Consider the following 110,362-nt stretch of genomic DNA (forward strand, 5'->3'; position numbering starts at 1 on the left):
TCCGCAGCGCGAGGATGCGGAAGGACGCTAAGACTACTGAACCTGCGGAACCGAGACGCCGCGACGGTTCTGCGACCAGGCGGCTTCGTTCGAACCGAGAACGGCCGGACGTTCCTTACCGTACGAAACGGTCGACAGACGGGCTGCCGGGATGCCCAGGGCAACCAGGTAATCCTTCTGGGCGTTGGCGCGGCGTTCGCCGAGCGCCAAGTTGTATTCGCGGGTGCCGCGTTCGTCGGCATGGCCTTCGACAACAACACGGACCGAACCGTACTGCTTCAGCCAGGCAGCCTGACGCTCCAGGGTGCGGCGGGCATCGGCCGACAGGTCGATCTTGTCGTAACCGAAGAAGACGCGGTCGCCAACGTTGACACGGAAGTCTTCCAGCGAGCCCGGCTTAATGCCAGCGGCCGGCTGAGCAGCCGTCGTGTTGGTGGTGGTGGGCGTGGTCGCAGCGGACTTCGGCTCTTCAGCGCAGGCAGCGAGGAAGAGAGCAGCAGCGGCAACGGGCAGCAAGGAAATGCGCATGTTATAAGACCCCTCAGCTCTGTGGCTGACGTTTAAGTTACGCGGTTTGCGGACGCGAACAAGCAAGATTTGCTCCGGATTGTTGCAAAACTTGAACAGGTGTGTCCGTGCCGCAACGTTCCGATCCAAAACGGGGCGGAATATATCATTTTCCCCTAGAGAATCAAGGGGCTCCAAGCCCTGTCAGCGACCGCAAAAACTGTGACAAGCCCGTACAGGTTGCAGGCCCCACTCTCAGCGCGCCATTACCTCAAATGCCGTCTTTCTGGGGCCTCATACTGCAGTGCCAAAATCCTTGCAGCGTCCGGCGGCAAGTAAAAGTAAGGCAAAGCCTGGGTTCTCCAGCCAACCGTCCGCGCCTTCAGGCTGATACCGGAGACCCAGCGATCCCGCCCAGACCATCACTCTTTCGCCCAAAAAAGCAGAAACCCGCTCCTCTCGGGGCGGGTTTCCAGCTCAGATATGCAGCGCAAGCTTGAGCAGTCTGCACTTAGGACATAGAGGGCATTTGCCCTCCCACCCCTAGTTCAGCGACGGGCTCCAGGCCGGATCCGAGGCATCCATCGGGGTCACCTGGGTACGCAGATTGCGGCCGGTGATATCGACGGAGACGAGCTGCGAAGCACCGCCCCGACCGCTGCCATCCGACGGCGACTGACGGAAGAACATCAGCACGCGACCGTTCGGCGCCCAGGTGGGACCTTCATCGAGGTAGGAGGTCGATAGGATACGCTCGCCGGTGCCATCGGGACGCATGACGCCGACCGAGAACTGGCCCTGGGCCTGCTTGGTGAAGGCGATATAGTCACCACGCGGCGACCAGACCGGCGTCATATAGCGTGCCGAGCCCGAGGGCGAGATACGCTGCGGGTTCGAACCATCGGCATTCATGATGTAGAGCTGCGAGGAGCCGCCACGATCCGAATTGAAGACGATGCGGTTGCCATCCGGGGAATAGGAGGGCGAGGTATCGATCGACGGATGATCGGTCAGGCGCTGCGAGCGGCGGGTGCGCAGATCCATCGTATAGATGTCGGAGTTGCCGCCCTGGGCAAACGACATGATCACGCGCTGACCATCGGGCGAGAAGCGCGGTGCGAAGGTCATGCCCGGGAAATCACCCAAGGCTTCCTGCTTGCCGGTCTCGATATCATAGAGATAGACGCGCGGCTTATCGTTCACATAGGCCATATAGGTGATTTCGCGGGCAACCGGCGAGAAACGCGGGGTCAGGGCGACGACGCGGTTTTCATCGGTCAGCAGGCGCAGACGCGCACCATCCTGGTCCATCAGGGCCAGTTGCTTGATGCGGCGGGTGGCCGGGCCCTTTTCGGCGACGAACACGATCTCGGTATCGAAATAGCCATCTTCGCCGGTCAGACGCTTATAGACGCCATCGGCGATCTTATGGGCCATGCGGCGGAAATTGTCGGTCCCGGTCACCCAGGCGGCGCCTTCCATATAGGCTTCGCCATAGACGTCCCACAGGCGGAATTCAACGCGGATACGGCCATCCGGCTGCACGGTCACAGCGCCGGTCACCAGGGCCTGGGCATTCACCAGACGCCAGTCGGCATAGCGCGGGGCCGTACCGATATCGGCAGGCTTCTGCGGCCAGGCAGCCGGGTCAATGGGACGGAAGAGGCCCGAGCGCTCGAGATCCGCACTCACAATAGCCGTGATCTCCCGCGCCAGACGCTCGTCACCGGTCAGCGTCGTCACAGCGATGGGCATCGGCTGGAAGTTCGGCGAGGTGATGTCGACGCGCGGCTCGGCGGCGGCAGCCGGAAAAGCCGAACCTGCGGCCATCGCAACCGCAAGGATGGCACCGGCACAGGCCTGGCGCCAAAGAGTAACGGTCGATACACGCTTCATTAGCCGTTGTCCTTAGGATCGAAGTTGACGACGAAGGAGTTATACATGCCTGACGGCAAAGGCAAAGCTCAACATCTTGATAAGCTGTTCAGTTCACGACTTATTTAAGTTGCTGACTGTTTCAGGCAAAATTCAGGACGGCAGAACCATCACATCCCCATATCCTTGGGATCGAAGTTCAGCACCATGCTGTTGAACTCACCCAGCGTGACAGGCAGCTTGTTGCAGCGCGGATTCTTGGTCGCGCGTAGGGCAGCCATGGCCGCTGCCCGATAGGCGGGCGAACGATTCACGATGGAAGGATCGACCAATTCGGCGCCTTTAATAGTCGAGTCGCGTTCCAGGAAGATACGGACCTCGATCTGCATGCTCCCAGAACCAGCCGTACCACCATCGAAACTCCAGCACGGCTGAATGGCTTCACGAACGCCATTCTGTTCCGAGCGCGAGAGCGGGCGATCCGGGTTCGACGGGCCCGACGACTTCGGCGCCGACGGCGTACCCTGGGCCACCTGCTGCTGCGGCGGACCTGCCACCGGCTTGGGCGGAGTCGGGGTCGGCTTGGGCGCGGGCTTATTATCCTTCACCGCATTATTCATCATGTCGAAGAAGTCGTCCTTCTTCGGCTCCGGCGGTTTGGGAGTCGGCTTGGGCTCAGGCGGCTTCGGGTCCGGCTTTTTCTCGGGCGGCTTTTCAGGCGGCTTCTCTACCGGCTTGGGCTCAGGTGGCTTCGGCGTCGGCACAGGATCCGGCTTCGGCGGCTCTACCGGCTTTGGCTCAGGCGGTTTCGGTTCCGGCGGCTTGGGCACAGGTGGCTGCGGCACCGGCTCAGGCGGTTTGGGCGCAGGCGGCTGAGGCGGAGGCGGCTCCTGCGGCTTGGGCGGTTGAGGCGGCGCTTCGGGCGGCGTCGGGGCGAGCAGCTCCGGCTTGGGCGGCGGCTCGTCCTTGGGAGGAGTCGGCGTCGGGGTCGGCGGCGTCTTGGACTGGTTCTGATTGTTCGGTGCCGCGTTCGGCATGTCCGACACGGTGATGACATCCACCTGGATAGATGGCGGCACGTCCAGTTCCGGCCGTTTCACGAACGGCAGGCCCCAGATCACCACCACCATCAGCAGCCCATGCAGCGTGGTCGACAGGACAGTCGACTGCTTCATTTTACCTGAGCCCCACCCTTCCGATCAGAAAACATCCGCCAGACCTCTTATCGGGTCTTGGGCGTGGTTGGTGCGCCGGCGGTTTCCGCAATCAGCGACACCTTGGCAAACCCAGCCTGGGCGACCAGCCCCATGATTTCCATCACGCGGCCATAGTTGATGCCCTTGTCGCCGCGCACATAGATGGTCGTATCCGGTTTATTGGCCGTGATCGCCTGCAGACGGGGGCCAAGCTCGTTGGCCTGAACCTCCATCTCCTGCACATAGATCTTGCCTTCGGCATTGACCGAGATGGTCAGCGGTTCGACCCGTTCATTCAGCGCGGCAGCGGACGTCTTGGGCAGATCCACCGGCACGCCGACGGTCATCAGCGGGGCTGCGACCATGAAGATGATCAGCAGCACCAGCATGACGTCGACCATCGGGGTCACGTTGATGTCGGCCATCGGCCGCGCGGCACGACGCCCGCCGCGACGGGCGCCGCCACCGGTATTGAGCGACGCGCCCATCTATTCGGCCGCCGTCCGGGCGATATCGATCTGACGCGACAGGATCGAGCCAAACTCGGCCGAGAAATTCTCCAGCCGGTTGGCATAACGCGCGAGATCGTTGGAGATCTTGTTGTAGGCAAGCACCGCCGGGATCGCCGCGACCAGACCGATGGCGGTCGCGAACAGCGCTTCGGCGATACCGGGCGCCACGACGGCAAGGCTGGTGTTCTTCGACGCCGCGATGGCCGAGAAGGAGTTCATGATACCCCAGACAGTGCCGAACAGACCGATGAAGGGCGCGGTCGAACCGACCGAGGCCAGGAACGGCGTCCATTTCTCCAGGCTGTCCATCTCGCGGCCCACGGTCACCGACATCACGCGCTCGATGCGCTGCTGCAGGTTGCCGGTATGGCTGGAAAGGCCGCGCTTGGCCGAGCGGCGCCATTCCCGCATGGCAGCGGCGAAAACCGCGCTCATGGGGTCGATGGCGCGGTCGCCGATCCGGTCATAGAGTTCTTCGATATTGCCGCCGGACCAGAAGGCCTCTTCGAACTGTTCAGCCTGTTCAGTCAGGCGACGGATCTTCAGCAGCTTGTCGATGATGATCGCCCAGCTCCAGACCGACGCGAAGACCAGGGACAACATCACCAGCTTAACAACGAGATCTGCCTGGAGGAACAGACCGATCATCGACAGATCGTGCACGGGGGCAGCGCCTGCCAGTGCCGACGGATCAACGGTACCTTGCATTTACCTCTGTCCTTCCTTCCAAGACGGCATCGAGCCGCCCATCAAACCGCTGCCGCAATAAAGGGCGTGAACGCATCGCGCAGCGCCTGGGGCACTCGAACCGCCTGGAAGCGTGAATCGATGCAGACAAGTCGCACGATAATTGTGACTAAATCACGGTCGTCCCGCTGGACCTTCTGCTCAATCGTCAGACTGGCCCCGCCAAGTTGCGTGATGCGAGAGACGACGACCAGACTGTCATCGAGTCTTGCCGGTGCTTGATAATCAATCGCAGCGTGACGCACAACAAAAGCCGTGCCGCCATCCATCAGGTTGCGGGTTTCGTGCACGCCAGCGCAGCGCAGCATCTCCGCGCGCGCCTTCTCGGCAAAGGCCAGATACGTCGCGTGATAGACGACGCCCCCGGCATCGGTGTCGGTGTAATAGACGCGCAGGGGATAGCGATGCTCGCCCTCGATCAGGGTGCCCATTTCGGGTTTATTCGTCATCGCTGGCCTCATTCCCCAACAGATCATATTGCGCGGTATAGGTACGGGGCGGCTCCATCCCGAGATGCTTCCAGCCGCCCGGCGCCAGCATGCGGCCGCGCGGGGTGCGCATCAGCATGCCAAGCTGCATTAGATAGGGCTCCACCACTTCCTCCAGCGTGTCGCGCTGTTCGGATAGCACCGCCGCCATGGTTTCGACACCGACCGGGCCGCCTTGATAGACATCGGCCATCACCTTAAGATAGCGGCGATCCTGGGCATCGAGCCCCAGTTGATCGACTTCCAGACGGTTCAGCGCGGCATCGGCGGCGCGGGCATCGACCGGCGTGACCCCGGCAACGGCTGCAAAATCGCGCACCCGGCGCAACAGACGCCCTGCGATACGCGGCGTCCCGCGCGACCGGCGGGCCACCTCATGGGCGCCGTCGCGGGTCATATCGAATTCCAGCAGGCGGGCTGCGCGGGCAACGATGCCGGTCAGTTCTTCGGGCGTATAGAAGGTCAGGCGCAGCGGAATACCGAAACGGTCGCGCAGCGGCGTGGTCAGCAGCCCCGCCCGCGTCGTCGCCCCCACCAGGGTGAAGGGCGGCAGATCGATGCGGATCGAGCGCGCGGCAGGCCCCTCGCCGATCATGAGGTCGAGCTGGAAATCCTCCATCGCCGGATAGAGGATTTCTTCGACCGAGGCCGACAAGCGATGGATTTCGTCGATGAACAGCACATCGCGCGGCTGAAGATTGGTCAGGATCGCGGCCAGATCGCCCGCCTTGGCGATGATCGGGCCGGACGTCGCCCGGAAACCGACGCCCAGTTCACGCGACACGATCTGCGCCAGCGTGGTCTTGCCCAGGCCCGGCGGGCCGGAGAGCAGCACGTGATCGAGCGCTTCTTCGCGCGACTTCGCCGCCTCGACGAAGACGCGCAGATTCTCGCGCACCTGCTTCTGGCCGGTGAAATCCTCCAACCGGGCCGGACGCAGGGCGGCTTCGCCGCCTTCAGCGATGGAAGGGTCCAGCAGTCGGTTGGCGCGTTCTTCGCTCAAGACATCAGTTCCTTAAGCGCGGCCGGAATCAGCTTGTCGAGATTATCGATGCCACCGGACGCGGCCTTGGCCACCGCCGTATAGGCATCGGCCCGGCCATAGCCCAGATTGACCAGGGCCGAGGTGGCATCGGTCAGCAGCTTATTGTCCGCTGCGACCGGCTTGGTGTCCTTGCCGCCGGTAACTGGCTGCTGTGCCTTCAAGGCAGCCCCTAGTGCCAGACCGCCAGCCTTGTCTTTGAGTTCAGCCGCCAGACGCTGGGCCAGCTTCGGTCCCACGCCATCGGCCCGGCCCAGCATCGCCTTGTCGCCAGAGGCAATGGCCGCCGCGAGCTGCGCAGGCGTCAGCGCGGTCAGGACCGACAGCGCCACCCGGGCACCGACCCCCTGCACCGTCTGGAGCAGGCGGAACCAGTCGCGCTCCTCGGTTTCCAGGAAGCCATAGAGGCGGATCGCATCTTCGGAGACATGAGTCTCCACATGGATCTCCGCCGAACCGCCCAGGCGCAGACGGCCCAGGGTGCGGCCGGAACAGCCGACAAGATACCCGACGCCATTGACGTCGATCACGGCATTGGCAGCGCTAAGATCACGGACTATGCCGGAAAGCCAGGCGATCATCCCGCCATCTCCAAAATGAACTCATGACTGCCCAGGCTGCGACCGTTCACCAGGATCTCCAGCTTATGGAGGCCGGGGTAATAGACACGTGTGGTGATCGGACGGATCGCGTGGCGCTTGCTCACGGTGATGCTCTGCCCCGGTTCGAGGCGTTTGCTCGTCAGCTTGAAGACCTTGGGCGCCAGTTGACCGTTGGCTTTCCGGTGATGGATCGCATAGTCGATGCTGAGGTCGACCGCCGCCGCTTCGCGGCTCGCCAATGTAAAGCTGAACTCCAGGCCGGTACCGAAGACGACGGTCGGCGGCGCCAGCGTCAGGCCACTCAGATCGAGCGCATCGCCACCGCCAAAGCCCAGCAGAGCCAGAGCGCCGGGATGCCCCTTCTTCACCAGGGTCCGCAGGGCGTGGCGCACTTCCCATTTGGTCGTCCAGCCGCCCGCAATCTCCACCGCCAGATCCGGGTGATCCTTGGCGATATCATTGAGGCTATTGGCACAGGAGCGGCGGACACTGTCGTGCGGATCACTATGCAGCAGATCGATGATCGGCCGCACCGGCGCAGGATTCTTCACCAGATCCTGCAGCCGCGTGCCCCAGGGCAGACGCGGACGGATGCCTTCGGTGGACAGGCGCCGCACCCGCCAGTCCGCATCTTTTGACCAGCGATGAATGCAGGCCCAGGTCAGATCCGGGTGCTTGACGATGAAGGGACGGACATCAAATTCAGCCGTGAAATATCTGGTCATCACCGCAATCGCCTCCAGCGATTGTTCGGGATGATCCAAGCCGTAACGGCTGACAAAATTCAGATAGGGCAGATAGCGGAAGCTGCCTTCCTGCATCGCTTCGGCGGGCAGGCTTTTGACCAGAATCGCCAGGGCGGTCGGATAATCCTGCGGCAGATGGGCCTGGAAGCCCTCCGCCATCCGCTGCGCGCGCTCCATCAATTTAAGCGGCGGCAGATCGGCCACGACCTCTTCGACAAAACGCGCGGACGGGAAAGCCGGGTGGACCGCCGCGACCATCGCCGCCAGCCCTTCCACCACCTCCCGGTTATACATCGCGCGGAGTTCGTCGCTCATAGCGCATCCTCCTCGTCGTCGCCGGTCATATCGGCGCGCAGCGAGCGGGCAAGATCATCCATGCGGACCGCAGCCAGCGGCTTGGCCATCGTCGGCCGGGCTTTCAGAGCCACCGCCGGTTTAACGGCGGGCGTTTTCAAGGTCAGGGCCATGGTCGCCCGCAGGCTTTGCAGGTGGTGGGCATCGCAGATAGCAATGGCGAGCGCGTCGGCGGCATCGGCGCCCTTGATCTCCATGCCCGGCAACAGCTTTTCGACCACGAACTTGATCTGGTTCTTGTCGGCAGCCCCGCCGCCGACGACCGCCTTTTTCACGGCTTTGGCAGCATATTCAGCGACATAGAGTCCTGCCCGCGCCGGAACCAGCAGGGACACGGCGCGGGCCTGCCCCAGTTTCAAGGTCGATGCCGGATTGACGTTCACAAAGGTCTCTTCCACCGCCGCCCGCGCCGGGCGCCATTCCTCGATCACCGCCAGCAGCCCTTCATAAAGCTGGGCCAGACGGTCGGCGAGCGGCCGTTCGGGATCGGATCGCAGAACCCCGCAGGCGATCCCGGTCAGCTTGCCGCCATCGACGTCGATGACGCCCCAGCCGGTGCGCTGCAAGCCGGGATCTAGCCCCAGAAGTCGCACTGGCGGGGCCCCTCGCCCTTAGCCCGCCAACTTGGCGAGCGTTTCCTCGGACACCTCGAAGTTACCGATGACGCTGTTGACGTCGTCGAGATCTTCCAGGGCTTCGACCAGCTTGAACAGCTTTTCGGCCGCATCGCCTTCGACACCGATCAAGGTCTGGGCGCGCCAGGACAGTTTGGCCGTGCCGGGGGTGCCGAACTTGGCTTCCAGGGCATCGCGCACGGTCGACAGATCGTCGGGCGCGCAGGTGATTTCGTGGCTGGTCTCGTCGCTTTCGACGTTATCGGCGCCCGCTTCCAGGGCTGCTTCGAACATCGCATCGGCGCCACCGGCCGACACATCATAGGCAATCAGGCCGATGCGATCGAACATGAAGCTGACCGAGTTGGTTTCACCGAGAGCACCACCCGCCTTGGTGAAGGCCGAGCGCACATCGCCCGCCGTGCGGTTGCGGTTATCGGTCGAAGCCTCGACGATCAGCGCCACGCCGCCGGGGGCATAGCCTTCGTAACGGACTTCATCGTAGTTCGCGCCGTCTTCGCCACCAGCACCGCGCTTGATCGCGCGATCGATGGTGTCCTTGGGCATGTTCGACTGGCGGGCCGCGATGATGGCGGCGCGCAGGCGCGGGTTCATCGCCGGGTCTGGCGCGCCCGTGCGGGCAGAAATCGTGAGTTCGCGGATGAGCTTGGTGAAAATCTTGTTCCGCTTGGCATCTTGGGCGCCCTTGCGGTGCATGATGTTCTTAAATTGGGAATGACCGGCCATTCATCTCTGTCCTAGACGTAATACGATTCGCGCCGCGACCCTACCACGGGTCGAACGGTTCGTGAATCCCTCAAGATGTAGCGTGTATAGCGGTCTTTATGCTTCGATCAAGCGCGGACCGCGCCGGATGGGGCGAATAGCGGTGGCAAGCCCGGTCTTATCGTCGGTCGTCACATGCACGCCGCAGATCGTCCCTTCGCCTTCGGCAGGAGACAGGCGCTCGCCGGGGATCTTGCGGACCATGCGCAGGATCGCGGCTTCCTTCTTCATCCCGATGATGCTGTCGTAGTCGCCGCACATGCCCGCATCCGACTGATAGCCGGTGCCGCCGCTCAGGATCTGGGTATCGGCGGACGGCACATGGGTATGGGTCCCAACGGCCAGCGAGATGCGGCCATCGAAGAAATGGCCCATCGCCATCTTCTCGGACGTTGCTTCGGCATGGATATCGAGGATCGCGGCCTGCACCGTCTGGCCCAGGCGATGTTTACCAAGCTCGCTTTCGATACCGCGGAACGGATCGTCGAGCGGATCCATATAGAGCCGCCCCATAACATTGATGACCAGCACCTTGCCGCCATTGCGCGCCGTGAGCACGGCCGCGCCCTTACCCGGAGTGCCGGGGGGATAATTGACCGGGCGCACGATGCGCGGCTCGCGGTCGATTTCCTGCAGCAGCGTCTTCTGGTCCCAGGAATGATTGCCCAGCGTCAGGCAGTCGACCCCGGCCGAAAACAGGCTTTCGGCGATGTCTTTGGTCAGGCCGAAGCCGCCCGCCGCATTCTCTGCATTCACGCAGACGAAATCGGCCGAGGTCTCGGCCATCAGGCCCGGCAGTTTGGCAAGAAGAGCGTCGCGCCCGGCGCGACCGACGATATCGCCGAAGAAAAGCAGGTTCATGGGCTAGAGATGCGCGCGATGGGACAGAACGGCAAGGCTCATTTATTGCCCGCCAGTTCTTCGGCCAGCATTTCAAGCTCCAACCAACGTTCCTCGGAGGTTGCCAATTCGCTTTGGGCCGCTTCGAGGCGGGCCGAGCTTTTGGCAAAGCCGTCGGGGTCTTTGCCGTAGAACGCAGGATCGGCCAGCTTTTCCTGCAGCTTGGCGACTTCCGTCTCCAGCTTGGCCATAGCCGCAGGCAGCAGGTCGCGCTCGCGCTGATCCTTATAGGAGAGTTTGGCGCGCGGGCCGCTGGGACGCTCTTCCTTCGGCGCCGCTTTCACCTTGGCTTTTTCAGCCTTCGCGACCTCGCCCCGCTGGTCCGCCAGATCGGAATAGCCGCCCGCATAGAGCTGCCACTTGCCGTCGCCGTCCGTCGCCAGGGTCGAGGATACCGTGCGATCCAGGAAGTCGCGGTCATGGCTGACCACCAGCACGGTGCCACCGTAATCAGCCAGCACTTCCTGCAGCAGATCCAGCGTCTCCATATCGAGATCGTTGGTCGGTTCGTCGAGGATCACGAGGTTCGACGGCTTGGTGAAAAGCTTGGCCAGCAGCAGACGGTTCTTCTCGCCGCCCGACAGCGCCTTCACCGGCATCGTCGCCTGCTCGTTGGCGAACAGGAATTCATTGAGATAGCCGACGACATGTTTCTTGGTGCCATTGACGGTGACGCTGTCGCCACCGGCTTCGCATAGTACCTGCCAGGGCGTGGCGTCGGGGTCGAGTTGATCGCGCTTCTGGTCGAAATAGAGCGCTTCAAGCCCGGAGCCTTGACGCACCTTGCCGCTGTCCGGCTCCAGATGTCCGGTCAACAGGCGCAGCAGCGTCGTCTTGCCGACACCGTTCGGGCCGACGAGGCCGATGCGGGCGCCACGCTGGATACGGATAGAGAAATCCTTCACCAGCGGGCGGTCGCCGATGGCATAGGAAATATGCTCAGCCTCGATGGCCAGCGTGCCGCCGCTCTGTTCGGTCGCCAGATCGATCTTGGCCGACCCCTGAACCGAAACCCGATCGTTGATGTTCTGGCGCAGATCCTGGAGCGCGCGCACCCGGCCCATGTTGCGTTTGCGCCGGGCCGAAATGCCCTCGCGCATCCACTTCATTTCGACCTGGAGCTTTTTCTCCTGCTTGTGGATCTCCTTGGCTTCGTCCTCCAGGACTTCGTCGCGCCAATCCTCGAAAGCCTCATAGCCCTTTTCAAGACGGCGGACCTGCCCGCGATCCAGCCAGAAGATCTGCCGGGAGACACCGCGCAGGAAGGCGCGGTCATGGCTGATCAGCAGCAGCGCGCCCTTGAAGCCCGACAGTTCGCTCTCCAGCCATTCGATGGTCGGCATGTCGAGATGGTTGGTCGGCTCGTCCAGCAGCAGCACGTCCGCTTCGGACACCAGCGCGCGGGCGATATCGGCCCGGCGCGCTTCACCGCCTGAAAGCCCTTCGACGCTGCGCTCCGGCGTCAGACCCACCATCGCCAGTTGGGCTGCGACCTGGGAGGGACCGGCGGGACCGGCATCGGCAGGCAGGGCGGCCGATACATAGTCGCCGACGCTGCGGGCCGTGCCGAAATCAGGATCCTGCGGCAGATAGGCGATCCGGGTGCCCGGCTGCACGAAACGGCTGCCGCCATCGAGATCGACCAGACCGGCCAGGGTTTTCAGCAGGGTCGATTTGCCACCGCCGTTGCGACCGACCAGACAGGCGCGATCCCCCTCGCCCAGCGAGATATCGAGGTCGGAGAAAACAGGGCGCGCACCAAAAGTGACGGAAGCGCCGCGAAGCGTGACGAGAGGAGGAGAAGCCATGGCGGGGAGGTAACCTCTCCCGCACCGTCCGTCAACCGTCGGGCGTCAATTGGCAGCCATCACTTGGTGTCCAGGCGCCCCAGCGGATCGTCGGCATAATCGATCATGGTCTTGAGCTGGCGACCGAAGGCGAGCAGACCGCCGATCCGGTCGTAGCGCTCTTCATCCAGGAATTTTTCGCCCAGGCTTGCGAGCATGGCCATGGCCTGCCCGGCCTTCAGGGACAAAAGATTGAGCGTCTCGCTATCGCCCACGCTGATCGCCGTGCGGACCGACAGCTGCAGGTTATTCAGATCCGCTTCCGCCTGTTCGATCCGCGAATCGACCGCCGCGATGCCGGGACGGTCGGACTGCGCTTCATCGGAGAGAGCGATGCTGTCACGCGGGGCCATGCGCGGCATCTGGACAGCGTTTGCCGTCAGGAGCGGGGCGGGGAGCGAACTGGAAGCAGCCGTGGAAACTGTCAGCATGGCACTCAACCTTTCTGGCGAGGAGCCTAGGGGGAGGCGACACGTCGTACTGTGACTGTCATGCCAACGTCACGGCAAGCCGCCCGTTCCCCTGTCGCTTATTTGTCTCCACCCGGCGCTTGCGGCGCCTTGAAGCCTCGGGCCGCTGCCTCGGCGGAATTCTTCAGACCTTCGGCGAAATCCAGCAGGTCCTGGACCTGGATCCGGCGGCCCCGGTCGGTAATCTTGCCCAGCAGGCCGCCCAGCTGCGCCGCCACCTGATTGACCTTGCTCGCCAGGGCTTCCAGGGTTTCAGCATCGCCGCTGGCAATCGCCACCTCGATGGCCTGTTTCAGGCGTTGCAGCTTCTGCCCCGCCTCGGCGATCTGGCTGTCGATAGCCGCAAGTCCGTTGCCTGCCAGTTCGGACATGACACCGCTGGCCTGCCCCTGGGGCGACAGCGACACGATATCGCGGCGGTTGAAGCCGCCCGAGCCTGCCGGTTTAGCTTTGGAAGCCTCACCATCCTGAGATGGAACAGCGCTTGAACTGGTCGAACCGCTCGCAGCGGTCGCAGATATGCCTGCCATGAATGCCCTCCTTCTGTCGGGTCAACGCGTCTTCTGACACTCCCGATAGATTAAGCGCATACGTGCAATTTCTCAACCTGTGACGGTTGTCCCCAGCAGGGCGTGGAGGTCACGCCAGTCGTTCAACACCAGCTCCGCCCCTGCTGCCAACAGTTCCTCGGCTGGGTGATTTCCCCAGGGAACGCCGATGGGACGGGCCTTGGCGGCGATGGCCATTTCGATATCGAAGGTCGTGTCGCCGATCATAAGGGTGTTGGCGGCTTCGGCACCCGCTTCGGCAATCGCCCGCAGCAGCATATCCGGCGCAGGCTTGCCCGGGGGGATATCGCCGGTCTGGGTCGTCACGAACATCCCATGCCAGCCAAAACCATCCATCAGCGCATCCAGCCCGCGCCGGGTCTTGCCGGTGGCGATACCCAGCAAGGCTTCGGACTTCGCCAGTTCCGCCAGCATCTCTGTCGTACCGGGAAACAGGGCGTAGTTGAAGCCGGGTTGATGCCGCATCTTGAAGAAGTTGCCCTTATAGGCCTCGGCCAGGGCATCGACCGCGATGGGCGACAGATGGGTCGCCAGCTGCGCAATCCCGATCTCCAGCGGCAGGCCGACGATCCGGCGGATGGCGTCGTCGGTCGGGCAGGCATGGCCACCGGCCGTAAAGGCCGAGGTCATGCAGGAAACGATCATATGCTGACTGTCGACGAGCGTGCCGTCGACGTCAAAGACGACTAGTTCAACGGTCATCGCCGGGGGAGAATCCAAAGTAGCGGAAGGTGGTCAGCATGTGCGGCGGCGGCGGGGCCGTCACGTCGATATAGCCGCCCTTGGGATGGGGCAGACGCAGCGAGCGGGCGTGCAGATGCAGCTGACGGGGATGGTCGACGCCCTGCAGGATGGCAGCGGACGCGCCATATTTCACGTCGCCCAGGATCGGCGTTCCCATCGCCTGACAATGGACACGCAACTGATGGGTGCGGCCGGTTTCCGGCTCCAGCCGGATCCAGCAGGCCTTGGGTGGGGCGCTGTCGATGGTACGATAGTGGGTGATGGCGCGCAGGCCCTCCTCGCCCGAAACCGCCACCCGTTCGCCCTGCGGCCCGCCCTTCTTGGCTAGCTTCAGATCGATGGTGCCCTCATCCAGCGGCGGAATGCCCGCGCAGATGGCCCAATAGACCTTTTCCGTCTCGCGGCTTTTAAAGGCTGCGGCCAGGGCATTGGCAGCAGCAGCCGTGCGCGCCAGCACCAGCACGCCCGAGGTATCACGGTCCAGACGATGGACGAGGCGCGGCTTGTCGATACTGTCGTACTGCAAGGCCGACAGCATGCCGTCGAGATGATGGGTCGTGCCGCTGCCGCCCTGTACCGCAAGACCGGCAGGCTTGTTGATGATCAGGACGTCCTTGTCCTTGAACAGGACGCGGGCTTTCAGGTCGGCCGCATCCCGGTCCGACACCTCGCGCGGCGGCGGCGGGCTGTCGATATCGCCCAGTGGCGGTACGCGGATAACCACGCCCGGTTCGATCCGGTCGGACGGATCGCAGCGCTTGCCGTCGATGCGCACCTGCCCGGTGCGGCACAGTTTGGCCAGCTTGCCGAACGCAAGGCCGGGATAATGGCGCTTGAACCAACGGTCGAGGCGCGCCTCGCCGTCTTCTTCCGCCACCGTGACCAGTTCGACGCTCATCCAAAGATCCTCAACATCGCCTTACCGGCGAACAACCCGCCGACTCCCAGCCCCACAGACGCAACAACATAGACCGCCGCAAGCAGAGTCTGGCCGCGCTCCATCAGCGTCGCGACATCCAGACTGAATGTGGAGAAGGTGGTAAAGCCCCCCAGGATACCGGTCGTCAAGCCTACTCGCAGAGTCTGGGGTAATGGCACCAATGCGAAGAAGGCGACCATCACCCCCATGACGAAGCTGCCGATGACGTTGATCGCCAGGATTCCCCAGGGGAAACCGGTGCCCAGTCGCATCGTCACCTGCTTGGCGAATTCATATCGGGCAACCGATCCGACCGCCCCGCCTATCGCCACTGCCAGCCATTCCATGCCGCATACCTTCGGTAAATTCCGGCGCATCCTAGGCCGATCAAACCAAAGCTGTCATCCCGCACTTGATGCGGGATCCGGCCGTAGCGAGCAGCAAGCGCTAGAGGTCGGCAACCTAGGTCCGGCCGGATCCCGGCTCGCAGGCCGGGATGACAGTTTCCTATTTCGTCATCTGCTCGCTTCCGCCAATCATGGTCGCGACCTTCATGGGAGAGCTGCGCGCATGTTGACGATCTGGGGCCGTAAATCCTCCTCCAACGTTCAGGCCTTGATGTGGGCCGTCGGCGAGCTTGGGTTGCCCTATAAGCGCCTCGACATCGGTCACCGCTATGGCGGGAACAATACGCCGAAGTTCCTGGGCATGAACCCGAACGGGACCATTCCGGTCCTCCGGGATGGTGAGGACGAGCCGCTGTGGGAGACAGGAGCCATCCTGCGCTATCTTGCGACCCGCTATGCGCCTGAAAGCTTCTGGCCCGCCGATCCGGCCAGACGGGCGCAGATCGACAAGTGGGCGGAATGGGCCAAGATCAATGTCTGCGCCAGCTTTACCGAGCCGGTCTTCTGGCGCGTCGTCAGAACCGCGCCCTCCAAACAGGATCCGGTCGCCATCGCCCAGGCCGTGGCAAAGCTCGACAGGATCCTCGATATCGCGGAGGTGCGGCTGACGGACGTACCTTTCCTGGCCGGGGCGGATTTCTCGCTGGCCGATATCCAGTTCGGCCATATCCTCTATCGTTATTTCGATATCGCTATCGCGCGACCCTCGCGCCCCGCCTTGCAACGCTATTATGAAGCCCTGACCCGCCGCCCGGCTTTTGCCGATCATGTCATGGTTTCCTATGAAGAGCTGCGCGTCCTCGACTGACTTCCCCCTCACCAGCCGCAAAGAAGCTGCCATGAAAACCGACACCTACGAGATCCGCGACAACCGCTTTCGCCGCAGCGTCAAACTGGCCGAACCGCTGGAGCAGATCTGGACCGGCGGCATCTGGACCGAGGGGCCGGTCTATTCGGCGGCTTTCCGCAGCCTGATCTGGAGCGATATCCCCAACGACCGCCGCCTGCGCTGGGACGAGCTGACCGGGGCTGTCGGCGACTTCCGCTCCCACCTCGGCTGCTACACCAACGGCTCGACGCTCGACCGGCAGGGCCGCATCATCGCCTGTGAACATGGTACCCGTACCGTCACCCGCATCGAACATGATGGCAGCGTCACCACCCTCGCCAGCCAGTATCAAGGCAAGCGCTTCAACAGCCCGAACGATGTGGTCGTGAAATCGGATGGCTCCATCTGGTTCACCGATCCGGCCTATGGCATCGAAAGCGACTATGAAGGCTTCAAGGCCGACCCGGAACAGGATGGGGAGCATGTCTATCGCATCGACCCTGCCAGCGGCGCGATCACCCGCGTGGCCGATGACTTCACCTGCCCCAATGGGCTAGCCTTCTCGCCCGATGAGAAGCTGCTCTATATCGCCGACAGCGGCGGCACCCGCTATCCCAGCGGCGAACATCACATCCGGACGTTCGACGTCAGCGAGGACGGGAAGCTGTCGGGCGGCAAAGTCTTTGCCGAATGCGAGACGGGCTTCTTCGACGGCTTCCGCCTGGATGATCAGGGCCGCATCTGGACATCGGCCAATGATGGCGTCCATTGCCTGCACCCGGACGGCACGCTGATCGGCAAGATCTTCACGCCCGAGCGGGTCTCGAACGTCTGCTTCGGGAGCGTGAAGCGGAACTGGCTGTTCATCACCGCCTCAACCAGCGTTTACCGCGTGCGGCTGGCGACGACGGGACTCAATTCTTTCGCTTCGCCCTGAGCTTGTTGAAATAGTCCTGGCGCTTTTTCAGTTCACGCTCGAACCCGCGCTCGACAGGCTCATAGAATTCGATGCGCTCCAGCCCATCGGGGAAATAGTTCTGGCCGGAAAAGCCATCTTCCGCGTCATGGTCGTACTGATAGCCCGAGCCGTAGCCGAGATCCTTCATCAGCTTGGTCGGGGCATTCAGGATATGGGCGGGCGGCATCAGCGATCCGGTCTTGCGCGCCGCGCGGCCCGCTTCCTTGAAGGCGGTATAGACGGCGTTCGATTTCGGCGCGGTGGCGAGGTAGAGCACGCAGTTCGCCAGCGCCAACTCCCCTTCCGGGCTGCCTAAGCGCTCATAGGTCTGCCAGGAGGTCAGCGCATGCATCATCGCCTGCGGATCGGCCAGCCCCACATCTTCGGAGGCAAACCGCACCAGACGGCGGGCGAGATAGTTGGGATCCTCCCCGCCCACCAGCATCCGCTGGAACCAGTAGAGCGCCGCATCGGCATCCGACCCGCGCAGTGACTTATGCAGGGCGGAGATGAGGTTGTAATGCTCCTCCCGGTCCTTGTCATAGAGCGGCGCACGCTTCTGCACCGCTTCCATCAGCCCAGCTTCATCCAGGCGTGTGGAAGGCGGCAGGGCATACAGGGCTTCGGCAAGATTGAGGATATAGCGCCCGTCGCCATCCGCCATGGTGGTCAGCAGGCTGCGCGCCTCGTCACTCAGTGGCAGCGGGCGACCCATGGTCTCCTCCGCCCGGCCCAGGATCTCCTGCAAGGCCGCCTCGTCCAGGCGTTTCAACACAAAGACCTGGGCGCGGGAGAGCACGGCGGCATTCAGCGCGAAAGATGGATTTTCCGTGGTGGCGCCGATCAGCGTCACCGTCCCATCCTCCACCACCGGCAGGAAACCGTCCTGCTGGGCGCGGTTGAAGCGATGGATTTCATCGATGAACAGCAGCGTGCCGCGCCCCGACGCCCGGCGCGCCCGCGCGCTCTCGAACACTTTGCGCAGATCGGCGACACCGGACAGCACCGCCGACAGCGGCTCGAACTCCAGTCCGGTGCGGGCGGCGAGCAGCCGGGCAAGCGTGGTCTTGCCGCAGCCCGGCGGCCCCCAGAGGATCATCGAGGTCAGATGCCCGCTGGCCAGCATCCGTCCGATGGGCTTTTCCGGCGCCAACAGATGGTCCTGGCCGACGATCTCCTCCACCGACTGCGGGCGCAGCCGGTCGGCGAGCGGGCGGGGCGCCTGATCCTCAAACAGACTCATCAGCGCTTGAAGCTGGCGGTCAGGGTTTCCTCGCCGCGTTTAAACGTGATCTTCCAGCCGCTCTGACTGGGCTTTTCCATGGCCGTCCGCAAGCTCGTTACGGTATCGATCTGAGTTGCATTGACCTGCACCATCAGGTCGCCGGGACGGAATCCGACACGACCCGCAGGGCTGCCTTGCGCGATATCGGTGATCATCACGCCCTGGCTCGGCCCCGGAATGCCAAGTTCTTCGACCATCGCCGGGGACAGGTTGACGATGGTCGCCCCGGCCAGCGGCTGATTGCCCTTCATCTGGGTTTCATCACGCGGCGGATTTTCCGGCGGCGCGATCAAAGTCGCCTGCGTCTTCATCGCTTGCCCCTTGCGGAAATAGCTCAATTCCGCCGAAGAGCCGATGGGCAGAGTTGCGATACGGAAGCGCAACGATTCCGGATCATCCACCTCGCGCCCGTCGATAGCAGTGACCACGTCACCTGGCATCAGACCCGCACGCTCGGCCGGGCTGCCGGGGAAAGTGCCATTGATCAGCACACCGTAAGGGCGCGCGAGATTGAGGCTGGAGGCCAGATCCTGGGTCACCGGCTGCCCCGAGGCGCCGAACCAAGCGCGCACGACCTTAGCATTGGCATCAGCCCCGCCCGCGATCATGGTGCGCACCATATTGGCCGGGATGGCGAAACCGATGCCGATGGAGCCGCCGGAACGGGAATAGATCGCGGTATTGATGCCGATCAGGCGGCCATCCATGGTCACCAGCGCGCCGCCCGAATTGCCGGGATTGATGGCAGCGTCGGTCTGGATGAAGAAATTATAGTCGGTGATGCCCGCATTCGTGCGTGCAAGGCCCGACACGATCCCGGTGGTCACCGTCTGCCCGACACCGAACGGGTTGCCGATGGCCAGCACCAGATCGCCCACCTCGATCGTGTCGCTATCGCGCAGGCTTAAGGTCGGCAGGCCCTTGGCCTCGATCTTCAGCACCGCCAGATCGACCCGCTCGTCCGTGCGCACTACCTTGGCTTCGAACTCCCGGCGGTCCGACAGGGCGACCGTGATCTGATCGGCCTCGCGGATGACGTGATAATTGGTGACGATCAGCCCATCGCTCTCAACGATGACACCAGAGCCCAGCGAGTTCTGCACCCTCGGCTTCTGCTGCTGCAACCGCAGCTGATCGCCGAAGAACTGCCGGAAGAACGGATCGTTCAGCAGGGGGGAGGCCACCTGCTGGCGCTGCTGCACCACCTTGCGGGTATAGATATTCACCACCGCCGGGGTGGTCTGCTTCACGACCGGCGCGAAGGACAGTTGTACCTCCGCCTGGCTCGACGGCAACTGCCGCTGCTGGCCCGACGCGGGCAGCGTGCTTAGAGCAATCGAGGTGGTGAGGGTGGCGATGAAAAGGGGGAGCGAGCGCATTGGCTGCCTTCTGCTTGAACTGAACTTCCGAGACAAAAGGCTTAAGGTCGGAGTTTGAGTTTTTCAAGGCCGCTCGGCTGGTGAAGCCTCCGGAGGGCGTGCACTATTCCAGCCTCTGCTCAGCGCCCCGACAACATCTTGAGTTTTTGCCTTCAATCCCGTCGGCACAAAATGCCGCTTACCATTTTTCAGGATCAACATGTAGGTCTCTATGCCCAAAAGCTGCATCGGGTTCGGCCCCATCCGCTCGATTGCCGCAATTTCGCTCCAGGCGATGCGTCGGGTTGCGAAAGCGTGGAAGATCGTCACGCCAGCTGGCTCGATCAGCAGACGCGGCAGATCCCGGAATTGACCTAAAATGGCCATAAAGACCAAAATGGTGGCGCAAAAAAAGCCGATGTAGGTATTGGTTTCCATCCGGCTAAGCCCAGTGCAGTAGCGGGGCTTCGTATTCCCGATCACAGCCGGGTCACAGCTGAAAAAATCCGTCGCGATCATCTCGCTCAGCAGGTAGAGCCAGAACAATATCCAACAGAATCCATAAAATGTCCGCTTGAGCCGGTTAGCCGTAAACTCTAGCCGAAGATCATCCATTGGCACCTTCCGCTTCTTTGGCTGAAAGTTCTTCAAAAGGCGCGGCTTTGCGCCAGGCCACCCGGACAATCTGATAAATTTCTTCGCCTTCATGCTTCCAGGAGGGCAGTCGGATCTCCGAACCGTTCTTCTGCAGGATGAAATACTGATGCCTGCCGGTTTTGCCCTCTACCCGCATTATGGTGCGGATATCCTGCCAGGAGATGCGATAGGTCTTGAGGATATGAGCGACCTCCACCCCTTCGGTATCCAGCGTGACGCGCGGGCGGCCACGCAGAATGGCGATCATCCAAAAGAGCCAGCTACCTGCGAAGATCAGGAAGCTGCCATAAATTCCGATCAACCCCCGGTTAATCCTGCGACAGCGTCTGCGTGACATCTCTGGAGAACACTCCCGAAACTCCGTCGCCTGGAGATGATCCCAGATCAGGATAAGGACAACCAACAGCGCCGCAGCCCCAAAAACCTGACGCCAGAAGGGCGGAGCGAAGGTCCGCGGCTCGATCCGATTCATGCTTTTTCTCCGTCCGCCGTCCGATAGGCCGCGAGCCCCGCCGCTATGGCGTCAGCCAGGACTTCAGCCGGTGCGTTTACCCAAGGTAAGGCATGCGCCGAGCCATCGGTCAGATGGAGATGGGCGGGCCGGGGCAGGTCTGGCATCTCCAAACGCTTTACGTCCCGCCAGGCAATCCGCAGATCCCGGAAATTGGTCAGAATCGTCACTCCATCTTGTGAGACGACCACTGAGGGGCGTCGGCGAGCGACCGAGACCGCAACCGCGATCACGCCGACCATCAGAAATGCCAGACCCCCCAGCATATAAAAGAAACGCGGATCCTTTCGATGCCGTGGCAGACACCAATCGAGATGCCCACTGGGAGGATAGGTCAAAAGCCGGGTGTCGATGATCAAAAAGAATAGATAGCAAAAGGCCACTAGCAGGAGCATCAGCAGGACCAACTGCCCACGTCGACGGGGGGCGAACTGGAGAGGCATTGTGATCACAGCCTGTTTATCAGCCATCACGAGCCTGGAGTTTGGAAACCTCCCGTGCTTCCAGCAACGCGGCTTCCAGCCGCTTAGGCAGCCGACCCCAGGACGGGATATGAAGGGTTTCACCATTCCGCAGATGGATCGGTATGCCCACTTCGAACCAGGTAAACTCCCAATCGGTCAGGTCCATCGCCCCGATTTCCCGCCATGGAATCCGACAATTCACGCGTCTGGTCCGCAGAACCAGGTGATCTGAAGAAATTGTCAGCCCTGGATCGCATCGCAGAATGTGCCGCATCGCGAAATATATGCAGACGGTCGCGGATATCAGGAGAAGGGAGGAGGGCGATAAACATTTGAACGCCGTCGCCCCAAAGCCTTCAAGATACAGGCAATCCCCAATATCCGATTTGTATATCGCGTGTAGCGCGAACAAGCCGTGACTCGCGGACAGAGCCAGGAGAATGATCAGTTCCCATTTACTCAGCAGAAAGTTCTGCGTCTGGATTTTATAATCCCCTTTTGGCGCCGCTTCACTCAATGCACGCCGGATCTTGTCAACCATGGAGAAGGAGCCGTAGAAAAACGGCCCGCCCAGGTCGAGGGTTCGTCCATCGCGTAATAGCAGTTTGTCGGTGCCGCTAAACCAATAGAACCAGCCAGACACCGGCTTTCTTGGCTCGATTGCGCGCACCTCTTCCCAGGCAAAATTCTGCCTTTTGAAGGGGTGGGGGATGATCTCTCCTCCCCGTTCATCCAACACCAGCCTCGGAAACCTCAGGACCAGCGAGAGGATGACGCCCCCGAGGATCAGACAGGCCACCACAACCGGGCCATATAGTCCGGTCGCAGCTTCCTTGCACAGCTTCGGAATAAATCCATTGGCAAGGCTCGGATCGCAGGAGTATTCCGCTTTCAGGAGCAATTGCTGCCGTTGCCAGAGCTGAAAGGCGGCAAAACCTGCGCCAGCCAGGGCATAGGTCCAGTTCTGATAAACCTTGCGCTTCATATCGGCGGCACTGCCGCCCTCCAAGCTTGGCTCGCGGCCAGCCCCGCACCGGCCTGATCGGCCAGCAGGGACGAAAACCCCACGCCATCGCCCTGCTTGGTGACGACACCCGCATTGTCGACGCTCGTGATATCTGCCCAGCTAAAGAAACCCTGATTGAGCGAACCTTCGACCAGAATGCCCTTCTCTCCCACCACCACGCGTGGGCGACGACGCATGAGATCGAGGCTGAATTTCAGGATCAGAAAGCCGAACAGCAGGCAGAGCCCAAAATAGATCCCGCCAACCCTCGCGGTGCCACCCAACCGGCAGTGACCGAAGGACATCGAACTGCAGCTGAAAAAATTTGTGGCACCGATCTCATAGAGGCAAAAGCCGAGCCCCAGAAAGCTGCCTAGCACCAGCAACCTCTGAAGTTTCCGATTGGCCGGAAAAACCTGTCCCTGCGTCATCCAAACCGGCACGGGCAGATCGACCTTCATCCATATCCCCAAGCAATCATGATCAACTCAGGATTGCACAAAAGGAAAGACCCGCCAATCGTCCTGAGCGGCGATCAGGTCATGGTTGGTGAGCATCCCACGCCTGTTGCACGGCGCTCTCGATGTCCTTCGGCAACCTACCAAAAGACGGGATGATCAGGAGTTTGCCGCTTTTCAGCGTGACCGGCACCCCCGCGACCTGTCCGGTGAAATTCCAGCCGGTAAGATCAATCGACTCGATCTCAGACCAATCTGCCTGCCAACTACGTTTTCCCGTCACGCTCAGCGACGTGGCGGTTATCGTCAGCCGTGGGCGGCGTAGAGCAACGGATATCCCCAGCACCAGGAGGCCCGCCCCGGCGACCAGCAGGATGAAATCGGCATGGACCGTCTCGCAGGTCGAGCCATCCGGGCAGCCGAATAACCTGGGTCGGAAAAGCTCGAACAGGCCAAAAGCGCCGAGCAGCAGATAGGCGATTGCCGCAATCTTCTTTGCGCGCCTGTTCAACAGAAAATGCTGTGGCATCAAGGCCTTCCCCCAGAAAACAGCGTCAGGATCGCACAAAAGAAAACCCCCGCCAATTGGGCGGGGGTAGGTCTTTGGGAGCTTTTCTTCTTGGGGTTATCGCTATTCGGCGGCGGCCGCCGAAACCTGGGTGGGGTTGGCAAGGCGCGAGATCATTTCGCGCGGCACCACCTGCCAGAACTTCATCTTCTCGCGGTCCCAGTCGGCCAGCAGGCTCATCGCCCATTTGGACTGGGTTTCCAGGACATGCTCCTCGATCAGCGACTTGAGGATGCCTTCCCAATAGGCCGTCTCGATCCGGTGATGGTGGACGCTTTCGGGATTGACGCGCTGGGTGAAATTCTCCTGCTCGTCATAGATGAAGGCCATGCCGCCGCTCATGCCCGCGCCGAAGTTGTCGCCAACCGCGCCCAGGATAACGGCGGTACCGCCGGTCATATATTCGCAGCCGTTGGAGCCGCAGCCCTCGACCACCGCCGTGGCGCCGGAGTTGCGGACGGCGAAACGCTCGCCCGCCTGGCCCGCCGCGAACAGCTTGCCCGCCGTCGCCCCATAGAGGACCGTGTTGCCGATGATGGTGTTGCGGTTGGTGACCAGCGGGCTAGAGGTCATGGGACGCACGGTGATCATGCCGCCCGAAAGCCCCTTGCCCACATAGTCGTTGGCATCGCCGACCACTTCCAGCTTCAGCCCCTGGACACCGAAGGCACCCAGCGACTGCCCGCCCGACCCACGCAGACGCACCGTCACATGGCCCGGCGCCAGACCCGTCATCCCGAACTTCTTGGTCAGGTGATAGGACATGCGCGTGCCGATGGCGCGATAGGTGTTCCGGATATTGTAGGTCAGCTGCATCTTCTCGCCGCCGTTGAACACCGGCGTCGCGTCCTTGACCATCTGGGCATCCAGCGTGTCGGGAACCTCGTTGCGGCCTTCCAGCGTGCAGAAGCGCGGATCGTCGCCCGGATCGGCCTGGGCCAGCAGCGGGTTCAGATCGAGATCGTCGAGCGCATGGCCGCCACGGGTCACCTGATGCAGCAGATCGCTGCGGCCGATGACTTCTTCCATGGAACGGCAGCCGAGGCTGGCCAGGATCTCGCGCACTTCTTCGGCGATGAAGCTGAAGAGGTTCACGACCTTTTCCGGGCTGCCTTCGTATTTCTCACGCAGCTTTTCGTCCTGGACGCAGACGCCCACCGGGCAGGTGTTGCTCTGGCACTGGCGGACCATGATGCAGCCCATGGCGACCAGGGCCGCCGTGCCCACACCATATTCCTCGGCGCCCAGCATGGCGGCGATCACGATATCGCGGCCGGTCTTGAGGCCGCCGTCGGTGCGCAGGCGCACCCGGTGACGCAGGCGGTTCAGCACCAGCACCTGATGAGTCTCGGACAAGCCCATTTCCCAGGGGATGCCCGCAAACTTGATCGAGGTCTGGGGCGAAGCACCCGTGCCGCCCACATGGCCCGACACCAGGATGGTATCCGCCTTGGCCTTGGCGACGCCCGCCGCAATCGTTCCGATACCGGAACGAGCGACCAGCTTCACGCAGACCTTACATTCCGGGTTGATCTGCTTGAGGTCATAGATGAGCTGCGCCAGATCCTCGATCGAATAAATGTCGTGATGCGGCGGCGGCGAGATCAGCATGACGCCCGGCGTCGAATGGCGCAGGCGGGCGATCATCTCGGTCACCTTGAAGCCGGGCAACTGCCCGCCCTCGCCGGGCTTGGCACCCTGGGCGACCTTGATTTCCAGCTCGCGGCAATTGACGAGGTAGTCTGCCGTGACGCCGAAGCGGCCCGAGGCAACCTGCTTGATCGCGCTATTGGCATTATCGCCATTGGCCAGCGGCTTGAAGTAGATCGAGTCTTCGCCACCCTCGCCGCTATCGGACTTGGCGCCGATGCGGTTCATGGCGATGCCCAGCGTGCGATGGGCTTCGGGGCTGAGCGCGCCCAGCGACATGCCCGGCGTCACGAAGCGCTGGCGGATCTTGGTGATCGATTCCACCTCTTCCAGCGGGATCGCCGTGCGACCCGGCTTGAAGTCGAGGAGATCGCGCAGGGCCACCGGCGGCAGCTTGCGCACCGAGTCCGAGTATTTCTTGTAGGTGAAATAGCTGTCGGTCGAGACGGCCGACTGCAGCAGATGGATCAGATCGGCGCCCCAGGCATGGGTTTCACCCTGGCGGCGATAGCGATAGAAGCCACCGACCGGCAGCGGGGTCGTTTCCTCGGCAAAAGCCTTGGCATGCAGACCCAGCACCTTGAGCTGCAGACCGGTCAGACCGATGCCGGAGATACGGCTGGTCATGCCAGGGAAGAATTCGGCAACCAAGGTGCGCGACAGGCCGATGGCTTCGAAGTTATAGCCACCGCGATAGGAGGAGAGCACCGAGATGCCCATCTTCGACAGGATCTTCAGCAGACCATCGTCGATGGCCTTCTTATAGCGCTTCAGGCAATCCTCGATCGACAGCCCCTGGAACAACCCACGGGCATGGCGGTCCACGATGGCTTCTTCGGCCAGATAGGCATTGACCGTGGTCGTGCCCGCGCCGATCAGCACCGCGAAGTAATGCACGTCGAGGCATTCGGCCGACCGGACATTGAGCGAGGTGAAGGTGCGCAGGTTCTGACGGACCAGATGGCTATGGGCGCCACCGGCAGCCAGGATCATCGGCAGCGGTGCACGGCTTTCGCCCATCGCCTCGTCGGTCAGGATCAGATGGGTGCAACCGGCGCGCACGGCGTCTTCGGACTCGCGCTGAACGCGCTTCAGCCCGTCGCGCATGGCGGTCTCGCCGCCCTTCGGATCAAAGGTCGCATCGATGACGGCCACGGTGTCGCCCATATAGGCGCGCATGGCGGCAAATTCCGCCGTCGTCAGCACAGGGCTGTCCAACTGCAGCATGTTGGTCTGGCTCTCATCCTCGTCCAGGATGTTGCCGAGGTTACCGAGGCGCGTGCGGATGGTCATGACCCGGCGCTCACGCAAGCTATCGATCGGCGGGTTCGTGACCTGGCTGAAGTTCTGGCGGAAGAAGTGATGCACGCCGCGATAACGTTCGGACAGCACCGCGAGCGGGCTATCGTCACCCATCGAGCCGATAGCTTCCTTGCCTTCGTCCGCCATGGGATGCAGCAGCAGTTCGATGTCTTCCATCGTCCAGCCCACCGCCTGCTGGCGGCGGCGCAGCTCGTCGCGCGACAGGCGCTGCGGGGCGGCGGCATTCTCTTTGATGAAGCCGTCGATGCGGGTGATGTTCTTGACCCAGTTGGAATAGGGACGGCGGGCCGCCAGTTCTTCCTTGATCTCGGCATCATGCAGCAGCTTGCCGCGCTGAAGATCGACACCGATCATCATGCCCGGACCCAGGCGGCCCTTTTCCAGCACGGTGGCTTCGTCGATCTTGACCATGCCCGCTTCGGAACCGGCGATGATCAGCCCGTCGCCGGTCAGCACATAGCGCATGGGGCGCAGGCCGTTACGGTCCATGCCGCCGATGACCCAGCGACCGTCATAGGCCGCCAGCGCCGCCGGACCGTCCCAGGGCTCCATGACCGAGTTGGCATAGGAATAAAGGTCGCGCCACGACTGCGGCATGGTGCCTTCGTCGGGGTTCCAGACTTCCGGCACGCAGAGCGTCTTCACCATCGGCAGCGGACGCCCGGCGCGGATCAGCAGCTCGAACACGGCATCCAGCGCCGCGCTGTCCGAGGAGCCCGACTGTATGATCGGCTTCACATCGTCAATGAGATCGCCGAACACGTCCGACGCCATGCGGGGTTCGTGGCAGGCCATCCAGTTGATGTTGCCGCGCACGGTGTTGATTTCGCCATTATGGGCCAGCACGCGGAACGGCTGGGCCAGACGCCAGGTCGGGAAGGTGTTGGTCGAATAGCGCTGATGATAGACGGCAAAGTTCGACACGAACCGCTCGTCCAGCAGATCCGGGTAGAAGTTCGTGCAGTCTTCCGCCAGGAACATGCCCTTATAGATGATCGAGCGGCAGGACAGCGTGCAGACATAGAAATCGTTGATGCGCGCCTCGCCCACCCGCTTTTCGATGCGGCGGCGGATGACATAGAGATCGTTTTCGAACTGCGCCTCGGCCACGCCCTTGGGGTTGGCGATGATGATCTGTTCGATCTCGGGACGGGAGGCATTCGCCTTTTCGCCGCAGACCGCGACATTCACCGGCACCTGACGCCAGCCGTGGATCGTATAGCCGAAATTCAGGATCTCGGCCTCGACGATGCAGCGGCAGCGCTCCTGGGCATCAAGGTCGGTGCGGGGCAGGAAGATCTGACCGACGGCCAGCTTCTCGCCTTCCTTCACCTGATGGCCAAGGTTGCGGACGTGATCGGCAAAGAAGCTCTGCGGCACTTGAATATGGATACCCGCGCCGTCGCCGGTCTTGCCGTCGGCATCCACCGCGCCGCGATGCCAGATCGCGCTCAGGGCCTGAATGGCGGCATCGACCACCGCGCGGGTCGATTTGCCGTCGATAGCAGCGACAAAGCCGACGCCGCAGGCATCATGTTCCTCGGCCGGATCATACATGCCGAATTCGGCCAGATGAGCAGCGTTGCGCTTGAAGTCGGCGATAAATTTCTCGGTCATTTTCTTACGTCCTTCCGAGCGCGTTTCTTAGAGTTTCAGACCGCGTTCGCGGAATTTGGGGGCCAGCGTCTGCATGGTTTCCATGGCGACCTTTTGGCCCCAGACTTGCCCGACCTGCTGCAGTTGCGTCTGCAGGTTCGGCTGTTTGGCGACAATCGCCTGCCCTATGGGAGAGGTGATGTAAGCGTGCATGAAGCGCAGTTCCTCCTCCGTGTAGGTCAAGGCGTAGAGCTTGGATAACTCCGGCACCAATTCGGGCAGCCGGGTCAGGAAAGCGGGCAGGACTTCCTCGGTCATCAGTTGCTGGATGAGGGGCCCCTTGTCGGGATTGGTTGCAACCAGCAGCTTGCCCATCTGATCGCTCATCGAGATCATGGTGTTGCGGACCAGTTGCACCGCGCCGCTTTTGTCGAGAATTTCCCCCGCCAGACGGTTGGCTTCAGTCGATTGCGCGACCGCTGCCCCCGATTGCAACAGCACACAGGTCAGCAGGAGGGGGATGAGTGCAGAACGACGCATGCCCCTACCTCCGCACGGTCGCGAGCAGGGCAGCGGCGCCGATCATGGTGCCGCCGCTGATTTTATTGAACAGCGTGGTATTGCCTTTACGGGCGAGGTAGTGGGCGATACCGGCGGCGCCCATGCCGTAGCCCATCATCACGAAGAATTCGACGACGAAGGCAGCGGCCCCCAGGATCGCGACCTGCGGCAGCAGAGGGGCGTTGGGGTTCAGGAACGGCGGAAACAGCGCGCCCCAGAACAGGAACGCCTTGGGGTTCCCGGCCGAGCAGAAGAAGCCCTTCAGGAACATCGCGCGGATGCTCATCACATCCTCCGAGGCCTGGGTGTCGATGCGCACCGGCGGCGCGCGCCAGGACTTGACGCCCAGATAAGCCAAATAAGCAACACCGGCCCATTTGACGATCTCGAACGCGAGCTCGGACGCCATCAGGATCGCACCGGCTCCCACGGCGGAGGCAACCATCATCGCCCCGAGCGCCGCAAAGGAACCCATCACGGTCCAGAAGGCGCCGCGCGAGCCATGGGCGATCCCCTGCGCCATGGTCATCATGGCGTTGGGACCGGGCATCAGCGAGGTCGCGGAGGTCAAGCCCAGGAACAGCAGGAAAGTATGCCAGCTCATCGCTCACCACCCCTTCGGGAAGAAGGCGGCGAAAGCCTGGGGATGATCGGTCGCTTCGTATTGGATCAGATGGGTCTTGCCGTCCATGTTCCGCACGAAACAGTAGAAGAGATAGAGCGAGTTGCCAGCTTCGACCAGATAATGGCGCTGGTTCAGCAGCGTGAATTCACCGTCGCGCACCAGGATGATGTTCCGGACGGGCGCGCCTTCCGTGACGCCACGGATCTGCCGGCTCGTTGCCTGCGCCTGGGTCGCGGCACCGGCAGCCGCCGCGGCGGAGATCTTGGCATTGTCGCGGATCAGCTCCGCAATCTGCTCGTCCCGGCCTAAAAACAGCGACTCGATGAAGTTGATGCAGAAGTCGCCGCGATACTCATAGTCGAACACCCGCGCCGAGGCGGGCGTGACCAGCGATGTCGCCAGCCCCGCTGCCAGAGCGAGTTTTGCCAGAAACCGCATCTTCCTACTCCGCAGCGGCGGCGACACCTGCCGCCTTCGCCTGGATGTAACGATGGATGCTGTCGGCGGCGTCACGGCCGTCGCGGATCGCCCAGACGACCAGGCTCGCACCGCGCACGATGTCGCCCGCCGCAAAGACACCTTCGAGGTTCGACATCATGGTCTTATGGTCGACGCGCAGGGTTCCCCAGCGGGTCACGGCAAGGCCCGGCGCACCGAACATGGTCGGGGTATCTTCCGGATCGAAGCCCAGCGCCTTGATCACCAGATCGGCAGGCAACGAAAACTCGCTGCCGTCGATCTTGGAGGGCTGCTGACGGCCGGAGGCATCGGGCAGACCCAGATGGATACGGCTGGCGCGCACGGCCTTGACCTTGCCAACACCGGCAAAGCCTTCGGGCGCGGCGAGCCAGACGAACTCGACGCCCTCTTCCTCGGCATTCTGCACTTCGCGCAGCGAGCCCGGCATGTTGGCGCGGTTGCGGCGATAGAGGCACTTCACCGACTTGGCACCCTGACGGACGGCGGTGCGCACGCAGTCCATCGCGGTGTCGCCGCCGCCGATGACGACAACGTCCTTGCCCTTCGCATCAAGCGTGCCTTCGTTGAAGGCCGGAACGCTGTCACCCAAGCCAACCTTGTTCGACGCGGTCAGATAGTCGAGCGCCGGGACGATGCCGTCGAGCTTGTCGCCCGCCAACTCCAGTTCGCGCGCCTTATAGACACCGGTCGAGATCAGGATGGCATCATGCTTCTCGCGCAGTTCCGCAAGCATGGCATCGCGGCCAACTTCAAAATTGTTGTGCAGATGGATGCCACCTTGGGCCAGCAGGGCCGTGCGGCGCTCCACCACATCCTTTTCCAGCTTGAAGCCGGGAATGCCGTAGATCAACAGGCCGCCCATGCGGTCATAACGGTCATAGACATGGACCTGATAGCCCCGGCGACGCAGCGCGTCGGCCGCTGCCAGACCACCCGGGCCGCCGCCGATGATGCCGACGGACTGCGGACGCTCACGCACAGGGGCGGCAGGCTTCACCCAGCCTTCTTCCCAGGCGGTATCCGTGATGTAGCGCTCGACCGCGCCGATGGAGACGGACTCGAAGCCCTTCTCGATCACGCAGTTGCCTTCACACAACCGGTCCTGCGGGCAGATACGGCCGCAGACTTCCGGGAAGGTGTTGGTGGCCTGGCTGACTTCATAAGCGTCTTCCAGGCGGCCTTCCGCCGTCAGCTTCAGCCAGTCGGGGATGTTGTTGTGCAGGGGGCAATGAACCTGACAGAAGGGCACACCGCACTGCGAGCAGCGGCTGGCCTGGGTCTTGGCTTCGCCCGTGCTGAAATCGCCATAGATCTCGTCGAAATCCTTGTTGCGATCGTCGGCCTTGCGCTTGGTGGGCATGCCTTTGGCGACGGCGACGAAGCGCTGCATAACCGCTTTGGCGGCAGCTTCGGCTTTGGCGGAGGTCGCTGTCTTCGTGGTGTCGGCCATCGTCTTACCCTTTGAACCCTTATTCTTATAGGGTTTTAGGGATTACCCCCGAAATCCGCAGATATCCAGGGAAAAATACACAATAGGTCCGCTTTGCTGACTATTTTTCGCGCGACTTTCATATCCATTTCGGAAACATGGGTAATTTTCGAAGCAAATAGGACCGATATGAGACTATATGGGTTTTGCGAACGAATATTACCTTCCAGCTAAGCGCAAACGAAATCAAAGCCTTAAAAGCTGGATTCCCTGGGCAGAATACTGCGTGGCCCAAGGCTGAGCAGGAAAAGAAAAAAGCCGCGCCGGAGGTCCGACGCGGCTTGCATAGCTGCCTTGCTTTTCGCGGGGATCAGACCCCGCATTAGACTCCGGGGCGCAGACCGGCGAAGCGGCCACCGGGACGGAAGCGGGTCAGATAGGAAGGCACAATGGCCTCCACGCTCTCCGGCTCGATCCCCAGATCCCCCAGGGTCGAGGCACCGGGCGAGACGACATTATCCTGCTTCAGCAGCTTGACCTGATCCGAGGTCAGCAGCTTGCCCGGCAGCAAACCGATGATAGGCGCGACGAGAGCTGCGATGCCGAACGGCAGGGCGATGACGGGCTTCTTCACCGCGATGGCGCCAAAGATGATGTCCAGCAGTTCGGCAAAGCTGTAGCTACGCGGACCGCCCAGCTCGAACGTGCGGCCGGCAACGTCGGCACGGCGCAGGCAGGCCATGATGGCATCGGCAACATCACCGACATAGACCGGCTGGAAGCGGGTCTTCGGGCCGACGACCGGCACCACCGGGAAGGTGCGGGCCATGCTCGCGAACCGATTGAAGAACTTGTCTTCCGGACCGAACACGATGGACGGACGCAGAATCACAGCAGCGGGGAAAGCTTCACGGACAGCGGCTTCGCCCTGGGCCTTGGTCGCGGCGTATTTCGCATCCGAACCGGCATCGGCACCGATGGCCGAAACCTGGACGAACTTCGCAACACCGGCCTTGGCGGCGGCGGCGGCAATCTTACCGGGGCCTTCAGCCTGCAGGGCGCTGAAGGTCTGATGGCCACCCTCGGCCAGCAGGCCGACCAGATTGACCACGGCATCCGCACCATCGACCAGCGGCGCTAGGCTTTCGGCCGTCGCAGCGCCCAGGTTGCAGGGAACGGGAACGATCTGGCCGACATTGCCCATCGGCTTCAGAAACTTGGCGGCTTCGGTGTCCCGGGTTACAACTCGGACTTGTGCGCCTGTCTTCGCCAGACGTTGGATCAGGTGTCGGCCGATGAAGCCGGTTGCGCCAAAAACGGTGACGACCCGCAGCATGGAAATAGCCCCTTCGCGATGTTCTTCTAATTTCTACTCTATGGACCCTTGCATACACCACGAGGGTGCTTGTGACCAACCCATGTTATGTTAGGGTCCGCGCCTGTGGGTCAGCATAGCGCATATTGGCGAAAAACGAGGCCGAATACATCATGGGCGATACTTCTTGGCGGCAGAGTTTACTTGCGTCCGCACGCGGTGCGTGGCGCGAATTGCTGCTTGCCTCTCTGTTTATCAATATCCTGGCGCTGGCACTTCCGGTTTTCACGCTGCAGATCTATGACCGCGTCATCGGCCTTGCCGGCCTGACCACCCTGATCGGTCTGGTACTGGGCATGGGCGTTGTGACGCTGTTCGATTGGGCCTTGCGAACCTTCCGCTCGCGCCTAGTACAGCGCATCTCGCTGGAAATCGACGTCACGGTGGCGCGCGGCCTGTTCGATCAGGTCAGCGCCCTGCCCCTGCGGATCCTGGAATCGCGCCCCGGCGCCTATTGGCAAGGTCTGTTCCGCGACGTGGAAACGATCCGCAATGCCGCCTCCGGTCCGCCCATTACCCTGATGGCCGATCTGCCCTTCGCGCTGCTCTATGTCGGCCTGATCTGGATCGTTGCGACGCCCGTCGCCTGGGTCATCACCCTTGCGGTCTTTGCCTATGCCATCTTCGCCTGGATCAGCGCCGCCCGATTGCAGAGCGCCGCCCAGGCCGAGCGCACTGCAGGTCTGTCCCGCGATGCCCTGGTCGGCGAATTTGTCGCAGGCCGCTCGACCCTCAAGGCACTCGCCATGGACCGCAGCTTCAAACCCCAGTGGGAAGAGGCGCAGGCTAATCTCGTGGAAAAGGCCCTGGGCCGCGGCGCGGGTACCGACGGATCGGGTAACCTCGCCCTGGCCATGACCACCATCACCACCGTGGCCATGACCGCCTTCGGCGCCCTCGCCGTGCTCGACCAGAAGATGAGCATCGGCGCCCTGATCGCCGCCAATATGCTGGCGGGCCGAGTGAACGGGCCGCTGATGCAGCTGTTCCCAGCCTGGAAGTCCGTGGCCGCCGCCCGTGCCTCGCTCAAGCGCCTGGATGAAGTCTTCCAGGTCGAACCGGAGCGGATCACCAGCCCCGTGCAGTTCCCCCGCCCCTCGGGTCTGCTGCAGGCTGAAAACCTGACCTTCCGCTATATCCCGGACGGTCAGCCGACGGTCGATACCGTCAATATCACCATGAAGCCCGGCTCGATGCTCGGCCTTGCCGGTCGCAACGGCAGCGGCAAGTCCACCCTGCTCAAGCTGCTGATGGGTCTCTATAAGCCCGATGTCGGCCGCGTCATGCTGGATGGGGCCGACGTCTCGCAGTTCTCGCGCGCGGATCTGGCCGACTGGGTTGGCTATGCCCCGCAGGACCCGATGCTGTTCACCGGCACCATCCGCGACAATCTACTGCGCGCCGCCCCCGATATCGACGACGAGGCCCTGATCCTCGCCTGTACCCGCGCTGGTCTGCATTCCTTCGTCATCGATCTGCCCGACGGCTATTCGACCCAGATCGGTGAAGCAGGCGGACGACTGGCAGGCGGTCTGCGTCAGCGCCTGTCCCTGGCCCGCGCCTTGCTGCGCGATCCGCCCGTGCTGCTGCTGGATGAGCCTTCCAACAACCTCGATCCGATGGGCGAGGAAACCCTGCGGCGCACCTTGATCGAACTGGCCAGCGGCGGACGCACCATCGTCCTCGTCAGCCATTCGGTCCAGCTGCTCACCGCCTGCTCGGTCATTGCCCTGATGGATCACGGTAAGGTGGTCCAGGCGGGCCCGCCCAATGACATTCTGCCCAAGCTGCTGGGCCGCCGCCCGCAGCCCGTTCCCCAGCAACAGCCCGCAGCGGCACCGACCGCCGCAGGGAGGCCCGCATGACCGCCAGCTCTCTTGATGGGTTGCTCGATACCCATAAACGCTCGACCATCCGCTGGCTGCCGCTCATTTTGATGGCCCTGATCGCCGGTGGTATCGGCTGGTCGCTGGTGGCCCGCCTGGACGAGGTCGTGGTGGCCAACGGTGAAGTGAAGCCGGAAAGCCGCCTCAAGGCGATCCAGCATCTCGAAGGCGGCATCATCCGCGCCCTCAATGTGCAGGAAGGCGATACCGTCAAGCTCGACGCGCCGCTGCTCCAGCTTGAACTAGCGCCCACGGCCATGAACAAGGACGAGCTTCAGGTCCGCATCGACGCGCTCAACATCAACCGGCAGCGCCTGACGGCCGAAGCCAGCGAGAAGCGCGATTTCACGATCCCGCCCGCCCTGGAAAAGAGCCGCCCCGACCTGGTGCGCTCCGAACGGCAGATCGCCGATGCGCGCTGGCGTGAATATGACAGCGTCGTCGGAGGCCTCTCCGATCAGCTGCGCCAGCGTGAACTGGCGGTGCGGGAGCTGGAATCCCAGCGCCGCTCGCGCGCAGCCGATCTGGCCTTCACCCGCGAACGTCTTGAGATCAGCCGCAAACTGCTGGTCGACAACCTCACCCCCCGCACCGAACATCTGCAGCTGCAGGGACAGGCAGAACGCCTGTCGGGTGAAATCGCGACCCTCGACAGCTCGGTTCCGCGCGCGTCCTCGGCCGTCAGCGAAATCCGCTCACGCCTGGGCGAAGAAAAAGCGAAGTTCGCCCGCCGCGCCCAGGAAGAGCTGTCCAAGGTCGAGCTGGATTTCGCCCGCACGACGGAACTGCTGAATGATGCCACCGGCCAGCGCACCCGCACCCTCATCACCTCCCCCATCGATGGCGTGGTGAAGAATATGCGGTTCGCGACTTTGGGCGGTGTTGTGCGCCCCGGCGAAGTCATCATGGAAATCGTGCCGCTCGACGATAAGCTGATCGTTGAAGCCAAGCTGCCGCCCGCCGATCGTGGTCAGGTGGAAGTCGGGCAGACCGCCCGGGTCAAGGTGTCGGCCTATGACTACATCCGCTATGGCGCCATCGACGGCAAGGTGATCCAGATCTCCCCCGACGCCCTCCAGGACGCCCAGAACACCCCGCCCTACTTCAAGGTGGTGGTGGAAACCAACCAGTCCTATCTGGTCAGCGACGGTGTGCAGCTGTCGATTTCGCCCGGCATGCAGGCGACCGTGGATATCCATACCGGCGACCGCACCATCGCCGCCTATTTCGCAAAGCCCGTGCTGAAGCTGAAACACGAAGCCTTCCGCGAACGGTAGAATGGCGCGCAACGTCGAGATCAAGGCCCGCGTCGGTGATCCCGCTGCCCTGGAGCGGCGGGTCGCCCTGCTGGCAACCGACGGGCCAGACCTGATCGAACAGGACGACACATTCTTCACCTGCCCCAATGGGCGGTTGAAGCTGCGCGTCCTGGGATCGGGCGAGGGTCAGCTGGTATTCTATCGCCGTTCCGATACCGCAGGCCCGAAGGAGAGTTTCTACGTCGTCTCCACGACGCCGGAGCCCGACAGCCTACGGGAGGCCTTGACCCATGCCTATGGCAGCCTCGGCCGGGTGATCAAGCGCCGCACGCTCTACATGGTTGGCCGCACGCGTATCCATCTCGATGCCGTGAAGGATCTGGGCAACTTCCTGGAGTTGGAGGTCGTCTTGGCCGAGGACGAGCCGGTCGAGGCCGGCATCGCCGAGGCGGATGCTCTGTTGCGCCGTTTGGATATCTCAGCCGACAGCCTGATCGACCGGGCCTATTTCGATCTGCTGGCGGACAGCTCCACCACCCTTTGAAATCCGTCATCCCGCACTTGATGCGGGATCCCTCTCAAGCTCTACCGCTTCGGCGAGCCCCCGCATCAAGTGCGGGGTGACGGATTTTGGCAAGGGCTCCTACCGCCTGCCCCTACGCGCGTTCTCGGAAATCTCCAGCAAGGCGCGCGCGCAGACCGTTTCATCGGGCAAGCCCGTGGTCTTGCACTGGCGCTCCACCTCCAGCAGGCGATTGAGTGCCGCCGCTGCCCTGTGCGGGGGCCATTTTGGGACCTGACGCGCCAAAGCATCCGCATCCCGCTTGAAGGGGCGCGGCACCAGGCTATTCATGGCAGCTTCCAGCGGTTTACCTGCCGTAGCCAAGCTGGCGACCAGGTGGATGCGCTGGAAATGCCGGATCAGCACCCGGACGATACCGACGGGGCTCTCACCGTCCAACAGCGCCTTGGACAGCGCCTTGTCGAGATCGCCTGTACGCCCCTCGGCAGCGGCGGCGACCAGATCGCCCACTGACTGCACGGCACTATCTCCAACTGCAGCTTCCGCATCGGCAAGTTCGACCCGGCCCTGGCCAAGGGCATAGAGCGCCAGCTTGTCCAGCTCGCCGCGGCTGACCATACGGTCACCGCCCATGCGTTCCTTCAGATACTCGACAGCATCGGGCGCCACATCCAGGCCGTGGGACCGCAAGGTCTCGCGGATAACTCCGTCCAGATCGCGGACGCTATCGTGATAACAGGGGACTGCCAGAGCCAAGGCATGATCCTCGGCCAGCAGACGCAGCTTCGATTTATTGGTCAGTTCGCCCGCTTCCAGGATGATCACGCCATCCCCTGCCGGGTCTTCTAGGAAGCTTGAAACAGCGGCGGCAACCGTACCGTCGGCGGCATCGCGGACCCAGATCGCCCGTCGCCCACCCGTGAAGGCGATGGCCGCAGCCTCATCAGCCAGCCGGGCTGGGTCAGCCTTCACCGCCGCACCAGAAAACTCCACGACGCGGAACGGATCTCCTGCATCGCCTGCAACGGCGACGACGCAGGCCTTAGCCTGCTCCCGTGCCAGCCCGCTATCCTCGCCGAAGAAAAGCACAACGCGAACCGGGGATTTCGGCGCCGCGATCAATTGCGCGGCGTTGCCCCCCCTGGGGAGCTTCACGGCTTGGGAGCCTGCGGGGCTGGAACCCCTTCAGCCAGTCGCGCCATCAGGCGGGTTGCCAGTTGGTCGCCCACTTCGCGGATCGCCCGCTCGCGCGCGTCATTCTGCGCGGTGATCGAGGGGAAACCACCCTCCAGCAGCACATAACCCATCAGCGACCGGGTCTGATCCTTGACCAGCTGACGGCCACTCTGGATCTCCGTCAGGGTATAATCGGCGGTCAGAGCAAGTCGGCCATAGGTCGTTGTGGCATCGCGCTGCAGGCCGACGGATGTGCCGCTCTCCACGACTTTCACGTCTAGGCGCCAGCGCGCGGCAGCCGAACCCGCCGCGAAGCGATCGGTCAGATAGTTCCGTAGCAACTGCCCGGTGCGATCGGGAATCGGCGTGATCTGGATCGCCGCCAGACTGGTATCGGCAACCTGCCCCTTGCGGTCACCATGCAAGGGCTGAAAGCCACCGGGGCCGCAGCTTGCCAGGAAAGCTGCGGCGACCAGGGCAACAAGGGGCTTAGCCGACCACATTGATCAACCGGTTCGGCACCAGGATCACCTTCTTGGGCGTACGCCCTTCAAGGCTCCGCTGGACAGCTGGCAAAGTCAGAACAAGAGCTTCGGCTTCCGCCTGGGTCAGGCCGGTCTTGACGTCGATGGTGTCGCGCAGCTTGCCGTTGATCTGCACGGCCAGCGTGACACTATCATCCACCGTCAGCGCCGGATCGAAGCCCGGCCAGGGCTGATCGACCAACAGACCCTCACCGCCCATGAACTCCCAAAGCTCTTCACCCAGATGCGGCATGATCGGCGCAACCAGACGCACCAGGGTCACCAGACCCTCGCGGCGCATCCAGGCGGCATCGGCCTCAACGCCCGGCATTTCGGCCAGCGCATTGGCGAATTCGCGGATCAGGGCGATCGACTTATTGAAGTGGAACTGGTCGTAGGCATCCGTGACCGCCGCGACGGTCTTGTGCATTTCGCGCTCGACCTTGGCAACCGGGCCGGACAGATCGGCCGGACGGGCCGTGCCCTTGGCGGCCAACGGCTTGTCGTCGGTCGGTTCGGTGCCAAAACGCCAGATGCGGTTCAGGAAGCGCCAGGAGCCGTCGATACCGGCGCTGGTCCATTCGAAGTCGCGATCCGGCGGGCTGTCGGACAGCACGAAAAGGCGTGCGGCGTCGGCGCCATAGCCATCGATGATGTCCGAGGGGTCGACGACGTTCTTCTTCGACTTCGACATCTTCTCGGTGCGGCCGACGCTGATCTTGCTGCCGGTCTTCACATTGATGAAGCTATCGCCTTCCGCGCGGACTTCCTCGGGCAGGATCCAGTTACCCTGTTCGTCCTTATAGGTCGCGTGGGTGACCATGCCTTGGGTGAAGAGGCCTTCGAACGGCTCGACGATATCGAGATAGCCGCACTCATGCATCGCGCGGGTGAAGAAGCGCGCATAGAGCAGATGCAGAATCGCATGCTCGACGCCGCCGATATATTGATCGACCGGCAGCCAGTAACGGGCCGCTTCCTTATCGACCGCTTCGGCGGCACGGGGCGATGCGAAACGGGCGAAATACCAGGAGCTTTCGAAGAAAGTATCGAAAGTATCGGTCTCGCGCGTCGCCTTGCCGCCGCAGGTGGGGCAGGTCGTGTATTTCCAGGTCGGATGGCGATCCAGCGGGTTACCCGGCAGATCGAACGTCACATCCTCGGGCAGGGTCACCGGCAGCTGGTCGTCGGGAACCGGCACCACACCGCAAGTACCGCAATGGATGATCGGCACCGGGCAGCCCCAGTAGCGCTGACGGGAAATGCCCCAGTCGCGCAGGCGCCAGACCGTGGTCATCTCGCCGATGCCGAGCTTGCCCAGTTCCTCGCCCGCGCGCTTCTTGGCGTCGGCGACGGACAGGCCGTTCAGGAAGCCCGAATTGACGATCTCGCCATCATCGGTGAAGGCGGTATCGGTGATGGTGATATCGGCCTCCCCTTTCGGGCGGACGACAGGGCGGACCGGCAGCTTATATTTATTGGCAAAATCCAGATCACGCTGGTCGTGGGCCGGGCAGCCGAAGATCGCGCCCGTGCCATATTCCATCAGCACGAAATTCGCGACATAGACCGGCAGTTCAGCCCCTTCGATGAAGGGATGCGCAACCTTGAGGCCCGTATCGACACCGATCTTTTCGGCCGTTTCCAGGGCGGCTTCGGAGGTACCGACGCGATTGGCTTCCTCAATGAAAGCCGCGATGTTCGGCTCAGTCTTCGCCATGGCCTGGGCCACGGGATGGTTGGCGGCGACAGCGACAAAGGAGGCGCCGAACAGCGTATCGGGACGGGTCGTGAAGACCTCGATCTTGCTGCTGTCCAGTGCCGCCGGGGCATTCTTCACCTGGAAGAACAGCCGCGCGCCATGGCTCTTGCCGATCCAATTTTCCTGCATCAGGCGGACACGGTCCGGCCAGCGGGTCAGATCGCCCAAGGCACCCAGCAGCTCTTCGGCATAATGGGTGATCTTCAGGCACCATTGCTCGAGCTCGCGGCGCTCGACCGGAACGCCGGAACGCCAGCCCTTGCCATCGACAACCTGCTCGTTCGCCAGCACGGTATTTTCGACCGGATCCCAATTGACCCAGCTCTTCTTGCGATAGGCGAGGCCCTTTTTCAGGAAATCCAGGAACATCTTCTGCTCATGCCGGTAATATTCCGGATGGCAGGTCGCGATCTCGCGGCTCCAGTCCAGCGCATAACCCAGCTGCTTCAGCTGACCGCGCATGGAGTCGATATTCTCATAGGTCCATTCGGCCGGATGGCGCTTGTTCTGCATCGCGGCATTTTCGGCCGGCAGACCGAAGGCATCCCAGCCCATCGGATGCAGCACGTTGAAACCACGCGCGCGCTTGAAGCGGGTGGTGACGTCGCCCATCGTATAGTTGCGCACATGGCCCATGTGCAGGCGCCCCGACGGATAGGGGAACATCTCCAGCACATAATATTTCGGGCGCGAAGGATCGACCTCAACAGCGAAGCAGCGCTTCTCTTCCCAGCGCTTCTGCCATTTCGATTCGGTTTCTTTGATCGTGTAGCGAGCCATACTCAGTGCCTAATCACTTATCTTCATAACGCAGCCGATGCCGTCACCGGCTTTGGCGCCTATTTATTTCTTGGATTGCGCATCAAGCCGGATCTGACGCGCACGGGTCAGAATCGCATTCTCGATATCGGGACCTGTTTTCGGATCCACTACCGAATCAGCCCAGTTTCCGGCGCCGTCTCGGGTCTGCCGAAAAACGGCTGCCCGGATACCGTCTGCCCGCAGGTCTTGATCCAGCACATAGAGCGTGACCTTGAAACGCTCTGATGGAGAGTCCGGGGCAGAATACCAATCGGTAATAATCACGCCGCCGAACGGATCTGCTGAGGTCAAAGGCATAAAGCCAATGGTGTCAAGAGAAGCGCGCCACAGATAGGTATTAACGCCGATACCTTGGCCTTGAGTAGCGCGGGCGCGATCACGGCCGCCGAAAAGTGTAAGGCCCTCGTCACCAAGGATCGAACCGTAGGTTTGACGTTCCCGATCATCACGCGACTGCGGGAAATTGGCCTCGCCACGCGGCAGCCCTGAGCCTCCGCAGGCAGCCAAAAACACAGGCATCAGCACTACAAAGGCCAGTCTCATCGCACAATCAACCCATCTGCCGTTCGAAAAGCTTCAGCGCCGGACGCTAGGCGATGGCGGCCAACTGCGCAAGGGGGAAGGCAGCATCATGTCGTGCAGACAAAAAAAAGAGACGGCTGCCGAAGCAGCCGTCTCCCCTCTTCCGATCGGAAACCGATTAGAAGTCGACGCGGGTGCGGAGGCTGATGCCCCAGCCGTCGTTGTTGTTGCTCTGAGCATCGACGTGCAGGATATCACCCTGCAGCGACAGGCCCGGAGCGAGCTGGTAAGCACCACCAACACCGATAACCTGGTCGGTGTCGTCGCCACCGGCAGCGTAGTCAACATTGGTGCGAACGAAGCTAGCACCAACGCCCCACGGACCGGTTGCGTAGGTCAGACCCAGGCCCCAGCTGGTGCGATCATCGCCACCGCGGCCGGTGTTAACCGAAGCGGTGTTGTTGTCGTCCCAGTAGAAACCACCGAAGGTGAAGCCGGCGTAGGAGACCTGAGCACCCAGGTTCCAGTTCCATGCATCGTCGGTGTCGACGCCACGGTCAACAGCGCCGAAGCCGATACCAGCACCGACCTTCAGGCCGACGGCACCGAACGAACCGGTGTAGCCAGCGCCGATGTCGAACCAATCAGCGTAGTCGCCTGCAGCGGCGCCCGGAGCAGCAACCGAACGGGTCTGGTCGTTGTCGTTTTCCGGGGTGTACGAAACACCAGCCTGGAAGCCCGAGAACGACGGGGTCATGTAGGTCGCCTTGGTCGACCAGTTGCCTTCAGTCGACCAGTACATCGAGTTGTTACCGGCGAGCAGGAAGCCAACCTGGTCGGCCTGGCCGATACCAACGGTCGGGTTCAGGACTTCGAGCTGGGTGCGAGCATCGCTGTCGTCACCGAGGTAGACCGCGCCCCACGAACCCGAAGCGTAGATTGCCGACTGGTCGATACCGACTGCACCAGCGTTACCACCGGTGTTGGCACCCGAACGCAGACGAGCACGATAGCCGTAGGTCAGACCGTTGTCGGCCTTCGCTTCGGCCTTCAGCAGAATGCGGCTGTCGATCGACGACTCACGGTTCACGCCCGAAGCGTCCTGGTCGAAAATCGCGAAGTTGTAACGCATCGAGCCATTCAGCGAGACAGTGAACGGCGACTTGGTCGAGACCTGCTGGGCAGCGGCAGCGCCCGACAGCAGAACCAGGGCGGTGGTGCCCAGGAGAATCTTCTTCATTGTGTACCCCTTTAGGATAAGTACCCGCTCAAAACCCTTAGCGACGCCAAAGCCCCGCAAGGACCGTCTCCATAAAACTCAAGCCGCCCTAGGCTTGCAAGCGAGTCAACACTCCAAATTGCGCTTTCCGCCACGCTGTTGCCGAGATGTCACATTTTTTCTGACGGCAAACTTGCCTTGATCTGCAAAGGCTTACAGCCGAAATCTCAAGCAGATCCTGCGTTTTCCGCCCCTCTTATCAAGACATACACCCCAGTATGAAGCCTGGATTCACTGACGACGGCGAAAGGGTAAAAAGCGGCTTATCCCCCAGCACAACCGCCAATCCAGCAACCCCGAAAAGAAAAAGGGAGGCGGTTAAGCCTCCCTTTCCCTCGAGCGGGTGAATTTCTAAGAAGCTTAGAAGTCCACACGGGTACGCATGACAACACCCCAGCCCTCGTTGTTCGAGGTCTCGGCGTCGGTACCGATCACGTCGGCCTGCAGCGAGAGACCCGGAGCCAGCTGATAAGCACCACCAACACCGAAGATCTGGTCGATGCTGTCGCCAGCGCCCAGATCGGTCTTGACGCGGTTGTAGCTTGCACCAACGGCCCAGCTGCCGACTTCATAGGTCAGACCGACAGCCCAACCATACTGGTCAGTGTTGACACCCTGATATTCGCCGTTGTCATAGAAGCTCGCACCCAGCGAGAAGCCAGCATAGGTACCGACGATACCGATGTTATAGAGCTGGTAGTCGTTGGCAGCAGTGCCGCGACCGCTAAACTCGTAACCCGCACCGACCTTCAGGCCGAAATCACCGAATTCTCCGGTATAGGAGGCAGCGATTTCGAAAATGTCCTGATAGGCGCCGCCGGGGGCAGCAATCGAACGGGTCTGCTTGATATCCTGTTCAGGCGCATAGGAGACAGCGGCCTGGAAGCCCGAGAACGACGGGGTGATGTAGGTCGTACGGGTGAAGGGGGTGTCTTCCGAAGCCCAGAACAGGCTGGCGTTGCCAGCATCCAGGAAGCCGATCTGGTCGGCCTGGCCGATACCCACGGTCGGGGCGATCACTTCAAGCTGGGTCAGCGCACCGCTGTGGTCGCCCAACATCACCTGGCCCCAGGTGCCGCTTGCATAGATATAGGAATAGTCGAGACCCAGAGCGCCGGCAGCAATGCCGGTGGCACCCGAACGCAGGCGACCCATATAGCCGTAGGTCAGGCCGTTGTCTGCCTTGGCTTCGGCCGTCAGCAGAATGCGGCTGTCGATCGACGATTCACGATTTACGCCCGAGGCGTCTTGATCGAAGAAGGCGAAGTTATAACGCATCGAGCCGTTCAGCGACACGGTGAACGGCGACTTGGTGTTGACCTGCTGGGCAACAGCAGCGCCGGACAGGAGAACCAGGGCGGTGGTGCCCAGAAGCAGCTTCTTCATGGAAGACCTCGATTTAAGAATGCAGCGGTTAAACGTCTCTATAAGAGTTACGCTTTCCGTTCACGCATCAAACGCCTAAATGCTGCAACCGCACAAGCACCTGTAATGATGCTTACCATCAGCGGTCGATCAGTGTGGCTTTAACGCAACAAAGCGGTAACCGCTGACCACAAAAAGCTCAAATTATAGGCATTCCTCAGCGGTTTGAGGAAGCCTAACCGCATCAGCCGAGCTTACGTATCATCCGACGCGATGCCTCGGCCAGAAAGCCTGAACGGGTAAATCCGGCTTCAGCAGCGGCGGCATCAATCTCGCCAAGCAGGTTTTTATCAAGGGTGATATTGACGCGAACCGCCGGCGCTTTAGCAGGTGCGGCAGGGATCAAAACGAGGATGGCCCCATCAACCGTGGGCAAGATGGCGGTATGCAGCGCCTGCGGTGAAATCACCACTCCGTCGGCATGCAATCCTTCAAGATGAAAGGAGAGTGCCGCTTCCGCTTCGATAAGCGCGACCTCAATCGTGCCGCCCACCGCCAGACAGCCCGGAAAATCCGGAAAGGTGACGCAGAAGCCTTCTTCGATCGGCGCGAGCCAGGCGGGATAACGCGCCATCAATCCCCCTTGACCTTGACGCCCGCATGCAGCGCCAAGGCAGCTAAAGTCGCATCAGGCAGCGAGACTTTACCGGCCGGAAAAGTCATTCGCCGCCCGGACGGTCCGCGATATTGAACCAGATCGCCCCTTTGGCCGACCTTTTCCCAGCCATCGGCTTCGAGGGCCTTGACCAGCTTACGCAGCTTTGCCATCGCCCTCGTCCCCTGGCTTAGAATTGCAGATATTTGCCAAGGCCCTGCGGAATGTTCTTTTCCATCTGGGCGTTGATATCGCGTGCCATTCCCTGAATCATATCGTTCCACAGGGTCTCGCGTTCCACGTCGGTCGCATCTTCCTTAATGGTGCGCATCGCCAGCGACTCGACATTGACCGTGGCATCGGTCATGCCGCGCTCGTTCCGTACCGACAGTTCGATCGCGATCCGCGCATCATATTTAAAGGCCTGATCGGTGGAGAATACGCCCTTGATGCCCGACTTGGTCGCCAGTTCGGTCTCGATGACTTTTGCGTCGGTGATGATGAAACGGGCGATGGGGCCACCCGGCTGGCCTCCGGCTTCCAGGCGATCCTGCGCCCAGGCCGACATCACGGCCGAGGGCGAATTCTGCATCGCATGGTCTACATGGGGCAGGCGGCCGGGGCTCTGATAGCGGTTTTCGATCTCAATCTTTTCGACGTTCAGCCGGAAAGCCGACATGGATTTGAAGCGGATCGGCGCGAAGGTCGGGGCGGCCCCACCTTTGTCGGCACAGGCTGCGAGCGCACCGGCCCCCGCGAGAAGCAGGAAATGACGGCGCTGGATCAAGGTGTTTTTCATCATGATGGGGCCTATTTCGCCTTAAGCGTCGCCGCGACGCAAGATCGCAAGCTGTTCCGGGGTGAAAACATAGGTTGTCGAGCAGAACTCGCAGTTAGCGGAAACGGCGCCATTCTCTTTAAGTTCCTCGACATCCTCAGCCGGGAGGCTGCGCAGCATGGTTGCCACCCGGTCGCGTGAGCAGCGGCAGCGGTCACGCAGAGCCTGGGGTGCAGACAGCCGGGCATCCGATTCCTCATGGAACAGACGGAACAGCAGCATGTCCGGGGGCAGATCGGCCTGGGTCAGTTCCTTGTCGGTGATCGTATCGGCCAGGATCTTGACGCGGCTCCAGTTTTCCTCGTCCTCGGCCCCCGGTGCGGGCGCTTCTGCCGTACCACCCAGGGTCGGCATCTTCTGCACCATCAGGGCGCCCGCGCGCCACCCGGTCGGGGAGAGCACACTTGCGGTATGAAGCGAGGTTTCGATCTGCTCCGACTGTTCGAAATAATGATCAATGCACTCGGTCAGGGTATCGCCCTCAAGCGCGACGATGCCCTGATAGCGGTCGGTATCCTGGCCCTGATCGACGGTGAAAGCGAGATAGCCCTTGCCCAGCAGGCGCGGCACCGGGGCCAGCGACATCTTGGTGTCGGCAACCTTCAGCTTGTCGTTATCATATTGGGCATAGCCGCGCAGATTGCCGTCCGATGTAATGTCGGCCACCAGCATGCGCACCGGGCCATCGCCCTTGGCTTGCAGGGTGAAGACACCTTCGTACTTCAGCGCTCCGGCCAATGCTGCGGCAAGCGCCATCGCCTCGGCCAACAGACCGGCGACCGCTGGCGGATATTTGTGGCGCGACAGAATCGCATCCACCGCCGGACCCAAACGAACGAGGCGGCCGCGAACGGCCGCCTGGGGAATAAAGAATGGCAGGACCAGATCGTCCTGTCGGATCAGCTCAGACACCAGGCCAAAATCCCTTTTTGGACATGCAGGCGGTTTTCAGCCTCGTCCCATACCACGGATTGCGGGCCGTCGAGCACTGCTTCCGTCACTTCCTCCCCACGATGGGCGGGCAGGCAGTGCATGAAGATGGCCGACGACTTCGCGCATTCCATCAAAGATGTGTCTACCTGGAACGGTGCCAAGAGGTAATTTCGATTACCTGCATCCTGTCCCATCGATACCCAGGTATCGGTCGTCACCAGATCGGCACCCGCGACTGCGCTGCGCGGCTCGGTCGTGACGACGATCTTTGCCCCTTCGCCGCGTGCCCAGGCCACAAGTTCCATCGAGGGAGCCAGGGCCGACGGCGCGGCGATCCGCAGCTCGAACTCCAGTCGCACGGCCGCATGGACCCAGGAGGTGCACATGTTGTTGGCGTCGCCGACCCAGGCCACGGTCTTGCCCTTGATCGGGCCCAGATGTTCTTCGAACGTCATGACGTCCGCCATCACTTGGCAGGGATGGCTGGCATCGGTCAGGGCGTTGATGACGGGCACCGAGCCATATTCGGCCAGTTCCAGAATCTTCTGATGCGGGCCGGTGCGCAGCATGATGGCGTCGACGTAACGCGAGAGCACGCGGGCCGTATCGGCCACCGTCTCGCCGCGCTTCAGCTGCATTTCGTCCTGCTTCAGAACGACCGTATGCCCGCCAAGCTGTTTCATCGCCACTTCGAAAGAAACGCGGGTCCGGGTCGAGGCCTTCTCGAACAGCATCGCCAGAGTCTTGCCCGCCAGACGGCCTTCACCTTTGGAACGGTCGGCCTTCATGGCCTTGGAATCCTCCAGAATCGACCGCAGCGTGGCCGAATCCAGTTGATGGATATCCAGAAAATGCTTCGTCACTTTTGAATCACTCCCGGAGAAGGATGCTGCAGCATCCTTCTCCTTATTTGAATCCGGGCCCGGTTGCGCTTAACCGATCCCGATGAACGGGATTATGCCCAGTCGGTCGCCACGGTCCGGACGATCTCTATCGCCTCATCGACCTCTTTTTCGCCGATGATCAGCGGCGGCAGCATGCGGACGACATTGTCACCCGCCGTGATGGTCAGCAGACCATGGGCACGCAGGCGGGCCTGGAACTCGGTATTCGGCACCACCGTCTTGATGCCCAGCAGCAGACCATAACCGCGCACGGCTTCGATCAGCTTGGGATGATCTGCGCCAATGGCCTTCAAACCCTTGAGCAGGCGCTTGCCCATGGCGTCGACATTGGCCATGAAGCCCGGCTTCAGCATGACGTCCATGACGGCATTGCCCGCCGCCGTTGCCAGCGGATTGCCGCCGAAGGTCGTGCCATGCACACCGGCGACCATGCCCTTGGCGGCGTCGGCCGTGGCAAGGCAGGCGCCGATGGGGAAACCGCCGCCCAGGCCCTTGGCAAGGCTCATGATATCCGGGGCAACGCCCGACCATTCATAGGCAAACAACTTGCCGGTGCGGCCCATGCCGGTCTGCACCTCGTCATAGATCAGCAGCAGGCCGAACTCGTCGCAGATGGTCCGCAGGGCCTTAAGGTATTCGACCTCCATCGGCCGGATGCCGCCTTCACCCTGGATCGGTTCGACCAGGATGCCGCCGGTTGCCGGAGTGATCGCCGCCCGCAGCTCGTTCAGATTACCAAAGGCAACCTGATCGAAGCCGTCCGCCTTGGGGCCGAAGCCCTTGAGGTACTTCTCCTGCCCGCCCGCAGCGATGGTGGACAGGGTGCGGCCATGGAAGGCGCCTTCGACGGTGATCAGGCGGAATTTCTCGGCCTGACCGTTTTCATAGTGATGCTTGCGCATCATCTTGATCGCCGCCTCGTTGGCTTCCGCGCCCGAATTGCAGAAGAAGGCGTAATCGGCAAAGGAGTTCTGCACCAGCCGCTCGGCCAACTGCGCCTGTTCGGGAATCTCATAGAGGTTCGAAACATGCCAGGGCTTGCCGATGGCGGCATGCATGACTTCGGTCAGATGGGGATGCGCATGGCCCAAAGCCGTGACCGCGATGCCCGATCCGAAATCGAGATAACGTCGTCCGTCCGACCCGAACAGATAAGCCCCCTCGCCCTTGTCGAACGACAAAGGTACCCGGCTATATGTCGGCATCAGACTCGCATTCACGACGCACACTCCTCAGAATTTTATTCTGCAAATTCAGGATTGAACCGCAGATTTCGCTGACACTCCGTGAATTGCTTCCCGATGTCAACCCGTACAGCACGCAGACGTGCTCAGCTTTTCAGCTTGTAGCCCCGATTAAAAAGACGCCACGTCAGCAACCCCAGCAGTGTGTTGGTCGCCAGCAGAACACTCGCACCCACCGCCAGACTGCCGTCCGCATGATTGATGAAGCCGTAGCGGAAGCCGTCGATCATGTAGAAGAACGGGTTCAGCAGGGCGATCCAATGCCAGGGATCTTCCAGGCGCTGGATGGAATAGAAAGTCCCGGACAGGAAGGCGGCGGGCGTGATGATGAAGTTGGTCACCGCCGCGATATGGTCGAACTTCTCTGACCAGATGCCGCCCAGGGTGCCGAGCAGCGCCAGCATCAGCGACCCCATGACCCCATAGAACAACACCGCCAGGAAATGTGCGGGCAGCAGCGGCGTGAACAGCGCCATGCCGACCCAGGTCACACAGCCGACGACCAGCCCGCGCGTCGCGCCGCTGGCGGCATAGGCGACGGTCAGCTCCAGCGGGGACAGCGGCGGCATCAGAATATCGACGATATTCCCCTGCACCTTGGCGATCACCAGCGAGGAAGAGGTATTGGCAAAGGCATTCTGGGTCATGGCCATCATGACAAGGCCCGGCGCCAGAAAGCTCGCGTAGGCCACGCCATCCACCACCTGCGCCCCGCGCCCGAGTGCCAGGGTGAAGACCGCCAGGAACAGCAGGCTGGTCACCACGGGTGCCGCGATGGTCTGGGTATAGACGTTCAGGAAGCGCCGGACCTCCTTCAGATAGAGGGTCCAGAGGCCAAGCCAATTGACGCCGATAGGCCGCAGGGGATATGGGGGCAGATGGAGGTCGCTCATGATCAAAAACGCCGATGAGGCACCGGAAGACGGCGCGGAAGCTGCTGCAGAAGTTGGGCAAGGTATGCAGGCAAACCCGAATGGGCAAGCCTTCGCACGTGGATTGAAGGTGAAAGAACCGACCGAGGAGAGCCTTTACCGCTTTGCCCTCTGGTATCTCGAACGCTTCTCCGCGACGGTCGAAGGCCTGCGCAAAGCCTTGGAAAAGCGCGTCCGCAAGGCGGTTGCCGCCGAACTGGTGGAGGCCGAAGAGGGTAAGCGCCGGATCGAAGTGATCCTCGGGAAGATGCTGTCCCTGGGCTATCTCAACGACGATGCTTTTGCCGACGGCAAAGCGAACAGCCTGCTGCGCGCGGGCAAGCCGCCGCGCCATATCCGCGAGACCTTGAAGCTGAAAGGCGTCGAGGGCGATACCATCGATGCCGCCATGGAACGCTTGAGCGAGGACACCCCGGACCTTGCCCGCGCTGCCGCCGTGCGGTTCGCCCAGCGCAAGCGCATCGGCTTCTTCCGCCTGTCGGGCCACGAGGAAAACCGCGAGAAGGATCTGGCGACCCTGATGCGGGCAGGCCACTCCCCCAGCCTCGCCAAGGAAATCGTCGATGCCGACGATGATACGCTGGCGACCTGGACCGAAGCGGGGTTGGTGTAGACTCTTTGTGTTGGCCTAACGCTTCGTTGCTTGAGGCGAGAGTCTGTGTGTTGGCCTACCGCCTCGCTGCTTGAGGCCATTTCCCCATAACACCTGTCATCCCGGTGCTCGACACCGGGATCTCCTCCGGGAGATTGTCCAATTTTTCCTTAGACAGTGTGGAAACGCCCCCGGAGGAAATCCCGGGATCAAGTCCCGGGATGACGACAAAACGCAAATGATTGGAGATCCCGGGATCAAGTCCCGGGATGACGGCTTTTCTCGCCTAGCGCTTCTCAGCCTTCAACCGCCGCACCACAACAAGCCGGTGCACCAGAAAACCGCCCGTCACCATGGCGCTCATCAGCAGGGCCATGGGGCGCGGCGTGCCATCCGATAACAACCCCAGGACAGTCCCAGCAATACTACCCAGGATGAAGGGCATCACACCCGCCAGCGCCGAAGCCGCCCCTGCCATATGGGGGAAATGCTGCAGGGCGCCCGCTCCCGTATTCCCGCCGATCAGGCCGAAGGAGGCCAGCAGCAGGAACAGCGGAATAACCACGCCATAGATCCCGCCCGTCCCGGTTCCGGCAAACAGCACCAGAGCTGCGGCGGCGCAGATGCAGATCCAAAGGCCGGTCGACAGCATACGGTCGACACCGAAGCGGGTGACGAAGCGGCTGTTGATCGTCGACATGATCATCATCCCCACCACATTGCAGCCGAACAGCACCGCAAAAGCCCGCGGGCTCAGGCCGAAGTGATCGATGAAGACCGCCGGCGTGCCGCTGATATAGACGAACAAGCCGCCGAAGATCATGGCGCCCGTCCCGGCATAACCTATGAAGCGGCTATCGGTCAGCAGGCTGGCATAGGCCCGCGCCAACTGCCCTGGAGGGCGACGGTCCCGGCGCTCGGTCGGCAGGGTTTCGCGCAGGAGGAAGGTCGACAGCAGCAGCGCGATCACGCCAAAGCCGGCCAGGGTCCAGAAGATCGCCCGCCAGCCTGCCACCTCCAGCAACAGACCGCCGACGCTGGGCGCGAACATCGGCGCCGCCCCCATCAGCAGCATCAGCATCGAGAACATCTTGGCCGCATGATCACGGTCATAGACGTCACGCACGATGGCGCGCGAGATCACGGAACCGGCCGCCCCGCCGATCCCTTGCAGCAGGCGGAAGATCGCGAGCCAGAAGACATCGGTCGCCAGCGCGCAGCCGATGGATCCGGCGATATAGAGCAGGCAGCCCACGAACAGCGGCGCCTTGCGCCCGAACCGATCCGCCAACGGCCCATAGACCAGCTGCGACAGGCCAAAGCCCAGGAAAAAGCCGTTCAACGTCCATTGGATCGCGGCGGCATCGGTTGCCAGCTCGCGCTGCATGCCCGGCAGAGCAGGCAGATACATATCGATGGAGATCGCCCCAAAGGCCGACAGAATGCCCAGCAGCGCCGCGAAGACAAATCCGCGCGGGGGTGAAGGCAGGCGTTCGGCGGGGGCGGACATGGTTACAACTCCAACGTATCCGGGGGCGGAAAGGTGCGGATAGTCCGCCCATCCCCGACCCCTCGTCCAGCATTAACATGCACAAATCGGGAATTAGGCGCGCATGGCTGGATTGCAGGCGGTATCCCGTTCCTATACGTCGAGGGCAGCCGCCGCCATGGCCCCGATGACGGACTCGATCGTGATCTCTCCGCCGTCTTCCAGCGTCCAGGCCGCCGATAGACCGGTCCAGGCGAGGATCCAGCAGAGCAGCCGTCCACGCTCCAGATTGGCCGCCTCGCACACCACCTCCACCCGGCGGGCGAAGATCTCCGGACGCCCTGCGACCTTCACCCCAGACGGCCCCAGGTCGGGATCGCAGAAGAGGATGGCATACTCAAAAGCCCGGTCGCCGATGACACGCTTGGGATCGATGGCAAGCCAGCCTGACGGGCCAAAATCCAGGATATTCTCGTGGTGCAAATCGCCGTGCAGCACCGTGATCTCCTGTTGGTTGGGTAGCAGGCGTTCGGCTGCCGCTTGCGATTTCGCGAACAAGCCGCCATGGGTTCGCGCGACAGCTTCCAGCGGCGAGAACCAGGAGGCAAGCGGCACTACGCAAGCGGGCGGATCGGTTGGGCGTAGCTGATGTAGGGCCACCGCAGTCTGGCAAATGATGCGAGTCGCTTCCTCGTCCTTACCCTGCGCCACCAGGGAGACGAGGGTATCTGCGCCCCTCGCCATCAGAACGGCCCCTTCCTCGAAAGCCAGCACCGGCGTCGCTCCGCCGCCGTCCCACCAGGCCATGACCGCGCCGCCATGCCGCTCCTCGGCATCCTCGGTCAGTTTCAGCATCGCCGGGCGCCCCTGGGACAGAACGGGGAAGAGCTGGCTGGAAGAGGTCGTGACCACCGGACCGTCCGGCGTCAGGTGCCATTTCTCCAGATAATGATCGAGCACGGTTTTCCTCACTCCGCAAAGGATCGTCATCCCGGCCGCAGAGCCGGGATCACTCTCCGTCCCTATCGCCCCGAAGAGATCCCGCATCAAGTGCGGGATGACGACCGAATTTTAGATCGACTCATGAGTCAGATAGATCATTTGCTTGCGATTGATCCATCAAACTAATGAGTCGTCCGGCTTGTTGGCATACGCCCGGCGTGCTTTTCTGCCGCCATGACACGCGCGCATTCTCTTCCCGACCTTATCATCTTCGATTGTGACGGCGTCCTGGTGGATAGCGAGATCATCGGCTGCTCGGCCCTGCTGCGGGAGCTGGCCGTCCTTGGCCATGACTTCCCCCTGGAGGCCGCCATGCCGGTCTATCGCGGGGGCCGCATGACCGAGATGCTGGCCCATGTGCAGGAGCGCTTTGCCTGTGTGCTGCCCGATGGGTTTGAGACGCGGGTGCGCAGCGCGGCCGCCGATATGTTCCGGGCCGAGCTGAAGCCGATACCGGGGATCGAAGCGGCCCTGGACCAGATCAGCGTTCCAATCTGCGTCGCCTCCAATGGGCCCCGCGCCAAGATCGAGCTGTCCCTGACCTTGACCGGCCTGTTGCCGCGCTTTGAAGGCCGGATCTTCAGCGCCTATGATGTCGGTCATTGGAAGCCAGATCCGACGATGTATCTGACCGCTGCGCGGGAAAACGGCGTCGATCCTGCGCGCTGCATCGTGGTGGAGGACAGCGCGCCCGGCACCCGTGCCGGCATTGCGGCGGGCATGCGGGTTCTGGCTTATGCGGCGGAAACCCCCGCCGACGAACTGCGTGCCGTCGGCGGGGAGGTCTTCTTCGATATGGCCGATCTGCCGCGGCTGATCAGCGCGCCTGCGCCTTCTCCCACAACTGTTTGAAGCCGTTGCGGGTCCGCTCGTCGAGTGGCTGCCAGAGCAGTTCGGGCTTAAAGAAATCGTTGGTTGCGACGCGCACCTTGCCCTGGTCGGCAGCGGCCACGGCCTCTACCGCTTTCGGGTTCGGCACGACGGTTCCGAAGGTCACGGCCAGACGGCCCTGGATTTCCGGCGACAGCATGAAATCCATCAGCAGATGGGCGGCTTTCGCCTTGTCCGGATTTTCGGCGGCCTGCTGGGTCAGGGCAATGGTATCCAGCCAGACGGTCGTCGCCTCCACCGGGTTGGCAAACTTCCAGTTCTGCCCTTCGGCATTGGCGGCGGTCGCGGCAAACCCATAGTCGGTGATGATGTCGAGATCGGACTTCATCTTGGCGACATCGGGCGAGCCGTCCCAGAACACCGGGCTATTGGCCGCCAGCTGGCCCAGAATTCCGCCGACCTTGGCCGCATCCAGATTGTCATAGCGGTAGATCGACTGCGGCGCGACACCCGACAGGATGGCCGCGACATAGACATTCGCCTCGACCTGGGCATTGGTAACGCTCACGCGACCCTTGTATTTGGGATCCAGCAGGGCCTGCCAGGAAGTCGGCGCCTCCTTCACCCGGTCGGCGTTATAGGCCAGGGAATAGCCGCCCCCCAGGAGCGGAACCGCATATTTTTTGCCGTCGAGATCGGCGAAGTCGGCGGTCTTCAGATTACCGATGACATCCTTGAAGTTCGGCATCGCCGCGATATCGAGCGGTGCCAGCAGGCGCAGCAGTTTCCCATTGCTGTCCTTGAAGTAGTTGTTGGTCGGCGTGACGATATCCACCTCGCCCCGTCGCGCCGCCTGATAGATATCGTCGGCAGTCGCGATATAACGCGGCTTGCCATGAGCCCCGGCCAGGCCCGCCAGCTTGACCTCGACACCCTTGGATTTCGCATAGGCTTCGAAATCGGCGGCATAGGGCAGGATGTAACCTTCCCATTCGAAAATCGTCAGGGTCACGGGCGCGGCCAAGGCTGGCGACAAAACAGCAATACCGGGAAATGCCAAAGCGACGCCAGTCAAAATTCGAGATAAACGCATCTATAATTCCTCAATTCGGACACCAATGATTTCCTGACCCTCAAGTAATTAATTCACAATTCATGTAAAGTCGGCGAATGAAATATTTAATCAGAAAATATAGTTCATTTTTCTAAATATTACTCAGAAACATACCTCGCTGGCATTCCAACGCTATTTTTTGGCGCCTGACGGAAATCGCGCGCAAGAAGTGATGACTATGATTTCTGACCCTCAACTGGAGAATTCAGATGCATACATCCGATCTTGCTCGCCGTTTCATTCTTGAGATCTGGCAGGAAAACCGCCTCGATCAGTTGCCACTGCTGACAACCCCGGACTTCATCGACCATGCCTATAATCCAGGGACCATTGAGGGGCATAGGAAGATGGCGCAGACTTTGAGGCTGGCGATCCCTGATGCGACCTGGAGCATCGAACGCCTGACCTGCGAGGGCGATATCGCGGTTGCCGAATTACGCCTCACGGGGCATCAGAGCGGTCCCTTCCGCGACCATCCCCCCAGCGGCAAGCCTGTCGATGCGCGCCAATATCGCACTTTCCGGTTTGTCGATGGCAAGCTTGCCGAACATTGGGCTTTGTTCGACACAGCAACCCTGCTGCGGCAGATTGCTCACTAGAGAGGGGGATTCGTGGCGTCCCACGCGTTTCACAAGACGTTCGACACCTTCATCGATACCGGGGTGCGGACGTTCGCCTGCGACTATCTGCTGTTCGCCTCCGCCGGTGCCTTCCGGCTGGAGGTTGGGGAGCGTTTCTGGCTGCTGCCACCGCAGCGGGCCGCTCTGATCAAGACAGGAACTGCCGTTCGGGTCACGACCAGAGGCCCCGCCACTTCCTCTTCCGTCCTGTTCGAGGCACCATTTCTGGAAGCCGATTGCCGGGTGTTCGTGATCCAGCCTCCGCTGCCCGAGATGATCGCCTATGGCATGCGCTGGCCCCAGGAGGCCGCCGGTTCCCCGGAAGCCGAGAGGTTCTTCCGCGCCCTTGCCGATGTGGCGATTGCGATGTCCCAACAGCCGGAGGAGACATGGCTGCCCCGGCCTCGCACGCCAGAGATGCAGCGGGCCGTGACCGCAACGCTCGAAACCCTGGGCGAGCCGATCAGCCAGGAAGAGATCGCGGCCCGCGCCCACCTGTCGCCCCGCACGCTCGCCCGGCGGTTCGAGGAGGAAATGCAGACCAGCTGGCGCGACTTCCGGGGCCGCGCCCGCATGCTGCGGGCGGCAGAACTGCTGCTGGCAAGCCAGGAGCCCATTACCGAGATCGCTTTCGCGGTCGGCTTTCAGAGCAGCAGCGCCTTCGTCGCCGCCTTCAGAAACTTCTTCGGGACGACGCCCAGCGCCTACCGCCGCCCCTCCCGGGCCAGTTTGGCCTCGCGATAGGCGATATAGACCGACGATCCGGCAATGATACCGGCGCCGACAAAGGTCCAGATGTCGGGATATTCCGAGAAAAGGATGAAGCCGACAATCGCGCCCAGAGGCAGGCGCAGATAGTCGAAGGGCATCACGACCGAGGCATCGGCCGCGGCATAGGCGCGTGTCACCGCGATCTGCCCCGCCGTGCCGATGGCGCCGATGATTAGCAGCAAAATCCAGGTCTGCCACGTCGGCCAGATCCAGACCGGGATCGCGAAGATCAGCGTCATCGGCGTCAGATAGATCGCGAGATTGGCGACGATGGCCCCCGCAGGCTCGGTACGCGACAGCTTCTTGACCGTCAAGGTTGCTCCCGCCCCGGCCGCCGCCGCCGCCATCGCGACTATGCTGTAGATATTCAGCGACTCCGAGCTGGGGCGCACGATCACCAGCATCCCGATGAACCCGATGCCGACCGCGATCCAACGGCGCAGGCGCACGTCCTCCTTCAGGAACCAGGCCGCCCCGACCGTCGCAAACAGCGGCAAAGTGAAGGACAGGGCAATGCTGTCGGCATAATTCAGATGCACGACAGCGTAAAAGCCACCCATCAGCCCGATGATGGAAAAGCCTGCGCGGGCCAGATACCCCCGCCATTGCCCGAAGCGAAGCCCGGCGATCCCGCGCCGCCAGATCAGCGGCATCATGAAGGGCAAGGCCAGGACAGTGCGGAAAAACGCCAGCTCGAATGGATGCAGTTCGGCCGCCGCCACGCGCACCAGCGCGCCCATCCAGGAAAACAGGATCGCCGAGAGCACCATCCAGAAGGCCGCCTGCATGGGCGCGCTTTGCTTGGCGAGGGCTTCCTCGACAGCGCGGATGGGGGCATAGAGAGACGGCGAAGGCATAAACTGCACCCAACGCTTGACGCGCGGGGTCTCCTTGGGCGGGATAGCGGGTGCGGCGGCAACTTTTCCAGGCCCGCCCCGTAATTTCTTATACTAAGCACACCGATGAATGTCGGTGAAGATGGAGAGGATCGTTCCCATGCAGTTTCTTGTCATCGCCCGCGACGGTACCGACGCCGAGGCCCTTAACCGCCGTCTGGCCGTCCGCGAAGCCCATCTGGAGGGCATGCGCCCGCGCAAGAAGGCGGGCGAGCTGCTGGTCGGCGGCGCCATTCTGGATGACGACGGCAAGATGATCGGTTCCGCCTCGGTCGTGGATTTCCCGGACCGCGCAGCGCTGCAGGCCTGGATCGACAGCGATCCCTATACCAAGGGCAACGTCTGGCAGAAGTTCGAGATCTACCCGATGCGGGTCGCAAACCTCGATTAATTGATCCCGAGTAAGTTGACTGGATCGGGCCACCCCGGCATTCTTCGCACCGCACCTAAATATTAGCGGGTGCAAACAAGAAGAAACAGTTCGGGTGGCCCGCCCCCAACCGGATCCCGAAACGACCAAAATGAGCGCAGACGAATAATCGTCGCGCTGGGAGGAGCGTTAGGAATGAAAAAAGTTCGCGCCAATGCTGCGGACGCGCTGGAAGGTCTGTTGTTCGACGGCATGACGATCATGGCGGGCGGCTTCGGTCTTTGCGGTATTCCGGAATCCCTGATCGATGCCATCAAAGCGTCTGGCGTCAAGGATCTGACCATCATCTCGAATAACTGCGGCACCGACGGCAACGGCCTCGGCAAGCTGCTGGAAACCCGCCAGATCAAGAAGATGATCTCGTCCTACGTCGGCGAGAATAAGCTGTTCGCGCAGCTCTATCTGTCGGGCGAACTGGAGCTGGAATTCAACCCGCAAGGCACGCTTGCCGAGCGTTGCCGCGCCGGTGGCGCGGGCATTCCCGCCTTCTTCACCAAGACCGGCGTCGGGACCCTCGTGGCCGAAGGCAAGGAAGAGCGCAGCTTCAACGGCGAGCGCTACATCATGGAGACCGCCCTGGTCGCCGATCTTGCCATCGTCCATGCCTGGAAGGCCGACAAGGAAGGCAACCTCGTCTATCGCAAGACCGCGCGTAACTTCAACGCGCCGATGGCCACCGCCGGTAAGGCAACGGTCGTCGAGGTCGAGCATCTGGTCGAAGTCGGCGAGATCGATCCCGACCACGTCCATACCCCCGGCATCTTCATTCAGCGCATCGTCCATAACCCGGGCGCCGAAAAGAAGATCGAACAGCGCACCACGCGCAAGCGCGCCTGAGGGAGACGGACATGGCTTGGACCCGCGATCAACTGGCCGAGCGCGCCGCAAAGGAACTGCGCGACGGCTTCTACGTCAACCTCGGTATCGGTATTCCGACCCTGGTGGCAAACCACATCCCCAATGGCATGCATGTGACGCTGCAAAGCGAAAACGGCATGCTGGGCCTTGGCCCCTTCCCCTATGAGGGCGAAGAGGACGCGGACCTCATCAACGCCGGTAAGCAGACGATCACCGCCCTGCCGCATTCGAGCTTCTTCGACAGCGCGCAGAGCTTCGGGATGATCCGTGGCGGGCATATCGATATCGCCATCCTGGGCGCCATGCAGGTGGCCGTGAACGGCGATCTCGCCAACTGGATGATCCCCGGCAAGCTCGTCAAGGGCATGGGCGGCGCGATGGATCTGGTGGCGGGCGTGAAGCGCATCGTCGTCGTGATGGAACATAACGACAAGGACGGCGGCTCCAAGCTGCTGGACGCCTGCACCCTGCCGCTCACCGGTGCTGCAGTTGTCGATGTGGTCATCACCGATCTGGCAGTCTTCGAGATCGATCGCAAGAACGGCGGCGCGACCCTGATCGAACTTGCCGACGGCATCACCCTGGACGAAGTGAAGGCCAAGACCACGGCCAAGTTCGCGATTTCGGCTGCGCTGAAACAATAACAACCGATACTCTGGTTAGAAGGGAGGCTCCCTTGAGCCTCCCTTTTCTTTTTGAAGGAACACTCATGTCAGACGAAGACGTCGTCAAAGATAGCAACGGTACCATTCTCAATGACGGCGACAATGTCACGGTCATCAAGGATCTGAAGGTCAAAGGCTCGTCCCTGACCATCAAGCGCGGCACCCTCGTCAAAGGCATCCGCCTGACCGGCAATCCCGACGAAGTCGACTGCCGCGTCGAAAAGATGAAAGGCCTCGTCCTGCGGACCGAGTTCCTGAAGAAGGTCTGATCCGGCAAGGATCGGAATGACGGCTCCAACCGTTCCCGCTACTGCCTTCCTTCGCAGAAGGAGACGCAGATGGAACGGTTGGACCATTATGATTGGCAGGCACTGGCAAGCGAACTGGATGCCCAGGGCCACGGGCTGCTGCCCAACCTGCTAAGCCCGGCAGAATGTCAGGAGTTCGCAGCCCTCTATCCCGAGGAGCGGCATTTCCGCAGCCGGGTGGTGATGGCCCGCCATGGCTTCGGGCGCGGCGAGTATCGCTACTTCGCCTACCCCCTGCCCGACCTGTTGGGAAAGCTGCGGCAAGCGCTCTATCCCCGCCTCTCCCCTATCGCCAATGGCTGGAACGACCGGATGGGCATGCCCGAGCGGTTCCCCCCTGAGCATTCCGAATTCCTCGCCCGGTGCCATGCCGCCGATCAGCGACGGCCGACCCCGCTGCTGCTGCAATATGGGCCGAGTGACTACAACTGCCTGCATCAGGATCTTTACGGCCCGCTGGCCTTCCCACTTCAGGTGGCCGTCCTGCTTTCCCAACCGGGGGAGGATTTCACCGGCGGCGAATTCGTGCTGACCGAACAACGCCCCCGCATGCAAAGCCGCGCGGCGGTCGTGCCCCTGACCCGGGGAGACGCGGTGGTCTTTGCCGTCAATCACCGCCCGATGAAGGGAACGCGCGGCGACTATCGTGTCACCCTGCGCCATGGCGTCAGCCAGGTGCGAACAGGCAGGCGCCATACACTGGGCATCATCTTTCACGATGCGGCCTGAAAGGCGCGCCAATCGGTCGATTGCCCTCTGCGCACGCTTTCCTTTTGCCCCAATTCTCGGGTATCAGGCGAGGCAAGTTATCCAATGAAGGCGCCCGACCGTGAAATCTGCGGAACTTTTTATCGAAAAACTGCTGCTCGCCAGTCGCTGGTTTCTGGTCATTTTTTACCTGGGCCTTGCCGCGGCGCTGGGTGTCTATGCGGTGTCATTCATTGGCAAATTCTGGAAAATCGCCAGCAACGTCTTCACCTATGACGATGCTGAGATGATCCTGAACATGCTGACCCTGATCGATGCAGCCCTGGTCGCCAGCCTGATCGTCATGGTGATGATCGCGGGCTATGAGAATTTCGTCGGCAAGTTCGACAAGAACGATACCGAGCTGACGTGGCTCGGCAAGCTGGACAGCGGCAGCCTGAAGATCAAGGTCGCCTCCAGCATCGTCGCGATCTCCTCGATCCATCTGCTGCAGATCTTCCTGAATGCCGACCATTACGCCAACGACAAGATCATGTGGTACACGATCCTCCACATGGCGTTCGTGGTTTCAGCCCTGATGCTGGGCTATCTCGACAAGTTGCTGGGTAAAAAATCGGCATAAAAAAAGCCCGGCAAAAGCCGGGCTCTTCTTTGATGGCCTATCGGCCTCAAGCAGCGCAAAGCGCGGTAGGCCAACATAAAAAGCCTATGCGGCTTCTTCTTCCGGCGCGGCGTCGGTCATGCCGAGGGCGCGCTTGTAGAGGTCCAGCAGGGTCTCCTGCTCTTCCAGCACGTGCGGTTCCATCTTACGCAGCTTGATGATCTGGCGGATGGTCTTGACGTCGAACCCGTTACCCTTGGCTTCGGCGAAGACTTCCTTGATATCGGCAGCCAGCGCCGCCTTCTCTTCTTCCAAACGCTCGACCCGCTCGATGTAGGAGCGCAGGTGGTCGGCGGCGATGCCTCCAACGTCGGCCATGATGGTAAACCTTATCTAAAGAAATTGAGGCCGGACGATACCGCCGCCCGCGCTAACGAGCAAGCCTGCCGCGCAAGGTATCTTTCAAATGTAAGACAGCCGCCTTATCCGCCGCTGTCGGCACCAGCATCTGACGCAGGCCCAGGCCCAACTGCCGGTGCGCCATGAAAGCCAGATAGCCAACCTGGACCATCCGCACCGCGCAATAGGCGAGCGCCGCGCCCATCAGCCCGTATTTCGGCACCGCGAGGCTCAGCACCCCGGCATTGACCGCCAGCAGCAACGCTTCGGAGGCAGACAGGCTGAAGGTCCGGTCGAAGGCCTTGAAGGCCAGGAACAGGAACTCGCGCATCGTGACCAGCAGCCCGCCGACCAGCAGAATGCGCGTCAGGTTCGCCGCATCGACAAAATCCACACCGAACATATAGCGCAGGAAGATCGGTGCCAGCGCCCCCAGCACCAACGAACCGCTTAAAGTGAGCGCTAGGGTCAGGCGGAAATAGAGCCCGACCAACTGCTTGCGCTCCTCGCTATCTGCCGTGGCGCAGGCGCGGGGGAAGGCGACCATCGCCACCGAATTCGCCAAGGTCGCAGGCACCTGGGCAAGCGACGTCGCGACGACATAGAGACCGAGCGAGCGGGGATCGAGCGCCGTTGCGATCAGCATCTGATCCAGGCGCGTATTCACCTGATTGATCAGGCCGGAAACATGGATGCGCGCACCGTAAGCCAGCACCCGCCCGAAGACGGGTCTTGGCGCCGTCACTCCGAACCAGCCCTTGCGGATGATGAAGATCAGCGGCAGCAGCATGGGCAGCACATGGGCGGCCATATAGGACAGGCCCAGCCCCTCGACCGTGCCATAGCCCATCGCCCAGGCCACCGCGATGGCGACAGGATAGCCGGCAGCCAGCAGGATACGCTGGAGGTTCCAGAGACCCAGGCGCCCATGGCCGCGCAAGGTTTCCTGGCAGACCATGCCCAGGATATGCAGCGGGATGATGCCCAGCATCATGAAGGCGAGATTCTGGATCTCCGGGCGGTAGTCGGCATAGGCCAGCGGGATCACCACGCCGCCCGCGATCAACACCGCGACAATCGCGCAGAACACGCCGCCGATCAGCCCGACCGCAAAGGTGTGGCGGGGCGGATAATGTTTACCCGCCGTGAAATAGAGCATCGCGTCATTCAGGCCGAACAGCAGGAAATAGGCCATGGCGGTGGGCCACAGCTGGGCCGCCGCCAGCTCCCCGCGGCCCTCTGCCGCCAGGATATGCGCCGCCATCATGCCGCTGCCGAGATTGCCGCCCTGGACCAGCAGAGTGGTCAGCAGCGTTAAGATGAGTGCCTTCATTCCGACCTAAAATCCCGCAAGCCTGTCATGCGACACTTGCGCCGAATGCTGCGGCGGGGATACTACGCCCGCGTAAAGCTACCGCCCAATCAAAAAAGGAGTCGCCCCGATGAGCCGATACAAACGTGTCATGATTAAGCTCTCTGGTGGGGCAATGGGCTCCGATGGCGGGATTTTTGGCAAGGAAGCCATCGAGCATATCGTGACCGAAGTGGTCTCGGCCATCGACCTGGGCTGTGAAGTCGCCATCGTGGTCGGCGGCGGTAACATCTTCCGCGGCAATATCGCCGACACCTGGAAGATCGAACGCGCCGAGGCCGACAACATGGGCATGCTCGGCACCGTCATCAACGGCGTGATGCTGCGCGCCGCCATCAACGCCCGCACCGACACCGACGTGCGCGTGATGAGCGCGATCCAGATCAACCAGATCGCCGAACCCTACATCCGCCTGCGCGCCGCGCGGCATCTGGAAAAGGGCTCCATCGTCATCCTGGTCGGCGGCATCGGCCAGCCCTACGTCACCACCGACTATCCGTCCGTCCAGCGCGCGGCCGAGATCCATTGCGAAGCGATCCTGGCCGCCAAACACGGTGTCGACGGCATCTATACCGCCGACCCCAAGAAGGATAAGTCGGCTCAGCGTTATCGCTCGCTCTCCTACGACGATGTGATCGCCAAGGACCTGCGCGTCATGGACCAGTCGGCCATGCTGCTGGCCCGCGACCACAATCTGCCGATCCACCTCTTCAACTTCGATCAGGCCGGCTCCATCGCCCGCATTCTGAAGGGCGAAGACGTCGGCACCTACGTCGGCCCCGGCGCCAAGCTCGAACTGGCGTAACCAGCCAAACTCCCGCCATAGTTGCGAACCAAAGCTGGGGCGTAACTATGGACGGGACCGGGCGATGCGTTTTCTGGGGTTGCTGATTTTGGCGTTGGGGGCAGTTGCCGCCCCGGCGGGCGCCACGTCGATTTATTATGTAAAATCTCTTTGCGAGACCTTCTATGGGGGAGAAGCCAACTTCCCGTTAGAAGCTCAGGTGAATCTGCGTCAGGGTGGCCGTCTTGAGTCTTGCCACTATCCCGAGCTGACGCCCCCTCGCACCACTTATGAATACTCCTCAGAACCAGCGCTGGGTTGGCAGGGCGTTTGTGCATTTACATCACGTCACTGGGATCCTGCGCGCCGCGACGAAGCTCCTTATACCCGCAGCTATATGGCCCTTCCCAAAGCGGGAATTTGTCCTCGCCTTGGCGATACTGATTACGTCCACGTCCAGCATGTTTCGGAAGGTGTTTTTTTAGCCGTACATCAGCTGGTCGCGAAACTGCAAACCCGACCCGATGCAAGAGCGATTTTCGTTCACACCCTTCCTGACCACATCTTCGCGAAATTCCCAAATGCCGAAACGATGCGCTTGCTCTTACGCGAAAAACCCGATGTCGCGTGGCAGCACGAAAACCATTGGCTCCAATCTCTGACCGCACCGAAATTAGAACGCGTTGAATTCGTAGAGGCTCGAGGTCTCTTACCTTCGCACTACGAAATTAAAATCAGAGACAGCGGGACACTGTGGGGCCTCAGTATCGACTTCATCGACGGCCAACTCAAAGCACTGGCAAGAAGTGAACCCGAACCGAGGTGACCCCTACACCGTCACAAACCCTAAACCCAACCGCCTGATTAAGAGTCACCAAAGCCGGTCATGCTTCCCTCCAGATCCCCTGGAGGCTGCAGCCGATGACCGCTTTCCGTATCGCTTTCGCCACCGCCCTCGCGCTGGTTTATGCCCTTCCCGTCTTTGCCCAGGACAAGGTCGCCAAGCTGACCAGCCTGGAATGGCCGCCCTATAGCGGGGCGGCGCTGAAAGACGGCGGCGCCACCGTGGCCGTGGCGCGGGCGGCGTTCGAGGCCGTGGGCTGGAAGATCGAGGTCAAATTCGTGCCCTGGAAGCGCGCGGTCGAGATGGCCAAGCAAGGCGACGACGGCACCGTCGGCTATTTCCCGGAATATTTCGATGCCGAGGCCAGCGACTTCAACTTCTCGGTCAGCATGGGCAATAGTCCGCTGGGCCTCGTCCAACCCGCCGACAAGCCGGTGGTCTGGAGCAGCATCGCCGACCTGAAGGGCGCCCAGCCTATCGGTGTCGTCGACGGCTATCTCAATACGCCGGAGTTCGATGCCGCCGTTGCCAGCGGCACCCTCAAGGTCGATACCGTCAGCGACGATACGCTGAACGTGAAGAAGGTCGCCGCCGGGCGCATCAAAGCCGCCGTCATCGATCAGCATGTGCTCGGCTGGTATCTGAAGAACGATGCGTCCCTGAAGGGCCTTGCCGACAGGGTTGCTTTCAACGAGAAGCCGCTGGCGATCAAGACCCTGCATATCGCGTTTGGCAAGAACGCCCGCGCCGATGCCGCCCGCGCGGCCCTGGAAGCAGGCCTTGAGAAGATCGAGATCGACCGCATCGTGAACGATCATTTCGTCGCGAGCCTCACCCGGCGAGGAGCGATCCTGCTCGCCAGTCGCTGAAACTACCCGCCCAAAACTCCCGCCGCCCCTTTCCCCCGGGGGCGGCTTTTCTTTTTTCAGCCCCTCTCAATCCCGCCATAGTTGCAGGCCAAAGCTTGGGTGTGGTGTTAGGGGATCAATGATGCGGTCTGTTTTGGGGTTATTATTTCTGTTAATGGGAGCGATAATAACCGATGCGTCAGCTTCCATACCTGCCGCCCCTTGCTCCATCTATACTGGGACCGAAGCCGACATACCGGCTTTTGTCGAAGCATCTCATCTGAAATCAGGCGATCTGATCGTCGCCTGCATCCAAGCCAACTCCGCGCCTGAGAAGAACTTCTGGGTCGCGGAACCGCCACGCCTAATCAGCCCAGGTGTTTGCGGGTTTACTTTCTCTCGGACAACCCGCCGAGAGAAGACTTACGAAGCTATGTCTTTCGCTTATGCCGACAGATGCCCTTCACCGGCCTTTGGATACGTGGAAATAGAGAGTGTAACACCGGGGACATTCATCCTTATCGCCCGATTGCACGGTCGCTGGCTCGAAAGGCTCAGAACAGTCGGCTCTTCCCAAGTCGGCTTTCCAACCGACTTTCCCGTGACAGAGGAGGATAAAAAGCGCCGGGATGCAGCCCCATACGTCAGCGGACTTGTTACCGCTCATTTACTCAAAGTCAGCGTAAGCAGAGAGCCGAATTCGCTCGGTTATGTGCTGGACATTGGCGCTTATCCCAAAAACCTTCGTATCTATGCCGACTTCGTGAATGGTTCTTTACAGGCGACCGCTATCGCCAACGCCGACAATTGATCCTTCTTAGGCAATCCGATATCCAACCGGTATCCCCAAATTATCACCGGCGTAAGACGCACTGCCGCGCTGGCATCGTGTCGCCACTTTGTGTTTGGATAAACCTTCCGTAGCGTCAAGCAGCGCTTCGGCAAAAAACAGGGAGGTTGTCCAAGATGACGCGCGTTGCAATCGTTACTGGCGGGACCCGAGGCATCGGTGCCGCTATCGCCCAGGCCTTCAAGAAGCAGGGCTATAAAGTCGCCGTCACCTATAGCGGCAATGAGGAAGCAGCGGAGAAATTCCGCAAGGAAACCGGGATCCTCGCCCTCAAGTGGGATGCCTCGAACTTCGCTGAAAGCGTCGAGGGTGTGAAGAAGGTCGAAGCGCAGCTCGGCCCTGTCGATATTCTGGTCAATAACGCGGGCATCACCCGCGATACGACCTTCCACAAAATGACCGAAGAGCAGTGGGACGATGTCATCCGCATCAACCTGAAGTCCTGCTTCTCCATGACCCGCGCCGTCATCGAAGGCATGCGCGAGCGCGGCTTCGGGCGCATCGTGCAGATCAGCTCGGTCAACGGGCAGCGCGGTCAGTATGGTCAGGCCAACTACGGCGCGGCCAAGGCGGGCATGATCGGCTTCACCAAGTCGCTGGCCTTCGAAGGCGCGAACAAGGGCATCACCGTGAACTGCGTCGCCCCCGGCTATGTCGATACCGACATGGTGGCCGCAGTTCCCGAGGACATCCTGAAGAAGATCATCGGCACCATTCCGGTCGGTCGCCTGGGCTATGCCGATGACATCGCCCGCGCGGTGCTGTTCCTGGCAGGCGACGAAAACGGCTTCGTCACCGGCGCCACCCTGTCGGTCAACGGCGGTCAGTACATGGTCGCTTAAGGGCGATCTGTTGCGACAGAAAAAGGGGCCGATTATCGGCCCCTTTTTTGTTGTCCATCACACGAACCGGCAGGCGAAATCCACCTCAAGCCTCGGGTTCCGGGGCCGCAGTTTTGCCGGGTCGCCATAGCCGAGGTTCACCAGGAAGGTCGAATGCCAGGGCGTTCCCGCAAAAAACTCCGCATCCACGCCCGCGCTGTCAAAGCCGCCCATCGGTCCGCAGTCGAGCCCCAAGCTCCGCGCTGCCATGATGAAATAGCCGCCCTGCAGCCAGGCGTTGCGCACGCTGGTGCGCTCGATATTGACCGGATCGCCTTCGAACCAGCTTTTGGCGTTCGCCCCCGGCATCAGCACATCCATCTGCTGCCAGAAGTCGAGATCGCTCGCCAGCATCGCCGTCACCGGCGCCGCCCGCACCCGCTCCACATTGCCCTTATCCAGCAGCGGCAGCAGCCGCTCCTTGGCTTCTGGTGTGCGGATATAGAGCACCCGCATCGGCGAGCAATTGGCGCTGGTCGGGCCGAGGCGGGCAAGTTCGTAGATCCGGCGCAGCAGTTCTTCATCCACCGGCCGGTCCTGCCAATGGCGATGGGTGCGCGCGGACTGGAACAGAAGGTCGACGCCATCGTCGCTCAAGGGAACGGGCATATCGGTTTCCTTTGAAACTATTTCCGTCAGATGTAGCGGAAAGCGCTTCAGCGTTTCAAGAGAACAACCGCCTGCTCACCCAGCAGATTGGCGAAACTCTTGCCCGCCAGCCCTTGCAGGGGTTTGCCGACTGCATCCAGAACCATCAGCTTTTCGATGGTCAGATCCAGGCTGCGCGCCAGTTCGACAAAATCGACCAGCGTGCAGAAATGGATATTCGGCGTGTCGTGCCACTCGTAAGCCAGCGTGTCCGTGCGCGGCATGCGGCCTCCGGTCAGCAGGCTCCAGCGTACCCGCCAATGGCCGAAATTCGGGAAGGACAGGATGGCGTGGCGGCCGATACGGCTGAGGTTCGCCAGCACTTCCTTGGGCGCGCGGGTCGCCTGCAGGGTCTGGCTCAGCACCACATAATCGAAGGCACCGCTGGGATAGTCGTTGAGGTCGGTGTCGGCATCGCCCTGGATCACCGACAGCCCCTGGGCGACACAGGCGTTCACCCCGGCCTGGCTAAGTTCGATCCCGCGCCCATCCACATCCTTGGCATGGACGAGGTAATCGAGCAGCGCGCCGTCGCCGCAGCCGACATCGAGCACCCGGCTACCGGGCTCGATCATATCGGCGATCAGCTGAAGGTCGATACGGATGGGGGCATGGGTGCGGGAGATCATTTCAGGCCCCGGTGCTGGGCGCAGCCGCGCAGGAAGCCGTCGAGCACGGCAAACATCTCAGGTTCATCCAGCAGGAAGGCGTCATGGCCCTTGTCGGTCGAAATCTCGACAAAGCTGACGTTCGCCGCCACCGCGTTCAGCGCATGGACCAGCGCCCGGCTTTCGGAGGTGGGGAACAGCCAGTCGGAGGAGAAGGAGACAATGCAGAAACGCGTCTTGGTGCCTTTGAAGGCCGCCGGTACGCTGCCGAATTCCGCCGCCAGATCGAAGTAATCCATGGCGCGGGTGATATAGAGATAGGAGTTGGCGTCGAAGCGGTCGACGAAACTCGCTCCCTGGTGCCGCAGATAGCTTTCCACCTGGAAATCGGCATCGAAGCCGAAGGCGACCTTCTGGCGTTCCTGCAGATTGCGCCCGAACTTGCGGTGCAACGCCGGTTCGGACAGATAGGTGATATGGGCCGCCATGCGGGCAACCGCGAGGCCGCGCGCCGGGTTGGTCTGTTCTTCCAGGAACCTGCCGCCGCGCCAGTCGGGATCGGCCATGATCGCCTGGCGCCCGACTTCATGGAACGCGATATTCTGGGCCGAATGGCGGGCCGCGGTCGCAATCGGGATTGCTGCGAAGACCCGTTCGGGATATTTCGCGGCCCATTGCAGCACCTGCATCCCGCCCATCGAGCCGCCGACCACGGCAAACAGCTGGTCGATGCCGAAATGATCGACGATGCGCACCTGGGCGCGCACCATGTCACCGATGGTGATAACGGGGAAGCTGAGGCCATAGGGCTTGCCCGTCGCGGGATCGATATCGCGCGGCCCTGTCGAGCCAAGGCAACCGCCGAGCACGTTCGAACAGATGATGAAATAATGCTCGGGATCGATCACCCGGCCGGGGCCCACCAGCGATCCCCACCAACCCTCGCGCCCCGTCACCGGGTTGCGTTCGGCGACATACTGGTCACCGGTCAGCGCATGGCAGATCAGGATCGCGTTGCTCTTATCCGCATTCAACGTCCCATAGGTCGTGAACTGCAGGGCAAAAGAGCCGAGCTGTTGCCCGCTGTCGAGCGGCAGCGGCTGGCTGTCGTCGAATTCCAGGCGCAGGCCGGGCAGAGATTGGGTGGCTTGAAGGCGGGTTGTCATGACGGTCGCTAGCTTCGTTCGCAGCCCGGGGATGTCAATGTTTCTTTTGCGTTTCGACAAGGCGGCGATTATCCATGAATGCCCCGCCAACCGGGCTGGCCCTTCATAAAGTCACGGCACGCATGACCAAGAAAACCGACACCTCCGCCCCCGCTTCCCTGGAAGATCTGCGCCGCGAGATCGACGCCATCGACGAGCAGCTGCACGATCTTCTGATGCGCCGTGCAGAGATTGTCCAGGAAGTCGGTCTGGTCAAGAAGGGCACCGGCGGTTTCCTGCGCCCCGCCCGCGAAGCGCAGATCCTGCGCAAGCGCGCCGAGCAGCACAAAGGCCCCCTGGCCCTGGCCGCCGTGATCCGCATCTGGCGCGAACTGCTGGCCAGCATGACCCTGATCCAGGGCAAATTCTCCGTCGCCGTGCATCTGCCCGATGGCGACGGCGCCTATTGGGATCTGGCGCGCGATCATTTCGGCGTGCAGGCCCAGACCGTGGCGCATCTGTCGCCGGGGGCCGTGCTGCGTGTGGTGGCCGACGATGCCTCGACCGTCGGGGTGCTGCCCTGGCCGATGGATGGTGAGCGCGACCCCTGGTGGCGCCATCTCTGCACGGGTGATGACAAGCTGCCCAAGATCATCGGTCGCCTGCCCGGCCTGAACCAGCCCAGCGCACGCTCCGCCCTGGTCGTTGGACAGGTGGCGCTGGATCCGTCGGGCGACGACCGCACCTTCCTGGCCATTGAGACCCTGGAAGAGATGAGCCGCACCCGCCTGCTCTCACGCCTGGGCAAGGCCGGGTTCGATGTGGAATTCATCACCGATCATAACGACGCGCAGGTTCCCCTGCCCGTCTGGAGCCTGATCGAAGTCGAGGGCTTTGTTGCCGCCGACGATCCGCGCATCCGCACGCTTATCAATGAATCGGCCGGCGAAATCGGCCATGTCAGCATCGTTGGCGCCTATCCGGTGCCGCTGGCCCTCAAGAAGAAATAAGGGAACACGTCCATGTCCGGTCCTACCCCGCGTCCCGGTATCCTCGACATCGCCCCCTATGTCAGCGGCGGCAATCAGGTGAAGGACGTCGGCAAGCTGATGCAGCTGTCGTCGAACGAAGGCGCGCTCGGCCCCTCGCCTGCCGCCATGCAGGCCCTGAAGGATATGGCGGGCGAGCTGCACCGCTATCCCGATGGCGGTTCGACCAAGATCCGGCAGGCGATTGCCAAGACCTACGGCCATCCGATTGAGAATATCGTCTGCGGCGCAGGCTCGGACGAGCTGATCGCCCTGCTGCTGAAGTCCTACGCCGGTCCGGGCGACGAGGTTCTCTACAGCCAGCACGGCTTCCTGATGTATCCGATCGGTGCCAAGGCCGTGGGCGCGACCCCGGTCACCGCCAAGGAAACCAACCTGCGCACCGACGTCGACGCCCTGCTGGCCGCCGTCACGGCAAAGACCAAGGTCGTCTTCGTCGCCAATCCGAATAATCCGACCGGCAGCTACATCACCCCGCAGGAGATGCGCCGCCTGCATGCCGGTCTGCGCCCGGATATCATCCTGGTCATCGACGCCGCCTATGCCGAATATGTCGGCAAGAACGACTATACCTCGGGCTCCGAACTGGTGGACGAGTTCGACAATGTCGTGATGATGCGCACCCTGTCGAAGATCTATGCGCTCGCCTCGCTGCGTCTGGGCTGGGCCTATGCCTCAGCCCCTATCGCCGATGTGCTGAACCGCGTGCGCGGTCCCTTCAACGTCAGCCTTGCCGCCCAGATCGCGGGCGAAGCTGCCGTACTGGACCAGAAGTTCGTCGGCGACAGCCGCGCCCATAATGACAAGTGGCTGCCCTGGGTGACCGAGCAGTTGACCGCCCTGGGCCTCACCTGCGCGCCCTCGGTCACGAACTTCCTGCTCGTGCGTTTCCCCGATGGTGCCAAGAACGCCGATGCCGCCTGGGCTTACCTTGCCGAGCGCGGGATCCTGATCCGCAAGATGACCGCCTATGGTCTGAGCCATTCGCTGCGCATCACCATCGGTGCCGAGGACGAGGTAAAGGCCACCGTCGAGGCGATTCGCGCCTTCCTGAAGGGCTAAAGACTAATGGCGCAGGCGTTCGAACGGGTCGTCATCTGCGGGCTGGGGCTGATCGGCTCCAGCATCGCGCGGGCCCTGCGCAAACACGGGCTCGCCAAGACCATCGCCGCCTATGACCGCGGCGATGTCCCGGCGCGCGGGCTGTCGCTCGGCATCGTCGATGAAGCCAGCGACAATCCGGCCATCGTGGTCGGGGCCGATCTGGTGCTGCTCTGCGTGCCGGTGGGAGCCTGTGGCGTGGTGGCGGCCTCCATCGCTCCCCACCTCGACCAGGGCTGCATCGTTTCGGACGTCGGGTCGGTCAAGCAGGCGGTCATCAATCAGGTCGCCCATCACATCCCGGCAGGCGTGCATTTCGTCGCCGGTCACCCCATCGCCGGCACCGAGCATTCGGGTCCGGAAGCAGGCTTCGCCGAGCTGTTCGACGGGCGCTGGTGGCTGCTGACCCCCACCCCGGATGCCGATCAGGCGGCGATCGACCGTCTGCGCGCCACCTGGGAAGCCGTTGGCTCCAAGGTTGAGATCATGCCGCCCGATCACCATGACCGGGTGCTGGCCATCACCTCCCACCTGCCCCATCTGATCGCCTATACCATCGTCGGGACCGCCACGGACCTTGAGGGTCACATCCAGCAGGAAGTGATCAAATTCTCGGCCTCCGGCTTCCGTGACTTCACTCGCATCGCCGCCTCCGACCCCGTCATGTGGCGCGACGTCTTCCTGAACAACCGGGAAGCGGTGCTGGAGATGCTGGGCCGCCTGCACGAGGATCTGGGCATCCTCGCCCGCGCCATCCGGGTCGGCGATGGCGACACACTACACGACAAATTCGCCAGCACACGCGCCATCCGCCGCAGCATCATCGACGCCAAGCAGGCGTAAGCTCGAAAGATAGTCGTCATCCCGGGACTTGATCCCGGGATCTCCTCCGGGAGCGTTTCCACGTCATCTCAGCCCTCGTTGAACAGGCCCCCGGAGGGGATCCCGGTGTCGGGGCACCGGGATGACGGAGTTTCTTAAAGCCACTCTTCAGCCCAACCCAGCCCATCCTCGGTCCGCCCCTTGGGGCGATATTCGCAGCCGATCCAGCCCTTATAGCCACTAGCGGCAATGGTCCCGAGCAGCCAGTCGTAGGCAACCTCGCCCTCATCCGGCTCATGACGGTCCGGCATGCCCGCGATCTGCAGATGGCCGATGCGCGGCAGGTTCGCCTGGAACTTGCGGGTCAGATCGCCCTCCATCACCTGTGCGTGATAGAAGTCCATCTGCAGGGCGAGGTTGGGCCGTGCCACCGCATCCATGATGCCGAGCGCCTGGGCCTGATAATTCAGGAAATACCCCGGCATATCGCGGTTGTTGATCGGCTCCAGCAGGATCTGGATGCCATGGGGCGCCGCTGCGTCACAGGCCTTCTGCACGTTCGACACGAAGGTCCGCCGGGCGACCTCGAGATCGCCCCCGGCAGGGATGATCCCCGCCATCACATGCAGGCGCGGGCAATCGAGCGCGCGGGCATAATCGATGGCGAGGCGCAGCGCATCGGCCTGTTCAGCCTCCCGCCCTGGTATGGCGGCAAAGCCCCGCTCGCCTGCCGCCCAATTGCCGGGCGGCAGATTGAACAGCACCTGGGTCAAGCCGCCGTCTTTCAGAGCACGAACGACCTCTTCGGGCCCATGATCATAGGGGCCGATATATTCGACGCCCTTGAAGCCCGCCGCCGCCGCCCGCCCGAAGCGATCCAGAAACGGGGCATCCGGAAATAGCATCGAGAGGTTGGCAGCGAGCTTGATCATGGATCAGCCTTTGGGATGGGCGGCGTGGAAAAGCGCGCGGTCGATGAAACGTTCGACATCGGCGGCCTGGGTGTTCCAGGCGGTGATCAGACGCACCGTGTCGGGTTCCGGATCGCCCCAGCGGTAGAACCAGAAACCATCACCCAGCAGCCCTTCGACCACGGCCGAGGGCAGCGTGATGAAGATTTCGTTCGCCTGCACGGGATGTTCGAGGCGCGCCCCCGGCACCTGGGCCAGACCATTGGCCATCATCTGCGCCATGCTGTTGGCATGATGCGCCCAGGACAGCCAGCGGCCATCGGCAAGGCAGGCCGCGAGTTGGGCCGAGAGATAGCGCATCTTGGAGAAGAGATGCCCCGCCCGCTTGCGGCGGAAGACCGCGCTTTCCGCCAAGGCCGGATCGAAGAACAGCACCGCTTCGGCCCCCAGCGCGCCATTCTTGGTGGCGCCGAAGGTCATGATATCGACCCCGGCCTGCCAGGTGAGTTCGGCGGGCGAGCAGCCGAGGCTCGCCACCGCATTGGCAAAGCGCGCGCCGTCCATATGGACCTTCATGCCGAAGCTATGGGCGACATCGGCCAGCGAGCGCACTTCGTCCGGGGTATAGACGGTGCCGAACTCCGTCGCCTGACTGAGCGAGAGGGCGGCGGGCTGCACCTTGTGCTGGCTGCCGATCTGGGCCTGGGACAGCGCCTCGCCCAGGGTCGCCGCATCGATCTTGCCGCCATGACCCGGCAGCTTCACAAGCTTGGCACCGCCGGTGAAGAACTCCGGCGCGCCGCATTCGTCCATCTCGATATGGCTGGTCTGATGGCAATAGATCGCGCCCCAGGGCGGGGTAACGCAGGCAAGGCCCAGGCAGTTGGCGGCAGTGCCCGTGGCGACCGGCAGCATCACCAGCTCGCACTCGAACAGCTCCCAGAAGCGGCGTCCGGCGAGCGCGGTATATTCATCCTCGCCATAGGGCTTGGCGGTATCCTGATTGGCGGCAACCAGGGCATCGAGCAGTTCGGCCGGGACGGCGGCCACATTGTCAGAGGCGAAATTCACTTATTTTTCCTCGATCTGGAAGCGGCCGATCTGGCGGCCCGTCTTGGGGTCGAACAGCAGCAGGCTAGCCACGCCCGCGCTATCGCGGGTAAGAAGCGTGATGGCGTCGTTGCCGCCCGCGCTGATCACCTTCAAGCCCTCCGGCACCACAAGCTTGCCTTCGGTCACCTGGGGAGACTTCAGTTTCGTGGCGATGCCATAGACCAGTGCGACCATGCCCAGCACCAACAGGGTGGTCATTCCGATCACCAGCGTCTTTAAACTCTTCATGCTTCTCCCCATCTACTCCAGTGACCGACCATGACCGCCCCCCTGCATCTGACCCTCCCCGACGAACTGTCCGGCGAACGCCTGGACAGGGCGCTTGCCGTGCAACTGCCCGACCTGTCGCGCTCGCGTCTGAAAACGCTGATCGAGGAAGGCAGAGTCTCGCTCGTCGGCGGTGCGACCGTAACGGACCCGTCGGTCCGGGTCAAAGGGGGTCAAAGTTTTGCCATTTTGCCACCCGACCCTGAACCTGCCGAACCTGTTCCCCAGGATATCGCGCTGGCAGTGGTTTATGAGGACGATGCCCTGATCGTCATCGACAAGCCGGCCGGGATGGTCGTCCATCCTGCCCCCGGCAACCCCGATGGCACCTTGGTCAATGCTCTCATCTTCCATTGCGGCGACAGTCTGAAAGGGATCGGGGGGGAGCTGCGGCCCGGAATCGTCCACCGCATCGACAAGGAAACCAGCGGCCTTCTGGTCGCGGCCAAGACGGAGGTGGCGTTGAACGGTCTGGCAGCCCAGTTTGCCGCCCATGATGTGGAGCGCTGCTATCGCGCCTTCGTCTGGGGTGCGCCAGTGCCGGGCAGCGGCGAGATCGAAGGCCCCATCGGCCGCCATCCCATCGACCGCAAGAAAATGGCCGTCGTCTCCAAGGGCGGCAAGCCCGCGCTGACCCGCTACAAGACCGTCGCGCGCTTTGGCGGCGGCATCGCGTCCGAGGTGGAATGCCGCCTTGCGACTGGCCGCACCCACCAGATCAGGGTCCATATGACCAAGATCGGCCACCCGCTGCTGGGCGATCCTGTCTATGGAAATCCCAAGGTCAAAGGAACCTCCGCCCCCTTGGCGAAGTTCCTCAAAGACTGGCAGCGCCAGGCATTGCACGCGGCAACGCTTGGTTTCCGCCATCCGGTGACCGGGGAAGCGTTGCGTTTCGAGAGTGCCTTGCCTCATGATTTAACGATTCTAGAGGCGTATCTAAAACAGTTACATATCCCTTGACCGGGGTCGCGAAGGTGTTAGGATAATACCCGAGCAAATTGGTTGGGATTGGGTCGGCCGCTAAGCGGAGGCCCGATTTGAAGCCGCCCTACCGGGGGTTCGAAGAACACCGGACAAGAGTGCGGCAACGCAAAAGAGGAGAACGGGATCATGGCAACCACGTCACTGCCTGCTATCGGATCGGAAGGGAACCTCACGCGGTATCTGCAGGAGATCCGTAAGTTCCCCATGCTGACCGTCGACGAGGAATTCACCCTGGCGCGCGAATGGCGCGACAAGGAAGACGTCGAAGCAGCCCACAAGATGGTTACGTCGCACCTGCGTCTGGTCGCCAAGATCGCCATGGGCTATCGCGGTTACGGCCTGCCGGTCTCCGAGCTGATTTCCGAAGGCAATATCGGCATGATGCAGGCCGTGAAGCGCTTCGATCCGGACAAAGGCTTCCGCCTGGCCACCTACGCCATGTGGTGGATCCGCGCTGCCATTCAAGAATATATCCTCCACTCCTGGAGCCTCGTGAAGATCGGCACCACGGCCGCGCAGAAGAAGCTGTTCTTCAATCTGCGTCGCCTGAAGGGCCAGATGCAGGCCATCGATGACGGCGATCTGTCGCCGGAGCAGGTTCAGAAGATCGCAACCGATCTCAACGTGCCCGAACAGGACGTCGTGTCGATGAACCGCCGTCTTGCGGCTCCCGACCACAGCCTGAATGCGCCGATGCGCGTGGATGGCGAAGGCGAGTGGCAGGATTGGCTGGTGGACGATAGCGAGAGCCAGGAAACGGTCCTCGCCGATCAGGAAGAAAGCAGCAAGCGCTCGCATCTTCTGGCCAACGCCATGAAGGGCCTTAATGAGCGCGAACGGCATATCCTGAACGAACGCCGCCTGCGCGACGAGCCGACCACGCTTGAAGAGCTGTCCCAGCACTACAACATCAGCCGGGAACGCGTCCGGCAGATCGAGGTGCGGGCTTTCGAAAAGCTTCAGAAGGCCGTCCGCGATGCTGCTATCGGAAGCAAACTGCTGAACGCTCCCTCGTAAGGGGCTAAGCGGCCTCAAGTAGCGTAAAGCGCGGTAGGCCAGAGCAGAAGGAAGCGTACGATGACAATGCATCTCGCTCCCCCGACTAAACCGCGCTGGCGCTTTGTCGCCAGCGCGTTTCCGTCTGATGGCCCCGTCACCGGCAAGGATCTTGCCGCCCTTGAACGGCGCATGACGCTGCGGCTGGTGGTGCTGGTCCTGGCGGCTACGGCAGGGCTTTATGGGGTTTTGGGGTAAGATACCCTCTGAAGCGCCCCCCATTATAGACCTCGTCATCCCCCGCTTTATGCGGGGGATCTCCTCCGGGAGCCCGTCCACTTTTCCAGAGACAGCGTTGAAACGCGCCCGGAGGAGATGCCCCGGACGAGCCGGGGCATGACGGTACTTTTTGATGTATCGCGGCCCGCCTTACACGAGATCCCGGATCAAGTCCGGGATGACAGGCTCTCTTGAGCCAACTCCAACCGCACATCCACCACGCCGGGATCATCCGGGTCGCGCTTAGCCGTGAAGCCCAGTTCCTGGGTGATCTCCAGCATCCGCGCATTCTCCCGCAGGATCGTGCCGACGATGGCGCCGACGCCGCGCCTGCGGCCATAGTCGCAGATGTGATGCATCATGGTCATGCCGAGGCCGCGTCCCTTGATGTCGCTGCGCACCAGCACGGCATATTCCCCTTCGATCAGGTCCGGATCGCAGGTCAGGCGCACCACGCCCCAGATCTCGCCCGCCATATCGCCATCGAGCGGACAGGCCACAAAGGCCATTTCCCGGTCGTAGTCGATCTGAGTCAGGCGCGCGACCAAAGGTCGAGGCAGGGCTTTGAGCGGCTGGAAGAAGCGCAGGCGGATATCTTCGGGATCGAGGAAGCCGAACATATGCTGCACGCCGGGCGCGTCTTCGGGCCGGATCGGGCGCAGCAGCATCCGCGTGCCGTCGCGCAGGGTCATCTCATGCTCAAGCTCGTTCGGATAGGCAGGCACGGCCAACGGCACCGGGGTCGCGCGGCTCTGGCGGATGCGGGCATCGAGCGCCACCACGCCATTCACATCGACCAGCAGCGGATTGATATCCAGCTCCACGATCTCGGGATGGTCGATCACCAGTTGGCTGACCCTGATCAGGCTTAACACAATCGCTTCCAGATCGGCGGGCGGGCGGTTGCGATAGCCCTGGAGCAGCTTGGATATCCGCGTCCGCCCGATCACATCGCGGGCCAGCGTCATATTCAGCGGCGGCAGAGCCAACGCCTTATCGCCCCGCACCTCCACCGCCACCCCGCCATGACCGAACAGCAGCACCGGGCCGAAGACCGGGTCCTGGGTCGCGCCGAGGATCAGTTCGAAGGAGGCCGGACGGCGCACCATCTCCTGCACCGTGAAACCATCGATCTCCGCATCCGGCTTCAAGGCCTTCACCCGCTCGATCATGCCTTGGGCCGCGATCTTGGCGGCGGCGGGGGTTTCCAGATCCAGCACCACCCCGCCGACATCGGACTTATGGTCGATATCGCGTGAGCGGATCTTCACGGCAAAGGGCGGCTTCATGCCCGCGACAGCCACCGCCACCTCGGCCGGGGTCTTGACCGGCAGCGTCGGCACCACCGGGATGCCATAGGCGGCCAGAACGGCCTTTGCCTCGGCCTCGTCCAGCCAATCGCGACCATCGTCGGCAGCCTTGGCGAGGACGGACTCGACTTTCTGCGCATCGACGCGGATTTCCGACGGGGTCGCGGGCGGCGCTTCCATCAGCAGTTCCTGATTCCGGCGATATTTCGCCAGATGCATGAAGCCCCGGATCGCCGCCGTGGGGGTGGCATAGGAGGGCTGGCCCGCCGTATTGAAGCGCGCGCGCGCCTTCATCGCCTCCTGCCCGCCAACCCAGGCCGCCAGCACCGGGCGCTTGGGCAGATTGCGCGGACGCGCCCGCAACGTCGCAATCACCGCATTGGCCGTCGCCTCGGTCGAGACCACCGCCGAAGGGCTGTTCAGCAGCAGCACCGCATCGGTCTTGGGGTCGGCCAGCAGAATATCGAGGGCGGCGGCATAACGCTCCGCCCCCGCATCGCCGCCCAGATCGACCGGATTGCTGCGGCTCCAATAGTCCGGCAGCACCTCATCGAGTTTGGCGATGGTTTCAGCGGAGAGATCCGCCAGCAGCCCACCCTCATCCAGCAGCACGTCGGTCGCTAAGGCGCCGATGCCGCCGCCGTTCGTGACAATCGCCAGGCGATCCCCCTGCGATCCCGGCACCCGGGCCAGAGTTTCGACGGCGGCGAACATCTCCTCCATATCGCGCACCCGCAGCATGCCCGCGCGGCGGAAGGCGGCGTCATAGACGGCATCCGACCCAGCCAGGGCGCCGGTATGGGAATGGGCAGCCGCCGTCTGCGCCCGGTAGCGCCCCGACTTCACCACGATCACCGGCTTCATGCGGCTGATGGCGCGGGCGGCGGACATGAATTTGCGGGCGCTCGTGATCTCTTCCAGATAGAGCAGCACGGCATGGGTCTTGGGATCGGTCTGGAGGTAGTCCAGCATGTCGCCGATATCGACATCGGCCATATCGCCCAGCGAGACGAGGTGGGAGAAGCCGATGCCGCGCGCCGCCGACCAGTCGAGCAGCGCACTCGCCACCGTCACCGACTGGGTGACGCAGGCGATATCGCCGACCGGCACCCCCACATGGGCAAAGCTGGCATTGATCCCCAGCCCCGGCACCAGCACGCCTAAGCAGTTCGGCCCGACGATCCGCATCAGATAGGGACGGGCCGCCGTCAGGGCATGCTGGGTAAGGACGGCGGTATTCGCCCCTTTCTCCGCCCCGAAATCGTCGGTCACCACGATGGCTGCCCGGCAGCCCTTGACACCCAGTTCGGCAATCAAGCCCGGCACGGCGGCGGGATCGGCGGCGATCACTGCCAGATCCGGCTTCATCGGCAGGTCGGCGACAGTGCGATAGCTCAAGACACCTTCGACGGCGGTGTCATGGGGGTGCACCGGCATGATCGGCCCTTTGAAACCGCCCCGGAACAGGTTGCGCGCCAATACTGCGCCCACCGACCGCTCGTCGCGCGAGGCGCCGATCAGCGCGATGGCTTTGGGGGCAAACAGGGCATCGAGATTGCGGACCGTCATGCTGGGTGTCGCTCTTCGATTGGGGGAGGCTCTTTCGATAGGATTGATGTTAGAATGACTGAAGGACCCCTCTTGTTACCAGCGTCATGACCGGCTTATCGCTGCCTGAATCCCCCCGACTGCTGATCTATTCCACCGACGACCCGCCCAGTCAGGCGGCACGGCGCATCCCGTTTCTGCGTGCGTTGCGTGACAGTTTTCCCGATGCCCATATCACCTGGCTGGCCGGACGGGGCGCGAGCGCCTATCGCAGCGTCTATGCCCAATTGGTCGCAGGCCTCGTCAATGAGGTGATCGACGAAGCCGGGATCGGGGAAAGCTGGATCGAGATGTTCGGGCGCGCCCTGCCCGGCCGCACCTTCGATCTGGTGATCGATACCCAGGAAGCTTTCGGCACCATGCTGGCCGTGCGCGGGATTTCGACCCGGCAGTTCGTTTCCAGCGCGGGCGGCTTCCTGCTGTCCTCCGTCCGCCCTGGCCCGGAAACGCCGCCGATGCCGGTGGCGCCGGTGCATCGGCTGCTGTGGCTGCTGGCCCTGACCAGCGGCATTGCCCCGGATCCCTTCGCCCCTCTGCCGATGTCGGGCGAGGTGCTGCGCCTGGCCGAAACTCTGATGCCGAGCGGCGGGCTCTATCTGGCCCTGACCCCCGGCCTCACATCACGCGGACAGTCCTGGCCGCTGGAAAGCTTTGCCCGCGCCGCCCGCTCGCTGATCGGCAACGGCTGGCGCCCGGCGTTTTTCCTGACGCCAGAGGAATCCTTGAAGCGCGAGGAAATCGCGGCTGCTGTTCCCGGTGCCATCTTCCCGCTTCAGCAGCCCCAGGCGCGGCGCTACAACGGGCGCCCGGACCTGACCGTCGCCCTGGCCGGACGTTGTCAGGCCGCCCTGGTGGCACCCAGCGACATGGCCCATCTGCTGGCGATTGCCGGGATGCCGATGGTCGCCCTGACGCCGGATTCCTACCCGCTTGATCTATTGCCGTTTGCAAGCCGCCTGGACCGGCTGACCCCCAGCGACTGCGGGGCGCCGGGCGGCACGCTGGATCGCATCCCGCCGTCGCGCGCGCTTCAGGCCGTCAGCGACCTGATGGCGCCGCCGCCTGCTCCACCACCGGCAGCGCCGCCCCCTTCCGCATCAACCAGGCGAGTACGATAAGCCCCGGCACCGCTGCGGCTGTCGTCAGCAGGAAGAACGGGACCCAACCCAACTGATCGGCGAACCACCCGCCCGAGGAGGCGAGGAAGGTCCGCCCCGTGGCTGCCAGCGCCGACAGCAGGGCATAGTGCGTGCCGCTGAATTCCCGCTGGCTGATACGCGACAGATAAGCAACGAAGGGCGCCGTGCCGATGCCGCTGGCCGCATTCTCGATAAAAACGGTGAAGGACAGGACAGTGATGTCTGCCCCGGCCCAGGCCTGTAGCACAAACACGAAATTCGAGAAGAGCTGTAGCGAGCCGCCGATCAGCAGCCCTTTCAGGATACCGAACCGGGCGACCAGCGCCCCGCCCAGGAACACCCCGATCAGGGTCGCTATCAGGCCCCAGACCTTGGAGACATTGGCGATATCGATCTTGCTGAAACCGAGCGCGACATAGAAGGGGTTGGTCATCACCCCCGCCAGCGCGTCCCCGAACTTGAAGAGCACCACGAAGGCCAGCAAGGCGGGCCAAAGGGGCTGAGCGGCGACAAAGGCGCGGAACGGACCGATGATCGCCGCATCGAGATGCTCGGCGACGCTGGCGGGCGGGCGGCGGGTACTGACGGGAACCTCGGGTTCGGGCAGCAGAAGAAACAGCAGAATGGCCGCCGCCAGAATGATCGCCATCACCGCATAGGCGGTGAACCAGCCAAAAATCTCGGACACATAGAGGGCGCCCGCGCCGGAGATCAGCATGCCGATACGATAGCCATAGATGATCGCGGCAGACCCGGCGCCCTGCTTTTCCTCGGGCAGGGTTTCGATGCGATAGGCGTCGATGACGATATCGAGCGTCGCGGAGAAGAAGGCGACAGCGGCGGCGGCCAGGGCTGTCCACCAGGGGGCATTGGCCGGATCGGAGAGCCCTACGCCCAAGGTGGCTATAATCAATCCCACCAAGGCGACCAAGCCCCAGCCTCGACGGCGGCCGAACCCACCTAGAAGCGGCGGGGCGCGATAGTCGAGGACGGGGGCCCAGAGGAACTTCCAGGTATAGGACATGCCAACCAGCGCGAAGATGCCAATGGCAGTCCGGCTAACCCCGGCTTCAGCCAGCCAGATCGACAGCGTGGTCCCCGACAGGGCGAGCGGAAGGCCGGAAACGACCCCAAGTAACATGACGATCAGCGTCCGCCGATCGCCATAGGCAGCCAACCAGCCGCTGAAACCTTTCAAGGAAGTCCTCCGGGCGTTTTGTTATTTTGCCGCGTCGTTCTTGGCTTCATTCAGGTCGCGGGTATCGCGGGCCGAGGGGACACTCGCCTGCATATCCGCAAATTTCTTGTCCGCCAATTGACGTCCGGCATCGTCAAGGCTGGCCATCAGCAGATCGGCGAGTTTTGCCACTTTATCGCGATTATCCTTGGCTTTCATACGTTGCGCCGCAAGACGGGCATAGGCGGCGCCATCGGCCCGCACAGCTTTGTCACTCGACGACGCCAGGCTTTCCGCCAGCAAACCCGCCGCTGTGGGTACACCTTTATCGGCTGCCTCACGGTAATATTGCACGGCCTTTTCCGGCGACCGCGCGACACCCTGACCCGCCGCATGCAGCATGCCAAGATCCAGTGCGGCCTCCGGCAATCCTGCCCCGTGGGATTTCTGCACCCAATCGGCCGCTATGGCGGGATCGCGGGCAGCAATGCCGCCCACGCCGCTTAAATAGAACCGACCCAGCGTCAACATGGCGCGGGCGTTGCCCTTGTCGGCGGATTTCTTGAAATAATCGAAGGCCCCGGCCATGTCGCCCTTGCGGGCGGCCACGGCGCCAGCGCCCAGAAGACCGACAGCGTCGCCCGACCGGGCAGGAGCAGCCACCAGCGACTGCAGCTCATTGAGCTTGTCTGCATCATATAAGGCATTGACCTCGGTCTCGCTGAGGCCTGCCGCTAAAGCGCTTCCCGCAAGTAACCAGATTCCAAGCCCGAAAACCCTACCAAGAACCCCTACCGTCCGACGCATAGCCTTCCCCCGACACTCGTCGACATTTTTTTTAAGGCGCGACTGTACCGGAAACTTGAGCGCACCGCCACCTGTCGGTCTTGCCGACAAAACATGGCTTCACCTCGCATTTCTTACCGGTGTGGATGCCGGTTAGTTCAGCTAGCGTTGTGACATTCATGGGGCCAAGGGATCGGGAAGATGAACGTCGTGCTCAAAGAACCTCTGCATTTAGAATCGGCAAGTTTTGTTATTGATGATCAAGTCAGCCAACTGTTGCGTCGCGCATATCAACGAGCCACGGCCGCTTTTGCAGAGAAGTTCGGCGCTGACGGCCTGACCCCCATGCAGTTCGCCGCCCTGTGCAAGCTGGCCGATTGTGGTGAAGTCAGCCAGAACCTGCTGGGCCGGATGATCGCCATGGATCCCGCGACCAGCCAGGGCGTCATGCGCCGTCTGATGGATCAGGGCCTGGTATCCCGTCGAGATGATCCGCAGGACCGCCGCCGCACGCTGCTCAGCCTGACTGTCGAGGGACGTAAAGTGCTCGCGGCCTCGATTCCGCTGGGCCAGCAGATCACCGAGACGGTTCTGTCCCCCTTCTCGATCAGTGAACGCGAAACCTTTCTCGCGTTGCTACGCAAAATCGTCTGATTGCGACCGCATGGCCGCCGCCCATACGGCCATGCCCGCCCGCTGCGGCGTCCGATCCGCCGCAGCTCTGTTCCAAGTCGAAATCTGACCTGCATTTCAAACGCTTGGCGCGCCTGACGATCACGCGTACAAGCTAGCGTCATCATGACCGCGCTGCGCTCCATCGCCGACCTTACCGAGGCCGGCCTCGTTCCAATGCCCGATGTCGAGCAATTGGATCTTGTTGCGTCGCGTTATGCAGTTTCGATTACCCCCTATCTTGCGGATCTGATCGACCGGGCCGACCCTGCCGACCCGATTGCCCGTCAGTTTGTGCCCCAGACGGCAGAACTCGCGACCCATGGGGCCGAGCGTGAAGATCCCATCGGGGATGCGCCCTATTCGCCGGTCAAGGGGATCGTCCATCGCTATGCCGACCGGGTGCTGCTGAAGATCGTGCAGGCCTGCCCGGTCTATTGCCGCTTCTGCTTCCGCCGCGAGATGGTAGGCCCAGGGTCCGAGGCCTTCCTGTCGGCCGACGAGCTTGAGACGGCATTGGCCTATATCGCCTCGCGCCCGGAGATCTGGGAAGTCATTCTGACCGGCGGCGATCCGCTGATCCTGTCACCCCGGCGCCTGGGCGAGATCAAGGCGCGGCTCGATGCCATTCCCCATGTGCAGGTGGTGCGCTTCCATACCCGCGTGCCGGTGGTCGATCCGGCGCGGGTGACCGAGCAGATGGTCACAGCGCTCAGGGGCCGCACGCCGACCTATATCCTGTTGCATGCCAATCACGCCCGCGAATTCACAGATGCAGCGCGTCAGGCGATTGCGCTGCTGGTCGATGGCGGCATTCCGCTGCTCGGTCAGTCCGTGCTGCTGAAAGGCGTCAATGATACGGTCGAGGCGCTGCGCGACCTTCTGCGCACCATGGTCGCGAACCGGGTGAAGCCGCATTATCTGCACCACCCCGATCTTGCCCCCGGAACCGGCCATTTCCGCCTGCCCATCGCCAAGGGCCGCGCCCTGCTGCGCGAGTTGCGCGGTCCGATATCGGGGCTTGCCCAGCCGACCTATATGCTCGACCTGCCCGGTGGCCACGGAAAAGTCCCGATCGGCCCGGATTATCTGGCGGAAGCCGATGGCGGCTGGCAGGTGCGCGATCCCAAAGGCCACCTGCACGCCTATTCAGAGGCACTGCCGGATCAAGACGCCTAACCCGATAACAAGAAACGAAACAACGCCTCACCCATCGGAACTTCGTGCCGTGTCCTTCAATCTTGTCCAGTTCATCGGTCTCGTGGCGGCGATGCTGACCACCGCCGCTTTTTTCCCGCAGGCGATCCGGGCCGTCCGCACCCGTGACACCAGCAGCATCAGCTTAGCCACCTATTGCGCTTTCGTGGCTGGCGTCACCATGTGGTTGGTCTATGGAATAATTGCGAAGGACATTCCCATAATGGTCGCCAATGCCCTGACGTTGGTCCCTGCGGCGACCATTCTTGGCATGAAACTCAGGTATGGCTGATCAAACAATCGACGAGACCACTCATAAACCCAGCGCGAGCCAGCTTCTGATCGATGTGGTCAGGGCACATCCGGCCGAACGCATCAGCCTGGGTGATCTTGTCGACGGCCTGGGCCACCATGCCTTCGGACTGCTTCTGCTTCTGCTGGCGATACCGAATTCCGTGCCGATCCCCGGACTTCCTGGCGTATCGACCCTGTTCGGGCTGCCTATGATGCTATTTGCCTCCCAACTCGCCTTTGGGATGCCGCGCCCGTGGTTGCCGCAATATCTGCGCAAGAAGACGCTCGCGCGCCTTGACCTCATTCACTTGCTTGAGCGGGCGCAGCCCTATGTGGCCAAGGTGGAACGCAGCTTGCGCCCCCGCCTGCACGCTTTTACCACCGCGACCCTGCGGCGTGTCAGCGGAGCCGTGATCTTCGCGATGGCGACCCTGATGGCACTGCCGATCGTCTTCGGCAACTTCGTTCCAGCACTGGCTATCCTGCTCATCTCCCTCGCCCTGATCGAGGAAGATGGCCTCATGATGGTCTTTGGCTTCATTGTATCGATAGTTGCTGCTGCGATTGTGTCCCTCATCGTGTATATCGGCATCGAGGCAATACAGATGGCCTTGAGCCGTTTTTTTGGATTTTGACGAGATAGGGAGCGCGACAGTGCTGGATTGGCTGAATTTTAGCGAACTATTCACCCACGAAGGGCTGGTTGCACTCGGCCAGGTTCTGTTGATCGATTTGGTTCTTGCTGGTGACAACGCGATCGTCGTCGGCCTTGCCGTCTTCGGTCTGCCGAAGGAAATCCGCAAGAAGGCGATCTTCATCGGTATCGCCGCCGCCGCTGTGATGCGTATTGGCTTTGCTGCCATCACCACCCATCTGCTGGGTATTATCGGCCTGACCCTGGCCGGCGGCGTTCTGCTGCTCTGGGTCTGCTGGAAGATGTGGCGCGAAATCCGCGCACAGAAGGAAGAAGCTGACGCCGCTGCCCTGATCGATGGCGATCCTTCGACCGAGCCGAAAGCCGAAGGCCCGACCAAGACCCTGAAGCAGGCCATCATCCAGATCCTGATTGCCGATCTGTCCATGTCGCTGGACAATGTGCTGGCCGTCGCAGGCGCCGCCCGTCACAACACCTCGGCGCTGGTCATCGGTCTGATCATGTCCGTCGTGCTGATGGCTGTGGCCGCCCAGTTCATCGCCCGCCTGCTGCACCGCTATCGCTGGATCGCCTATGTCGGCCTGGCGATGATCCTCTATATCTCGGTGAAGATGATCTGGGACGGCTCGCGCGAAGTCCTCCCGTTCGTCGCCGGCTAAGGTTAAAGACGAAAAGCGACAGGTGGCGCCATGCTGAGCATCAGTACCTACATCAGCTTCTGCCTGTCGCTTTTCGCGATTCTGACACCTTTTGCAGCCCTGCCCGTCTTTCTTGATCTGACGGCCGGGCAGGCGGACGAGGAAAAACGGCGCACCGCCGCCACTGTCGGACGTACTGTCGCCGCTGTCCTGATCTTCTCGACCTTCGCGGGCGATGTCGTTCTCAGCGTCCTGGGCACCTCCATCGCCTCCTTCCGGGTCGGAGGTGGGCTTGTCCTGCTGCTGATGGCCCTGTCGATGCTGTCGGCCAAGGTCTCCACCCTGCAGCAGACCCCCGCTGAAGCCGAGGAAGCGCAATCCCGTCAATCGGCTGGCGTCGTCCCCCTCGGTATCCCGCTACTGGCGGGTCCCGGCACGATTTCAACTGTCATCATCGAAGGGCAGAAGGGATCGAGCTTCTGGCATCAGGTTGCCGTCTCTATCGCTATCGTTGTCGTCACCTATGTGCTCTATTGGGCGCTGAGGCTCGCGGCACCGATCGGCGAGCGTCTGGGCCGCTTCGGCATCAATATCGTCAACCGCCTGTTCGGCCTGCTTCTGGCGGCGATCGGCGTGGAGATGATGGCGGGTGGGTTGCGCGCCCTGTTCCAGGGTCTTAATTAACCTGGAGAGAGACTCTCTCTTCGGGATGTGGGAAGGAAAGTTCGATGGGTAGTTTTAGCCTCTGGCATTGGCTGATCGTTCTGGCGGTCGTCGTGCTGATTTTCGGCACGCGCAAGCTGCCGAACGCCATGGGCGATATCGCCAAGGGCTTCAAGGCCTTCAAGAAGGGCCTGAACGAAGAGACCCCGGCGGTTGACAAGGCCGAAGACGTGCCGCCGCCCCCGGCCGCTGCGAAGAAAGAAGAGCTGCCGAAGCAATCGTGAGCCGCTGGCTCGCGCTCGGTGCCGTGAATGGCGCGGCGGCGGTAGCCGTCGCCGCAGCCGCGGCCCATGGCCCGCTGGCATCAATCGTCGTGGCCGATGCCGCCCGCTTCCATATTCTCCATGCGCTAGCGCTGGGCCTTGCGGGTCTCGCTCTACGTGGCCGTGCCTTGAGCGTCACGGCTGGTTTGTTCCAGCTTGGAGCACTCGGCTTTTCGGTCGGCATCTATCTGCAGAACTGGCTCGGCTGGCCAATGGGACCGGTGGTACCGCTGGGCGGCACCCTCCTGATCCTCGGCTGGCTCAGCCTCGCCGTCTGTGCTTGGCGGCGGTAGGACTTTTTTTAAGTTAACCTACCGGGCTTCGCCCTACTTAAGGCTGGCTTTTTACGCTAGCCTACCGGGCTTGGCCCTACTTGAGGCCGCTCTCTAATAAGAAGTGTCATCCCGGACTTGATCCGGGATCCGGACGAAGGCGGTTGCGGTTCTCCACCGTTCGAGAGTGTCCTCACGCGGGGCCGGGATGACGTGTCTGTGTGAAGCTATAAAATCAGCAGCCGGATGCTGTAGGCCAGCGCCCCGACGGCCATGATGCCGCCGAGGTAGAGCAGGGCCGCCCAGCCCAGTTTCCTAATGATGCCCGGCCTAATGATGATAGCCATCTTCGTCGACCTTGCCGCGGAACACGTAATAGCTATAGGCGGTATAGACCAGGATGATCGGGATCAGGAACAGCATCCCGACCAGCAGGAAGCCCTGGCTTTCCGGGGGCGATGAGGCATCCCAGATCGTGATCGCGGGCGGCACCACATTCGGCCAGAGGCTGATGGCGAGCCCGAGGTAGGAGAGGATGAAGAGCGCCAGCGTCAGCACAAAGGGCTGCAGCTCGCGCTTCGACCGCACCGCCCGGATCAGTAGAACGACGCAGGCCAGCACCAGCGCCGGGACGGGCCACAGGAAATAGATGTTCGGGCCGAACCAGCGCTCCGAAATCTTCGGAAAAGCGATGGGCGTCCAGAGGCTGACGATGGCGATGCAGAGCGCCACGCCCAGACCGATGCGGGGCATCAGGCGATACATGCGTTTCTGCAGATCGCCCTCCGTCTTCCAGATCAGCCAGCCGCAGCCCAGCATGGCATAGCCGCCGACCAGGGCCAGACCGCAGAAGATCGCAAACGGGCTGACCCAGTCGAAAGGTCCACCGGCATAGCCCCGCTCCACCACCTTGAAGCCCTGGATGAAGGCCCCCAGCGCCGCCCCCTGGATGAAGGTCGCCAGCAGCGATCCCCAGGCAAAGGCCCGGTCCCACCAGGGTTTGGTACGGTTGGATTTGAAGCGGAACTCGAACGCGATGCCCCGGAAGATCAGGGCGATCAGCATCAGGATCAGCGGCAGGTAAAGCGCGGGCAGGATGACCGAATAGGCCAGCGGGAAGGCGCCGAAGAGACCCGCGCCACCCAGGACCATCCAGGTCTCGTTGCCGTCCCAGATCGGCGCGACGCTGTTCATCATGACATCGCGGTCGCGGGTTTCGGGGAAGAAGGGGAAGAGGATGCCAATGCCCAGGTCGAACCCGTCCATCACGACATACATCATGACGGCAAAGGCGATGATGATGGCCCAGATCAGGGGAAGATCGATGCCCATGCTCGCTTACTCCGGCTGATCGAGGGGAATGTCGGAACCCGACAGGGGCCGTTTTGGCTGCCGGGGTTCACCCGGACCGCCCTCCGGCGTGCCGGTCAGGGGGCCAAGCCGCATCAGCTTCAGCAGGTAATAGACGCCCGTGGTGAAGACGATGCCGTAGACCACGATGAACAGCCCCAGCGAGATTGCGACCTGTTCGGCCGATACCGGTGACAGCGCATCGCGGGTGCGCAGCAGGCCATAGATGACATAGGGCTGGCGGCCGACTTCGGTGGTGAACCAGCCTGCCAGGATCGCAACAAACCCAGCCGGGCCCATGGCAAGGGCGGCTTTATGGAACAGCGTCGTCTCATAGAGGCGCCCGCGATACCGCAGGAACAGACTCCAGAGGCCGATGCACAGCATGGCGGTACCGATGGCGACCATGATGCGGAAAGCCCAGAAGACCACGGCGACATTCGGCCATTCGTCGCGCGGCCATTCTTTCAGCCCCTTGATCTGGCCGTCCCATTCATGGGTCAGGATCAAGCTGCCGAGCTTGGGGATCTCGACTGCATATTTCGTCTCGCCCGCCTCGCGGTCGGGCCAGCCGAACAGGATCAGCGGGGCGCCCTTGTGGGTTTCGAAATGCCCCTCCATCGCCGCGACCTTGGCGGGCTGATACTTTAGGGTATTAAGGCCGTGCAGATCGCCGACGAAGATCTGGATCGGCGCCACGATGGCCGCCATCCACATCGCCATGGAGAACATGGTGCGCGCCGCCTCGTTCCCCTTGTAGCGCAGCAGGTGATAGGCCCCGACCGCACCGACCACGAAGGCGGTAGTGAGGTATGCTGCCAGCACCATATGGACAAGGCGATAGGGGAAGGAGGGATTGAAGACGATCTCGATCCAGGACCGGGCGAAGAAACGGCCGTCGATGATCTCGTAGCCCTGGGGGGTCTGCATCCAGCTGTTGGCGGACAGAATCCAGAAGCTGGAGATCAGCGTGCCGACGGCGACCATGCAGGTGGCAAAGAAATGGATGCCCTTGCCCACGCGCTTCTCACCGAACAGCATGATGCCGAGGAAACCGGCCTCCAGGAAAAAGGCGGTGATGACTTCATAGGACAGCAGGGGGCCGAGGATATTGCCCGCGATATCCGAAAAGCGGCTCCAGTTGGTGCCGAACTGATAGCTCATAACCACGCCCGACACGACGCCGAGGCCGAAGGACACCGCGAAGATCTTGAGCCAGAAGCGGAAAAGGTCGCGATAGACCGTGCGCCCGGTCTTGAGCCAGAGGCCTTCCAGCACCGCGAGGTAACTCGCAAGGCCGATGGTGAAGGCGGGAAACAGGATGTGGAACGAGATGGTGAAGGCGAACTGCGCGCGCGCCAGAATGGCGGCATCCATGCCGAATATCATGACCGACCCTCCCGAAGTCTCTTCCCAGGCCGAACGCCTGGGATGCTTCGATGTTTCATCTAATAGGTTCGGGACTGATTATCGTCGGTGTGCTGCCAGTTCGAGAAGGTGACAGCCTGCCGCTGTGACGATCTGCCCATCCGATAGGCAGATGCTACGCGCAAAGCCTGGGCTTTTACAGAATGGCTCGCAGGCCCGCGCCCGCCGCGATCATAAGATCGCGCGCAGCCCCGCGACAGTGCCGATCGCGCAGATCAGCGTTACGGCAAGGTTTCCGCCCAGGCGTGCCACCAGCAAGGTGGTGGCAGCAGCTAACCATTCGGCAATGCTCCCCTTGATCAGGGCCGGGGCGCAGATGGCGGCGAACATGGCAGCAGGGACATGGCGCAACCAGGCTTCCATCAGGGGCGACTGACCCATGATCCGCACCAGGGCGAGGCCGCCCATGCGCGGCAGGGCCGCTGCGACGCCCATGGCCAGGATGGCGAGCGCGATGGCCGGGTCGACGGCGTACCACTCACGCATAGGTCTTCTCCTTCAGCAGATCGCGGGCTAGCCCGGCGAGGCTGCCTGCCAAACCGCCGATCAGAATGAACCAGGTGCCGGGGATAAGTTTGGCAGCGGCAATGGCGGCCCCGGCGCCGACCAGAATCGGCAGCAGATCGCTGCGCTTCTTGGCTAGCCCCTGCAGCAGGAACAGAAAGACTGCGGTGCCAACGAAGCTAAGCCCGTATTTCTCGGCATCCGGGGCGACGCCGCCCGCCAGCCAGCCGATCCCGGCGCTCCCTGCCCAGAAAGAGTAGAGCGCCATTGCCGACCCCATGAAGAAGCCGGGGCCGACCGGCGCCTTTTTATGTTCGGTCATGGTGACGGCCCAATTCTCGTCGGCATTGAACAGGGTCGCCAGCAATCCGGCGCGGCCCCAGGGCTTCAGCACCTCGCCCAGGGTGGCGGTCTGCATCAGGTAGCGCAGATTGATGATGAAGACCGCTATGGCCAGCGTCAGGGCCGTGGGCGGCATCGACCAGAGTTCCAGCGCCAGCAGCTGGCTCGCCCCGGCAAAGACGATCAGGCACATGCCCACCGCCTCGACAAGGCTCAGGCCCTTCTGGGCGGCGAGCAGCCCATAGATGATGCCGAAGATCGCAACCGAAAGGGCGATGGGAAGGCAGATCAGGAAGCCGCGCGCGAATTCGCTGCGGAAACTGGGATCAGAGGTGATGCTGTCAGCGTATGTCATGCCGCGACCCTAAAGGGACGGGCCGCCGCTTTCTTGAACGGAATTGCGGTCGGGTCCTTTTTCGATCACGAAACGGAAGACGCCGGCTTCCTCCGTCACTTCGATAAGGCGATGGCTGGTGCTCTCGCAAAAGCGGGGGAAGTCGCGCGCGGAAGCAGGATCAGTTGCCAGAACAGTTAAACGCGCACCGGCCTGTATGCTGTTAAGGTGTTTTCGGGCGCGTAATACAGGCAAGGGACAGCTCAAACCGGTTGCATCCAGGATATCAATGCTTTGGCGCTCTTGGCTCATTTCGATTATGTCGCTCCCAGGACGTAATAGGTTGCACGATTAATCTTGTAAACACTTCAGACAAATCGCCCGTTAATAATATAATTCAAAATTAACTAAAAATTTTCCTTATCGCCGTTTTGTTTTTTAAGTATATAAAGTTTTAACGGGGTGCGCTTGAACAAGGGTATTGGCTGCTGTGGATAATTTGTCACCCGATCCGATGTTGGAACAGCGTATCCGCCAACAGATTGGATCCCTGCGCGACTTGGCGGCTCGCCCGGTCCGCACTCAGGCAGAATTCGACGCCATCTTAGGTGAAATCGTCACCAGTGCCGCCAGCCTACTGAATGTCGGCCGTGCCAGCCTGTGGATGTTTGACGATCAGCAGCAATCTCTGCGCTGCGTCGCATTCCACGGCTCGGCCGACTATCCATCGGCTGTCGGGCAGCAGCTTCCCGCGACCAAGGCGCCGACCTATTTTGCTGCCCTGCGCGACGACCGTTTGTTCGTCTCCAATGATACGTCCAGAGACTTTCGCCTGCAGGGGTTGGAGGCTCATATCGCCGCCAGCAACATCCGGGCGATGCTGGATGCGCCCATCGTCAACGGTAATCACCGGTGGGGCGCGATCTGCGTTAGCGATGTGGAAGGCGCGCGACCCTGGCGTTCGGAAGAGGAGGGGTTCCTAACCTCGCTTGCCGATATCTGCGCGATGGCCGTGGCGGCCTTTGCCCGGGCCGAGGCGGAAAACCGTCTATCGGACATGCAGGCTCGCCTTTCGGCCATGAGCGGCGTCACCGGGTTGGAAGCATCGGTCGATGCCGATCGCCTGACCGGACTGCCGGGCAGGTCTGCCCTCTATAAGGGGATCAACGGGGCGGCCGATGCCTTCCGTGCGCTCTCGGGTCCGCCCTATGCGTTGGTCGTCATCGATTGCGACGATCTGGGCAAGGTCAATGAAAGCCTGGGGAAAGCCGGTGGCGATGCCACCCTGGTTGCCCTGGCTGCCCGCTTGGCGGAAACGGTCGCAGAACGGGGATTGCTGGCCCGTCTGCGCTCTGACGAGTTCGGCCTTTTGCTCAGCACCGGGATCGATCGGCCGGGCATGCTGGAGCGGGTGGTCGAGGATCTGGATAATGCCATGCGCCTGCCGCTGCAAGTCATGGGACGCGCGGTCAGCCTGACCTTGAGCATCGGTGTCGCCCAGCCGCATTCGGCAGAAGAGGCGACCGAGGAAGTCCTGCGCAATGCCGCGACCGCCATGCGCAAGGCTAAGGCGATGGGCGGCGGCCGTTCGATGCGCTATCTACCCAAGATGCGTGCTGATGCCGTCCAGCGTCTGGAAATCGAAACCGAACTGCTGACGGCGCTGGAGACGGATCAGCTTCGGCTGTCCTATCAACCGATCATGAGCGCTAATCCCCATACGTTAATGGGGTTCGAGGCGTTGATCCGCTGGCACCACCCGGTCAAGGGGCTGATTCCGCCCGATGAATTCATCCCCCATGCCGAACAGAGCCATCTGATTTTCGCGATTGGTGACAAGACTATCGGTCAGGCTTGCGCGCAATTGGCCGAATGGCGGCGTCTGGCACCCAACTATCCCGTTACGATCAGCGTCAACCTGTCGGCGCGCCAGCTTCTTGACCAGAACCTTGTGGAGATGGTGGATCGGCATATCCAGCGCCATGACGTCGCGCCGGGCAGCCTGAAGCTGGAATTGACCGAGACCTCGATCATCGCCAATCCGGCCTATGCCGCCGCCCAGATCAGTGCCTTGCGCAAGCGGGGTATCCCGGTGGTGATCGATGATTTCGGCACCGGCTATTCCAGCTTCAACCATCTGGCTGACTATGAGGTCGACGGGCTGAAGATCGACAAAAAATTCATCTATGATCTCGGCAAGTCGCGTCTCTCCGGCGCTATCGTCAAGGCGCTGATGTCGTTGGCCCACAGCCTGGAATTGGATGTGGTTGCTGAAGGTGTCGAAACGGACGAGGTCGCGGCCGAACTGGGGCGCGAGGGTAAGGCCGCGTTGCAAGGCTGGCTGTTCGCCCCGGCACTTCCGGCCGAACAGGCGACCCAGTATCTGCTGTCGGAAGCGCGCGGCATGCGCGGAACGGCTTAGGGACCGTTACCCAAATAACACAGTGTAATCCCGGCCTTGAGCCGGGATCCGGCCGCCTGGATGGCCAGTCTCAAAGGGTGTCGCGAGGCAACAACCTTCGGTCGGATCCCGGATCAGGTCCGCGATGACAAAATGACAGGGAATGTCAGTCCGCGTCGGCCTGGCCCAGCAGATAATCGATGCAGAAGCCGCTCAGGGCAAAGCTGCCAGGCTTGGCGAAATCGACCGTGTCGTCATCCTCGTCGAAGGTGAAATCCTTCTTCAGCTTCGCCGCGCCCACGATCTCGATCTGCAGCGCGCCGCCCTGACCCAGGGTCGCAAAGATATTCTGCGACACCTCGGCCAGAAACTCCGGCTTCAGCACCAGACAGGCCGTCAGGGAAAAATCCTCGTCATCGTCCAGTTCGACTTCCAGCTCGTGCTTCTCGGCCGAGGAGACAAGGCCGATGGCGCCTGCGTATTTATCGTCATAGGTGCCATAGGCGACGATCTTCCGCTCGCCCGTGTCGGACTGGCTGACCGTGACTTTCGACGCGAAGAAACGAAGCGAAAATTCGTCCATTCTTGGACTCCCTCTAGAGCGGTCCGACCCCGAAGAAGCAGCATAGCGAAAGCTGGGCTCAGGCTGGAAGAGGTCTCGTTTAGAGATTAGCCCATGCCCGCAACCGCCATTTCAAACAAGAGTCGTCACCCCAGGACTCAATCGGGGAATCTGAGGCAACCTCCTAACTCTGACGCCGAGCAGGTTAATGAAAGATCGATCCTTGGGCGTTCCTACAGAATGAAGATTTTCAAATGCCTTATCGTTTCCATTTCATTGACAGTGTTTCAATTTCAACCCCACTTTATCAACCAATAGGAAACGGTCATCTTCAGCGCAACAGGACGGCACCCCGCCGCCCGTCACGCGATAGAGGAGGCCCCCATGGCCGACCGTAACACTCAATTCGGCGCGGCCCTGCTTCGGGTCTCGCTTGGTATCTCTTTCCTGGCCTATGGCTTTTTCCTGAAGTTCCTGACCTTCACCCCGGTCGGTACCGCCCAGTATTTCGTTTCCATCGGCTATCCGGCGTTCCTGGCCTATGTCGTGATCTTCGCGGAAATCGCCGGGGGCCTTGCCCTGATCGCCGGGGTTGCCACCCGCCTCGTCGCCCTCGGCCTGATCCCGCTGATGATCGGCGCGACCTTGCAGCATGTCGGCAATGGCTGGGTATTCAGCGCTGCCGGTGGCGGCTGGTCCTTCCCCGCCCTCTGGACGGTCCTGCTGGTGGTCCAGGCCCTGCTCGGCAGCGGCAGCTTCGCGGTCGGTTCGGTCCTGAAGCAGCGCCTCGGCCCCATTGCCGCCTAAGCCTAAAAAGCCCGCCCGGTATTCCCTGGGCGGGCTTATTTCACCTGGAAATGAATATGATCGTCGTGCCGCGCGGCGCGGCAGCCCTGAAAGCGGATCGCGGGCGCAGCGACAGCCCAACGGCTGACAAGATGCGGCTCGACAAAGATCCGGTCGACACCCATCGCAACTCCCTCCGTGCTGAGCCAGACCAGCGCGGAACGGGTGCGCGGCTCATCCACCGCCAGCGAGGGGAACCAGGACTGGATCGCCGCCATATCCCAGCGCAAGGTCGGACCCGACTGTTTTCCGCAGCGATCCTCTTCTCCCGGCTGCGGCATCTCGAATGCCCAATAGCCTATCGGGGATCGCAACTCCCCCGGCGCGCCTTTGTAATAGAAGGCGATATCGAGCTTGCGCCCATCCTGATGCGAGAGATGCGGCAACAGCGGGAAGCCGTCGAAGAACGGGAAATTCCCGTCGAGATACACCGTGAGTGTTCCCGGGAATTTCCGCGCCATATCGGCTGACAATCCGCGCAATACCTGATGCAGAGCAGGAGTCACATAGGTCCTGTTCAATACACAGAGCAACGGGGTTGCGGCCTGATAAGGGCTGTCCTGCGTGGCAAAACACGGCAGACGCTCACGCCCGGTCAGGTCGGCCAGCGGGGGAACCACCACCAGGGTCAGCACGGCATAGACCGCGCTGAAGCCCAGGATCGCAGTCCCCATACCCCGCCGCAGCCAACGGGCAAGGCCCCAGCCTGCAAGGACGGCCAGACCGCCGACCTGGGTCAGCAAGGTCGCCCCCAGAATAGCTAGTACCAGCCCGGCCCAGCGGAGAAACCGCATTCAGCCCCGCAGCAGCGCAATGACGATCAGCGTCGCGTAGCTGACCCAAAGCGTAACCGCTACCAGGGGGACCGCGGCAAAGCGCGAGATCGGCCAGCTTTTCCAGGCCAGCCCCGCCGCCAATCCCAAGGTCACGAGATTGCCCGCAAAGCCGACCCACTGGCTGTTGCTGGCCAGGGCATAAAACGGATAGCCGAGGCAAACGGCGAGCAGGACCACAACGCCGGTGGCCAATCCCGATTGCCTCAGACTGCGCAGCTTCCAGAGCGAGGCGGCCATGCCTGCGATCAGGATCGTCCAGATAGCACCGATGACCGGTCCCGGCGGCGCGAAGGACGGTCGAAGTCTGGTGGTCGGATTGAGGTTCCAGCCAAAGGCGAAGATCATGCCGTTGAGAGCAAGCGTCACCACCAGGGCAACTGCGATGTGAACAACCAGACCTCTCATGACCTCACCGTCTTCAGCCGCGACCGCGCCGGTTCCGCCCCGCGCCGGATCAGAGCTATCAGAAGCGCCACCAGACAGATACCCCCGACGACCCAGGCAGGCCGCACGCCCAGCCCCCAGTCGAACTGCGCCGCGATCAGACGATCCAACGGCGCATTGACCCGCAGATGCAGATAGCTCACCTCGAATATCGCCGTCGCGAGCGTCGCTAACAGCCCCAATCCGGCCAAGACCCCAGGGTGGGCAGCGATTTTGCTGTCCCATTTCCAGAGGATCGGGCGATAGGCGAGCAGCCATAGGGTCAGGCCCATCATCCAGATCGCTTCCCCCACATCCGCCTTGGCCTGCAGGAAGAAGTGCCAGCTGCCCAGGATCGCCGCCAGATAGGCCCCCTTATGCAGGCGCCGCCAGCGCGGGCCGCCCAGGCGCTTCAGCATGCCATCGGTGGAGGTTGCCGCCAGCGCAGCCAGGATGACCAGGGCGATAAAGCCGATGGTCAGATAGAAGCGCAGCACGATCTCCGACCCTACCCGCAGCAGGTTTCCATCGAGATCGACGATGTAGAAGGCGAAATGCAGGGCGAGATAGGCAAAACCAGCGACGCCGATCATGCGGCGCACCAGCGCCACCTGCGGCCAACGCCCGATCTGCCGCAGGGGCGTCAGGGCAAGACTGATCAGCAACAGGCGGATCGCCCACAGCCCCAGCTCGTGGATCGCTTCGGTGATCGGCCGCGCCATCGGCGGACCCAGGGTCAGCTTATAGAGAACCCAGATACCGGGCAGGAACAGCGCCCCGAAGACCAGTGCCTTGAAGGCGGAGAAGCGTCCGGCCCTGTCACGCCAGGGAATTGCTATCTGCAGGTTCATGAAGGCCGATCATCCTTGGCGGTTATGACTCGTGTCTTCAGATACGCCGGCTCGCCCGCTCCGGATGATCGCAAAAGCAAAACGCCCGGCCAAGGCCGGGCGTTTCTATCATTCGAGCGATCCGTTCCCGATCGAGGGCTTAGTAGCCCTCGCGCTCCAGCCGCTTGCGCAGCAGCTTGCGATGACGGCGGACAGCTTCAGCCTTTTCACGGGCCTTCTTCTCCGACGGCTTTTCGAAGTTGCGACGCAGCTTCATCTCGCGGAAAACACCTTCGCGCTGCAGCTTCTTCTTCAGCGCGCGGAGGGCTTGATCAACGTTATTATCGCGGACGATGACGTGCACGGTCGGACTTTCTCCTGTTGGAAACGGCAGCTCGGTGTCGAATGAGGTGTGGGTGATTATCACAAGGTTGGCGACTTGCAAAGGAAAGAGTCTGAGTCACCGTGCGCTTTTAGCGCCTTTTCTTCCTCCCACAGGTTTACCCGGGGCAAGTTCCCCGCCATAGTCATCAAGCTATGAACGAAACCTTACCGCCCTTACCCATTGTTAAAGCAGGTCATCCTGCCCTGCGGCGCCCTGCCGCCCCCATTGCCGACCCCACGGCCGACGAATGGCGAAAATTGGCGGCCCAGATGGTCGCGAGCCTGCGGGAAGCGGGGGGGGTCGGCCTTGCCGCGCCCCAGGTTGGCGTCGAAGCCCGGCTGGTCATGTTCTATGTGCCGCCCCATCGGATCACCGACCGGCCGGACGACACCGTCTGCGACCTAACCATCCTGTGCAACCCTGTCATCGAACCATTGGATGACGAGCAGGTCGAAGGATGGGAGGGCTGCCTGTCCCTGCCGGACCTAAGAGGGCTGGTGCCACGTTTCCAGCGGATCCGCTATTCCGGCATCCAGTTGGATGGCGAACGGCTGGTGCGGGAGGTCGGCGGTTTCCACGCCCGGGTGGTTCAGCATGAATGCGATCACCTGGACGGAACTCTCTACCCTCAGCGCATGCGGGATATCCGCTCGCTGGTCTATGCCGACGAATTGATCGCGGCGGGAGGTTTGACATGACAATCGATGAACTGCGCGCGGCCCTGCTGCCCGCCATCCTGGCCGAAGTTCCCTTCGGTGGCCTGAATGCCGAAGCGGTTGCCGCCGGGGCGCGCCACCTCGGTATCAGCGATGCCGATATCGCCCGTGCCTTTCCGGGCGGGGTTCGCGACATCATCGACTATTGGAATGCCGAAGCCGATGCCGCCATGGCCGCAGGGCTTGCCCAGGCAGTCGACATGAAGGTCCGCCAGCGGGTCACCCTGGCCGTCCGCCTGCGCTTGATGCATCTGGCCCGCCATCGCGAAGCCGTCCGGCGCACCTTCTCGGTCCTGGCCCTGCCGGGCAATCAGCTGCTGGCCGGTCGCATACTCTATAGAACGGTCGACGAGATCTGGCACGCCTGCGGCGACCGTTCGGCCGACTTCAATTTCTACACCAAGCGTGGCCTGCTGGCCGCCGTCTATAGCGCGACCGTCATGGTCTGGCTGGATGATGACAGCGACGGTTTCACCGATACCTGGGATTTCCTCGACCGCCGGATCGTCGACGTCATGAAGATCCCCCAGGCGGTATCGAGCCTGAAGGACCTGCCCCGCCGCCTGCTGACGCCCGGTCTGCGTCGCCGCCCCGCCCGCTCCTGACCGCCCCTTCAGCCGGATACGCCCCCAGCTTGCTCGACCCGCTTCGCCTGCCATGTCTGATCGTCACCCCAGGGGAGCCAATCGTGGTCGCCCTGGGCAAGGGGCTCGCGCCGGAAATCGCCTGCATTCCTCCCGGAACCCATCTGGCCGACCTTTGGGAAACCCAGGATGAAAGCCCCCTGGGCGTCAGAATTGCAGCGGCGAGTGCCGAAGGGGCAACGCTGGATGTGCTCAACCGTACCGATGGCCATCGGCTTCGCCTGCAGCCACTCGAGGATGATGGCCGCTTCATCCTGATCGTCACCGATATCGGCGATCTGCAGACAGCCCTCAAGGAAGCGGAAACCCAGCGCGACCGCTATCTCTATACCTCGCTTGCCACCCGCGACGGCACCTTCGACTTCGACGTGCAGACCGGCAAGGTCTGGCGCGCCCCGCGTCTGCTGGCCCAGTTGGGCTATCAGCCGGGTGAATTGGGCGATGACCTGAAGACCTGGTACGATCTGGTCGATCCCGAGGATGTCGCGGCGGGCGAACGGCTAACAGCCGATATGGTATCAGGCGAGATCGATCATCTCGATGTCGTCCAGCGCTTCCGTCATAAGGACGGCACCTGGGTCTGGATCCTGGTCAGGGCCATCGCCGTTCGTGACGACAAGGGCCGTCTGCTGCGGATCTGCGGCACCCATTCCGACCTGACTGAACGCCGCCGCCTAGAACAGGCCTGGGCTGCCGCCGAGTTGCAGCTGCGCGACGCGATCGAGGCCATGCGCGACGGGTTCGTGCTGTTCGATGCCGAAGGACAGCTGGTGCTGTGCAACGGGCGCTATCTCGACATGTTCCCGCGCAATCGGGCCGCTGTCCGTCCCGGCGTTACCTATGAAGAAATCCTGCGCCTGGATGTCGAAGCGGGCGATTATGCGGATGCTCCATCGACAGCAGAAGAGCGGGAAACCTGGATCATCAACCGGATGAAACAGATCCGCGAGGCGACAGGCACGCTAGAGGTCAAACGTAGCGACGGCCGGATTTTGCAGCTTCAGCAATATCGCACCCCCGATGGCGGCTGGGTCGGCATCCGCACCGACGTCACCCTGCTGCGCCAGCGCGAAATGCAGTTGCGCATGCAGACCGAGCTGCTGGAAGCCGTCCTCAACATCATGCCGCTGCATGTGGTGATCCGCGACGAGGCTGGCGCGATCATCCACATCAACCATAATTCGCTCGATTTTGTCGGCAAGACCGCGTCCGAAGTCATCGGAAAGACCGCGCGCCAGATCTATGATCCGGACCTGACACAGCAGATCGAGGAAAATGACCGGCGGGCGCTGGCGGGTGAGATCCTGGACTGGACCGCCTCCGATCATGTCGACCGGCACGGCGGCACCAAATCCTTCCTGCATTACATCCGTGTCGAACGCGTGGGGGGGCGCCGGGTCGTCATCGCCTCGTCCCTGGACGTCACTGACCGGCGCGCCGCCGAGCGGGCCCTGGCCGATAGCGAAGCGCGCTTCCGCGATATCGTCGAAGGGTCAATCCAGGGCGTGCTGATCGTGAAGGAACATAAGGTTCTCTTCGCCAATCCCGCCTTCGCCCGCATGTTCGGCTATGATAGTCCATCGGCGGTCGTCGATATCGAGACGGTCGGGCTGCTGGTCGACGGCGATACCCGCATGCGCATTGATGCCGCCTGGGAACAGATCCGTGAAGGGGCGGCGACCGTCGAACTGCCCCAGCTGCTGGCCCGGCGTGCCGATGGCAGCCACGCCTGGCTCGATGCCTATCTGCGCCGGATCATCTGGAACCGGCGCTCCGCCATGCAGTTCACCGTGGTCGATGTCACCCAGCGTACGCTGGCGGTCGAAGAACTGCTCCGGTCGCGTTCGGATCTGGAGAACCAGCGCACCAAGGCCGAAATGGCCAATCGGGCGAAAAGCCAGTTCCTGGCGGTCATGAGCCACGAGCTGCGCACCCCCATGACCGGTGTGCTGGGCATGGTCGATCTGCTGCTGGATAGTCCCTTGAGCGACGAACAGCGCGCCCAGGTGCTGACCCTGCGCTCGTCGGCCGAAGCCCTGCTGACGCTGCTCGACGATCTGCTGGATCTGTCCAAGATCGAAGCCGAACAGCTGGAGCTGGAACGGATCGATTTCGATCTGGTCCCGCTGGTGCAGGACGTCGCGCAGCTGTTCCGCAATCGCGCGGCAGACCGAGGGACGGCGCTGACCGTCGATTTGCCTGAGGATCTGCCGCGCATCCTGAAGGGCGACCCCACCCGCCTGCGTCAGATCCTGCTGAACCTTATCGGCAATGCCGTGAAATTCACCGAAGGCGGCACTGTTGCCATCAAGGTGCGTGTGATCTCGGGTGAGCCGGGCCTCAATTGCCTGCGCTTCGAAGTCTCCGACACCGGCATCGGCATTCCGCGCGAACAGCAGATGCGGCTGTTCCAGCCCTTCATGCAGGCCGATGCCTCAACCACGCGGCGGTTTGGCGGCACGGGTCTGGGGCTTGCCATCAGCCGACGGCTTGTGGAGGCGATGCAGGGCGAAATCGGCGTCATCTCCGAACCCGGCCAGGGCGCCTCCTTCTGGTTCATCGTTCCGGGGGTCGAGGGCGATCCGGCAGCGGTCCAAACCGCGCGTCGTCCAGCAGCGCCGGTGGCCCATATCGCCCCGATGCGCATCCTGCTGGCCGAAGATAATGAGATCAACCGCAGCCTTGTTGTCACCATGCTGAAACGCCGGGGCCATCAGGTGACGGCGGTCGAGAACGGGCGCCTCGCGGTCGATGCAGCCCTGAGCGAGCCGTTCGATATCGTCATTCTCGATATTCAGATGCCGGTGATGGACGGCGCGACCGCCGCCCGCCATATCCGCAACGCCCCGCAGCCGACCTGTGCGCTCCCCCTGATCGCCCTCACCGCCGACGTGATGCCCGAACATCGGGAAAGCTACTTCGCCGCCGGGCTGGACCGGATTCTACCCAAGCCCGTGGATTGGCATCAGCTCGATGCGACCATTGCCGAGCTGACGGGACAGGCGCCGACGGAAGGCCATGCCACGGTCGACTGGAACATGAAGCCCCTGCTGTCCGACGCCACCATCGCGCGCCTGACGGAAATGCTGGGCCCGCTGGGGGTCGAGGAACTTTGGCAAGGAATGGTCGATAGTATCGATGTCGCGGCAGGGCGCCTGCGCCGCGCGCTCGATACCCACGACTGGACGGCGTGGCAGATGGAACTCGGATCGCTCGCCCGTCTGGCTGAGCAACTGGGCGCCCCGCGCCTGTCCGCCATCGCACGCACACCGCTGACGGCCGAGGAGCGGGATTCCGTCGAAAGCCTGCTCAATCAGCTGCGCCATGTGGCTGGCGATACGGAATCCGCCTGGCGCAATCGCGCCCGGGATCGGCGGAAACCGCATTAGGAATCCGGGCTCTCTACACCCGTATGTTCTGGTGATGCGTCAAACAGGAACCGTCATCCCGCACTTGATGCGGGATCTCACTGTGGCCGGGCTCCGTCCAGTCTCTCGACGCGGTTTGTCTACACAAGATCCCGCATCAAGTGCGGGATGACGAGGTTTGGTAGGAAACGCCCCCGGAGGGGATCCCGGGATCAAGTCCCGGGATGACGATGTATTACTCTTCCCCCCGCGCCATCTTGGCGGGATCGATCCAGGCGGCGAACTGCTCCTCGGTCACGAAACCAAGGGCTAGCGCCGCTTCCTTCAGGGTCGAGCCTTCCTTATGGGCCTTCTTGGCGATCTGGGCCGATTTGTCATAGCCGATATGGGTATTGAGCGCGGTCACCAGCATCAGTGACTTGGCCATCAGCTCGCCGATTTTTTCGTGATTGGCTTCGATGCCCACCACGCAATGATCGGTAAAGCTGCGCGCGCCATCGGCCAGCAGGCGGATGGAGCGCAGCACGTTGGCCACGATCATCGGCTTGAAGACGTTGAGTTCCAGATGCCCGGTCATCCCACCGATGGTGGCCGCCACATGGTTGCCCGCGACCTGGGCGCAGACCATGGTCAGCGCCTCGGACTGGGTCGGATTGACCTTGCCCGGCATGATGGAGGAGCCGGGCTCGTTCTCCGGCAGGAACAGTTCGCCCAGGCCCGACCGCGGGCCCGACGCCAGCAGGCGGATGTCGTTGGCGATCTTCATCAGACCAGTGGCGATGGTATTGAGCACACCCGAGGCCTCGATCATCGCGTCGTGGGCCGCCAGCGCTTCGAACTTATTCACCGCCGGACGGAAAGGATGGCCGGTCAGGTTCGACAGCTCTTCGGCGAAGGTAACCGCGAACTTGGGATGCGCGTTAAGGCCGGTACCGACCGCCGTGCCACCCTGGGCCACTTCATAGAGATGCGGCAGGCAGGAATCGATGCGGGACAGCGCCAGTTCGACCTGCCGGGCATAGCCGCCGAATTCCTGCCCCAGGGTCATCGGCACCGCATCCTGCAGATGGGTGCGGCCAATCTTGACGATAGTGGCGAATTCGTCGGCCTTCTTCAGCAGGGCTCCGTGCAGATGGCGCAGAGCGGGGTGCAGGCTGCCCGTCAGTTCCTTGACCACCGCGATATGCATCACGGTCGGGAAACTGTCGTTCGACGACTGGCCATAGTTCACATGGTCGTTCGGATGTACCGGCTTCTTGGAGCCTAGTTCCGAGCCAAGCGCGAGGTTCGCAACGTTGGCGATGACCTCGTTCGCATTCATGTTCGACTGGGTGCCGCTGCCGGTCTGCCAGATGACCAGGGGGAAGTGCGGGTAAAGCTCGCCCGCCAGGATGCGGTCGCAGGCCGCTTCGATGGCAGAGGCGAGGTTATCCGCCAACACACCGAGCTTGCGGTTGGCGATGGCGGAGGCCTTCTTCTGATAGGCGAAGGCGCGAATGACGGGGGTCGGCATGGTCTCGCCGCCAATGGCGAAGAAGCGCCGCGAGCGCTCGGTCTGAGCGCCCCAATAGGCCTCGTTCGGCACCTCGATGTCGCCCATGGTGTCGCGTTCGATACGGTTACCGCTCATAATAGATCCTTAAAATCAAAAGTTCGGAACAACGAGCTTCGTGCCGTCAGACACCGAGCATTCACCAAAACCGCCGCCGAAGATTGAACGGTTCGGCCGCGTGAAGGTGAAACGGCAGCTCATGCTGCGACCCTTGTCGCCCATCAGCAGGGCCGTCCCCTCGGTTTCGTAGCGGGTGACGAGTTGGGGCGTATAGGTATCGTAATCGGGGTAATAGAAGCCGCCGCGATAATAGACGGGCGGCTGATAGACCGACCGCTGATATTCGCGCGCCGTTGATCGATGCTGGATCAGCGGCCCGCTGAACCCCTCCCCACCGTCAAGCGTGGTCTTTAGCTCGATCCGGTCATCCTGACCCGAGTTGTAGGCGGACAGGGTGCCCCGCCCACTTTCACGCCCATCCTTGCCCTGGGCAATGGTCGGGGCCTGGATGTTGGACGGCTGGGGCGGGCCGCTGGCGCACCCCACCAGGGCCAAGGTCGCCAGGGCGGCAACCGATAATCGACCGATCATTTTTATCCTCCTCAAACGCTGTGCGTTAGTGCGAGGAGGCCTTCTGGCTACCGGCAAACCCTTGAAGTTGCTGTGGCGAGGCCTCGTTCTGGTGCTTCTGCTTCCATTCCTCGTACGGCATGCCATAGACGATCTGGCGTGCATCGGGGTCCGATAGAGCGACACCTCGCTCCTCGGCAGCTGCACGATACCATTTTGACAGACAATTGCGGCAGAACCCTGCCAGATTCATCAGATCGATGTTCTGAACGTCCGTGCGCTCCTGCAGATGCTGCACCAAGCGCCGAAAAGCAGCCGCCTCCAGTTCAGTCCTGGTCTTGTCGTCCATAGTGTATCCTCCAGTGTTACCCTTGGCAGATGGCGGCAGGAAGCCGTTTGCGCAAGCGGACAAAGAATATCGGGCCGGAAAAAATAGAGAAGTTTTCCTTCAACCATTCCGCGAATTCGACACGATACAGAGGGTTAACCTTCTGGTAATCTTTTCAGGTGCGTTTTTCCGGGCGTTTGATAAAGTAGCCGTATGACACGGATCGTAAAAATCCTGACAAGCCTCTGCCTGCTGGCGGGTCTGACGGCCCCCGCAACGGCGCAGGAACTGCGCATCGGTTTACGGCCGGTTCCGCCTTACGTCATGACCGGGGCCGATGGGCGGTTCCTCGGGCTTGAGCATGATGTGATCGCCGAGGCGCTGCGCCGGGTCGGCGTGAAGATGGATGTGCATCTCTATCCCCTCTCCCGTCTGGTCTATGCCTATGACGGGCTGAAGGAAGTCGATGCCGCCGCGCCGATGATCCCCAGCTTCAATGTCGACGGCACCCTGTCGAAATCCTATCTGCGGTATCGCAACATCATCGCGACCATGAAAAGCCGCAATATTCCCATGGTAGGACTCGAGTCATTCGGTGGCCTCAAGATGATGGCGTTCCAGAATGCCCGCACCGTTCTGGGTCAGGAATTTCAGATGGCCGTCATGAAAGCGGCCTCTTATGCCGAACAGGCCAACCAGGATCTGCAGCTGTTGAATCTGCTGGCGGGCCGGGTCGATGCCATCGTCGGCGAGCAGCGGATTTTCCAATATTATTATTCGGCGGCCAACCCCCATGGCCCCAGCTACCACGACGTCGTCATGGAAACGCCGGTGGGGGCAGAAACCGCCTATTCGGTCGCCTTCCGCGATGCCAGCCTCGCGCGGCGTTTCGATATCGCCCTGGACGCGATGACCGCCGACGGCACGCTGGCTGAAATGCACAAGCAGTATAATCAGCTGCTGCCGATCAACTGATTGGCTTCACCGCATAGACCAGGAACTCGTGATTACCGTCCGGCCCCTGAATGGGGCTGTCGGCTAGCCCTTCGACGGACCAGCCCTCGGCGGTGAGGAAGTCCGTCACGCGATCCTTGGCCACCTGATGCTGGGCAAGGTCGCGGACGATGCCGCCCTTGCCGATATTCTTCCGGCCCACTTCGAACTGCGGCTTGATCAGACTGAGCAGCACGGCACCGGGCTTTGCCAGCGCCATGACCGGCGGCAACACCAGCGTCGTTGAGATGAAACTGGCATCGCAGACGATCCAGTCCGGCGCCTCCGGCACCTCGCCGTCCAGATGCCGGGCGTTCACCCCTTCCAGATTGACGACCCTGGGATCATCGCGCAGGGGGGATGCCAACTGGTCATGGCCCACGTCGACGGCATAGACCCTGGTCGCGCCCTTGGCCAGCAGCACCTCGGTAAAGCCGCCGGTGGAGGCGCCGATATCGACGCAAACCCGCCCGGCGGGATTGATGCCGAAACTCTCAAGCGCGCCCAGCAGCTTCAAAGCCCCGCGCGACACCCAGGGGAAGTCCGGCTCAGACAGGGTGACGGTAGCACCTTCCTCAACCTCCACGCCCGGTTTCTTCACGACGACGCCCTCGACGGAGACTTTGCCGTCGACAATCATCTGCTTGGCCCGTTCGCGGCTTAGGGCGAGGCCTTCAGCCACGAGATATTGATCGAGACGCATCTCAGCTTACGCGCGGGCAGCCGCGTTATGACCGCCCAGGGCAGACAGCGCTTCGGCCACGATATGCCGGGCATTCAGGCCCGCCGCTTCATATTGGTTGAAGGGCGTATCGTGATCGATGAAAACGTCCGGCAGGACCATCGGGCGGATCTTCAGGCCATGGTCCAGCAGGCCGCCCATCGCCAGATACTGCAGCACATAGGAGCCAAAGCCACCGACGCTGCCCTCTTCCAGGGTGATCAGCACTTCGTGTTCCTGGGCCAGACGGCGCACCAACTCGGTGTCGAGTGGCTTGGCGAAACGCGCATCGGCCACCGTGGTCGACAGGCCACGGGCATTGAGTTCGTCGGCGGCCTTCAGGGCCTCGCCCAGGCGGGTGCCGAAGGAGAGGATGGCGACCTTGGTGCCTTCGCGTAAGACCCGGCCCTTGCCGATCTCCAGCACGCTGCCACGGGCAGGAAGCGCCAGCCCGGTGCCTTCGCCGCGCGGATAGCGCAGGGCGCTGGGGCGGTCGTCGATGGCGGCAGATGTCGCCACCATATGCATCAGCTCAACCTCGTCCGCCGCCGCCATCACCACCATGTTCGGCAGATTGCCGAGGTAGGCGACATCGAAGCTGCCCGCATGGGTCGCGCCATCGGCCCCGACAAGGCCCGCGCGGTCGATGGCGAAGCGCACCGGCAGCGACTGCAGGGCGACGTCATGCACGACCTGATCGTAGGCGCGCTGCAGGAAGGTCGAATAGATCGCGCAGAAGGGCTTCATGCCATCGGCAGCCATACCGGCGGCAAAGGTCACCGCATGCTGTTCGGCGATACCCACGTCGAAGATGCGATCCGGGAACCGCTGTTCGAACAGATTGAGGCCGGTGCCCGACGGCATAGCGGCGGTGATCGCCACCACGCGCTTGTCCGCTTCGGCTTCAGCAATCAGGCCCTTGGCAAAGACATTGGTATAGGAGGGCGGCCCGGCAGGCGCCTTTACCTGGGTGCCGGTCACCACATCGAACTTGGCGACGCCATGGTACTTATCGGCAGCAGCCTCGGCAGGCGCATAGCCCCGGCCCTTCTGGGTCACCGCATGGATCAGCACCGGGCGGTCTTCGGGCATATCGCGGATATTGCGCAGCACCGGCAGCAGATGATCGAGGTTATGGCCATCGATCGGGCCGACGTAATAGAAGCCCAGTTCCTCGAACAGGGTGCCGCCGGTCACCATACCCTTGGCGAATTCCTCGGCCTTGCGGGCCACCGTCTCGACACCCAGCTTGCGGGCAGCACCGCGCGCCAGATGGCGCAGGTTCTGATAGCTCTTGGACGACAGCAGCTTCGACAGATAGGCGCTCATGGCGCCGACCGGCGGGGCAATTGACATGTCGTTATCGTTCAGGATCACGATCAGACGGGTCTGGCGCGCACCGGCATTGTTCATCGCCTCATAGGCCATGCCCGCGCTCATCGCGCCATCGCCGATGACCGCGATCACATTGCGCCGCTCGCCATTCAGCTCTGCCGCCACCGCCATGCCGAGACCAGCGGAGATGGAGGTCGAGCTGTGGGCGGCGCCGAACGGGTCATACTCGCTTTCGGAACGCTTGGTGAAACCGGAGAGGCCCTCCGCCTGGCGTAGGGTGCGGATCCGGTCGCGGCGCCCGGTCAGGATCTTGTGCGGATAGGCCTGATGGCCGACGTCCCAGATCAGGCGGTCGTGGGGGGTATTGAAGATCGCATGGATGGCAACGGTCAGTTCGACAACGCCCAGACCCGCGCCCAGATGCCCACCTGTCTTCGATACCGCATCCACCAGTTCCAGACGCAGTTCGTCGGCAACCTGCCGCAGGCTTTCTGCGGGAAGATCGCGCAGATCGGCGGGGCTCTTGATGCGGTCCAGGGCGGGGGTATCGACCATTCCGGTGCTTTCTCGTTCTTTTATGACCGTCGTGTTACCACAAAGCGGGCCACGTCTCTTAGCAAATCGGCAGCGGCACCGAAGGGCTCAAGATGCCGGCACGCCTGATCCGCCAGAAGGCCAGCTTGAGCTTTGGCACGCTCCAGCCCCAGGATCGACACGAATGTAGCCTTATTTGCGGCAGCATCGTGCCCAACTGTCTTACCCGTTTCCGCTTCCGAGCCTTCGATATCCAGCAGGTCGTCGGCGATCTGGAACGCCAGGCCCAGGTCATGGGCATAGGCGTTCAGCGCCTCGCGCTGCTGCACCGCCGCCTTGCCCAGGATCGCGCCCGCTTCGCAGGAAAAGGCGATGATCGCACCGGTCTTCAGCCGTTGCAGGCGGGTGATGGCGCCGATATCCATCGGTTCAGTCGCTTTCTCCGCCAGCAGATCCAGCATCTGGCCACCGCACATGCCGTGACCGCCACCAGCCAGGGCGAGCGCGCGCACCAGTTCGATCCGCACCCCGGCATCGCCATGGATCGCGGGATCGGCCAGCACCTCGAATGCACGGGTCAGCAGGGCGTCACCCGCCAGGATCGCGGTTGCCTCGTCGAACTCGATATGGCTCGACGGACGGCCGCGCCGCAGGGGCGAATCGTCCATCGCGGGCAGATCGTCATGGATCAGGCTGTAGCTGTGCAGCATCTCCACCGCCGCCCCGACCCGCACGGCGGCAGGGCGGGCGACGTTGAACAGGCTGGCGCTGGCGATCACCAGGAAGGGGCGCAGACGCTTGCCGCCGCCCAGCGTGGCATAGCGCATCGCCTCGAACAGGCGCTGTTCAAGACCGGGAACCGGAGCCAGCAGCAGGTCGAGCTCCTCCTCGACCTCCCGCGCCACCTCGGCCATCGCAGCGGACAGACGGGTCGGCTCAGCCATTCTGATCGAGCGGCGCAGTGGCGATAGAACCATCGGCACCGGCGACGATGCGGTCGATCTTCGCCTGGGCTTCCGACAGCTTCAGTTCGCACAGACGGCGCAGGGCCGTGCCGCGCTCGTAAGAATGGATGGCATCGTCCAGCTTGCCGCGCCCGCCTTCGAGATCGCGCACAATGGCTTCCAGCTGGCCCATGGCCTCTTCGAACGACAGCCCCCGGATATCTTCGGGCAGGGCGGCTAGTTTCGGATCACTCATCGGGTCAGGTCCTTAATTCGGTGCGCCGTCCATCAGCGCCTTGACGTGGGCTGCGGCGGATTCGGCGAGGGCAGTGATGTCATACCCGCCTTCCAGCGCCGATACAACGCGGCCGCCGCAGCTATAGTCGGCGATGCGCAGCAATTCCCGCGTCACCCAGGCATAGTCCGGCTCATAGAGCATCATGGAGGCCAGCGGATCGTCGGCATGGGCGTCGAACCCGGCAGAGATCATCAGGAAGTCCGGCTGGAAATCCGCCAGGGCGGGCAAGATCTTCTCCTGGAACGCATGGCGGAACTCGGCGGATCCCGCGCCCGACGGCAGCGGCGCATTCACGATATTGCCGACCCCGCGCTCCCCACGTGCGCCTGTCCCCGGATAGAGGGGAAACTGGTGGGTGGAGGCGAAGAACATCGTCGGATCCTGCTCGAAGATCGCCTGGGTGCCATTGCCGTGATGCACATCGAAATCGACGACCGCCACCCGCTTAAAGCCATGGACCTTCTGCGCGTGATAGGCGCCGACGGCAATCGAATTGAAGAAGCAGAAGCCCATCGGCTGGCGCAGTTCGGCGTGATGCCCCGGCGGGCGCACGGCGCAGAAGGCGTTGCTGGCATCGCCCTTTGCGACGGCATCCACCGCCGCGACCACGGCCCCAGCAGCACGCAGCGCGGCTTCCTTGGTGGCGGGCATGGCGATGGTGTCGGCATCGAGCGCCAGGGTGCCTTCGGTCGGGAAAGCCGCCAGCAGCCCCGCGACGAAATCGGCCGGATGGGCGCGCGCCAGCTGTTCCTCGGTCGCAAGCGGCGCCAGCATCCGCTTCAAGGCCGCAAATTCCGGCTTGTCCAGACGCTGCAGCACCGCCTTCAGGCGCGCGGGCTGTTCCGGGTGCATCGCCCCCATATTATGGGCGATGCAGGCTTCGTGGGTGACCAGCAGCGTACTCACGGGCGCACGATCTTTCCGGGATTGAGGATGTTATCGGGATCTAGCGCCTTCTTGATCTGACGCATCACCGCGACCGCTTCGCCATGCTCGGCGGCCAGGAACTGCATCTTGCCATAACCGACGCCATGCTCGCCGGTGCAGGTGCCGTCCATGGAGATCGCGCGCAGGACAAGGCGCTCGTGCAGGCGTTCGGCTTCCGCGATCTCGGCGGGATCGTCGGGGTTCAGCAGGAAGCACAGATGGAAGTTGCCATCGCCCACATGGCCGACCAGGGTCGCCTGGATCGGCGACTGCTTCAGATCGTCCTTGGTTTCCGAGATGCAGTCGACAAGGCGCGAGATCGGCACGCAGACATCCGTCGCCATGCCCTTGCAGCCCGGCCGCAGGGCTAGGCCAGCATAATAGGCGCTGTGACGCGCGGACCAGAGCTTGGTGCGATCCTCCGGCTTGGTCGCCCAGACAAACTCTCCGCCGCCATTCCCCTCGGCCAGATCGCGCACCCGTTCGGCCTGTTCGGCAACGCTGGCGTCCGTGCCGTGGAATTCGAAGAACAGGGTCGGCGCGACCTTATAGTCCAGCTTGGAATAGAGGTTGATGGCGTGCATC

Annotated in this window: 119 protein-coding genes and 1 pseudogene (1 of these 120 only partly in view); 41 read left to right on the forward strand and 79 right to left on the reverse strand. The window is 62.3% G+C overall.

Annotated elements, in window-relative coordinates; translation table 11 throughout:
• Positions 1 to 33: 33 nt before the first annotated feature.
• From pal to crcB, 18 genes and pseudogenes are all read right to left on the reverse strand, one after another.
• The gene (gene pal, locus ACFSM5_RS12070) at positions 34 to 528 is read right to left on the reverse strand and encodes a peptidoglycan-associated lipoprotein Pal (protein WP_379876652.1); all 495 of its coding nucleotides are present in this window, start codon (positions 526 to 528) and stop codon (positions 34 to 36) included.
• 522 nt (positions 529 to 1,050) lie between these two features.
• Positions 1,051 to 2,403: a Tol-Pal system beta propeller repeat protein TolB gene (tolB, locus tag ACFSM5_RS12075; protein ID WP_379876653.1), complete on the reverse strand. Its 1,353-nt coding sequence runs from the start codon at positions 2,401 to 2,403 to the stop codon at positions 1,051 to 1,053.
• A gap of 149 nt (positions 2,404 to 2,552) precedes the next feature.
• A complete protein-coding gene (locus tag ACFSM5_RS12080; RefSeq protein ID WP_379876654.1) occupies positions 2,553 to 3,557 on the reverse strand; it encodes a hypothetical protein in 1,005 nt (334 codons plus the stop codon).
• 47 nt (positions 3,558 to 3,604) lie between these two features.
• A complete protein-coding gene (gene tolR, locus ACFSM5_RS12085) occupies positions 3,605 to 4,066 on the reverse strand; it encodes a protein TolR (protein ID WP_379876655.1) in 462 nt (153 codons plus the stop codon).
• Positions 4,067 to 4,798 carry a protein TolQ gene (tolQ, locus tag ACFSM5_RS12090; RefSeq protein ID WP_379876656.1) on the reverse strand — a complete coding sequence of 244 codons (732 nt, stop codon included), beginning with the start codon at positions 4,796 to 4,798 and terminating at the stop codon, positions 4,067 to 4,069.
• A 41-nt stretch (positions 4,799 to 4,839) separates the two neighbouring features.
• Positions 4,840 to 5,286, reverse strand: coding sequence for a tol-pal system-associated acyl-CoA thioesterase (ybgC, locus tag ACFSM5_RS12095; protein ID WP_379876657.1), 447 nt, complete (start codon positions 5,284 to 5,286; stop codon positions 4,840 to 4,842).
• Positions 5,276 to 6,328, reverse strand: coding sequence for a Holliday junction branch migration DNA helicase RuvB (gene ruvB / locus ACFSM5_RS12100; protein ID WP_379876658.1), 1,053 nt, complete (start codon positions 6,326 to 6,328; stop codon positions 5,276 to 5,278). The genes ybgC and ruvB overlap by 11 nt, the downstream gene beginning before the upstream one ends.
• A complete protein-coding gene (ruvA, locus tag ACFSM5_RS12105; protein WP_379876659.1) occupies positions 6,325 to 6,948 on the reverse strand; it encodes a Holliday junction branch migration protein RuvA in 624 nt (207 codons plus the stop codon). Before ruvA ends, ruvB begins: the two co-directional genes overlap by 4 nt.
• Entirely contained in the window at positions 6,945 to 8,030 is a 1,086-nt protein-coding gene (locus tag ACFSM5_RS12110) for a DNA alkylation repair protein (RefSeq protein ID WP_379876660.1), read from the reverse strand. Before ACFSM5_RS12110 ends, ruvA begins: the two co-directional genes overlap by 4 nt.
• A gap of 173 nt (positions 8,031 to 8,203) precedes the next feature.
• Positions 8,204 to 8,662: pseudogene (gene ruvC, locus ACFSM5_RS12115) on the reverse strand (crossover junction endodeoxyribonuclease RuvC); the annotation flags it as partial.
• An 18-nt stretch (positions 8,663 to 8,680) separates the two neighbouring features.
• Positions 8,681 to 9,430, reverse strand: coding sequence for a YebC/PmpR family DNA-binding transcriptional regulator (locus tag ACFSM5_RS12120; protein WP_379876661.1), 750 nt, complete (start codon positions 9,428 to 9,430; stop codon positions 8,681 to 8,683).
• A gap of 96 nt (positions 9,431 to 9,526) precedes the next feature.
• Positions 9,527 to 10,330, reverse strand: a complete 804-nt coding sequence (locus tag ACFSM5_RS12125) for a TIGR00282 family metallophosphoesterase (protein WP_379876662.1) — start codon at positions 10,328 to 10,330, stop codon at positions 9,527 to 9,529.
• Positions 10,331 to 10,368: 38 nt separating this feature from the next.
• The gene (locus ACFSM5_RS12130) at positions 10,369 to 12,177 is read right to left on the reverse strand and encodes an ATP-binding cassette domain-containing protein (protein ID WP_379876664.1); all 1,809 of its coding nucleotides are present in this window, start codon (positions 12,175 to 12,177) and stop codon (positions 10,369 to 10,371) included.
• Positions 12,178 to 12,236: 59 nt separating this feature from the next.
• Positions 12,237 to 12,647: a hypothetical protein gene (locus ACFSM5_RS12135; protein WP_379876665.1), complete on the reverse strand. Its 411-nt coding sequence runs from the start codon at positions 12,645 to 12,647 to the stop codon at positions 12,237 to 12,239.
• Between the two features lie 98 nt (positions 12,648 to 12,745).
• The gene (locus ACFSM5_RS12140) at positions 12,746 to 13,216 is read right to left on the reverse strand and encodes a hypothetical protein (protein WP_379876666.1); all 471 of its coding nucleotides are present in this window, start codon (positions 13,214 to 13,216) and stop codon (positions 12,746 to 12,748) included.
• Positions 13,217 to 13,288: 72 nt separating this feature from the next.
• Complete coding sequence (locus tag ACFSM5_RS12145) at positions 13,289 to 13,957, reverse strand: HAD-IA family hydrolase (RefSeq protein WP_379876667.1); 669 nt, start codon at positions 13,955 to 13,957, stop codon at positions 13,289 to 13,291.
• Positions 13,947 to 14,897: an RluA family pseudouridine synthase gene (locus ACFSM5_RS12150; RefSeq protein ID WP_379876668.1), complete on the reverse strand. Its 951-nt coding sequence runs from the start codon at positions 14,895 to 14,897 to the stop codon at positions 13,947 to 13,949. Before ACFSM5_RS12150 ends, ACFSM5_RS12145 begins: the two co-directional genes overlap by 11 nt.
• The gene (gene crcB, locus ACFSM5_RS12155) at positions 14,894 to 15,265 is read right to left on the reverse strand and encodes a fluoride efflux transporter CrcB (protein WP_379876669.1); all 372 of its coding nucleotides are present in this window, start codon (positions 15,263 to 15,265) and stop codon (positions 14,894 to 14,896) included. The genes ACFSM5_RS12150 and crcB overlap by 4 nt, the downstream gene beginning before the upstream one ends.
• Before the next feature lie 223 nt (positions 15,266 to 15,488).
• Here crcB and ACFSM5_RS12160 point away from each other — a divergent pair, with 223 nt between their 5' ends.
• Entirely contained in the window at positions 15,489 to 16,133 is a 645-nt protein-coding gene (locus tag ACFSM5_RS12160; protein WP_379876670.1) for a glutathione S-transferase family protein, read from the forward strand.
• Between the two features lie 31 nt (positions 16,134 to 16,164).
• Complete coding sequence (locus ACFSM5_RS12165; protein ID WP_379876671.1) at positions 16,165 to 17,091, forward strand: SMP-30/gluconolactonase/LRE family protein; 927 nt, start codon at positions 16,165 to 16,167, stop codon at positions 17,089 to 17,091.
• Here the strand turns inward: ACFSM5_RS12165 and ACFSM5_RS12170 are convergent.
• From ACFSM5_RS12170 to ACFSM5_RS12235, 14 genes are all read right to left on the reverse strand, one after another.
• A complete protein-coding gene (locus ACFSM5_RS12170) occupies positions 17,069 to 18,355 on the reverse strand; it encodes a replication-associated recombination protein A (RefSeq protein WP_379876672.1) in 1,287 nt (428 codons plus the stop codon). The two genes, ACFSM5_RS12165 and ACFSM5_RS12170, sit on opposite strands and share 23 nt — an antisense overlap.
• On the reverse strand, positions 18,355 to 19,776 hold the full coding sequence (locus ACFSM5_RS12175; protein WP_379876673.1) for a DegQ family serine endoprotease: 1,422 nt from the start codon (positions 19,774 to 19,776) through the stop codon (positions 18,355 to 18,357). Before ACFSM5_RS12175 ends, ACFSM5_RS12170 begins: the two co-directional genes overlap by 1 nt.
• Positions 19,777 to 19,839: 63 nt before the next feature.
• Positions 19,840 to 20,370 carry a hypothetical protein gene (locus ACFSM5_RS12180; RefSeq protein WP_379876674.1) on the reverse strand — a complete coding sequence of 177 codons (531 nt, stop codon included), beginning with the start codon at positions 20,368 to 20,370 and terminating at the stop codon, positions 19,840 to 19,842.
• Positions 20,363 to 20,713, reverse strand: coding sequence for a PH domain-containing protein (locus ACFSM5_RS12185; RefSeq protein ID WP_379876675.1), 351 nt, complete (start codon positions 20,711 to 20,713; stop codon positions 20,363 to 20,365). Before ACFSM5_RS12185 ends, ACFSM5_RS12180 begins: the two co-directional genes overlap by 8 nt.
• A 167-nt stretch (positions 20,714 to 20,880) precedes the next feature.
• The gene (locus tag ACFSM5_RS12190; protein WP_379876676.1) at positions 20,881 to 21,393 is read right to left on the reverse strand and encodes a PH domain-containing protein; all 513 of its coding nucleotides are present in this window, start codon (positions 21,391 to 21,393) and stop codon (positions 20,881 to 20,883) included.
• The gene (locus tag ACFSM5_RS12195) at positions 21,386 to 22,372 is read right to left on the reverse strand and encodes a hypothetical protein (RefSeq protein ID WP_379876677.1); all 987 of its coding nucleotides are present in this window, start codon (positions 22,370 to 22,372) and stop codon (positions 21,386 to 21,388) included. The genes ACFSM5_RS12190 and ACFSM5_RS12195 overlap by 8 nt, the downstream gene beginning before the upstream one ends.
• Complete coding sequence (locus ACFSM5_RS12200; RefSeq protein WP_379876678.1) at positions 22,369 to 22,854, reverse strand: hypothetical protein; 486 nt, start codon at positions 22,852 to 22,854, stop codon at positions 22,369 to 22,371. The genes ACFSM5_RS12195 and ACFSM5_RS12200 overlap by 4 nt, the downstream gene beginning before the upstream one ends.
• A gap of 79 nt (positions 22,855 to 22,933) precedes the next feature.
• Positions 22,934 to 23,383 carry a hypothetical protein gene (locus tag ACFSM5_RS12205; RefSeq protein WP_379876679.1) on the reverse strand — a complete coding sequence of 150 codons (450 nt, stop codon included), beginning with the start codon at positions 23,381 to 23,383 and terminating at the stop codon, positions 22,934 to 22,936.
• A gap of 99 nt (positions 23,384 to 23,482) precedes the next feature.
• Entirely contained in the window at positions 23,483 to 28,009 is a 4,527-nt protein-coding gene (gene gltB, locus ACFSM5_RS12210; protein WP_379876680.1) for a glutamate synthase large subunit, read from the reverse strand.
• A gap of 27 nt (positions 28,010 to 28,036) precedes the next feature.
• Positions 28,037 to 28,528, reverse strand: a complete 492-nt coding sequence (locus ACFSM5_RS12215) for a DUF2059 domain-containing protein (RefSeq protein ID WP_379876681.1) — start codon at positions 28,526 to 28,528, stop codon at positions 28,037 to 28,039.
• A 4-nt stretch (positions 28,529 to 28,532) separates the two neighbouring features.
• A complete protein-coding gene (locus ACFSM5_RS12220) occupies positions 28,533 to 29,153 on the reverse strand; it encodes a LysE family translocator (protein ID WP_379876682.1) in 621 nt (206 codons plus the stop codon).
• A 3-nt stretch (positions 29,154 to 29,156) separates the two neighbouring features.
• A complete protein-coding gene (locus tag ACFSM5_RS12225; RefSeq protein ID WP_379876683.1) occupies positions 29,157 to 29,612 on the reverse strand; it encodes a hypothetical protein in 456 nt (151 codons plus the stop codon).
• Positions 29,613 to 29,616: 4 nt separating this feature from the next.
• Positions 29,617 to 31,104 carry an NAD(P)-dependent oxidoreductase gene (locus ACFSM5_RS12230; RefSeq protein ID WP_379876684.1) on the reverse strand — a complete coding sequence of 496 codons (1,488 nt, stop codon included), beginning with the start codon at positions 31,102 to 31,104 and terminating at the stop codon, positions 29,617 to 29,619.
• A gap of 361 nt (positions 31,105 to 31,465) precedes the next feature.
• Entirely contained in the window at positions 31,466 to 32,419 is a 954-nt protein-coding gene (locus tag ACFSM5_RS12235) for a complex I NDUFA9 subunit family protein (RefSeq protein ID WP_379876685.1), read from the reverse strand.
• A 152-nt stretch (positions 32,420 to 32,571) separates the two neighbouring features.
• Between ACFSM5_RS12235 and ACFSM5_RS12240 the strand changes: the two genes are divergently transcribed.
• From ACFSM5_RS12240 to ACFSM5_RS12250, 3 genes are read left to right on the forward strand one after another with little or no spacing between them, the layout of a single operon-like run.
• Positions 32,572 to 34,323 (forward strand): peptidase domain-containing ABC transporter, encoded by a 1,752-nt coding sequence (locus ACFSM5_RS12240; protein ID WP_379876686.1) that lies wholly within the window; start codon positions 32,572 to 32,574, stop codon positions 34,321 to 34,323.
• A complete protein-coding gene (locus ACFSM5_RS12245; protein ID WP_379876687.1) occupies positions 34,320 to 35,621 on the forward strand; it encodes an HlyD family type I secretion periplasmic adaptor subunit in 1,302 nt (433 codons plus the stop codon). The genes ACFSM5_RS12240 and ACFSM5_RS12245 overlap by 4 nt, the downstream gene beginning before the upstream one ends.
• 1 nt (position 35,622) lies before the next feature.
• Positions 35,623 to 36,147 (forward strand): class IV adenylate cyclase, encoded by a 525-nt coding sequence (locus ACFSM5_RS12250; protein WP_379876688.1) that lies wholly within the window; start codon positions 35,623 to 35,625, stop codon positions 36,145 to 36,147.
• Positions 36,148 to 36,246: 99 nt separating this feature from the next.
• On the opposite strand, the gene holA is transcribed toward ACFSM5_RS12250, so the two are convergent.
• From holA to ACFSM5_RS12315, 13 genes are all read right to left on the reverse strand, one after another.
• The gene (gene holA, locus ACFSM5_RS12255) at positions 36,247 to 37,281 is read right to left on the reverse strand and encodes a DNA polymerase III subunit delta (RefSeq protein ID WP_379876689.1); all 1,035 of its coding nucleotides are present in this window, start codon (positions 37,279 to 37,281) and stop codon (positions 36,247 to 36,249) included.
• Positions 37,278 to 37,805, reverse strand: a complete 528-nt coding sequence (lptE, locus tag ACFSM5_RS12260; RefSeq protein WP_379876690.1) for an LPS assembly lipoprotein LptE — start codon at positions 37,803 to 37,805, stop codon at positions 37,278 to 37,280. Before lptE ends, holA begins: the two co-directional genes overlap by 4 nt.
• On the reverse strand, positions 37,792 to 40,368 hold the full coding sequence (gene leuS / locus ACFSM5_RS12265; protein WP_379876691.1) for a leucine--tRNA ligase: 2,577 nt from the start codon (positions 40,366 to 40,368) through the stop codon (positions 37,792 to 37,794). The genes lptE and leuS overlap by 14 nt, the downstream gene beginning before the upstream one ends.
• Before the next feature lie 63 nt (positions 40,369 to 40,431).
• Positions 40,432 to 40,953 carry a DUF3576 domain-containing protein gene (locus ACFSM5_RS12270; protein WP_379876692.1) on the reverse strand — a complete coding sequence of 174 codons (522 nt, stop codon included), beginning with the start codon at positions 40,951 to 40,953 and terminating at the stop codon, positions 40,432 to 40,434.
• Between the two features lie 157 nt (positions 40,954 to 41,110).
• Positions 41,111 to 42,172, reverse strand: a complete 1,062-nt coding sequence (locus ACFSM5_RS12275) for a porin (RefSeq protein ID WP_379876693.1) — start codon at positions 42,170 to 42,172, stop codon at positions 41,111 to 41,113.
• Positions 42,173 to 42,571: 399 nt separating this feature from the next.
• On the reverse strand, positions 42,572 to 43,597 hold the full coding sequence (locus ACFSM5_RS12280; RefSeq protein ID WP_379876694.1) for a porin: 1,026 nt from the start codon (positions 43,595 to 43,597) through the stop codon (positions 42,572 to 42,574).
• A gap of 223 nt (positions 43,598 to 43,820) precedes the next feature.
• Positions 43,821 to 44,210, reverse strand: coding sequence for a type II toxin-antitoxin system HicB family antitoxin (locus ACFSM5_RS12285; protein ID WP_379876695.1), 390 nt, complete (start codon positions 44,208 to 44,210; stop codon positions 43,821 to 43,823).
• Positions 44,210 to 44,404, reverse strand: a complete 195-nt coding sequence (locus ACFSM5_RS12290; RefSeq protein WP_379876696.1) for a type II toxin-antitoxin system HicA family toxin — start codon at positions 44,402 to 44,404, stop codon at positions 44,210 to 44,212. Before ACFSM5_RS12290 ends, ACFSM5_RS12285 begins: the two co-directional genes overlap by 1 nt.
• Before the next feature lie 17 nt (positions 44,405 to 44,421).
• Positions 44,422 to 45,033, reverse strand: a complete 612-nt coding sequence (locus ACFSM5_RS12295; protein ID WP_379876698.1) for a hypothetical protein — start codon at positions 45,031 to 45,033, stop codon at positions 44,422 to 44,424.
• Positions 45,034 to 45,051: 18 nt separating this feature from the next.
• On the reverse strand, positions 45,052 to 45,981 hold the full coding sequence (gene hslO / locus ACFSM5_RS12300; protein ID WP_379876699.1) for an Hsp33 family molecular chaperone HslO: 930 nt from the start codon (positions 45,979 to 45,981) through the stop codon (positions 45,052 to 45,054).
• Positions 45,969 to 46,865, reverse strand: coding sequence for an ornithine carbamoyltransferase (gene argF / locus ACFSM5_RS12305; RefSeq protein WP_379876700.1), 897 nt, complete (start codon positions 46,863 to 46,865; stop codon positions 45,969 to 45,971). The genes hslO and argF overlap by 13 nt, the downstream gene beginning before the upstream one ends.
• 92 nt (positions 46,866 to 46,957) lie before the next feature.
• Complete coding sequence (locus tag ACFSM5_RS12310) at positions 46,958 to 48,127, reverse strand: aspartate aminotransferase family protein (protein ID WP_379876701.1); 1,170 nt, start codon at positions 48,125 to 48,127, stop codon at positions 46,958 to 46,960.
• A 110-nt stretch (positions 48,128 to 48,237) separates the two neighbouring features.
• Complete coding sequence (locus tag ACFSM5_RS12315; protein ID WP_379876702.1) at positions 48,238 to 49,044, reverse strand: ABC transporter permease; 807 nt, start codon at positions 49,042 to 49,044, stop codon at positions 48,238 to 48,240.
• Here ACFSM5_RS12315 and ACFSM5_RS12320 point away from each other — a divergent pair.
• Positions 49,043 to 49,696 (forward strand): regulatory protein RecX, encoded by a 654-nt coding sequence (locus ACFSM5_RS12320; protein ID WP_379876703.1) that lies wholly within the window; start codon positions 49,043 to 49,045, stop codon positions 49,694 to 49,696. The two genes, ACFSM5_RS12315 and ACFSM5_RS12320, sit on opposite strands and share 2 nt — an antisense overlap.
• Before the next feature lie 265 nt (positions 49,697 to 49,961).
• Here the strand turns inward: ACFSM5_RS12320 and ACFSM5_RS12325 are convergent, their stop codons facing one another.
• Both ACFSM5_RS12325 and ACFSM5_RS12330 read right to left on the reverse strand, forming a co-directional pair.
• Positions 49,962 to 51,185, reverse strand: a complete 1,224-nt coding sequence (locus ACFSM5_RS12325) for a Bcr/CflA family multidrug efflux MFS transporter (protein ID WP_379876704.1) — start codon at positions 51,183 to 51,185, stop codon at positions 49,962 to 49,964.
• A gap of 132 nt (positions 51,186 to 51,317) precedes the next feature.
• Positions 51,318 to 52,124: an aminoglycoside phosphotransferase family protein gene (locus ACFSM5_RS12330; RefSeq protein WP_379876705.1), complete on the reverse strand. Its 807-nt coding sequence runs from the start codon at positions 52,122 to 52,124 to the stop codon at positions 51,318 to 51,320.
• 216 nt (positions 52,125 to 52,340) lie between these two features.
• Here ACFSM5_RS12330 and ACFSM5_RS12335 point away from each other — a divergent pair, with 216 nt between their 5' ends.
• Entirely contained in the window at positions 52,341 to 53,018 is a 678-nt protein-coding gene (locus tag ACFSM5_RS12335; RefSeq protein WP_379876706.1) for an HAD-IA family hydrolase, read from the forward strand.
• Here the strand turns inward: ACFSM5_RS12335 and ACFSM5_RS12340 are convergent.
• The gene (locus tag ACFSM5_RS12340) at positions 52,984 to 54,090 is read right to left on the reverse strand and encodes an ABC transporter substrate-binding protein (protein ID WP_379876708.1); all 1,107 of its coding nucleotides are present in this window, start codon (positions 54,088 to 54,090) and stop codon (positions 52,984 to 52,986) included. The two genes, ACFSM5_RS12335 and ACFSM5_RS12340, sit on opposite strands and share 35 nt — an antisense overlap.
• 230 nt (positions 54,091 to 54,320) lie before the next feature.
• Here ACFSM5_RS12340 and ACFSM5_RS12345 point away from each other — a divergent pair, with 230 nt between their 5' ends.
• Together ACFSM5_RS12345 and ACFSM5_RS12350 are read left to right on the forward strand one after the other, a co-directional pair.
• A complete protein-coding gene (locus ACFSM5_RS12345) occupies positions 54,321 to 54,710 on the forward strand; it encodes an ester cyclase (protein WP_379876709.1) in 390 nt (129 codons plus the stop codon).
• A 12-nt stretch (positions 54,711 to 54,722) separates the two neighbouring features.
• Positions 54,723 to 55,475, forward strand: a complete 753-nt coding sequence (locus ACFSM5_RS12350; protein WP_379876710.1) for a helix-turn-helix domain-containing protein — start codon at positions 54,723 to 54,725, stop codon at positions 55,473 to 55,475.
• Here ACFSM5_RS12350 and ACFSM5_RS12355 read toward each other — a convergent pair.
• Positions 55,436 to 56,359, reverse strand: a complete 924-nt coding sequence (locus tag ACFSM5_RS12355; protein ID WP_379876711.1) for a DMT family transporter — start codon at positions 56,357 to 56,359, stop codon at positions 55,436 to 55,438. The two genes, ACFSM5_RS12350 and ACFSM5_RS12355, sit on opposite strands and share 40 nt — an antisense overlap.
• A 139-nt stretch (positions 56,360 to 56,498) precedes the next feature.
• On the opposite strand from ACFSM5_RS12355, the gene ACFSM5_RS12360 reads away from it, so the two are divergent.
• The 6 genes from ACFSM5_RS12360 (at position 56,499) to ACFSM5_RS12385 (ending at position 59,989) form a co-directional block, all read left to right on the forward strand.
• Positions 56,499 to 56,789, forward strand: coding sequence for a YciI family protein (locus ACFSM5_RS12360; RefSeq protein ID WP_379876712.1), 291 nt, complete (start codon positions 56,499 to 56,501; stop codon positions 56,787 to 56,789).
• 174 nt (positions 56,790 to 56,963) lie between these two features.
• Positions 56,964 to 57,665 carry a CoA transferase subunit A gene (locus ACFSM5_RS12365; protein WP_379876713.1) on the forward strand — a complete coding sequence of 234 codons (702 nt, stop codon included), beginning with the start codon at positions 56,964 to 56,966 and terminating at the stop codon, positions 57,663 to 57,665.
• 11 nt (positions 57,666 to 57,676) lie between these two features.
• Positions 57,677 to 58,330 (forward strand): CoA transferase subunit B, encoded by a 654-nt coding sequence (locus ACFSM5_RS12370; RefSeq protein WP_379876714.1) that lies wholly within the window; start codon positions 57,677 to 57,679, stop codon positions 58,328 to 58,330.
• Positions 58,331 to 58,395: 65 nt separating this feature from the next.
• The gene (locus ACFSM5_RS12375; RefSeq protein WP_379876715.1) at positions 58,396 to 58,620 is read left to right on the forward strand and encodes an alkylphosphonate utilization protein; all 225 of its coding nucleotides are present in this window, start codon (positions 58,396 to 58,398) and stop codon (positions 58,618 to 58,620) included.
• 69 nt (positions 58,621 to 58,689) lie between these two features.
• Positions 58,690 to 59,388 (forward strand): 2OG-Fe(II) oxygenase, encoded by a 699-nt coding sequence (locus ACFSM5_RS12380; protein WP_379876716.1) that lies wholly within the window; start codon positions 58,690 to 58,692, stop codon positions 59,386 to 59,388.
• Between the two features lie 100 nt (positions 59,389 to 59,488).
• A complete protein-coding gene (locus ACFSM5_RS12385) occupies positions 59,489 to 59,989 on the forward strand; it encodes a TIGR00645 family protein (protein ID WP_379876718.1) in 501 nt (166 codons plus the stop codon).
• Positions 59,990 to 60,073: 84 nt separating this feature from the next.
• Here ACFSM5_RS12385 and ACFSM5_RS12390 read toward each other — a convergent pair whose 3' ends face one another.
• The gene (locus ACFSM5_RS12390) at positions 60,074 to 60,346 is read right to left on the reverse strand and encodes a DUF2312 domain-containing protein (protein WP_379876719.1); all 273 of its coding nucleotides are present in this window, start codon (positions 60,344 to 60,346) and stop codon (positions 60,074 to 60,076) included.
• 52 nt (positions 60,347 to 60,398) lie between these two features.
• Positions 60,399 to 61,700 (reverse strand): lipopolysaccharide biosynthesis protein, encoded by a 1,302-nt coding sequence (locus ACFSM5_RS12395; protein WP_379876720.1) that lies wholly within the window; start codon positions 61,698 to 61,700, stop codon positions 60,399 to 60,401.
• A 109-nt stretch (positions 61,701 to 61,809) separates the two neighbouring features.
• Between ACFSM5_RS12395 and pyrH the strand changes: the two genes are divergently transcribed.
• From pyrH to phbB, 5 genes are all read left to right on the forward strand, one after another.
• Positions 61,810 to 62,544, forward strand: coding sequence for a UMP kinase (pyrH, locus tag ACFSM5_RS12400; protein ID WP_379876721.1), 735 nt, complete (start codon positions 61,810 to 61,812; stop codon positions 62,542 to 62,544).
• Between the two features lie 64 nt (positions 62,545 to 62,608).
• Entirely contained in the window at positions 62,609 to 63,349 is a 741-nt protein-coding gene (locus ACFSM5_RS12405) for a hypothetical protein (protein ID WP_379876722.1), read from the forward strand.
• 95 nt (positions 63,350 to 63,444) lie between these two features.
• Complete coding sequence (locus ACFSM5_RS12410; RefSeq protein ID WP_379876723.1) at positions 63,445 to 64,236, forward strand: substrate-binding periplasmic protein; 792 nt, start codon at positions 63,445 to 63,447, stop codon at positions 64,234 to 64,236.
• Between the two features lie 121 nt (positions 64,237 to 64,357).
• The gene (locus tag ACFSM5_RS12415; protein ID WP_379876724.1) at positions 64,358 to 65,026 is read left to right on the forward strand and encodes a hypothetical protein; all 669 of its coding nucleotides are present in this window, start codon (positions 64,358 to 64,360) and stop codon (positions 65,024 to 65,026) included.
• Positions 65,027 to 65,181: 155 nt separating this feature from the next.
• Complete coding sequence (gene phbB / locus ACFSM5_RS12420; RefSeq protein ID WP_379876725.1) at positions 65,182 to 65,907, forward strand: acetoacetyl-CoA reductase; 726 nt, start codon at positions 65,182 to 65,184, stop codon at positions 65,905 to 65,907.
• Positions 65,908 to 65,964: 57 nt separating this feature from the next.
• Here phbB and ACFSM5_RS12425 read toward each other — a convergent pair whose 3' ends face one another.
• The 3 genes from ACFSM5_RS12425 to metX are packed head-to-tail and all read right to left on the reverse strand — an operon-like array spanning position 65,965 to position 68,368.
• Entirely contained in the window at positions 65,965 to 66,555 is a 591-nt protein-coding gene (locus ACFSM5_RS12425; protein WP_379876726.1) for a malonic semialdehyde reductase, read from the reverse strand.
• Between the two features lie 47 nt (positions 66,556 to 66,602).
• Positions 66,603 to 67,223: a methionine biosynthesis protein MetW gene (metW, locus tag ACFSM5_RS12430; RefSeq protein ID WP_379876727.1), complete on the reverse strand. Its 621-nt coding sequence runs from the start codon at positions 67,221 to 67,223 to the stop codon at positions 66,603 to 66,605.
• On the reverse strand, positions 67,220 to 68,368 hold the full coding sequence (gene metX, locus ACFSM5_RS12435) for a homoserine O-acetyltransferase MetX (RefSeq protein ID WP_379876729.1): 1,149 nt from the start codon (positions 68,366 to 68,368) through the stop codon (positions 67,220 to 67,222). The genes metW and metX overlap by 4 nt, the downstream gene beginning before the upstream one ends.
• A gap of 74 nt (positions 68,369 to 68,442) precedes the next feature.
• Here metX and pheA point away from each other — a divergent pair, with 74 nt between their 5' ends.
• Genes pheA through ACFSM5_RS12450 form a run of 3 tightly spaced genes read left to right on the forward strand, consistent with a single transcriptional unit; the run spans position 68,443 to position 71,340 of the window.
• Positions 68,443 to 69,357, forward strand: a complete 915-nt coding sequence (gene pheA / locus ACFSM5_RS12440) for a chorismate mutase (protein WP_379876730.1) — start codon at positions 68,443 to 68,445, stop codon at positions 69,355 to 69,357.
• A gap of 12 nt (positions 69,358 to 69,369) precedes the next feature.
• A complete protein-coding gene (hisC, locus tag ACFSM5_RS12445) occupies positions 69,370 to 70,458 on the forward strand; it encodes a histidinol-phosphate transaminase (protein ID WP_379876731.1) in 1,089 nt (362 codons plus the stop codon).
• 6 nt (positions 70,459 to 70,464) lie between these two features.
• Entirely contained in the window at positions 70,465 to 71,340 is an 876-nt protein-coding gene (locus ACFSM5_RS12450) for a prephenate/arogenate dehydrogenase family protein (protein ID WP_379876732.1), read from the forward strand.
• Between the two features lie 134 nt (positions 71,341 to 71,474).
• Here ACFSM5_RS12450 and otnI read toward each other — a convergent pair whose 3' ends face one another.
• Genes otnI through ACFSM5_RS12465 form a run of 3 tightly spaced genes read right to left on the reverse strand, consistent with a single transcriptional unit; the run spans position 71,475 to position 73,571 of the window.
• Complete coding sequence (gene otnI / locus ACFSM5_RS12455) at positions 71,475 to 72,251, reverse strand: 2-oxo-tetronate isomerase (protein ID WP_379876733.1); 777 nt, start codon at positions 72,249 to 72,251, stop codon at positions 71,475 to 71,477.
• 3 nt (positions 72,252 to 72,254) lie between these two features.
• On the reverse strand, positions 72,255 to 73,301 hold the full coding sequence (locus ACFSM5_RS12460; protein WP_379876734.1) for a threonine aldolase family protein: 1,047 nt from the start codon (positions 73,299 to 73,301) through the stop codon (positions 72,255 to 72,257).
• A complete protein-coding gene (locus ACFSM5_RS12465; RefSeq protein WP_379876735.1) occupies positions 73,302 to 73,571 on the reverse strand; it encodes a DUF6476 family protein in 270 nt (89 codons plus the stop codon).
• A gap of 30 nt (positions 73,572 to 73,601) precedes the next feature.
• Between ACFSM5_RS12465 and ACFSM5_RS12470 the strand changes: the two genes are divergently transcribed.
• The 3 genes from ACFSM5_RS12470 (at position 73,602) to ACFSM5_RS12480 (ending at position 75,851) form a co-directional block, all read left to right on the forward strand.
• Positions 73,602 to 74,573 carry an RluA family pseudouridine synthase gene (locus ACFSM5_RS12470; protein WP_379876736.1) on the forward strand — a complete coding sequence of 324 codons (972 nt, stop codon included), beginning with the start codon at positions 73,602 to 73,604 and terminating at the stop codon, positions 74,571 to 74,573.
• Positions 74,574 to 74,723: 150 nt separating this feature from the next.
• Positions 74,724 to 75,614 (forward strand): RNA polymerase sigma factor RpoH, encoded by an 891-nt coding sequence (gene rpoH / locus ACFSM5_RS12475; protein WP_379876737.1) that lies wholly within the window; start codon positions 74,724 to 74,726, stop codon positions 75,612 to 75,614.
• 60 nt (positions 75,615 to 75,674) lie between these two features.
• Positions 75,675 to 75,851, forward strand: a complete 177-nt coding sequence (locus ACFSM5_RS12480) for a hypothetical protein (protein WP_379876738.1) — start codon at positions 75,675 to 75,677, stop codon at positions 75,849 to 75,851.
• 188 nt (positions 75,852 to 76,039) lie between these two features.
• Here ACFSM5_RS12480 and ACFSM5_RS12485 read toward each other — a convergent pair whose 3' ends face one another.
• Positions 76,040 to 78,751: a bifunctional acetate--CoA ligase family protein/GNAT family N-acetyltransferase gene (locus ACFSM5_RS12485; RefSeq protein WP_379876739.1), complete on the reverse strand. Its 2,712-nt coding sequence runs from the start codon at positions 78,749 to 78,751 to the stop codon at positions 76,040 to 76,042.
• Between the two features lie 86 nt (positions 78,752 to 78,837).
• On the opposite strand from ACFSM5_RS12485, the gene ACFSM5_RS12490 reads away from it, so the two are divergent.
• Entirely contained in the window at positions 78,838 to 79,908 is a 1,071-nt protein-coding gene (locus ACFSM5_RS12490) for a glycosyltransferase family 9 protein (protein ID WP_379876740.1), read from the forward strand.
• On the opposite strand, the gene ACFSM5_RS12495 is transcribed toward ACFSM5_RS12490, so the two are convergent.
• Entirely contained in the window at positions 79,829 to 81,127 is a 1,299-nt protein-coding gene (locus ACFSM5_RS12495; RefSeq protein WP_379876741.1) for an AmpG family muropeptide MFS transporter, read from the reverse strand. The genes ACFSM5_RS12490 and ACFSM5_RS12495 overlap by 80 nt on opposite strands.
• Before the next feature lie 21 nt (positions 81,128 to 81,148).
• Complete coding sequence (locus ACFSM5_RS12500) at positions 81,149 to 81,913, reverse strand: tetratricopeptide repeat protein (RefSeq protein ID WP_379876743.1); 765 nt, start codon at positions 81,911 to 81,913, stop codon at positions 81,149 to 81,151.
• Between the two features lie 180 nt (positions 81,914 to 82,093).
• Between ACFSM5_RS12500 and ACFSM5_RS12505 the strand changes: the two genes are divergently transcribed.
• The 8 genes from ACFSM5_RS12505 to ACFSM5_RS12540 all read left to right on the forward strand — a co-directional run bounded on the left by ACFSM5_RS12505 (position 82,094) and on the right by ACFSM5_RS12540 (position 86,627).
• Complete coding sequence (locus tag ACFSM5_RS12505; protein WP_379876744.1) at positions 82,094 to 82,546, forward strand: MarR family winged helix-turn-helix transcriptional regulator; 453 nt, start codon at positions 82,094 to 82,096, stop codon at positions 82,544 to 82,546.
• 144 nt (positions 82,547 to 82,690) lie between these two features.
• Positions 82,691 to 83,743, forward strand: coding sequence for a lysine-2,3-aminomutase-like protein (locus tag ACFSM5_RS12510; RefSeq protein WP_379876745.1), 1,053 nt, complete (start codon positions 82,691 to 82,693; stop codon positions 83,741 to 83,743).
• A gap of 49 nt (positions 83,744 to 83,792) precedes the next feature.
• Positions 83,793 to 84,053 (forward strand): SemiSWEET transporter, encoded by a 261-nt coding sequence (locus tag ACFSM5_RS12515; RefSeq protein ID WP_379876746.1) that lies wholly within the window; start codon positions 83,793 to 83,795, stop codon positions 84,051 to 84,053.
• Positions 84,046 to 84,690 (forward strand): exopolysaccharide biosynthesis protein, encoded by a 645-nt coding sequence (locus ACFSM5_RS12520; RefSeq protein ID WP_379876747.1) that lies wholly within the window; start codon positions 84,046 to 84,048, stop codon positions 84,688 to 84,690. Before ACFSM5_RS12515 ends, ACFSM5_RS12520 begins: the two co-directional genes overlap by 8 nt.
• Positions 84,691 to 84,709: 19 nt before the next feature.
• Positions 84,710 to 85,369 carry a TerC family protein gene (locus ACFSM5_RS12525; RefSeq protein WP_379876748.1) on the forward strand — a complete coding sequence of 220 codons (660 nt, stop codon included), beginning with the start codon at positions 84,710 to 84,712 and terminating at the stop codon, positions 85,367 to 85,369.
• Positions 85,370 to 85,399: 30 nt separating this feature from the next.
• On the forward strand, positions 85,400 to 86,032 hold the full coding sequence (locus ACFSM5_RS12530) for a MarC family protein (protein WP_379876749.1): 633 nt from the start codon (positions 85,400 to 85,402) through the stop codon (positions 86,030 to 86,032).
• A gap of 44 nt (positions 86,033 to 86,076) precedes the next feature.
• Entirely contained in the window at positions 86,077 to 86,295 is a 219-nt protein-coding gene (locus tag ACFSM5_RS12535) for a twin-arginine translocase TatA/TatE family subunit (RefSeq protein WP_379876750.1), read from the forward strand.
• On the forward strand, positions 86,292 to 86,627 hold the full coding sequence (locus ACFSM5_RS12540; protein WP_379876751.1) for a DUF423 domain-containing protein: 336 nt from the start codon (positions 86,292 to 86,294) through the stop codon (positions 86,625 to 86,627). Before ACFSM5_RS12535 ends, ACFSM5_RS12540 begins: the two co-directional genes overlap by 4 nt.
• Positions 86,628 to 86,936: 309 nt before the next feature.
• Here ACFSM5_RS12540 and cydB read toward each other — a convergent pair whose 3' ends face one another.
• From cydB to ACFSM5_RS12565, 5 genes are all read right to left on the reverse strand, one after another.
• Entirely contained in the window at positions 86,937 to 87,938 is a 1,002-nt protein-coding gene (gene cydB / locus ACFSM5_RS12545) for a cytochrome d ubiquinol oxidase subunit II (protein ID WP_379876752.1), read from the reverse strand.
• Positions 87,939 to 87,944: 6 nt separating this feature from the next.
• Positions 87,945 to 89,345, reverse strand: coding sequence for a cytochrome ubiquinol oxidase subunit I (locus ACFSM5_RS12550; RefSeq protein WP_379876753.1), 1,401 nt, complete (start codon positions 89,343 to 89,345; stop codon positions 87,945 to 87,947).
• Positions 89,346 to 89,555: 210 nt separating this feature from the next.
• Positions 89,556 to 89,870: an AzlD family protein gene (locus ACFSM5_RS12555; RefSeq protein WP_379876754.1), complete on the reverse strand. Its 315-nt coding sequence runs from the start codon at positions 89,868 to 89,870 to the stop codon at positions 89,556 to 89,558.
• Positions 89,863 to 90,585, reverse strand: a complete 723-nt coding sequence (locus ACFSM5_RS12560; RefSeq protein WP_379876755.1) for an AzlC family ABC transporter permease — start codon at positions 90,583 to 90,585, stop codon at positions 89,863 to 89,865. The genes ACFSM5_RS12555 and ACFSM5_RS12560 overlap by 8 nt, the downstream gene beginning before the upstream one ends.
• Positions 90,586 to 90,594: 9 nt before the next feature.
• Positions 90,595 to 90,876, reverse strand: coding sequence for a sulfurtransferase TusA family protein (locus tag ACFSM5_RS12565; RefSeq protein ID WP_379876756.1), 282 nt, complete (start codon positions 90,874 to 90,876; stop codon positions 90,595 to 90,597).
• 178 nt (positions 90,877 to 91,054) lie between these two features.
• On the opposite strand from ACFSM5_RS12565, the gene ACFSM5_RS12570 reads away from it, so the two are divergent.
• A complete protein-coding gene (locus ACFSM5_RS12570) occupies positions 91,055 to 92,986 on the forward strand; it encodes a putative bifunctional diguanylate cyclase/phosphodiesterase (protein WP_379876757.1) in 1,932 nt (643 codons plus the stop codon).
• 145 nt (positions 92,987 to 93,131) lie between these two features.
• On the opposite strand, the gene ACFSM5_RS12575 is transcribed toward ACFSM5_RS12570, so the two are convergent.
• Entirely contained in the window at positions 93,132 to 93,548 is a 417-nt protein-coding gene (locus tag ACFSM5_RS12575; RefSeq protein WP_379876758.1) for a hypothetical protein, read from the reverse strand.
• 363 nt (positions 93,549 to 93,911) lie between these two features.
• Between ACFSM5_RS12575 and ACFSM5_RS12580 the strand changes: the two genes are divergently transcribed.
• The gene (locus ACFSM5_RS12580; RefSeq protein WP_379876759.1) at positions 93,912 to 94,334 is read left to right on the forward strand and encodes a DoxX family protein; all 423 of its coding nucleotides are present in this window, start codon (positions 93,912 to 93,914) and stop codon (positions 94,332 to 94,334) included.
• A gap of 35 nt (positions 94,335 to 94,369) precedes the next feature.
• Here ACFSM5_RS12580 and ACFSM5_RS12585 read toward each other — a convergent pair whose 3' ends face one another.
• The 4 genes from ACFSM5_RS12585 to rpsU all read right to left on the reverse strand — a co-directional run bounded on the left by ACFSM5_RS12585 (position 94,370) and on the right by rpsU (position 96,826).
• Positions 94,370 to 95,167 carry a hypothetical protein gene (locus ACFSM5_RS12585; protein WP_379876760.1) on the reverse strand — a complete coding sequence of 266 codons (798 nt, stop codon included), beginning with the start codon at positions 95,165 to 95,167 and terminating at the stop codon, positions 94,370 to 94,372.
• Entirely contained in the window at positions 95,168 to 95,614 is a 447-nt protein-coding gene (locus ACFSM5_RS12590; protein WP_379876761.1) for a tryptophan-rich sensory protein, read from the reverse strand.
• The gene (locus ACFSM5_RS12595; RefSeq protein ID WP_379876762.1) at positions 95,611 to 96,483 is read right to left on the reverse strand and encodes a protein-methionine-sulfoxide reductase heme-binding subunit MsrQ; all 873 of its coding nucleotides are present in this window, start codon (positions 96,481 to 96,483) and stop codon (positions 95,611 to 95,613) included. The genes ACFSM5_RS12590 and ACFSM5_RS12595 overlap by 4 nt, the downstream gene beginning before the upstream one ends.
• A gap of 139 nt (positions 96,484 to 96,622) precedes the next feature.
• On the reverse strand, positions 96,623 to 96,826 hold the full coding sequence (gene rpsU, locus ACFSM5_RS12600) for a 30S ribosomal protein S21 (protein ID WP_379876763.1): 204 nt from the start codon (positions 96,824 to 96,826) through the stop codon (positions 96,623 to 96,625).
• A 173-nt stretch (positions 96,827 to 96,999) separates the two neighbouring features.
• On the opposite strand from rpsU, the gene ACFSM5_RS12605 reads away from it, so the two are divergent.
• From ACFSM5_RS12605 to ACFSM5_RS12615, 3 genes are read left to right on the forward strand one after another with little or no spacing between them, the layout of a single operon-like run.
• Positions 97,000 to 97,545 carry a peptide deformylase gene (locus ACFSM5_RS12605; RefSeq protein WP_379876764.1) on the forward strand — a complete coding sequence of 182 codons (546 nt, stop codon included), beginning with the start codon at positions 97,000 to 97,002 and terminating at the stop codon, positions 97,543 to 97,545.
• Positions 97,542 to 98,168: a COQ9 family protein gene (locus ACFSM5_RS12610; protein ID WP_379876765.1), complete on the forward strand. Its 627-nt coding sequence runs from the start codon at positions 97,542 to 97,544 to the stop codon at positions 98,166 to 98,168. The genes ACFSM5_RS12605 and ACFSM5_RS12610 overlap by 4 nt, the downstream gene beginning before the upstream one ends.
• Positions 98,169 to 98,197: 29 nt before the next feature.
• Positions 98,198 to 101,596, forward strand: a complete 3,399-nt coding sequence (locus ACFSM5_RS12615) for a PAS domain S-box protein (protein WP_379876766.1) — start codon at positions 98,198 to 98,200, stop codon at positions 101,594 to 101,596.
• Between the two features lie 214 nt (positions 101,597 to 101,810).
• On the opposite strand, the gene fumC is transcribed toward ACFSM5_RS12615, so the two are convergent.
• From fumC to ACFSM5_RS12630, 3 genes are read right to left on the reverse strand one after another with little or no spacing between them, the layout of a single operon-like run.
• Positions 101,811 to 103,205: a class II fumarate hydratase gene (gene fumC, locus ACFSM5_RS12620; protein WP_379876767.1), complete on the reverse strand. Its 1,395-nt coding sequence runs from the start codon at positions 103,203 to 103,205 to the stop codon at positions 101,811 to 101,813.
• 15 nt (positions 103,206 to 103,220) lie between these two features.
• A complete protein-coding gene (locus ACFSM5_RS12625) occupies positions 103,221 to 103,718 on the reverse strand; it encodes a hypothetical protein (protein WP_379876768.1) in 498 nt (165 codons plus the stop codon).
• Between the two features lie 25 nt (positions 103,719 to 103,743).
• The gene (locus tag ACFSM5_RS12630; protein WP_379876771.1) at positions 103,744 to 104,046 is read right to left on the reverse strand and encodes a DUF1244 domain-containing protein; all 303 of its coding nucleotides are present in this window, start codon (positions 104,044 to 104,046) and stop codon (positions 103,744 to 103,746) included.
• Between the two features lie 192 nt (positions 104,047 to 104,238).
• Between ACFSM5_RS12630 and ACFSM5_RS12635 the strand changes: the two genes are divergently transcribed.
• Positions 104,239 to 105,000, forward strand: coding sequence for a substrate-binding periplasmic protein (locus ACFSM5_RS12635; RefSeq protein WP_379876772.1), 762 nt, complete (start codon positions 104,239 to 104,241; stop codon positions 104,998 to 105,000).
• Here ACFSM5_RS12635 and ACFSM5_RS12640 read toward each other — a convergent pair.
• The 6 genes in view from ACFSM5_RS12640 to ACFSM5_RS12665 are tightly spaced (at most 20 nt apart) and all read right to left on the reverse strand, a layout consistent with a single transcriptional unit that may run on beyond the window.
• Positions 104,993 to 105,721 carry a TlyA family RNA methyltransferase gene (locus tag ACFSM5_RS12640; RefSeq protein WP_379876774.1) on the reverse strand — a complete coding sequence of 243 codons (729 nt, stop codon included), beginning with the start codon at positions 105,719 to 105,721 and terminating at the stop codon, positions 104,993 to 104,995. The two genes, ACFSM5_RS12635 and ACFSM5_RS12640, sit on opposite strands and share 8 nt — an antisense overlap.
• 6 nt (positions 105,722 to 105,727) lie before the next feature.
• Entirely contained in the window at positions 105,728 to 107,629 is a 1,902-nt protein-coding gene (gene dxs, locus ACFSM5_RS12645) for a 1-deoxy-D-xylulose-5-phosphate synthase (RefSeq protein WP_379876777.1), read from the reverse strand.
• Positions 107,630 to 107,649: 20 nt separating this feature from the next.
• Positions 107,650 to 108,552 (reverse strand): polyprenyl synthetase family protein, encoded by a 903-nt coding sequence (locus tag ACFSM5_RS12650; protein ID WP_379876779.1) that lies wholly within the window; start codon positions 108,550 to 108,552, stop codon positions 107,650 to 107,652.
• A complete protein-coding gene (locus ACFSM5_RS12655) occupies positions 108,545 to 108,808 on the reverse strand; it encodes an exodeoxyribonuclease VII small subunit (protein ID WP_379876782.1) in 264 nt (87 codons plus the stop codon). Before ACFSM5_RS12655 ends, ACFSM5_RS12650 begins: the two co-directional genes overlap by 8 nt.
• Positions 108,809 to 108,820: 12 nt before the next feature.
• On the reverse strand, positions 108,821 to 109,756 hold the full coding sequence (locus ACFSM5_RS12660; protein ID WP_379876785.1) for a histone deacetylase family protein: 936 nt from the start codon (positions 109,754 to 109,756) through the stop codon (positions 108,821 to 108,823).
• Positions 109,753 to 110,362, reverse strand: the 3' portion of a protein-coding gene (locus ACFSM5_RS12665) for an FAD-binding oxidoreductase (RefSeq protein WP_379876787.1). 800 nt of this gene lie beyond the right edge of the window; 610 of the gene's 1,410 nt are visible here — the last part of the coding sequence; its start codon lies off the right edge, out of view — the gene reads right to left on this strand; its stop codon occupies positions 109,753 to 109,755. The genes ACFSM5_RS12660 and ACFSM5_RS12665 overlap by 4 nt, the downstream gene beginning before the upstream one ends.

It is taken from the genome of Lacibacterium aquatile, assembly GCF_042683105.1.
Taxonomy (GTDB): Bacteria; Pseudomonadota; Alphaproteobacteria; order Elsterales; family Elsteraceae; genus Lacibacterium; species Lacibacterium aquatile.

Coding starts and splice junctions, on each gene's coding strand:
- pal (WP_379876652.1), bottom strand. CDS start 528: ATGCGCATTTCCTTGCTGCCCGTTGCCGCTGCTGCTCTCTTCCTCGCT.
- tolB (WP_379876653.1), bottom strand. CDS start 2,403: ATGAAGCGTGTATCGACCGTTACTCTTTGGCGCCAGGCCTGTGCCGGT.
- ACFSM5_RS12080 (WP_379876654.1), bottom strand. CDS start 3,557: ATGAAGCAGTCGACTGTCCTGTCGACCACGCTGCATGGGCTGCTGATG.
- tolR (WP_379876655.1), bottom strand. CDS start 4,066: ATGGGCGCGTCGCTCAATACCGGTGGCGGCGCCCGTCGCGGCGGGCGT.
- tolQ (WP_379876656.1), bottom strand. CDS start 4,798: ATGCAAGGTACCGTTGATCCGTCGGCACTGGCAGGCGCTGCCCCCGTG.
- ybgC (WP_379876657.1), bottom strand. CDS start 5,286: ATGACGAATAAACCCGAAATGGGCACCCTGATCGAGGGCGAGCATCGC.
- ruvA (WP_379876659.1), bottom strand. CDS start 6,948: ATGATCGCCTGGCTTTCCGGCATAGTCCGTGATCTTAGCGCTGCCAAT.
- ACFSM5_RS12110 (WP_379876660.1), bottom strand. CDS start 8,030: ATGAGCGACGAACTCCGCGCGATGTATAACCGGGAGGTGGTGGAAGGG.
- ACFSM5_RS12120 (WP_379876661.1), bottom strand. CDS start 9,430: ATGGCCGGTCATTCCCAATTTAAGAACATCATGCACCGCAAGGGCGCC.
- ACFSM5_RS12125 (WP_379876662.1), bottom strand. CDS start 10,330: ATGAACCTGCTTTTCTTCGGCGATATCGTCGGTCGCGCCGGGCGCGAC.
- ACFSM5_RS12130 (WP_379876664.1), bottom strand. CDS start 12,177: ATGGCTTCTCCTCCTCTCGTCACGCTTCGCGGCGCTTCCGTCACTTTT.
- ACFSM5_RS12135 (WP_379876665.1), bottom strand. CDS start 12,647: ATGCTGACAGTTTCCACGGCTGCTTCCAGTTCGCTCCCCGCCCCGCTC.
- ACFSM5_RS12140 (WP_379876666.1), bottom strand. CDS start 13,216: ATGGCAGGCATATCTGCGACCGCTGCGAGCGGTTCGACCAGTTCAAGC.
- ACFSM5_RS12145 (WP_379876667.1), bottom strand. CDS start 13,957: ATGACCGTTGAACTAGTCGTCTTTGACGTCGACGGCACGCTCGTCGAC.
- ACFSM5_RS12150 (WP_379876668.1), bottom strand. CDS start 14,897: ATGAGCGTCGAACTGGTCACGGTGGCGGAAGAAGACGGCGAGGCGCGC.
- crcB (WP_379876669.1), bottom strand. CDS start 15,265: ATGGAATGGCTGGCAGTGGCGATAGGCGGGGCGGTCGGATCGGTTGCC.
- ACFSM5_RS12160 (WP_379876670.1), top strand. CDS start 15,489: ATGTTGACGATCTGGGGCCGTAAATCCTCCTCCAACGTTCAGGCCTTG.
- ACFSM5_RS12165 (WP_379876671.1), top strand. CDS start 16,165: ATGAAAACCGACACCTACGAGATCCGCGACAACCGCTTTCGCCGCAGC.
- ACFSM5_RS12170 (WP_379876672.1), bottom strand. CDS start 18,355: ATGAGTCTGTTTGAGGATCAGGCGCCCCGCCCGCTCGCCGACCGGCTG.
- ACFSM5_RS12175 (WP_379876673.1), bottom strand. CDS start 19,776: ATGCGCTCGCTCCCCCTTTTCATCGCCACCCTCACCACCTCGATTGCT.
- ACFSM5_RS12180 (WP_379876674.1), bottom strand. CDS start 20,370: ATGGATGATCTTCGGCTAGAGTTTACGGCTAACCGGCTCAAGCGGACA.
- ACFSM5_RS12190 (WP_379876676.1), bottom strand. CDS start 21,393: ATGGCTGATAAACAGGCTGTGATCACAATGCCTCTCCAGTTCGCCCCC.
- ACFSM5_RS12195 (WP_379876677.1), bottom strand. CDS start 22,372: ATGAAGCGCAAGGTTTATCAGAACTGGACCTATGCCCTGGCTGGCGCA.
- ACFSM5_RS12200 (WP_379876678.1), bottom strand. CDS start 22,854: ATGAAGGTCGATCTGCCCGTGCCGGTTTGGATGACGCAGGGACAGGTT.
- gltB (WP_379876680.1), bottom strand. CDS start 28,009: ATGACCGAGAAATTTATCGCCGACTTCAAGCGCAACGCTGCTCATCTG.
- ACFSM5_RS12215 (WP_379876681.1), bottom strand. CDS start 28,528: ATGCGTCGTTCTGCACTCATCCCCCTCCTGCTGACCTGTGTGCTGTTG.
- ACFSM5_RS12220 (WP_379876682.1), bottom strand. CDS start 29,153: ATGAGCTGGCATACTTTCCTGCTGTTCCTGGGCTTGACCTCCGCGACC.
- ACFSM5_RS12225 (WP_379876683.1), bottom strand. CDS start 29,612: ATGCGGTTTCTGGCAAAACTCGCTCTGGCAGCGGGGCTGGCGACATCG.
- ACFSM5_RS12230 (WP_379876684.1), bottom strand. CDS start 31,104: ATGGCCGACACCACGAAGACAGCGACCTCCGCCAAAGCCGAAGCTGCC.
- ACFSM5_RS12235 (WP_379876685.1), bottom strand. CDS start 32,419: ATGCTGCGGGTCGTCACCGTTTTTGGCGCAACCGGCTTCATCGGCCGA.
- ACFSM5_RS12240 (WP_379876686.1), top strand. CDS start 32,572: ATGGGCGATACTTCTTGGCGGCAGAGTTTACTTGCGTCCGCACGCGGT.
- ACFSM5_RS12245 (WP_379876687.1), top strand. CDS start 34,320: ATGACCGCCAGCTCTCTTGATGGGTTGCTCGATACCCATAAACGCTCG.
- ACFSM5_RS12250 (WP_379876688.1), top strand. CDS start 35,623: ATGGCGCGCAACGTCGAGATCAAGGCCCGCGTCGGTGATCCCGCTGCC.
- lptE (WP_379876690.1), bottom strand. CDS start 37,805: ATGTGGTCGGCTAAGCCCCTTGTTGCCCTGGTCGCCGCAGCTTTCCTG.
- leuS (WP_379876691.1), bottom strand. CDS start 40,368: ATGGCTCGCTACACGATCAAAGAAACCGAATCGAAATGGCAGAAGCGC.
- ACFSM5_RS12270 (WP_379876692.1), bottom strand. CDS start 40,953: ATGAGACTGGCCTTTGTAGTGCTGATGCCTGTGTTTTTGGCTGCCTGC.
- ACFSM5_RS12275 (WP_379876693.1), bottom strand. CDS start 42,172: ATGAAGAAGATTCTCCTGGGCACCACCGCCCTGGTTCTGCTGTCGGGC.
- ACFSM5_RS12280 (WP_379876694.1), bottom strand. CDS start 43,597: ATGAAGAAGCTGCTTCTGGGCACCACCGCCCTGGTTCTCCTGTCCGGC.
- ACFSM5_RS12285 (WP_379876695.1), bottom strand. CDS start 44,210: ATGGCGCGTTATCCCGCCTGGCTCGCGCCGATCGAAGAAGGCTTCTGC.
- ACFSM5_RS12290 (WP_379876696.1), bottom strand. CDS start 44,404: ATGGCAAAGCTGCGTAAGCTGGTCAAGGCCCTCGAAGCCGATGGCTGG.
- ACFSM5_RS12295 (WP_379876698.1), bottom strand. CDS start 45,033: ATGATGAAAAACACCTTGATCCAGCGCCGTCATTTCCTGCTTCTCGCG.
- ACFSM5_RS12320 (WP_379876703.1), top strand. CDS start 49,043: ATGATCAAAAACGCCGATGAGGCACCGGAAGACGGCGCGGAAGCTGCT.
- ACFSM5_RS12315 (WP_379876702.1), bottom strand. CDS start 49,044: ATGAGCGACCTCCATCTGCCCCCATATCCCCTGCGGCCTATCGGCGTC.
- ACFSM5_RS12325 (WP_379876704.1), bottom strand. CDS start 51,185: ATGTCCGCCCCCGCCGAACGCCTGCCTTCACCCCCGCGCGGATTTGTC.
- ACFSM5_RS12335 (WP_379876706.1), top strand. CDS start 52,341: ATGACACGCGCGCATTCTCTTCCCGACCTTATCATCTTCGATTGTGAC.
- ACFSM5_RS12340 (WP_379876708.1), bottom strand. CDS start 54,090: ATGCGTTTATCTCGAATTTTGACTGGCGTCGCTTTGGCATTTCCCGGT.
- ACFSM5_RS12345 (WP_379876709.1), top strand. CDS start 54,321: ATGCATACATCCGATCTTGCTCGCCGTTTCATTCTTGAGATCTGGCAG.
- ACFSM5_RS12355 (WP_379876711.1), bottom strand. CDS start 56,359: ATGCCTTCGCCGTCTCTCTATGCCCCCATCCGCGCTGTCGAGGAAGCC.
- ACFSM5_RS12360 (WP_379876712.1), top strand. CDS start 56,499: ATGCAGTTTCTTGTCATCGCCCGCGACGGTACCGACGCCGAGGCCCTT.
- ACFSM5_RS12365 (WP_379876713.1), top strand. CDS start 56,964: ATGAAAAAAGTTCGCGCCAATGCTGCGGACGCGCTGGAAGGTCTGTTG.
- ACFSM5_RS12370 (WP_379876714.1), top strand. CDS start 57,677: ATGGCTTGGACCCGCGATCAACTGGCCGAGCGCGCCGCAAAGGAACTG.
- ACFSM5_RS12375 (WP_379876715.1), top strand. CDS start 58,396: ATGTCAGACGAAGACGTCGTCAAAGATAGCAACGGTACCATTCTCAAT.
- ACFSM5_RS12380 (WP_379876716.1), top strand. CDS start 58,690: ATGGAACGGTTGGACCATTATGATTGGCAGGCACTGGCAAGCGAACTG.
- ACFSM5_RS12390 (WP_379876719.1), bottom strand. CDS start 60,346: ATGGCCGACGTTGGAGGCATCGCCGCCGACCACCTGCGCTCCTACATC.
- ACFSM5_RS12395 (WP_379876720.1), bottom strand. CDS start 61,700: ATGAAGGCACTCATCTTAACGCTGCTGACCACTCTGCTGGTCCAGGGC.
- pyrH (WP_379876721.1), top strand. CDS start 61,810: ATGAGCCGATACAAACGTGTCATGATTAAGCTCTCTGGTGGGGCAATG.
- ACFSM5_RS12405 (WP_379876722.1), top strand. CDS start 62,609: ATGCGTTTTCTGGGGTTGCTGATTTTGGCGTTGGGGGCAGTTGCCGCC.
- ACFSM5_RS12410 (WP_379876723.1), top strand. CDS start 63,445: ATGACCGCTTTCCGTATCGCTTTCGCCACCGCCCTCGCGCTGGTTTAT.
- ACFSM5_RS12415 (WP_379876724.1), top strand. CDS start 64,358: ATGCGGTCTGTTTTGGGGTTATTATTTCTGTTAATGGGAGCGATAATA.
- phbB (WP_379876725.1), top strand. CDS start 65,182: ATGACGCGCGTTGCAATCGTTACTGGCGGGACCCGAGGCATCGGTGCC.
- ACFSM5_RS12425 (WP_379876726.1), bottom strand. CDS start 66,555: ATGCCCGTTCCCTTGAGCGACGATGGCGTCGACCTTCTGTTCCAGTCC.
- metW (WP_379876727.1), bottom strand. CDS start 67,223: ATGATCTCCCGCACCCATGCCCCCATCCGTATCGACCTTCAGCTGATC.
- metX (WP_379876729.1), bottom strand. CDS start 68,368: ATGACAACCCGCCTTCAAGCCACCCAATCTCTGCCCGGCCTGCGCCTG.
- pheA (WP_379876730.1), top strand. CDS start 68,443: ATGAATGCCCCGCCAACCGGGCTGGCCCTTCATAAAGTCACGGCACGC.
- hisC (WP_379876731.1), top strand. CDS start 69,370: ATGTCCGGTCCTACCCCGCGTCCCGGTATCCTCGACATCGCCCCCTAT.
- ACFSM5_RS12450 (WP_379876732.1), top strand. CDS start 70,465: ATGGCGCAGGCGTTCGAACGGGTCGTCATCTGCGGGCTGGGGCTGATC.
- otnI (WP_379876733.1), bottom strand. CDS start 72,251: ATGATCAAGCTCGCTGCCAACCTCTCGATGCTATTTCCGGATGCCCCG.
- ACFSM5_RS12465 (WP_379876735.1), bottom strand. CDS start 73,571: ATGAAGAGTTTAAAGACGCTGGTGATCGGAATGACCACCCTGTTGGTG.
- ACFSM5_RS12470 (WP_379876736.1), top strand. CDS start 73,602: ATGACCGCCCCCCTGCATCTGACCCTCCCCGACGAACTGTCCGGCGAA.
- rpoH (WP_379876737.1), top strand. CDS start 74,724: ATGGCAACCACGTCACTGCCTGCTATCGGATCGGAAGGGAACCTCACG.
- ACFSM5_RS12480 (WP_379876738.1), top strand. CDS start 75,675: ATGACAATGCATCTCGCTCCCCCGACTAAACCGCGCTGGCGCTTTGTC.
- ACFSM5_RS12485 (WP_379876739.1), bottom strand. CDS start 78,751: ATGACGGTCCGCAATCTCGATGCCCTGTTTGCCCCCAAAGCCATCGCG.
- ACFSM5_RS12490 (WP_379876740.1), top strand. CDS start 78,838: ATGACCGGCTTATCGCTGCCTGAATCCCCCCGACTGCTGATCTATTCC.
- ACFSM5_RS12500 (WP_379876743.1), bottom strand. CDS start 81,913: ATGCGTCGGACGGTAGGGGTTCTTGGTAGGGTTTTCGGGCTTGGAATC.
- ACFSM5_RS12505 (WP_379876744.1), top strand. CDS start 82,094: ATGAACGTCGTGCTCAAAGAACCTCTGCATTTAGAATCGGCAAGTTTT.
- ACFSM5_RS12510 (WP_379876745.1), top strand. CDS start 82,691: ATGACCGCGCTGCGCTCCATCGCCGACCTTACCGAGGCCGGCCTCGTT.
- ACFSM5_RS12520 (WP_379876747.1), top strand. CDS start 84,046: ATGGCTGATCAAACAATCGACGAGACCACTCATAAACCCAGCGCGAGC.
- ACFSM5_RS12530 (WP_379876749.1), top strand. CDS start 85,400: ATGCTGAGCATCAGTACCTACATCAGCTTCTGCCTGTCGCTTTTCGCG.
- ACFSM5_RS12535 (WP_379876750.1), top strand. CDS start 86,077: ATGGGTAGTTTTAGCCTCTGGCATTGGCTGATCGTTCTGGCGGTCGTC.
- cydB (WP_379876752.1), bottom strand. CDS start 87,938: ATGGGCATCGATCTTCCCCTGATCTGGGCCATCATCATCGCCTTTGCC.
- ACFSM5_RS12550 (WP_379876753.1), bottom strand. CDS start 89,345: ATGATATTCGGCATGGATGCCGCCATTCTGGCGCGCGCGCAGTTCGCC.
- ACFSM5_RS12555 (WP_379876754.1), bottom strand. CDS start 89,870: ATGCGTGAGTGGTACGCCGTCGACCCGGCCATCGCGCTCGCCATCCTG.
- ACFSM5_RS12560 (WP_379876755.1), bottom strand. CDS start 90,585: ATGACATACGCTGACAGCATCACCTCTGATCCCAGTTTCCGCAGCGAA.
- ACFSM5_RS12565 (WP_379876756.1), bottom strand. CDS start 90,876: ATGAGCCAAGAGCGCCAAAGCATTGATATCCTGGATGCAACCGGTTTG.
- ACFSM5_RS12575 (WP_379876758.1), bottom strand. CDS start 93,548: ATGGACGAATTTTCGCTTCGTTTCTTCGCGTCGAAAGTCACGGTCAGC.
- ACFSM5_RS12580 (WP_379876759.1), top strand. CDS start 93,912: ATGGCCGACCGTAACACTCAATTCGGCGCGGCCCTGCTTCGGGTCTCG.
- ACFSM5_RS12585 (WP_379876760.1), bottom strand. CDS start 95,167: ATGCGGTTTCTCCGCTGGGCCGGGCTGGTACTAGCTATTCTGGGGGCG.
- ACFSM5_RS12590 (WP_379876761.1), bottom strand. CDS start 95,614: ATGAGAGGTCTGGTTGTTCACATCGCAGTTGCCCTGGTGGTGACGCTT.
- ACFSM5_RS12595 (WP_379876762.1), bottom strand. CDS start 96,483: ATGAACCTGCAGATAGCAATTCCCTGGCGTGACAGGGCCGGACGCTTC.
- ACFSM5_RS12605 (WP_379876764.1), top strand. CDS start 97,000: ATGAACGAAACCTTACCGCCCTTACCCATTGTTAAAGCAGGTCATCCT.
- ACFSM5_RS12610 (WP_379876765.1), top strand. CDS start 97,542: ATGACAATCGATGAACTGCGCGCGGCCCTGCTGCCCGCCATCCTGGCC.
- fumC (WP_379876767.1), bottom strand. CDS start 103,205: ATGAGCGGTAACCGTATCGAACGCGACACCATGGGCGACATCGAGGTG.
- ACFSM5_RS12625 (WP_379876768.1), bottom strand. CDS start 103,718: ATGATCGGTCGATTATCGGTTGCCGCCCTGGCGACCTTGGCCCTGGTG.
- ACFSM5_RS12630 (WP_379876771.1), bottom strand. CDS start 104,046: ATGGACGACAAGACCAGGACTGAACTGGAGGCGGCTGCTTTTCGGCGC.
- ACFSM5_RS12635 (WP_379876772.1), top strand. CDS start 104,239: ATGACACGGATCGTAAAAATCCTGACAAGCCTCTGCCTGCTGGCGGGT.
- ACFSM5_RS12640 (WP_379876774.1), bottom strand. CDS start 105,721: ATGCGTCTCGATCAATATCTCGTGGCTGAAGGCCTCGCCCTAAGCCGC.
- dxs (WP_379876777.1), bottom strand. CDS start 107,629: ATGGTCGATACCCCCGCCCTGGACCGCATCAAGAGCCCCGCCGATCTG.
- ACFSM5_RS12650 (WP_379876779.1), bottom strand. CDS start 108,552: ATGGCTGAGCCGACCCGTCTGTCCGCTGCGATGGCCGAGGTGGCGCGG.
- ACFSM5_RS12655 (WP_379876782.1), bottom strand. CDS start 108,808: ATGAGTGATCCGAAACTAGCCGCCCTGCCCGAAGATATCCGGGGGCTG.